Origin of the sequence: Sinanaerobacter chloroacetimidivorans (assembly GCF_018128545.1) — a bacterium.
GTDB lineage: Bacteria > Bacillota > Clostridia > Peptostreptococcales > Anaerovoracaceae > Sinanaerobacter > Sinanaerobacter chloroacetimidivorans.
Genome location: NZ_JAGSND010000003.1, coordinates 57,672 through 173,014, shown reverse-complemented (window position 1 = coordinate 173,014; position 115,343 = coordinate 57,672). Strand labels below are relative to the sequence as shown.

At 43.6% G+C, this 115,343-nt stretch carries 100 protein-coding genes, 4 pseudogenes and 1 riboswitch (2 of these 105 cut by a window edge); of the genes and pseudogenes, 26 read left to right on the top strand and 78 right to left on the bottom strand.

Going from position 1 to position 115,343, the window contains the following annotated elements; translation table 11 throughout:
- On the bottom strand, positions 1–1,248 hold the 5' portion of the coding sequence (gene uvrC / locus KCX82_RS06205; protein WP_227017579.1) for an excinuclease ABC subunit UvrC. 609 nt of this gene lie to the left of the window's left edge; only the first 1,248 of its 1,857 coding nucleotides appear in the window; it begins with the start codon at positions 1,246–1,248; its stop codon lies off the left edge, out of view.
- A gap of 658 nt (positions 1,249–1,906) precedes the next feature.
- Complete coding sequence (locus tag KCX82_RS06200; RefSeq protein WP_227017578.1) at positions 1,907–3,328, bottom strand: MFS transporter; 1,422 nt, start codon at positions 3,326–3,328, stop codon at positions 1,907–1,909.
- A 422-nt stretch (positions 3,329–3,750) separates the two neighbouring features.
- Here KCX82_RS06200 and KCX82_RS06195 point away from each other — a divergent pair, with 422 nt between their 5' ends.
- A complete protein-coding gene (locus tag KCX82_RS06195) occupies positions 3,751–5,385 on the top strand; it encodes an amidohydrolase (RefSeq protein WP_227017577.1) in 1,635 nt (544 codons plus the stop codon).
- Between the two features lie 54 nt (positions 5,386–5,439).
- Here the strand turns inward: KCX82_RS06195 and KCX82_RS06190 are convergent, their stop codons facing one another.
- Both KCX82_RS06190 and KCX82_RS06185 read right to left on the bottom strand, forming a co-directional pair.
- The gene (locus KCX82_RS06190) at positions 5,440–6,195 is read right to left on the bottom strand and encodes a helix-turn-helix transcriptional regulator (RefSeq protein ID WP_227017576.1); all 756 of its coding nucleotides are present in this window, start codon (positions 6,193–6,195) and stop codon (positions 5,440–5,442) included.
- A 64-nt stretch (positions 6,196–6,259) separates the two neighbouring features.
- Positions 6,260–7,537: an FAD-binding oxidoreductase gene (locus KCX82_RS06185; protein WP_227017575.1), complete on the bottom strand. Its 1,278-nt coding sequence runs from the start codon at positions 7,535–7,537 to the stop codon at positions 6,260–6,262.
- Here KCX82_RS06185 and KCX82_RS06180 point away from each other — a divergent pair.
- The 5 genes from KCX82_RS06180 (at position 7,469) to KCX82_RS06160 (ending at position 12,022) form a co-directional block, all read left to right on the top strand.
- Positions 7,469–7,753 (top strand): hypothetical protein, encoded by a 285-nt coding sequence (locus KCX82_RS06180; protein ID WP_227017826.1) that lies wholly within the window; start codon positions 7,469–7,471, stop codon positions 7,751–7,753. The two genes, KCX82_RS06185 and KCX82_RS06180, sit on opposite strands and share 69 nt — an antisense overlap.
- Positions 7,750–8,136 (top strand): hypothetical protein, encoded by a 387-nt coding sequence (locus KCX82_RS06175; protein WP_227017574.1) that lies wholly within the window; start codon positions 7,750–7,752, stop codon positions 8,134–8,136. The genes KCX82_RS06180 and KCX82_RS06175 overlap by 4 nt, the downstream gene beginning before the upstream one ends.
- A 361-nt stretch (positions 8,137–8,497) precedes the next feature.
- Positions 8,498–9,001 (top strand): NADH-quinone oxidoreductase subunit NuoE family protein, encoded by a 504-nt coding sequence (locus KCX82_RS06170; protein ID WP_227017573.1) that lies wholly within the window; start codon positions 8,498–8,500, stop codon positions 8,999–9,001.
- Between the two features lie 14 nt (positions 9,002–9,015).
- Positions 9,016–10,281, top strand: a complete 1,266-nt coding sequence (locus tag KCX82_RS06165) for a complex I 51 kDa subunit family protein (protein WP_227017572.1) — start codon at positions 9,016–9,018, stop codon at positions 10,279–10,281.
- On the top strand, positions 10,268–12,022 hold the full coding sequence (locus KCX82_RS06160) for an NADH-dependent [FeFe] hydrogenase, group A6 (RefSeq protein ID WP_227017571.1): 1,755 nt from the start codon (positions 10,268–10,270) through the stop codon (positions 12,020–12,022). Before KCX82_RS06165 ends, KCX82_RS06160 begins: the two co-directional genes overlap by 14 nt.
- Positions 12,023–12,138: 116 nt before the next feature.
- On the opposite strand, the gene hcp is transcribed toward KCX82_RS06160, so the two are convergent.
- Complete coding sequence (gene hcp / locus KCX82_RS06155) at positions 12,139–13,788, bottom strand: hydroxylamine reductase (RefSeq protein ID WP_227017570.1); 1,650 nt, start codon at positions 13,786–13,788, stop codon at positions 12,139–12,141.
- A gap of 210 nt (positions 13,789–13,998) precedes the next feature.
- On the opposite strand from hcp, the gene malQ reads away from it, so the two are divergent.
- Complete coding sequence (gene malQ, locus KCX82_RS06150) at positions 13,999–15,525, top strand: 4-alpha-glucanotransferase (protein WP_227017569.1); 1,527 nt, start codon at positions 13,999–14,001, stop codon at positions 15,523–15,525.
- A gap of 155 nt (positions 15,526–15,680) precedes the next feature.
- Here malQ and KCX82_RS06145 read toward each other — a convergent pair whose 3' ends face one another.
- The 3 genes from KCX82_RS06145 to serC all read right to left on the bottom strand — a co-directional run bounded on the left by KCX82_RS06145 (position 15,681) and on the right by serC (position 19,452).
- Positions 15,681–17,057, bottom strand: coding sequence for a D-alanyl-D-alanine carboxypeptidase family protein (locus KCX82_RS06145; protein ID WP_227017568.1), 1,377 nt, complete (start codon positions 17,055–17,057; stop codon positions 15,681–15,683).
- A 15-nt stretch (positions 17,058–17,072) separates the two neighbouring features.
- Positions 17,073–18,281, bottom strand: coding sequence for a cofactor-independent phosphoglycerate mutase (locus KCX82_RS06140; RefSeq protein ID WP_227017567.1), 1,209 nt, complete (start codon positions 18,279–18,281; stop codon positions 17,073–17,075).
- Between the two features lie 79 nt (positions 18,282–18,360).
- Complete coding sequence (gene serC, locus KCX82_RS06135) at positions 18,361–19,452, bottom strand: 3-phosphoserine/phosphohydroxythreonine transaminase (protein ID WP_227017566.1); 1,092 nt, start codon at positions 19,450–19,452, stop codon at positions 18,361–18,363.
- 183 nt (positions 19,453–19,635) lie between these two features.
- Here serC and KCX82_RS06130 point away from each other — a divergent pair, with 183 nt between their 5' ends.
- Entirely contained in the window at positions 19,636–20,793 is a 1,158-nt protein-coding gene (locus KCX82_RS06130; RefSeq protein WP_227017565.1) for a phosphoglycerate dehydrogenase, read from the top strand.
- A gap of 2 nt (positions 20,794–20,795) precedes the next feature.
- On the opposite strand, the gene KCX82_RS06125 is transcribed toward KCX82_RS06130, so the two are convergent.
- The 4 genes and pseudogenes from KCX82_RS06125 to KCX82_RS06105 all read right to left on the bottom strand — a co-directional run bounded on the left by KCX82_RS06125 (position 20,796) and on the right by KCX82_RS06105 (position 24,958).
- Positions 20,796–21,587 (bottom strand): YihY/virulence factor BrkB family protein, encoded by a 792-nt coding sequence (locus KCX82_RS06125; protein ID WP_227017564.1) that lies wholly within the window; start codon positions 21,585–21,587, stop codon positions 20,796–20,798.
- A 29-nt stretch (positions 21,588–21,616) separates the two neighbouring features.
- Positions 21,617–22,957, bottom strand: a pseudogene (rph, locus tag KCX82_RS23340) (ribonuclease PH).
- A gap of 63 nt (positions 22,958–23,020) precedes the next feature.
- Complete coding sequence (locus tag KCX82_RS06110; protein ID WP_227017561.1) at positions 23,021–23,644, bottom strand: DUF47 domain-containing protein; 624 nt, start codon at positions 23,642–23,644, stop codon at positions 23,021–23,023.
- A gap of 258 nt (positions 23,645–23,902) precedes the next feature.
- Positions 23,903–24,958: an inorganic phosphate transporter gene (locus KCX82_RS06105; protein WP_227017560.1), complete on the bottom strand. Its 1,056-nt coding sequence runs from the start codon at positions 24,956–24,958 to the stop codon at positions 23,903–23,905.
- 178 nt (positions 24,959–25,136) lie between these two features.
- Between KCX82_RS06105 and KCX82_RS23125 the strand changes: the two genes are divergently transcribed.
- Entirely contained in the window at positions 25,137–25,757 is a 621-nt protein-coding gene (locus KCX82_RS23125; RefSeq protein WP_319633335.1) for a YmaF family protein, read from the top strand.
- 55 nt (positions 25,758–25,812) lie between these two features.
- Here the strand turns inward: KCX82_RS23125 and KCX82_RS06095 are convergent, their stop codons facing one another.
- Positions 25,813–25,950, bottom strand: coding sequence for a hypothetical protein (locus tag KCX82_RS06095; RefSeq protein WP_227017559.1), 138 nt, complete (start codon positions 25,948–25,950; stop codon positions 25,813–25,815).
- A gap of 4 nt (positions 25,951–25,954) precedes the next feature.
- Positions 25,955–26,914, bottom strand: coding sequence for a carbohydrate kinase family protein (locus tag KCX82_RS06090; protein WP_227017558.1), 960 nt, complete (start codon positions 26,912–26,914; stop codon positions 25,955–25,957).
- Positions 26,915–27,169: 255 nt separating this feature from the next.
- Between KCX82_RS06090 and rocF the strand changes: the two genes are divergently transcribed.
- Positions 27,170–28,069 carry an arginase gene (gene rocF / locus KCX82_RS06085; protein WP_227017557.1) on the top strand — a complete coding sequence of 300 codons (900 nt, stop codon included), beginning with the start codon at positions 27,170–27,172 and terminating at the stop codon, positions 28,067–28,069.
- Between the two features lie 103 nt (positions 28,070–28,172).
- On the top strand, positions 28,173–28,622 hold the full coding sequence (locus KCX82_RS06080; protein WP_227017556.1) for an acyl-CoA thioesterase: 450 nt from the start codon (positions 28,173–28,175) through the stop codon (positions 28,620–28,622).
- Positions 28,623–28,682: 60 nt separating this feature from the next.
- Here the strand turns inward: KCX82_RS06080 and KCX82_RS06075 are convergent, their stop codons facing one another.
- The 11 genes from KCX82_RS06075 to KCX82_RS06025 all read right to left on the bottom strand — a co-directional run bounded on the left by KCX82_RS06075 (position 28,683) and on the right by KCX82_RS06025 (position 45,098).
- Entirely contained in the window at positions 28,683–29,528 is an 846-nt protein-coding gene (locus tag KCX82_RS06075) for a prephenate dehydrogenase (RefSeq protein ID WP_227017555.1), read from the bottom strand.
- Positions 29,529–29,593: 65 nt separating this feature from the next.
- Entirely contained in the window at positions 29,594–30,610 is a 1,017-nt protein-coding gene (aroF, locus tag KCX82_RS06070) for a 3-deoxy-7-phosphoheptulonate synthase (RefSeq protein ID WP_227017554.1), read from the bottom strand.
- Between the two features lie 407 nt (positions 30,611–31,017).
- Entirely contained in the window at positions 31,018–31,947 is a 930-nt protein-coding gene (locus KCX82_RS06065; RefSeq protein WP_227017553.1) for a thiamine pyrophosphate-dependent enzyme, read from the bottom strand.
- Positions 31,947–33,146 carry a phenylglyoxylate dehydrogenase gene (locus KCX82_RS06060; protein WP_465250623.1) on the bottom strand — a complete coding sequence of 400 codons (1,200 nt, stop codon included), beginning with the start codon at positions 33,144–33,146 and terminating at the stop codon, positions 31,947–31,949. The genes KCX82_RS06065 and KCX82_RS06060 overlap by 1 nt, the downstream gene beginning before the upstream one ends.
- Complete coding sequence (locus KCX82_RS06055; RefSeq protein ID WP_227017552.1) at positions 33,143–33,448, bottom strand: 4Fe-4S binding protein; 306 nt, start codon at positions 33,446–33,448, stop codon at positions 33,143–33,145. Before KCX82_RS06055 ends, KCX82_RS06060 begins: the two co-directional genes overlap by 4 nt.
- The gene (locus KCX82_RS06050; RefSeq protein WP_227017551.1) at positions 33,445–34,023 is read right to left on the bottom strand and encodes a 2-oxoacid:acceptor oxidoreductase family protein; all 579 of its coding nucleotides are present in this window, start codon (positions 34,021–34,023) and stop codon (positions 33,445–33,447) included. Before KCX82_RS06050 ends, KCX82_RS06055 begins: the two co-directional genes overlap by 4 nt.
- A 408-nt stretch (positions 34,024–34,431) precedes the next feature.
- Positions 34,432–36,930: a sensor domain-containing protein gene (locus KCX82_RS06045; protein ID WP_227017550.1), complete on the bottom strand. Its 2,499-nt coding sequence runs from the start codon at positions 36,928–36,930 to the stop codon at positions 34,432–34,434.
- Positions 36,931–37,064: 134 nt separating this feature from the next.
- Positions 37,065–37,364 (bottom strand): hypothetical protein, encoded by a 300-nt coding sequence (locus KCX82_RS06040; protein ID WP_227017549.1) that lies wholly within the window; start codon positions 37,362–37,364, stop codon positions 37,065–37,067.
- Positions 37,365–37,511: 147 nt separating this feature from the next.
- Positions 37,512–40,574 carry a methyl-accepting chemotaxis protein gene (locus KCX82_RS06035; protein ID WP_227017548.1) on the bottom strand — a complete coding sequence of 1,021 codons (3,063 nt, stop codon included), beginning with the start codon at positions 40,572–40,574 and terminating at the stop codon, positions 37,512–37,514.
- 332 nt (positions 40,575–40,906) lie between these two features.
- Complete coding sequence (locus KCX82_RS06030; RefSeq protein WP_227017547.1) at positions 40,907–44,197, bottom strand: methyl-accepting chemotaxis protein; 3,291 nt, start codon at positions 44,195–44,197, stop codon at positions 40,907–40,909.
- A 349-nt stretch (positions 44,198–44,546) separates the two neighbouring features.
- Entirely contained in the window at positions 44,547–45,098 is a 552-nt protein-coding gene (locus KCX82_RS06025) for a cysteine hydrolase family protein (protein ID WP_227017546.1), read from the bottom strand.
- Positions 45,099–45,251: 153 nt separating this feature from the next.
- Between KCX82_RS06025 and KCX82_RS06020 the strand changes: the two genes are divergently transcribed.
- Together KCX82_RS06020 and KCX82_RS06015 are read left to right on the top strand one after the other, a co-directional pair.
- Entirely contained in the window at positions 45,252–46,169 is a 918-nt protein-coding gene (locus KCX82_RS06020) for a prenyltransferase (RefSeq protein ID WP_227017545.1), read from the top strand.
- A 65-nt stretch (positions 46,170–46,234) separates the two neighbouring features.
- Entirely contained in the window at positions 46,235–47,191 is a 957-nt protein-coding gene (locus KCX82_RS06015) for a polyprenyl synthetase family protein (RefSeq protein ID WP_227017544.1), read from the top strand.
- On the opposite strand, the gene KCX82_RS06010 is transcribed toward KCX82_RS06015, so the two are convergent.
- Positions 47,184–47,693, bottom strand: coding sequence for a hypothetical protein (locus KCX82_RS06010; protein WP_227017543.1), 510 nt, complete (start codon positions 47,691–47,693; stop codon positions 47,184–47,186). The two genes, KCX82_RS06015 and KCX82_RS06010, sit on opposite strands and share 8 nt — an antisense overlap.
- Positions 47,694–47,971: 278 nt before the next feature.
- Between KCX82_RS06010 and KCX82_RS06005 the strand changes: the two genes are divergently transcribed.
- Complete coding sequence (locus tag KCX82_RS06005; RefSeq protein WP_227017542.1) at positions 47,972–49,642, top strand: flavin monoamine oxidase family protein; 1,671 nt, start codon at positions 47,972–47,974, stop codon at positions 49,640–49,642.
- Positions 49,643–49,670: 28 nt separating this feature from the next.
- On the opposite strand, the gene KCX82_RS06000 is transcribed toward KCX82_RS06005, so the two are convergent.
- The gene (locus KCX82_RS06000) at positions 49,671–51,338 is read right to left on the bottom strand and encodes a sensor domain-containing diguanylate cyclase (protein WP_227017541.1); all 1,668 of its coding nucleotides are present in this window, start codon (positions 51,336–51,338) and stop codon (positions 49,671–49,673) included.
- A 202-nt stretch (positions 51,339–51,540) separates the two neighbouring features.
- On the opposite strand from KCX82_RS06000, the gene KCX82_RS05995 reads away from it, so the two are divergent.
- Positions 51,541–51,729, top strand: coding sequence for a hypothetical protein (locus tag KCX82_RS05995; protein ID WP_227017540.1), 189 nt, complete (start codon positions 51,541–51,543; stop codon positions 51,727–51,729).
- Between the two features lie 68 nt (positions 51,730–51,797).
- Here KCX82_RS05995 and KCX82_RS05990 read toward each other — a convergent pair whose 3' ends face one another.
- The 5 genes from KCX82_RS05990 to KCX82_RS05970 all read right to left on the bottom strand — a co-directional run bounded on the left by KCX82_RS05990 (position 51,798) and on the right by KCX82_RS05970 (position 55,810).
- Positions 51,798–52,505: a GGDEF domain-containing protein gene (locus tag KCX82_RS05990; protein ID WP_227017539.1), complete on the bottom strand. Its 708-nt coding sequence runs from the start codon at positions 52,503–52,505 to the stop codon at positions 51,798–51,800.
- A 10-nt stretch (positions 52,506–52,515) separates the two neighbouring features.
- Entirely contained in the window at positions 52,516–52,896 is a 381-nt protein-coding gene (locus KCX82_RS05985; protein WP_227017538.1) for a DUF1987 domain-containing protein, read from the bottom strand.
- Between the two features lie 4 nt (positions 52,897–52,900).
- The gene (locus KCX82_RS05980; protein WP_227017537.1) at positions 52,901–53,455 is read right to left on the bottom strand and encodes a SiaB family protein kinase; all 555 of its coding nucleotides are present in this window, start codon (positions 53,453–53,455) and stop codon (positions 52,901–52,903) included.
- A 14-nt stretch (positions 53,456–53,469) separates the two neighbouring features.
- On the bottom strand, positions 53,470–55,368 hold the full coding sequence (locus KCX82_RS05975; protein WP_227017536.1) for a cache domain-containing protein: 1,899 nt from the start codon (positions 55,366–55,368) through the stop codon (positions 53,470–53,472).
- Between the two features lie 169 nt (positions 55,369–55,537).
- Positions 55,538–55,810 carry a hypothetical protein gene (locus KCX82_RS05970; RefSeq protein WP_227017535.1) on the bottom strand — a complete coding sequence of 91 codons (273 nt, stop codon included), beginning with the start codon at positions 55,808–55,810 and terminating at the stop codon, positions 55,538–55,540.
- A 272-nt stretch (positions 55,811–56,082) separates the two neighbouring features.
- Here KCX82_RS05970 and KCX82_RS05965 point away from each other — a divergent pair, with 272 nt between their 5' ends.
- The 3 genes from KCX82_RS05965 to KCX82_RS05955 are packed head-to-tail and all read left to right on the top strand — an operon-like array spanning position 56,083 to position 57,997.
- A complete protein-coding gene (locus tag KCX82_RS05965; protein ID WP_227017534.1) occupies positions 56,083–56,457 on the top strand; it encodes a GntR family transcriptional regulator in 375 nt (124 codons plus the stop codon).
- The gene (locus tag KCX82_RS05960) at positions 56,457–57,188 is read left to right on the top strand and encodes an ABC transporter ATP-binding protein (protein WP_227017533.1); all 732 of its coding nucleotides are present in this window, start codon (positions 56,457–56,459) and stop codon (positions 57,186–57,188) included. The genes KCX82_RS05965 and KCX82_RS05960 overlap by 1 nt, the downstream gene beginning before the upstream one ends.
- Complete coding sequence (locus KCX82_RS05955) at positions 57,182–57,997, top strand: hypothetical protein (RefSeq protein WP_227017532.1); 816 nt, start codon at positions 57,182–57,184, stop codon at positions 57,995–57,997. The genes KCX82_RS05960 and KCX82_RS05955 overlap by 7 nt, the downstream gene beginning before the upstream one ends.
- A 35-nt stretch (positions 57,998–58,032) precedes the next feature.
- Here the strand turns inward: KCX82_RS05955 and KCX82_RS22940 are convergent, their stop codons facing one another.
- Positions 58,033–58,158, bottom strand: a complete 126-nt coding sequence (locus KCX82_RS22940; protein ID WP_264373210.1) for a hypothetical protein — start codon at positions 58,156–58,158, stop codon at positions 58,033–58,035.
- A gap of 202 nt (positions 58,159–58,360) precedes the next feature.
- A riboswitch (cyclic di-GMP riboswitch) is annotated at positions 58,361–58,445 on the top strand.
- Positions 58,446–58,520: 75 nt separating this feature from the next.
- Here KCX82_RS22940 and KCX82_RS05950 point away from each other — a divergent pair.
- Positions 58,521–59,465, top strand: coding sequence for a copper amine oxidase N-terminal domain-containing protein (locus tag KCX82_RS05950; protein ID WP_227017531.1), 945 nt, complete (start codon positions 58,521–58,523; stop codon positions 59,463–59,465).
- A 184-nt stretch (positions 59,466–59,649) separates the two neighbouring features.
- Here the strand turns inward: KCX82_RS05950 and pylC (KCX82_RS05945) are convergent, their stop codons facing one another.
- From pylC (KCX82_RS05945) to KCX82_RS05930, 4 genes are all read right to left on the bottom strand, one after another.
- Positions 59,650–60,771: a 3-methylornithine--L-lysine ligase PylC gene (gene pylC / locus KCX82_RS05945; protein ID WP_227017530.1), complete on the bottom strand. Its 1,122-nt coding sequence runs from the start codon at positions 60,769–60,771 to the stop codon at positions 59,650–59,652.
- Positions 60,772–60,788: 17 nt separating this feature from the next.
- A complete protein-coding gene (pylB, locus tag KCX82_RS05940) occupies positions 60,789–61,823 on the bottom strand; it encodes a methylornithine synthase PylB (protein ID WP_227017529.1) in 1,035 nt (344 codons plus the stop codon).
- A gap of 155 nt (positions 61,824–61,978) precedes the next feature.
- The gene (locus tag KCX82_RS05935) at positions 61,979–63,061 is read right to left on the bottom strand and encodes an NAD(P)H-dependent amine dehydrogenase family protein (RefSeq protein WP_227017528.1); all 1,083 of its coding nucleotides are present in this window, start codon (positions 63,059–63,061) and stop codon (positions 61,979–61,981) included.
- Between the two features lie 268 nt (positions 63,062–63,329).
- The gene (locus KCX82_RS05930) at positions 63,330–64,238 is read right to left on the bottom strand and encodes a choline kinase family protein (protein WP_319633334.1); all 909 of its coding nucleotides are present in this window, start codon (positions 64,236–64,238) and stop codon (positions 63,330–63,332) included.
- A 470-nt stretch (positions 64,239–64,708) separates the two neighbouring features.
- On the opposite strand from KCX82_RS05930, the gene KCX82_RS05925 reads away from it, so the two are divergent.
- The 4 genes from KCX82_RS05925 to KCX82_RS05910 all read left to right on the top strand — a co-directional run bounded on the left by KCX82_RS05925 (position 64,709) and on the right by KCX82_RS05910 (position 68,589).
- Positions 64,709–65,896 (top strand): 1-propanol dehydrogenase PduQ, encoded by a 1,188-nt coding sequence (locus tag KCX82_RS05925; protein WP_227017526.1) that lies wholly within the window; start codon positions 64,709–64,711, stop codon positions 65,894–65,896.
- 71 nt (positions 65,897–65,967) lie between these two features.
- The gene (eutM, locus tag KCX82_RS05920; protein ID WP_227017525.1) at positions 65,968–66,246 is read left to right on the top strand and encodes an ethanolamine utilization microcompartment protein EutM; all 279 of its coding nucleotides are present in this window, start codon (positions 65,968–65,970) and stop codon (positions 66,244–66,246) included.
- 376 nt (positions 66,247–66,622) lie between these two features.
- Complete coding sequence (locus KCX82_RS05915; protein WP_227017524.1) at positions 66,623–67,813, top strand: histidine kinase; 1,191 nt, start codon at positions 66,623–66,625, stop codon at positions 67,811–67,813.
- Positions 67,814–67,818: 5 nt separating this feature from the next.
- Positions 67,819–68,589 (top strand): response regulator transcription factor, encoded by a 771-nt coding sequence (locus tag KCX82_RS05910; RefSeq protein WP_227017523.1) that lies wholly within the window; start codon positions 67,819–67,821, stop codon positions 68,587–68,589.
- A 62-nt stretch (positions 68,590–68,651) separates the two neighbouring features.
- Here KCX82_RS05910 and eutM (KCX82_RS05905) read toward each other — a convergent pair whose 3' ends face one another.
- From eutM (KCX82_RS05905) to KCX82_RS05725, 37 genes and pseudogenes are all read right to left on the bottom strand, one after another.
- Positions 68,652–68,948: an ethanolamine utilization microcompartment protein EutM gene (eutM, locus tag KCX82_RS05905; protein WP_227017522.1), complete on the bottom strand. Its 297-nt coding sequence runs from the start codon at positions 68,946–68,948 to the stop codon at positions 68,652–68,654.
- 19 nt (positions 68,949–68,967) lie between these two features.
- Complete coding sequence (locus tag KCX82_RS05900) at positions 68,968–69,618, bottom strand: phosphate propanoyltransferase (RefSeq protein ID WP_227017521.1); 651 nt, start codon at positions 69,616–69,618, stop codon at positions 68,968–68,970.
- The gene (locus tag KCX82_RS05895; RefSeq protein ID WP_227017520.1) at positions 69,618–71,159 is read right to left on the bottom strand and encodes an acetaldehyde dehydrogenase (acetylating); all 1,542 of its coding nucleotides are present in this window, start codon (positions 71,157–71,159) and stop codon (positions 69,618–69,620) included. The genes KCX82_RS05900 and KCX82_RS05895 overlap by 1 nt, the downstream gene beginning before the upstream one ends.
- A 410-nt stretch (positions 71,160–71,569) precedes the next feature.
- Positions 71,570–71,833, bottom strand: a pseudogene (locus KCX82_RS23335) (BMC domain-containing protein); the annotation flags it as partial.
- Between the two features lie 30 nt (positions 71,834–71,863).
- A complete protein-coding gene (locus KCX82_RS05885; protein ID WP_227017518.1) occupies positions 71,864–72,496 on the bottom strand; it encodes a cupin domain-containing protein in 633 nt (210 codons plus the stop codon).
- 60 nt (positions 72,497–72,556) lie between these two features.
- Positions 72,557–73,105 (bottom strand): BMC domain-containing protein, encoded by a 549-nt coding sequence (locus tag KCX82_RS05880; protein ID WP_227017517.1) that lies wholly within the window; start codon positions 73,103–73,105, stop codon positions 72,557–72,559.
- Between the two features lies 1 nt (position 73,106).
- Positions 73,107–74,435, bottom strand: coding sequence for a 4Fe-4S dicluster domain-containing protein (locus KCX82_RS05875; protein WP_227017516.1), 1,329 nt, complete (start codon positions 74,433–74,435; stop codon positions 73,107–73,109).
- Between the two features lie 14 nt (positions 74,436–74,449).
- On the bottom strand, positions 74,450–74,713 hold the full coding sequence (locus KCX82_RS05870) for a EutN/CcmL family microcompartment protein (protein ID WP_227017515.1): 264 nt from the start codon (positions 74,711–74,713) through the stop codon (positions 74,450–74,452).
- Complete coding sequence (locus KCX82_RS05865; protein WP_227017514.1) at positions 74,707–75,012, bottom strand: BMC domain-containing protein; 306 nt, start codon at positions 75,010–75,012, stop codon at positions 74,707–74,709. Before KCX82_RS05865 ends, KCX82_RS05870 begins: the two co-directional genes overlap by 7 nt.
- Positions 75,013–75,026: 14 nt before the next feature.
- Entirely contained in the window at positions 75,027–75,869 is an 843-nt protein-coding gene (eutJ, locus tag KCX82_RS05860) for an ethanolamine utilization protein EutJ (RefSeq protein WP_227017513.1), read from the bottom strand.
- Entirely contained in the window at positions 75,851–76,534 is a 684-nt protein-coding gene (locus KCX82_RS05855; protein ID WP_227017512.1) for a hypothetical protein, read from the bottom strand. The genes eutJ and KCX82_RS05855 overlap by 19 nt, the downstream gene beginning before the upstream one ends.
- Entirely contained in the window at positions 76,531–76,983 is a 453-nt protein-coding gene (locus tag KCX82_RS05850; protein WP_227017511.1) for a EutP/PduV family microcompartment system protein, read from the bottom strand. The genes KCX82_RS05855 and KCX82_RS05850 overlap by 4 nt, the downstream gene beginning before the upstream one ends.
- The gene (locus tag KCX82_RS05845) at positions 76,980–77,333 is read right to left on the bottom strand and encodes a BMC domain-containing protein (RefSeq protein WP_227017510.1); all 354 of its coding nucleotides are present in this window, start codon (positions 77,331–77,333) and stop codon (positions 76,980–76,982) included. The genes KCX82_RS05850 and KCX82_RS05845 overlap by 4 nt, the downstream gene beginning before the upstream one ends.
- Before the next feature lie 22 nt (positions 77,334–77,355).
- Entirely contained in the window at positions 77,356–78,315 is a 960-nt protein-coding gene (cutD, locus tag KCX82_RS05840) for a choline TMA-lyase-activating enzyme (RefSeq protein ID WP_227017509.1), read from the bottom strand.
- Positions 78,316–78,430: 115 nt separating this feature from the next.
- Positions 78,431–80,971 (bottom strand): choline trimethylamine-lyase, encoded by a 2,541-nt coding sequence (gene cutC, locus KCX82_RS05835; RefSeq protein ID WP_227017508.1) that lies wholly within the window; start codon positions 80,969–80,971, stop codon positions 78,431–78,433.
- A 147-nt stretch (positions 80,972–81,118) separates the two neighbouring features.
- Positions 81,119–82,618: an aldehyde dehydrogenase family protein gene (locus KCX82_RS05830; protein WP_227017507.1), complete on the bottom strand. Its 1,500-nt coding sequence runs from the start codon at positions 82,616–82,618 to the stop codon at positions 81,119–81,121.
- 42 nt (positions 82,619–82,660) lie between these two features.
- Positions 82,661–82,963 carry a BMC domain-containing protein gene (locus KCX82_RS05825; protein ID WP_227017506.1) on the bottom strand — a complete coding sequence of 101 codons (303 nt, stop codon included), beginning with the start codon at positions 82,961–82,963 and terminating at the stop codon, positions 82,661–82,663.
- Positions 82,964–82,990: 27 nt separating this feature from the next.
- Positions 82,991–83,287: a BMC domain-containing protein gene (locus KCX82_RS05820; protein WP_227017819.1), complete on the bottom strand. Its 297-nt coding sequence runs from the start codon at positions 83,285–83,287 to the stop codon at positions 82,991–82,993.
- 98 nt (positions 83,288–83,385) lie between these two features.
- On the bottom strand, positions 83,386–83,652 hold the full coding sequence (locus KCX82_RS05815) for a hypothetical protein (protein ID WP_227017505.1): 267 nt from the start codon (positions 83,650–83,652) through the stop codon (positions 83,386–83,388).
- A 4-nt stretch (positions 83,653–83,656) separates the two neighbouring features.
- Positions 83,657–84,748: a hypothetical protein gene (locus KCX82_RS05810; RefSeq protein ID WP_227017504.1), complete on the bottom strand. Its 1,092-nt coding sequence runs from the start codon at positions 84,746–84,748 to the stop codon at positions 83,657–83,659.
- A 454-nt stretch (positions 84,749–85,202) separates the two neighbouring features.
- A complete protein-coding gene (locus tag KCX82_RS05805) occupies positions 85,203–85,898 on the bottom strand; it encodes a hypothetical protein (protein ID WP_227017503.1) in 696 nt (231 codons plus the stop codon).
- A 5-nt stretch (positions 85,899–85,903) separates the two neighbouring features.
- Positions 85,904–87,073, bottom strand: a complete 1,170-nt coding sequence (gene pylC / locus KCX82_RS05800) for a 3-methylornithine--L-lysine ligase PylC (RefSeq protein WP_227017502.1) — start codon at positions 87,071–87,073, stop codon at positions 85,904–85,906.
- Positions 87,067–88,137 carry a methylornithine synthase PylB gene (pylB, locus tag KCX82_RS05795; RefSeq protein ID WP_227017501.1) on the bottom strand — a complete coding sequence of 357 codons (1,071 nt, stop codon included), beginning with the start codon at positions 88,135–88,137 and terminating at the stop codon, positions 87,067–87,069. Before pylB (KCX82_RS05795) ends, pylC (KCX82_RS05800) begins: the two co-directional genes overlap by 7 nt.
- A gap of 43 nt (positions 88,138–88,180) precedes the next feature.
- Entirely contained in the window at positions 88,181–89,998 is a 1,818-nt protein-coding gene (locus KCX82_RS05790) for an ASKHA domain-containing protein (protein ID WP_227017500.1), read from the bottom strand.
- Positions 89,999–90,017: 19 nt separating this feature from the next.
- Complete coding sequence (locus KCX82_RS05785) at positions 90,018–90,734, bottom strand: vitamin B12 dependent-methionine synthase activation domain-containing protein (RefSeq protein WP_227017499.1); 717 nt, start codon at positions 90,732–90,734, stop codon at positions 90,018–90,020.
- A gap of 88 nt (positions 90,735–90,822) precedes the next feature.
- Positions 90,823–92,181 carry a uroporphyrinogen decarboxylase family protein gene (locus KCX82_RS05780; protein ID WP_227017498.1) on the bottom strand — a complete coding sequence of 453 codons (1,359 nt, stop codon included), beginning with the start codon at positions 92,179–92,181 and terminating at the stop codon, positions 90,823–90,825.
- Positions 92,182–92,196: 15 nt separating this feature from the next.
- Positions 92,197–92,829, bottom strand: a complete 633-nt coding sequence (locus KCX82_RS05775) for a cobalamin B12-binding domain-containing protein (RefSeq protein WP_227017497.1) — start codon at positions 92,827–92,829, stop codon at positions 92,197–92,199.
- A 28-nt stretch (positions 92,830–92,857) separates the two neighbouring features.
- Positions 92,858–94,294, bottom strand: a pseudogene (gene mttB / locus KCX82_RS05770) ([trimethylamine--corrinoid protein] Co-methyltransferase).
- Between the two features lie 101 nt (positions 94,295–94,395).
- On the bottom strand, positions 94,396–95,949 hold the full coding sequence (locus KCX82_RS05765; protein WP_227017496.1) for a BCCT family transporter: 1,554 nt from the start codon (positions 95,947–95,949) through the stop codon (positions 94,396–94,398).
- An 87-nt stretch (positions 95,950–96,036) separates the two neighbouring features.
- A pseudogene (gene mtbB, locus KCX82_RS05760) lies at positions 96,037–97,425 on the bottom strand ([dimethylamine--corrinoid protein] Co-methyltransferase).
- A gap of 38 nt (positions 97,426–97,463) precedes the next feature.
- Positions 97,464–98,117, bottom strand: coding sequence for a cobalamin B12-binding domain-containing protein (locus tag KCX82_RS05755; protein WP_227017495.1), 654 nt, complete (start codon positions 98,115–98,117; stop codon positions 97,464–97,466).
- Positions 98,118–98,420: 303 nt separating this feature from the next.
- Positions 98,421–99,848, bottom strand: coding sequence for a sigma-54 interaction domain-containing protein (locus KCX82_RS23120; protein ID WP_227017494.1), 1,428 nt, complete (start codon positions 99,846–99,848; stop codon positions 98,421–98,423).
- A 178-nt stretch (positions 99,849–100,026) separates the two neighbouring features.
- A complete protein-coding gene (locus KCX82_RS05745) occupies positions 100,027–101,775 on the bottom strand; it encodes a DUF4037 domain-containing protein (RefSeq protein ID WP_227017493.1) in 1,749 nt (582 codons plus the stop codon).
- A 13-nt stretch (positions 101,776–101,788) separates the two neighbouring features.
- The gene (locus tag KCX82_RS05740; RefSeq protein ID WP_227017492.1) at positions 101,789–102,418 is read right to left on the bottom strand and encodes a DUF4125 family protein; all 630 of its coding nucleotides are present in this window, start codon (positions 102,416–102,418) and stop codon (positions 101,789–101,791) included.
- A gap of 117 nt (positions 102,419–102,535) precedes the next feature.
- The gene (locus tag KCX82_RS05735; RefSeq protein ID WP_227017491.1) at positions 102,536–105,523 is read right to left on the bottom strand and encodes a methyl-accepting chemotaxis protein; all 2,988 of its coding nucleotides are present in this window, start codon (positions 105,521–105,523) and stop codon (positions 102,536–102,538) included.
- A gap of 177 nt (positions 105,524–105,700) precedes the next feature.
- On the bottom strand, positions 105,701–107,830 hold the full coding sequence (locus KCX82_RS05730; RefSeq protein WP_227017490.1) for an oxidoreductase: 2,130 nt from the start codon (positions 107,828–107,830) through the stop codon (positions 105,701–105,703).
- Between the two features lie 213 nt (positions 107,831–108,043).
- Positions 108,044–108,904, bottom strand: coding sequence for an AraC family transcriptional regulator (locus KCX82_RS05725; protein ID WP_227017489.1), 861 nt, complete (start codon positions 108,902–108,904; stop codon positions 108,044–108,046).
- 383 nt (positions 108,905–109,287) lie between these two features.
- Here KCX82_RS05725 and KCX82_RS05720 point away from each other — a divergent pair, with 383 nt between their 5' ends.
- The 3 genes from KCX82_RS05720 to KCX82_RS05710 all read left to right on the top strand — a co-directional run bounded on the left by KCX82_RS05720 (position 109,288) and on the right by KCX82_RS05710 (position 110,990).
- Positions 109,288–109,773, top strand: a complete 486-nt coding sequence (locus KCX82_RS05720) for an N-acetyltransferase (RefSeq protein WP_227017488.1) — start codon at positions 109,288–109,290, stop codon at positions 109,771–109,773.
- A gap of 231 nt (positions 109,774–110,004) precedes the next feature.
- Entirely contained in the window at positions 110,005–110,424 is a 420-nt protein-coding gene (locus KCX82_RS05715; protein WP_227017487.1) for a Fur family transcriptional regulator, read from the top strand.
- A gap of 71 nt (positions 110,425–110,495) precedes the next feature.
- Entirely contained in the window at positions 110,496–110,990 is a 495-nt protein-coding gene (locus KCX82_RS05710; RefSeq protein ID WP_227017486.1) for a rubrerythrin family protein, read from the top strand.
- Between the two features lie 107 nt (positions 110,991–111,097).
- Here KCX82_RS05710 and KCX82_RS05705 read toward each other — a convergent pair whose 3' ends face one another.
- The 4 genes from KCX82_RS05705 to cbiE form a co-directional block, all read right to left on the bottom strand.
- Positions 111,098–111,730, bottom strand: coding sequence for a hypothetical protein (locus tag KCX82_RS05705; protein ID WP_227017485.1), 633 nt, complete (start codon positions 111,728–111,730; stop codon positions 111,098–111,100).
- 141 nt (positions 111,731–111,871) lie between these two features.
- Complete coding sequence (gene cobT, locus KCX82_RS05700; RefSeq protein ID WP_227017484.1) at positions 111,872–113,020, bottom strand: nicotinate-nucleotide--dimethylbenzimidazole phosphoribosyltransferase; 1,149 nt, start codon at positions 113,018–113,020, stop codon at positions 111,872–111,874.
- Between the two features lie 3 nt (positions 113,021–113,023).
- A complete protein-coding gene (locus tag KCX82_RS05695; protein WP_227017483.1) occupies positions 113,024–114,403 on the bottom strand; it encodes a cobyrinate a,c-diamide synthase in 1,380 nt (459 codons plus the stop codon).
- 33 nt (positions 114,404–114,436) lie between these two features.
- A protein-coding gene (gene cbiE, locus KCX82_RS05690; RefSeq protein WP_227017482.1) for a precorrin-6y C5,15-methyltransferase (decarboxylating) subunit CbiE crosses the window boundary here: on the bottom strand, positions 114,437–115,343 show its 3' portion. Its footprint extends 329 nt past the window's final position; the window shows 907 of its 1,236 coding nt (coding positions 330–1,236); its start codon lies off the right edge, out of view — the gene reads right to left on this strand; its stop codon occupies positions 114,437–114,439.

Here is a 115,343-nt window from a genome sequence, read left to right as displayed (position 1 = left end):
ATTGGTATTGGAGATATCATAAGCTTCCACTCTCCAACCGCCGGAATCCGGTTTTGCCTCTTCGATGCCTTCCGAGGGCTTCTCCCCGATAACCTTCTCCAGCGCTTCCTGAACGGCCTGATTTTTTTCCCTTTGGTTTTTGGCTCTCTCATCCAGGGTTTTGGACATCTCGATGACATCCCGTTTGGCCAAATCCAGCAGTGCCTTTTTATCTCCCTTCTGGGGGACGATGATTTTCACCAGGCTTCCTTTCATCTTCGAAAGCCACTCCTCCGTAAGGCTGCTTTCCGGCAGCTCCGCTTCCACCAGGATTTCTTTCGGAATCATGGAATTTTCCGTATAATATTGCTGTATAAAAGCTGATACCACTTCTTTTTCGTTATCCTCCGCCATAGCCTGAAGATGATAGCTTTCTCTGCCGCTGAGACGGCCCTGTCTGATAAAAAATATGATAATATGGGCATCATCTTTCCCCTTTGCCGCCAAAATAACATCCATATCTCCTGCGGTAAGAAGCATTACCCGCTGTTTTTCCGCGATGGCATTTACCGCTGCGATATAATCCCGGTATTCGGCAGCCTTTTCAAAATTCAGCTCCGCAGACTCCTCGGCCATCCTCTGATTCAGATAATCGAGGACCTGCTTATTCTTACCATTTAAAAAATCAACGACATGGTCAATGGATTTTCTGTAATCTTCCGGAGAGATCTGATTTGTACAGATTCCTTTGCACTGGTGAATATGATAGTTTAAGCAGGGCTTAAAGCCGGCGGGGAATTTTTGAGAAGAGCAGCGTTTCAGAGAATAAATCTCGTTTAAAAGATCAATGATCTGGTTCACTGCTCCGGCGTCGGTGTAAGGCCCGAAATATTTGCAGCCGTCATGATAGATCTTCCGTGTCTTCAGAATACGGGGATAGGCTTCATTCGTGGTGACCTTAATATAGGGAAACGTCTTGTCGTCTCTGAGCAAGACATTATATTTGGGCATATATTTTTTGATCAGATTGTTTTCTAGGATCAGGGCTTCCATCTCCGTATTGGTGGTAATATATTCGAATTCTTCAATATGGGATACCATGGCTCTTACTTTCGGATCCATATTTTTTGAAGACTGAAAATACTGGCGCACCCGGTTTTTCAAGGAAATTGCTTTCCCTACATAAATCACCTGCCCCAGTTTATCCTTATGCATATAAACTCCCGGTTTATCCGGGAGTTTTTTTAAATTTTCCTGAATATCAAACATGCTTTCGTTTCTTCTCTTTCCTGTTTCTCCAGTCGTTTTCTTTGTTTTATGATTTTATTGTAGCACCCCCGTTAAAAATCTGCAACCGGCTATCTAATTATGACCTATAAGGAGTAGAAAAAGGATAAGTGAGGGGTATTTCAGCAAACAGCCTTTTTCGGTAATATATATGTAATCGGTTATTGACGAAAAAGATTTACTGGAGGAACAAATTTTGAAGAAAAGAACAGGCGATTTATTATGGGCAGCGCTACTTTCCATTTGGATCATAATGCTGCTGATTCCAGAGGCTAGAGCAATTTATGGAAAGATAACGGGATAGCACTCCTATCTTGCAGGCTTCGTAAAATTCTCAATTTTAGCTACCATGGGGAATTTGCTCGGCGAAAGGATCATAAGAGGAGGATGGCATATTCGAAAAGGTGGACTGGGATCGGATGGTAAGCTTTTCATGGATAACAAACTGCATCTTAATATGGATTCCTCTGCATACAATCGTGTTTTTACTGCCTTCCGTATACAGAGTCCTCGCGTCAGCCTTTCTCTCAATTCTTTTAGGGATATTGATTGCAGTCTCAAAGAAAAAAGTGCAACGTACATAAAAAAGTGGCTGACATCTCTGCAGCCACTTTTCAATTTTATGATCTGACGCGTTGAACTATAGGATTCTTTCCAATCCCGTTTTATCATAGTTCCCAGTTTCATCCTTTTGGGTCAAAGCCTTCTGAACAAGCTCGAATTTATTCTTCGTGATTGGGAAAATCAACATCATAGCTGCACTGATAAACAGTAAAATGCTGGGAATCACAGTCTGCACGGTGATCAGGGCACCAATCGCCTGATCGGTCTGGGTTTCTGCCATGGCATTGAAGCCGTTGAACTGGAGGAACCATCCCATCAGGAACACCGCGATCGCCGAGCCAATCTGCTGGGTTATGGACTGCAGGGAAGCAAGGGTTCCTTCCGCTCTCTTTCCGGTTTTGAGCTCAATAACCTCTGCAACGTCATAAATGATTGCTGCAATAAGCTGCCAGTAGGCTGCATTTGAAACAACAAGGGCGATAGTAAGGGCAATCATCATAGGATAGCTGTTCACCCCCATCAGCCGTAGGATCAGCATCAATGCCGCTGATAGACAGAAGAGGAATATGTATGCTTTCCGTTTATCCAGCTTCTGTGCGATGTAATTGATCACCGGTGCCATGGGGATGGCTGCGATGAACATAATGGATATGATGACGGGAACATAAGCGTCGGACATCCCCAGCTTGAAAATGACGAAAAACGGCAGATTGGCTGCAAAGATGGCATTGACAATATTAAAGCCTATGATAGAAAGGATCAGCCAGATCATCGGCTTTGACTTCAAAACCATAAAATAATCTTTAAAGAGATTCGGCTTTTCAGTTTCCTTAGAACGGTCGATGATCAATTCTCTTCCTTTTGTTACCGCAACCATACTTCCGATGAAGATGGCGGAAGCTCCCGCAAAAACTGCTGCGGTCATCGTCCATGACATGGATTCGGTCTGGCCCGATGCAATGAGTGCCCCTACGAGGAGCAGCGGCAGAGCTCCACCGGTAAGGTTTCCTGCCTGGGTAAATACTGCCGCATAGGACCGGAGGCTGGTACGCTCACCATAATCGCCGGTAATTTCGGCACCCAATGCTGTGTATGGTACGAAGAAAGCGCAGTAGGATATCCAGAACAAGATTGCAAAAAAGCCGTAGTATAGGACCGCCGTAGTCCCGGTAAGACCAAAGGAGGAATAAAGCATTACGAAGGCAATAAACATGAAGGGAATGGCTACCTTGACAAAGGGGCGCCTTCTTCCTGTTTTTGATTTGCTGTTATCGGAAAAATAACCGATAAAAAGTGTAGCGACAGCGCTGGAAAAAAGCGCAACGGATGACACGGTACCTGCCGTTCCCGGTTCCAGTCCGGCAACGGTTGTAAGGAAGAGCATTAAAAAGACTGTCATGATGGCGAATACAATGGCATCTCCGGCTGACGCAATACCGTAACCGAATTTTACACCCAAGGTTACGGGCTTTCGCTCAAGGGTTTGCTGTTTACTCATTTCTTTTCTCCTTTTTAACCATTTAGAAATAATTTGCCTCTGCTACCATATTGTCTGAAAATTCTTTCTACAAAAATTCCCTATACTGACCTTTTTTATACTCCTTACGAGTCATAATAACCCATAAGGAGTACTCCTTACGTCATGAGGATTGCACATTTTTATGATAACAGAATAGGCAAAATATTTAAATTACTCGAAAAAGTAATAATTTGAGTAAATTTAAGGTATGACATAACAGTTTTTGAGTAGTGCATAACAGTTTTTTTGTAATGGAGCTTTCGTTTTCCTTTAAAAATAACCGCAATATAATAATTGAATTGAAGGAAATAGAATTGTATATTTGAATTAGCTATCGGGGATTGCACATCCACTAAGCGTAGTTTACGCCGGAAAATTATCAAGCAAAGGGAGAATGAAGTATGAAAGCAGATATCATCTTAAAGAGCGACGCGATCTTTACCGGCCTTGAAGGGCAGCCGTTCAAAGGCTCCATGGCCATTGCCGGCAAAAACATCGTTTACGTCGGTAGGGAGGAGGTCCCTGCCAGCTGGATTCAGGATGAAACAAAAGTCTTTGAGCTTGGAAGCAGGCTCATCGTTCCGGGTCTTTCCGAAACCCATATGCATTACCTTCTTTCCGCAACCATATTGAGCAAATACTGCTGCAACCTGGTAGATACCAAGTCGGAAGAAGAATGCGTGGAGCTGATGAAGGACTTCCGGGAGAAAAATCCAAACCTTGATAAGCTCATCGGTTTTGGGTGGTTCCCTATCAACTGGACAGAAAGCAAGGTTCCTCATGCCCTGCCCTCCAAGGAAAGTCTTGATGCTGTGTTTCCGGACATTTCCGTATATCTCCTGATGGCAGATTGCCACACATTCTGGTGCAATACGAAGGCTCTGAAGATTTGTAATATTACCAAGGATATGGAGTATTCCTTTGGATATCTGGGGCTGGGAGAGGATGAAGAGCCAAACGGTATTCTTTCCGAGCTGGAGCTCATGGCCCCTTGTTTTAACCAGTTTTACGATTTCCCCGATGATATTTCTGAAGACATGCAGATGAATCTCCTAAACGAGCTTGCGAAGCAGGGACTGACTTCCTTTACGGACGTGGCAGAATGCACCGTCCTTAGTGGGGATTCTCAGGATCTGAAGAAAATCAAATTGATGGAAAGAAAGGGCAAACTGACAATTCGAGCCAATGTCTATCCAAGCCTGGGCATCACCGGCGATCTGTCTCTCCAGAAGGCCATGCGCAGAAACTACAGCAGTGATATGGTAAAAATCCCGGGATTGAAACAGTTCTTTGATGGAGTTACCTCTACATACTCTGCATGTCTCATCGAGCCTTATCGTGATAAGCCTGAGACGGAAGGACGCATGAACTATGACGAGACAATCTTCGATCACTGCATTGTGGAAGCAAACCAGGCAGGCTTCGGGATTAAAATTCATTGCATCGGGGATTATGCAGTTAGAAAAGGATTGGATATCTTTGAACATTCCAAAAACGTAAATCCGAATTATATGCAGTGCCGAAATTCCATAGAGCATATTGAAAGCATCCATTACAACGATATTCCGAGATTCCGTCAGCTGAACGTCACTGCTTCCGTTCAGCCGGTCCACCTGCCTTTGGATGCCAATGAGAAAATTGACCGGATCGGCATGGAACGGTGCGAATATGAATGGCCCTTCCGCTCTATGATCGACATGGGGTTAAATCTTGCCTTTGGTTCAGATTCTCCCGTAAGCGGATTGAATCCTTACGAGAATATCTATACCGCAGTCACGCGAAAGGACTTAGATGGAGCAGACACCGGAGTCAATCCTCAGGAAAAAATAACGGTAGCCGAAGCCCTGAGGGCATATACCTACGGAAGCGCCTATTCCCATAACAGGGAGGATGAGCTGGGGACCCTTGAGGTAGGTAAGCTTGCAGACGTGACGGTGATCGACAGAAACTTGTTTGACATCCCTGAAGAGGAGATCAAGGATTGTAAGGCGAGCCTCACAATTGTAAACGGAAAGGTCGTATATTCCGATCTTTAATCGACAAATGAAATTGAATGACGGCGTCAACCAAGGACTGACGCCGTCATTTTACTAGTCGGAACATAGTTTAAAAAGCTGACTTTTACAGTTTATATTCAGCTTTTTATAAATGTTGGACACATGTTTTTGAATGGTGAAATGGCTGACGTGTAAATGGTCGGCCATTTCATCATTTGAATAGCGTTCCAGCATGAGCTGCAGGACTTCTATCTCCCTCGCAGTCAGGTTGTATGACTCATAGAGCCGGAGAAGCCTCTGATCAGGGCCTTGCGTTGTTTGGTTGCTTGCGTTTTCATTTCGGGAAAGCCGCAGGGCCAGATGATCTTTCATGAGCCTTAACAAAAAGAGATCATGATCGCTAAAATCAGGATCATTCTTTCCTCTAAACAAGGTGACAACACCTAGCAGAATTTTCGAGGCATAGAGAGTCATCTGCACGGAATAATACATATCGTTTGGTTCAATCAAATCCTTGAAATAGGGGCTTTGATTTCTCACCTCGTCGACAAAATAGTCACTCTCTCTGTATACCTCCGTTACGGAATTCAGAAACACGGTATTCATATAATCATATTTATCATAAGCAAGGTAACTATCAAGGAGCTCATCGCTCATGCAATACCCAACGGGCCGATCCATAAAATGATCGTCATCAGCGGCTCCAAGATAGAACGAGGCTTTACTGCATTGTACGAGATTGGGAATCAAATCGAGGAATGTCTTTCGCATTTCTCGATGATCGTCAATGCTGTAAACATTATACAATATTCTGCTGATCAGCACAGCTTCTCTTGCTTTTATTTCCATATCTGAATTATACCGCTTTCCGTACTGTTGTCAAGCCCGTCCAGCCTTCAGGTGTGTTCAACCCTCAAGCCCTGTTTATGTACGGTGTTTTTGTCCGGTAATAGATTCCGGTGAGATGCTTCGGATTAAAGGCTTCTCTCACCTTCCACTGGTATTCGGGAACCAATGGCTGAGGAAGGTTCTGATACATGGCGTCGTGCTCTTCCTGGGTGTAGTCATAAGCATCCGGTCTCCTGGCGTCAGCATTCCAACGTCCCATATCCACTCCAAGCCCTTTTTCAAACATCCATTTCTGGGTTTCGTCGATGAGCTCTCTGGCCTGCCTGATGGTATCTCTTTCATGGTTATCAAAGAAGACAAAGAACTCCCATCCGGTCATGCCTCCGCCGCCGAGGATAGACATGCTTCCCATATTCGAATCGCCACCAGTGTCGGCAACGCCTGTGCCGGCTTTCGTCAGCTTGTCTTTTAGCGCCGCAGCTTCTTCCATCAATTTGGTTGTTACAAACACGTTGGAAGACATCCCGAAGTTACCTTCGTAGGAAACACAAAGGGTGTAGTTCAGATTCTTGTGGCCGAGACGCAACAGATACAGCTTCACCCAGTCATTGATGTCAGGTTCGTTCATCAATTCTGATTTCCAGCCGCCGGTGATTCTGAGGACCTCATCCACCACCGCTTCCTTGTATTCAAGATCCCCCGGTGTGAACCCGTCAAGAATGATCTGATAGTCGATGCGCATCTTATCGTTCTGCTCTTTCAGATAGAGATCCGCCATAAGCGACGGTATGTCACAGAACTGTTTTTCCGGGTCAGTGAGAATCTTGATCATGGCCGTCTTGATATCCCGGCCGAACATATTGAACTGCCTGTGCCCCAGATAGATTACATCGGTCTCGTGAAACAGTTGGAAGCTCTTGGCATATGCGTCCCAGTCCGGGAAACAGAGAGTATAGCATTTTACATTGTCCAGCCCGTCAATTTTATATGCCGGAGCGTCCCCTCTCGTGGGAAGACAGCCGGGGCCGAAGCCGACCCATCCGGCCGTTCCGGCCAGAGTCGAGCTGCTGCAGCCTACGCCGGCCATATTGCAATTTAACCCATACTTCATCGCCTCCGCCTGTACGACGGCACCGATGGCATAGGGCTCCACCACAGCGATCATATTCTTTGGGTCGATTTCAATCTTTGCCATCCGCTTCATGTCCATCTGAATCGAATAGTCGGAGCTGATAAAGCCCATTGCGGCCCAGAAGGTTGATGCCGCCTTGAAGTGAATATCATATTTGTTGCAGATCCGAATAATCTGCTGTACCTCCTCTGTGCTTCCGGGCAGAATCACCGCCTGGGGACAGGGAGTTCAATGGTCGTAGGGACCATAATGGGCCGAAGACTGGGAGGTGATATTTTGTTTCAGGAAGCTGTAGGTTATAAATTGCAGTCCAGGGTCAGGGTAAGTCTGGAAAGCATCGTTCAATACCCCTTTCATATGCATACCAACGTCATTGAAATCATTTGTGTTGTTGACGGTTCGATCAGTATTTCCGATTCGGCATGAGTCATAAACTCTCCTTTGGTGACGTTTATATTTTCAATGCAAAGGATCCCCATAAAATATCCGCTATCAGCGAAAAAAACATAATACTTACCATTCAAATTGATCTGGATTATTACAAGAAGTTTTTCAGAAAATTGGATGTGACTTATTTTATTTGCGACTCCTTTATCAACCGGGACCGCCTTACTGAGGAATTGCGATATTTGAGATTTTTAATGACAAGAATTTATGATCTGCATAACGAAAAAAATACGAATGAGGTGTCTATCGAGGAGTTGGTAAAAAGTTTGCTGTCTTTTTTAACAGACCAGTTTCAATATTATACCTACAGTAGAAATAAAACGGACAGCTATGATATCTTCCACCGGCAGGAAATCAGATAAAAAGATTCGCAAATTGCAAACACTTCTGCACACAATTCAAGCGATGGTTCCAAAGCCCCCCTTCGGATTATCGCAGGCAGTTTTCTTTCCAATACTGCGAAAAATCCAGGATACAAAATCAAACTTTTGACTTTGATTTTGCCGACTCGATATTGGAAACTTACCGGAATGGGATTACTTAAAATATTCTAAATATTTCGAATATTTAGTTAAAAAATTAACGTTAAATTAATAGCAATTTTTTGTTAATTTAGAGACAATTTAATAGACAAAATAGGGCGCTTAGTATAATATGAAGGTGTGAATGAAGTCTTAGTTTGCATTAAAGTAGAAATGCAAGGACTGAAAGGAGTAACTTATAATGAATAGTAAAAACACCAAAAGCTTTGGCGTCCTGACAGAAGATTTAGCTTTGAAGATTGACACTATCATTACAAATTACCAAAGCAACTCAACGAAACTGGTTGGTATCCTCCTGGATATCCAGGACATTGTACCAAAGCAGTACATACCAAGAGAAGTAGCCTCTTATGTCAGTGAAAAGATGAATATGCCGCTGAGTAAGATCTACGATGTCATTTCTTTCTATGCCGCCCTATCTGATGTTCCAAGAGCAGACTATGTCATTCAATTATGTGACAGCGTGGTCTGCAAAGTCACCGGAAACACCATTCTCCGAGATACCATTAAAGACCTGTTGGGAATCAACGAGCTGGAAGCTACTGCTGATGGCAAATATTGGCTGGAATATACACCATGCTTCGGTGCATGCGATATTTCTCCTGCCATGAGAATCAACGGAAAAGTATTTGGTCATCTCACCACGCAAGAGAGTGTCAAGACTGTTCTTGACCAGTTTCAATAGGAGGATGATTTACGATGACAAAAACAGTTCGTTTTATTACAGAGAATTTTGGAAAATATGATCCGAATTCTATCGACTCTTATCTCTCCATCGACGGCTTTTCCGCAGTAAAAAAGGCACTGGCAATGTCCTCCAGTGAAATCATTGATTTAGCCAAAACTGCATCCGTAAGAGGCAGAGGAGGAGCAGCATACGATATGGGAAGAAAGTGGGCTCAGGCAGCTTCGGTTCCAGGTGACCAGAAAGTCGTCATCTGTAATGCCGATGAAGGCGAGCCATGCACTTTCAAAGACAGAAGCATCCTGTCAAAGGATCCTTTCCGTCTGATTGAGGGTATGATCATAGCTGGTTATACGGTAGGGGCTCAAAACGGATACATCTATCTCAGAGAAGAGTATCGTCATTTAAGGCCGCTTATCAAAAATGCAATCACGGAAAGCATGGAAAGAGGTTATCTTGGGGATAACATACTGGGAACCGGGTTCAGCTTCCATATTCACCTTTATTCCGGGGCTGGTGCCTACGTTTGCGGAGAAGGCTCCACTTTGATCGAATCCATCGAAGGCAAAAGCGGCAGACCGAGAATCAAACCGCCTTTTATCAAAGAGTGTGGACTATTTCAGCTTCCAACACTGGTAAACAACGTAGAAACCTTGGCCATCGCAGCCGCTTTTATTCAACACGGAGTAGAAGATTATATGCGTTATGGCACTCCAAGCTCTCCTGGTACAAAGATCATCAGTCTCGCGGGCAATGTGAAAAAGCCCGGAGCATATGAAATCCCCTTTGGCATTACATTGAGGGAAATCATTTACGATATCGGCGGCGGAATTTCCGATGACCACGAGCTGAAATTATTCCAGCTTGGCGGTGCTTCCGGCAAAATCGGTCCCGCTTCCATTATTGATACCCCTTTTACCTACGACGACCTGGCAAAAGTAGGCCTTGTTGTAGGTTCCGGCGGAATTCTTGTTGTGGATGATCGCACCAGAGTTATCGATTTTCTAAAATCCATACAGGACTTTTTCATTCACGAAAGCTGCGGTAAATGTACTCCATGTCGTGAGGGAAACAGGCAGATCGCAAAAATTATGGACCGTTTTGTAAAAGGATGTCCGAAACCGGATGACCTTCACACTGCAGAACGTTTTGCAAACATCATGAGTAATTGTGCTTTTTGTGGTTTAGGAGAAACTGCGCAAAGTGCTTTACTTTCTGCGATTAAGTATTTCCCTGAGGAATTTGGATTAATGGAGGTGGCTGCAAATGAAAAATGTTAAGATAAAAATAGATAATATTGATTTGATTGTTCCAGAAGGTACCACCATTCTGGAAGCAGCAAAAAAAGTAAACATCAACATCCCCCATCTCTGCTATCATCCTGATCAGGCCATCAAAGCAAACTGCAGACTCTGCGTAGTGGAGGTTTCAGGGAGCAAGAAGCTTACCCCTGCCTGCTCCTCCTTTGTTTTCGAAGGAATGGATGTACAGACAAATACAAAAAAAGTAAGGGATATGCAAAAGGGAGTCTTGGAATTGATTTTAGCCAATCATGACCAAAACTGCCTGAAATGTTTAAGAAACGGAAACTGTGAGCTGCAAGCTCTCTGCCAGCGTTTCAATATTTCCAAAACAAACTTGGAGGAAAACGTAGATGCGCTTCCTCTTGATAATACCAATCCTTCTCTTGTCAGAGATTCTGCAAAATGTGTAAAATGCAACCGTTGTGTAGAAGCCTGCCAGAAAGGCCAGGAAGTTCATGTACTGACCCATTCCCATCGGTCGGTTCACTACAATATCACGCCTGCTTATGAAATGCCGCTGGAAGAAACCTTCTGTGTATTCTGCGGACAATGTGCGGCAGTCTGTCCCGTTGGAGCCATCGTTGAAAAGGATGATACGGCGAAGATCTGGGATGCCATTTATGACCCAAGCAAGCATGTCATCGTACAGGTTGCTCCTGCAGTAAGGGTAGCTCTGGGTGATGCTTTTGATCTTCCAAAAGGAACCATCGTTACCGGTAAAATGGTAGCTGCTTTGAGAAGATTGGGTTTTGATAAAATTTTTGATACCAATTTTACGGCAGACTTAACCATTATGGAAGAGGGGACTGAATTAATCAAGAGAATCACTGAGGGTGGTACGCTTCCTATGATTACTTCCTGCTCGCCAGGCTGGATCAATTTTATAGAAGGCCGTTATGATCATCTTCTGGATCATCTTTCCTCCTGCAAATCTCCGCAGCAGATGTTTGGAGCCCTTTCCAAATCCTACTATGCGGAAATGATGGGAATCGATCCGAAGAATATCTATACCGTATCCATTATGCCATGTACGGCGAAAAAGTTTGAGGCTCAGCGCCCTGAAATGGTAACAAACGGTGTTCAGGAAGTGGACGCTGTTCTAACCACAAGAGAACTCGCCCGGATGATTCAGTCAGCGGGTATTGAATTCGCCGGTCTGGAGGAAGATCAGTTTGACAATCCATTTGGCATCGGTACCGGTGCCGGCGCAATATTTGGTGCCACCGGCGGTGTTATGGAAGCTGCTCTTCGTACCGCTTATGAAATTCTAACCGGCAAGGGGCTTCCGTCTTTGAACTTTACCGATGTTCGCGGCCTTGAAGGAATCAAGGAAAGCACAGTACATATTAACGGCCTGGATTTGAAGATTGCGGTTGCCCATGGCCTCGGCAATGCGAAAGTACTTCTGAAGCAGATTGAAAAGGGAGAATCCCCTTATACCTTTATTGAAGTCATGGCATGTCCGGGAGGCTGTATCGGCGGCGGCGGCCAGCCGATTAAATCCACATTGGATGTAAAAGCCAAGAGAATAGAATCCATCTATAAGATAGATCAGGATCTTCCGCTGAGAAAATCTCATAAAAATCCTGATGTTCTGAAATTATATGAGGATTATTTAGGAGAACCTCTGGGTCACAAATCTCATGAGCTGCTGCATACCCATTATCATTCAAGAGGAATGAAGTATAATTTTAACGAGTTATCTTCTAAAAACTAATAAAACTTGATTTAACAAATAAAAACTAATAAAACTGATTCTGGTACAAAATCGAAAAGGCAAGCCCTAACAAGGCTTGCCTCTTTATATTGATGCTCTTATATTTATTGATACCCTCAAATTGATACTCCCAGGAACATTTCGATGTCTTCATCAACAGTTCCGATTCCCGCGATTCCGAAGGTATCAACGAGGATCTTTGCCACGTTGGGTGACAGGAAGGCCGGAAGTGTCGGCCCAAGGTGAATATTTTTCACGCCCAGATAGAGAAGGGCCAGCAATACGATGACGGCCTTCTGCTCATACCAGGCTATGTTATATGCGATGGGAAGGTCGTTGATATCGTTCAGTTCAAAGATTTCCTTCAGTTTTAATGCAATCAGTGCCAATGAATAGGAGTCATTGCACTGTCCTGCATCAAGAACTCTTGGAATACCGCCGATATCTCCCAGATCCAGCTTGTTGTATCGAAATTTTGCACAGCCTGCAGTAAGGATCACGGTGTCTCTTGGGAGCCTTTGGGCAAATTGTGTATAATACTCCCTGGACTTCATTCTTCCGTCACATCCTGCCATGACAAAGAACTTCCTGATAGCTCCGGATTTTACAGCTTCCACAACCTTATCAGCCAGCGTGAAGACTTGCTCGTGTGCAAATCCACCGACGATCTTTCCTGTTTCAATTTCTGTAGGAGCTTCCAGTGTTTTGGCCATCTCGATGATCTTTGAAAAATCCTTTCTGCCCGAATCGTCGGCTTCGATATGGATGCAGCCCGGGTATCCCGACGCTCCCGTCGTAAAGATTCTGGATCTTACTTCTTCGTCATCGGGCGGGACAATACAGTTGGTGGTAAACAGAATGGGACCCTTGAAGGTGACAAACTCCTCTGTCTGCTTCCACCATGCATTTCCGTAGTTTCCTGCAAAATTGCCGTACTTTTTAAATGCAGGGTAATAATGTGCCGGCAGCATTTCACTGTGTGTGTAGACATCGATTCCGGTACCTTGAGTCTGTTCCAGCAGCTGCTCAAGGTCGGTGAGGTCATGGCCTGAGACCAGGATTCCGGGGTTTTCTCGCACACCGATGGATACCTCAGTGATCTCCGGATTGCCGTATTTTGAAGTGTTTCCTTCGTCAAGGAGCGCCATGGCCGTAACGCCGAACTGCCCGGTCTTCATGGTAAGCGCGATAAGCTCTTCCGCTGAAAGCATATCGTTTAGTGTTCCCGCCAGCGCTTCATAGATGAAGGCGTAAAGCGCATCCTTTTCTTTTCCCAGATTTCGCGCATGATGTGTATAAGCTGCCAGTCCCTTGATTCCAAAGGTAATCAATTGCCTCAGCGATCTGATATCTTCATTTTCTTTCGCCATCACCCCTGCATAGGATGCCTTGAAAACCAAATCGTTCATGGACTTCACCTCAAAGGTAGCCGCATCATGAAGGTCTTCCTCCAAAGCTTTTTCTCTTATTTCCTCTCTTAAGTGATCCCTTATGGAAATCATCTCTTTGATCTTTTGAATGATGATATCATCGTCAAAGTTGGCATTGGTTATGGTCATAAAGAGGCATTTCAGGACCTCGTGATTGACATCCCTCAGTAGTCCTACATCCATTTTGCCCTTTACAACGATATCCGAAATGCCTTTCACCGTATAGATCAACAGGTCCTGCAGATCCGCAAGCTCCTCACTTTTTCCGCAGACACCGCCGAATTCACAGCCTGTGCCTCTCGCAGTCTCCTGACACTGATAGCAAAACATGCCCATAGCAAACCCCTCCTTTTATCATCATCTACTTTATAGGAATTTTGTTTTAAATGAATCTCGTTCCTTTATCGGTTAATCCGCTGCAATAACAAAACGGATGACCTAATCTGATTTTATTATATCGGGTGTGATCGTTTGACATCGTTGCTTTTGCAACAACATCTTGAATATTGTCAGATCGCTTTGAAAATCCGGAACAAATCGGTTATAATGCTTAATAATAATATAGATAAAGTCAATTTGGAGGAAACCATGAATCGAAGCTCCGGTGTTTTAATGCATATTAGTTCCCTGCCGGGAAAATACGGAATCGGAACCTTTGGGCGAGAAGCCCGTGCCTTTGCCGATTTTTTAAGGGAAGCCAGACAGCAATACTGGCAAATACTTCCCCTTGGGCCCACAAGTTACGGGGATTCCCCCTATCAGTCCCCTTCCGCTTTTGCAATCAACCCTCATTTCATTGATCTCGACCTGCTCTGTGAAGAAGGACTATTACAACCTGAAGATTATCAGTTCATCAACTTTGGAGATGACTTATCAAAGGTTGACTATAATTTAATTTCTGTAAACAAGGACGCGGTACTTAGAAAAGCTTATGCCGCAGGCGCCGCCGGTATGTCTGCCGACATCCGGATATTTACGGAATTACATCAGCAATGGCTGCCGGACTATGCACTTTTCATGGCTGTGAAATCTCATTTTCAATTCCGGGAATGGCGGTTCTGGGAAGAAGATATTAAGAAGAGGGTTCCGGAGGCGATGTCCTATTACAGTGAAAACTATGGGGAAGAAATCAAGTATCATCAATTTTTACAGTATATCGCCTATAAACAATGGAATTCGCTAAAAGACTACATTCATCGACAGGGAATCCAAATCATCGGCGATATCCCCATCTATACCTCAGGTGACAGTGCCGATACCTGGGCAAATGCCTCAGCGGGTATTTTTAAATACGATCAGGACCTGACGCCGTTATGCGTAGCCGGCTGCCCTCCGGATTATTTTTCCGAGGACGGACAATACTGGGGCAACACCGTTTATGACTGGGAAAAGAACAAAGCCACTGGTTTCCAATGGTGGATACGGCGCTTGGAAAGTGCGCTTACCATTTATGACTGGGTACGCATTGATCATTTCAGAGGTTTGGAAAGCTATTGGGAAGTGCCCTACGGTTCTCCCTCTGCTGCCTGCGGCAGCTGGAAACCGGGACCCGGTTCGGAATTTATCGATACCATAAAAAATGCTCTGGGAGACGTGAAAATTATTGCCGAAGATCTGGGAATGATGACGGATAGCGTTCGGGAGTTTGTAAAGAAAAGCGGGTTCCCCAACATGAAAGTCTTAGGCTTCGCCTTTGATTCCTGCGGGGACAATGACCACCTCCCCCATCATTACGATAAAAACTGTGTTGTCTATACGGGAACCCATGATAATGACACGGTGATGGGATGGTTCGACAAGGCCGGAGATGATGCTGCCGCCTTTGCAAAGGAATACCTGAAGTTGGATCAGGAAGAAGGGTATCATTGGGGAATGATACGCGGTGCACTCTCCTCCGTCGCCAATCTTGCTGTGATTCCCATGCAGGATTTGCTGGAACTGGGCTCGGAAGCAAGAATGAATATCCCGTCAACCCTGGGAGGGAACAACTGGAGGTGGAGAATGACCTGGGAAGCGGTGCCGCAAGAGCTTACAGGCAGGCTGGAAAAATTGACCAGGCTTTACGGAAGATAAGAAGATAAATGAAAAGAGGATAATTCCTATGTTATAAAATTATAAAAGTGCCCGGTTTGCTGATTGCAATGACTTCGAAGCTGTAAATGTACCTCTTAATAGAATTCGAAATTTGCAGCTGAGGGAATTGCGAGCAGTAAACCGGGCTTTTATTTTTAATAACGTTTAAAGTCATTTCTGTAATCATTGTGGTGATTTCTAAAATCCATTCTGAAATCCTGCTCCCGCTGATATTTCAATTCCCTTTCCAGCCTTCTCTTGCGTCTTCGCTTCATTTGTCTTCGGCGAAGCAGAATATAGGAAGAGGACAATAACAGAAATACAATCAGAGCGATGGCAAAGCCGATCTCAATTTTCTGAGCGGTATCATCCGGGATTCCGACGATGGATAAGATTCCGCCTTCGGGAATTTCTCCTGCTGCGATGGCATCCACCTTGGAAATCAATGAATCTCCTTCATAAATTTCAACGACTCCTACCTTTTGACCCTTGGTCACAGGAGCCTTGACTTTTTCATCTAAAAGTACTTTCGTCTTTATTAACTCTGCGGAAGCTTCAATGGGTAAAGTGACATAACCATCTTGGGCAGCAACTACGCCCACCTGTCTTACCGATCCTCTGCTCACATTGATTTGTCCGAGATCTGTCCCTGCGTCAATAGCCTTTGCACTTTTATAGTTTTCAAATCCGTAATCCAGTAAAGCAATGGAATCTCCAAACCTTCCGGAGTCTGTTGACTTCATTACAACAGAGATCAGTTCCGTTTCTCCCCGCTTCGCTCCGGCAATCAAGCATCCGCCCGCATGGCTGGTATATCCGGTTTTAATCCCGGTAGCGCCTTCATACTTGGCAGGCCGTAAAACACCGTTGGCGCTTACCTTGGTCCTTTCATCATAAATGAGACGATTGGTATTATATAAATATCGAATGTCCTGCTTATTGGTAGCGGGAATGATATACCGGTAGGTCAGAACCAGTTCCCTGAATTTTTCATTCTTCATGGCTTCCTGTGCTATCATGGCAAGATCATAGGCTGTGGTTACATGGGCATCGTCATGAAGTCCGTTGGGATTTACAAAATTTGTATTTTTCGCTCCCAGCTTCTTCGCTTTCTCATTCATCATTTTGGCAAAGTCGGGGATGGTGCCTGCAATTTCTTTCCCCAGAGCCACGGCAGCGTCATTTGCCGATTCGGTCATCATGGCATTTAAGAGCTGTTCTACCGTTACCTGTTCTCCTTCCAGAAGGTAGATTCTGCTGCCTTCCGTATAGGGAGTTTCTGCATCAATGGTTACGGTTTTAGAAAGATCCAGGTTTTCCAAAGCCAACAAAGCTGTCATCACTTTTGTGGTGCTGGCAGGATACCGCTGATCGTTCATATTTTTATCGTATAAGATCTGGCCTGTTGATGCATCGATTAAAACTGCGGTTTCCGCCACAAGATCCGGAGGTGTGCCCGCTCCGAAAGAAACAACAGCCGCAGCATTTACTAAAATCAAAACTGACAGTATTGTTATCAATAATTTTTTCATTTTATCCTCATATCATTATGCAAAAAAGAAATCCGCTAATTCGTAACCGCTGTTAAAAAACCTGCCTTTTTCGCCGGCTGATTCACTAAAAGTCTTATTGCTGTCTGATGGGGTTTCCTTAGCGCTGTCGTAAATCACATAGGGTACCGGATCCGCAGAATGGGTTCTGATTTTAATAGGAGTTCTGTGGTCCGGAACGATCAGGATACGAAAGGCTTCTCCCGTACCGTACAGGTAATCCAAAATAGGTTTTAAAACCTTTTTATCGATGAGCTCCATGGATTTTATTTTTCCCTCCAAATCACCTTGATGGGAGCATTCGTCCGGTGCCTCGATATGTAGATACACAAAATCCTGACCCTTTTTATATTCTTCTATGGCAGCCTGTGCTTTTCCTTCAAAATTTGTATGAATCGTACCTGTTGCACCCTCCACATCCACGGATTGCAGGCCGGCACAAAGTGCGATTCCTTTAATAAGATCTACTGCGGAAATGGCAGTGCCCTTTATGTTATATTTATCATAGAAAGAGGATAGCTTCGGCTTTTTCCCCTGTCCCCAAATCCATATGGAGTTGGCGGGGTTCAAGCCCTTTTTTTCGCGTTCCTTATTGACCGGATGCTCAGACAGGAGCGCATAGCTGTCTCTCATCATTTTCGTTATGAAGTCGGAACCTTCTCCCTTTGGGAGATGATCTCCCGCCCTTTGTGTCAGAACATCATGAGGCGGTGTTAATTCATAGTTTGTATTTCCGTTTTTTACAATCATTGCATGACGATAGCTGACACCCGGATAAAACTGTATCGTATCTGTTCCAAACCTGGCATTGACAGCTTCTATTAAGACCTTCGCTTCCTCGCTGGTAATATCGCCGGAGCTATGATCTGCAATCACCAAATCCTCATAAGAGCCTTCACCCTTCAGCGTTACCAGGTTGGTTCGGAACGCCACATCGGTATCCGACATGGAAATTCCCATGCTCACCGCCTCCAGCGGAGACCGCCCGGTATGGTAAACCGTAGGGTCATAACCCATTACGGAAAGATTAGCTGCATCGCTGCCCGGTGCAATTCCCGGCGGAATGGTTCTCACCATACCTACCAGGCCTTTCTGTGCCAACTGATTGATCGTATCTATTTCAGCCACCTGCAAGGGAGTTTTATCTCCCAGCATGTGGATTTCCTCATCACCTGCCCCATCGGGGACTAATACCAAATATTTCATCTCCACACACCTTTCTAAACAGAAATGCTCTCTAATGATATCATAAGAAAGCACTTCTTTTGTGATAATTTTGTGTAATTTACTTATTTTCCGCTTCGAACTTCTTCATAAATTCGATTAGTGTATCTACACCCTCCATAGGCATGGCGTTGTAGATGCTGGCTCTCATACCACCGATGGATCGGTGCCCTCCCAGATTGTGAAGCCCTGCTGCCTTTGCTTCCTTGGTAAACTTCTTATCAAGATCAGTATTCCCCGTTACAAAGACAACATTCATTAAAGATCGATCTTTTGGAACCACAGGGCAGCTGTAAAGCGCACTCTGATCAATATAATCGTAAAGCTTCTTTGCTTTCTCCCTGTTGATTTTTTCCAGTGCCGGCACTCCGCCCAGACGAACGATGTTCTTAAATACTTCTCCGGCCATATAGATACCGAAAGTCGGAGGCGTATTGTACATGGATTCATTATCCGCATGAATTTTATAGTCAAGGTACACCGGAATATCAGCCGAAGCATGACCGATGAGATCTTCACGAATGATCACGATGACGACGCCTGCAGGACCGATATTTTTCTGTGCCCCCGCATAAATCAGAGCAAATTTTGAAACGTCAACTGTTTCCGATAAAATACAGGAAGAGAAATCAGCCACAAGGGGTATCTCTCCCGTATCCGGAATGTAAGGGAATTTTGTTCCATAAATCGTATTGTTCATGGTGATGTGAACATAATCCGCATCTTCTCTGAATTCTTCTTTTTTCACTTCCGGGATATAGCTAAAAACGCTTTCCTCAGAAGAGGCAACGATTTTTATATCTCCAAATTTTTTTGCTTCTTCAGCAGCCTTTTTTGCCCATGCACCCGTTACAATATAATCCGCTTTTTTTGAATTCCTTAATAAATTCATAGGGATCATCGAGAATTGAAGAGTGGCTCCGCCCTGAATAAATAAAACCTTATAATGATCAGGTATATTCATAATATCTCTCAGATTTTTTTCAGCCGAATGTAGAATTTCTTCAAACTCACTGGATCGATGACTCATTTCCATAACGGACATGCCGCAGCCACCATAATTTGTCAATTGTTCTGCAGCTTGTTCCATTACCTCTAAAGGAAGCATGGAGGGACCTGCTGAAAAGTTGTATACTCTTTCTGCTTTTTTCATTATTTTTTTCACCTCCAAATAATTTTAATATATAATTATCAAAATTGTTATTTTGTTTAATATCCCTTAATTATAACACTTTACGACATACTGGTAAAGTGCTATAATCACTGTATATAAAAAAAATTAGGACTTATAAAAAAAATTTATCAGTTCAATTTATCAGAAGAAATAGGAGGAAAGATGTATAAAATAGCTACTTTAAATAAGATCTCGTCAAAAGGACTTGAACGCTTTAGTGATAAATATACTATCGTGGAAGATTCAGCTGCAGCAGACGGCATATTGTTACGAAGCCAGGATATGCACAATATGGAACTGCCGGAAAATCTGCTGGCCATTGCAAGAGCAGGTGCAGGAGTAAACAATATACCCATCGAGAAATGTTCTGAAAAGGGCATCGTGGTTTTCAATACGCCTGGAGCCAACGCCAATGCGGTAAAAGAACTTGTCCTCACCAGCATCCTCATGTCCGCCAGAAACCTGAACAGTGCCATTGCCTGGACCAAAACACTGACGGAAAATGTACCCAAAACCGTAGAAAAAAACAAATCTCAATTTGCCGGACATGAAATCAAAGGAAAAACTCTGGGTGTCATCGGACTTGGTGCCATCGGCGTCATGGTGGCCAATGCCGCCAAAGACCTCGGTATGGATGTTATCGGTTTTGACCCCTACATGTCGGTACAGTCAGCCCATGAGCTTTCCAGCTCCGTTGATCTTTACGAAGCGTTGGATCTCATTCTGCCGAAATGTGATTATATTACGATCCACGTTCCTTTTATGGAAAACACCAAAGAATTAATTAATGAAAAGCGTTTAAATATGATGAAAGAAGGCGTATGTCTTCTAAATTTCTCCAGAGACCAGATCGTCAATGAGGAAGATGTCCTAAAAGCCCTGGATAGCGGTAAACTTCGAAAATATGTAACGGATTTCCCTACCGATAAAATCGTATGCGTTGAGGATGCCATCTGTATTCCGCATCTTGGTGCCTCCACAGAAGAATCCGAAGAAAACTGTGCAAGAATGGCGGTAGACCAAATCATGGATTATCTGGAAAACGGGAATATTACCAATTCAGTCAACTTCCCTACCTGCAACCTCGGAGTCTGCACTTCCATGGGAAGAATTGCCGTTCTGAACCAGAACATTCCGTCCATGCTTGGAAAAATTACAGGAATTCTGGCAGAAAGGAACATCAATATCAGCGACCTTCTGAACAGAAGTAAGGGGGATCTGGCCTATACCCTTATTGATATTGACTCCGAAGTGGATGAAGAAGAACTGAAAAAAGCCCTTAACGTAAAGGGCATCATAGCGGTTCGTGTGATTCAATAAGATTATTTTGCCTGATCCCAGACAACATTGACCTGGATCCCGATGACCAAAATATAGCCCAGAATATAGAACCAAAACAGCAGGGCGACAATGGCAGCCAAACTTCCGTAGAGAAGATCATAGTTGGCAAAAACAGAAGCGTAATAGGAGTAGATCCAAGTTGCCAGGAGCATTCCGCCGGAGGCGAGAATGCTTCCCGGCAATATTTTTTTAAAGGGAATCCGCTCTGTCGGCAATACATAATAGTTATAGCTGACCATAAAGAAGTACAGGGCCATAGCAAAAGGCCATCTTAAAAGATACCAGGCTTCATCAAAGGAGAACGTCAGTCCGAGGAAATCCGTCACATACGCGCTGAACACTTTTATGATCAATTCCCCGTAGACGAGAATCAGCAAGCTGAATACGAGAGTAAACAATGTAAATACAATGGTTTTGATGGCCCGAAACCTTTCTCTGAAATACCCTCTTCCCGACGGATGGCCGGTAAAGGAATAATTGGAAATTCTCATCATGGAAAATTGTGCTTTGGAAGCAGCCCATAGGGAGAACAGAATAAACAAAACACTGATGGTTCCTGACGGGGTATAAGATAAATAAGTGGATAGACTTTTTGCAATTTCCGGAGATACATACTCGGACAGCAGTTCATGGATCACGCTCATGGAGATGGAGAATACCCCCAGCAATTCACCTAAAATAATTGCAATAGGCACCAATGACATCAGAAAGAAGAATGCCAGTTCTGCCGCTACTCCCTGGTAGTACGGCTCTGACATTCGTTTTATAATCATAAATATCATTCTTCGAAATCTTTTTCTGCTCATTTTTCCCTTTCTATCAATTGCTTTCTAAGATTTAGAAGTGCCTGGGCTCTATGGCTTATTTGATTCTTTTCTTCAGAAGTAAGCTCAGCAAAGGTCCGTTCATGACCTTCCGGAACAAATAAGGGGTCATAACCAAAACCATTCTCTCCTTTTGGTTCATAGATTATATGCCCTGGGCACTCTCCTCTTGCAACAATCTTGCGGCCGTCAGGATAAACCATGGTAATGACGGAAACAAACTGTGCGCTTCGGGCTTCCGGCGGGACATCCTCCAGAAGGTACAACAGCTTTTCATTATTCTTCTTATCGTCCGCCTCTTCTCCTGCAAATCTTGCAGAGTAGACTCCAGGCGCTCCCCCTAAAGCATTTACCATCAGACCCGAATCGTCTGCTATGGTAATTTTACCACAAAGTTCCATTATTTCTCTTGCTTTTTTCTCAGAATTTTCTTCAAAAGTACTGCCATCTTCGACAATTTCCACCTCTGGAATTCCTGCGTCTCCTCTGGATATAATATCCATGCCGAATTCCCTGGTTATGGCTTGAATTTCTTCAATCTTATGCTTATTTTGCGTTGCAGCTACTACGATCATTTTATCCTCCCCGGTTGACTATTCCAAATCACCGATTATTTCTTTCTGCAGAAGGTTGAGTTCTTTACAGCCTTTTTCTGCCAGTGCAAGCATCTTGAATAATTCTTCAGACTGAAAGGGAGAATCCTCTCCGGTACCCTGAACCTCTATATACTCGCCTTTATCCGTCATCACGACATTCATATCCACCTTAGCTGAAGAGTCCTCCTCATAGGGGAGATCCAGCAAAATTTCATTCCCCACAATTCCTACGCTGACGGCCGATACAAAGCTTTTCACCGGAATGGAGGAAATCATCCCCTTGTCCTTCATCCATTTCATAGCCTCCGCCATAGCAATAAAAGCACCGGTTATGGATGCCGTTCTGGTTCCGCCATCCGCCTGGATCACATCACAGTCGATCCAGATGGTTCTTTCCCCCAACTTATCCAGATCGGTCACGGAACGGAGAGATCTGCCGATGAGCCTCTGGATCTCCATGGTCCTTCCGTCTATTTTTCCCCGGCTGGCATCTCTCTGCTTTCTGGTTCCTGTGGATCTAGGAAGCATCCCATACTCAGCAGTGACCCATCCTCTGCCGGTCCCTTTCAGATGTTGGGCGGTTTTGTCTTCCACCGAGGCGGTACAGATTACTTTCGTGTTTCCCATCTCGATCAGCACCGAACCCTCGGCATGCATCAAATACTGATTGGTAATTTTTACTTTTCTCATTTCATCAAATTTTCTGTTATCAGCTCTTTGCATATTGAAACTCCTTTTCTCATCCGGTCAAATTGATAAAACGTTTCTAAAAGAAGAAAGAACCCCTTAGGAGTTCTTCATCATGACACTTTCGATTACATCGGAGACATCCTCACAGGCATCACAGCATTTTTCCATGTAATGCAGCGTCTGCCCCCAGGCAAATGTCTCAACAGGATCTTTACTATGAACATAAAGGTTTCTGGTAGCCTTCATGAATAATTCGTCTCCTTCTTCCTCCATGCGATTGATCTCTATAATCAGACTATGCAGAGTCTGGGATTTTCTGAAGTTGTAAAACTCCTTCAAAGCCTGCTCTAATGCATGGCAGCACTTTACGATAATATCCGCCATTTTTAAAGCATCTTCTCTCATGGAGGTGATATTGAACATGTACATACGCATCAGAACATCTTCGATGGTATCGGTAACATTGTCGATGGCATCTGCCATAGCAACAATATCTTCCCGTTCAATAGGGGTGATGAATTCACGAGCGAGCTTTTTCATCATGATATGTCTTTCCACATCTCCTGCATGCTCGATATTGTGCATTTGCTTCATTTTATCTTCCAGCTCATCCGCATTGAAATTATTCATGATCTCACTCAGCAAAGCTGCAGCATCACAGGAATACTTTACCAAATCTACAAATGTGCCAAAGTAATTATCATCTTTTTTAATTGCCATAAATGATTTCCTTTCTACTAATTGTCAGGACATTGACATTTCATACATTTCTCATACAAGTTTCATACAATTCATTTTCTTACAAAATTTCTACAATCCAAATCTAAATTCCATACAATTCTAATCTAACAATTCTAATCTAACAATTCTAATCTAACAATTCTAATCTAACAATTCTAATCTAACAATTCTGATCTAACAATTCTGATCTAAATTTCCTGCAATTACCCATTGCCGAACACTGCTCTTTCTATTTCCCTAGGAGAAAATTTTCATAAAGATCAATGCCATAAAAAATCCGATAATACCGCATCCGGGGAAAGTCAAAATCCATGCGGAAACCATTTCACGCACGACTCCCCAGTTTACAGATGAAAGTCTCTTTGCTGCACCGACACCCATGATTGCCGTGGTTTTTGTGTGAGTGGTACTGACGGGAAGACCCCATACAGACGCGGTAAAGAGACAGATAACTGCTGCAAAATCAGCAGAAAATCCCTGATGCTTATCCAGCTTTACCATGTCCATCCCTACGGATTTGATGATTCGATATCCGCCGATGGATGTACCCAGCGCCATAACCACAGAACAGAGAACCATAAGCCAAATGGGAATTTGAAATTCCGTTACGTCTCCCTGACCCTGCGCCAGAAACATACCTAACATGAATACTCCCATAAATTTCTGACCATCCTGTGCTCCGTGCATGAATGCCATACCGGCGCCGCCAAAAATCTGAGCATTTTTAAATACTACAAAAGTATGTCTTCTATCCATCTTTCGGCACATAGATTCGATGGCTTTTACTACCACCCATCCCACTCCGAATCCAAGACCGGTAGAAAGCACCAATCCATAAAGAACTTTAACCCATTCTGCCGGATTGACCCCGGAAAGGCCGCCTTGCAGGGCAATGGCCGCACCGGATATGCCCGCAATGAGAGCATGGCTTTCACTGGTGGGAATTCCAAACCACCAGGCTGCGGTAGCCCATATTACGATGGCAAACAAAGCCGCGCAAAGTGCCACCAATGCATTCTCAGAATTTCCGCCAAAATCAACCATTTTATAAATCGTCTGTGCTACAGTTGCGTTAATCATCGTCATAATGAGAACACCGAAGAAATTGAATACCGCTGCCATGATAATAGCCGCTCGTGGCCCCATAGAACGTGTGGAAACACAGGTGGCAATTGCATTGGGTGCATCGGTCCAGCCATTGACTAATACAACTCCTAAAGTCAAAATCGTGGTAATGACCAGAGCCGGATTTGATGATAGCTGGTTAAAAAATTCAACAAGTGATACTGTCATTCTTAGCCTCCTTTTCAAACCATACAATCATATCATTTTTATTGTTGTTTTACAACATATAATGTCAAAAGAACACGACTTTGTCATGCAGATTCAGAAACTTATCACCATCTGTTCATACACCTCATAGTATATCACAGAATCATTCATGATTTTATGATAAAAGGAGTATTTCACCATGCTGACGAATGAGTATAACAATAACAGCTACAACTATGACAACAACAGTTACTACTATGACAATAATAATTATGACAATAACAGCTATGATTACAATAGCTATGAATATAAAAACGACTACAAAGTCTATGACTATAATAACAAAGTCTATGACTACAATAACAAAGGCTATGACAATAATAACAAAGTCTATGACTACAATAACAAAGCCTATGATTATAATAACAGCACCAATGCCAGCTATGATCCTAAAGGCTATCCCTATAAAAAATGTAAAAAACCTTGCCCCTGCCCTCCTTATCCAAAATATCAAACCCATGTTCATGAGGTACAGGGCAGTGTTTTACTCGCCGGGCCCCAAAATTCCCTGCACGAGCACCGTTTTGCCACCGTGTCCGGAGAGGAAATCCCCTATGGTCCTTATGATCATGTTCACGAAGTTAAATTCCGTACAGATTTCTTTAACAACCATTATCATGAATTTTGCGGTGAAACCTCAGGGGCCATTTATGTTGGTGACAGACACGTTCATTTCTTGAAATCGCTGACAACTTTCGATGCCGGTCATAGGCATAAATTCAGGGTGGCAACACTCATTGAAGATCCTACAGGTTACTAATATAACGTCAAAGCCTCGCTGCCGCGAGGCTTTTCTGATACAGGATTGCCGTTTTCTACCTGTTCGTATTTGGGCCAAGTCCCACCTTCTTGGCGTTATGTCCAAGATTTTGATTTACCGTGGTTCTTGGCACGTCTCCTTCAACTTTATTCTTGCTCGTCTTTTTGTCTTCTATTTTATTATGCTTAGCCATTGTATCACCTCAGGATTAGTTTTTCCGTGTTGTCTCTCAGGTATACTTCGATTTGTTCTTTATTTTTAACACCGGAAACGGCGCCGATGCTCTCCGTTGACACCGCTGCCACACCGTTGGCATAGAGTCCCGCATCTCGGAGGCTCTTTCCTTCGAGGAAAGCAGAAATGAATCCTGCCGCAAAATTATCTCCCGCGCCGGTGGTATCTATGGTTTTTGCTGGAAATCCCGGAACAAGGTACCTGCTTTGCCTGTTCTTTATAAAACAGCCCTCTTTACCCAACTTTATAATGACGGTTTTTACTCCGTAATTCAACAGGCAATCGGCAATGTCATCCGGCTCCTGAAACCCGGTAAGCATTCTGGCTTCCTCCAGATTCGGAAGAAAGTAATCCAAAAGAGGAAGCGCTTCCTGAATCGTTTCTATGGTTTCTCCGCCGGTTATCGGCACCATATCCGCAAAAGTAGTTGCCTGAAACTCCTTCGCTTTCTTTAATATTTTCAAAATGATATCCTTATCCCTGAGTTTGCTGGCAAAAATGCTTGCAAGAGATACGACCCGAGCACCCTTCATCAATTCAAAATTGATTTCTGTTTCCCGAAAGCTTCCGGAAATAGCACTTCTATTTTTAATAAAAGATCTTTGTCCATCCTCCTGAAACAAGACGACATTGATGCGGGTACCAAAATCGGGATCCCGGTACAGTCCTGTATGATAAATCTTTTCTTCCTCACATCGTTTCACGATGATGTCTCCCTGCATGTCCCGGCCGATTTGCCCTATCAGTGCAACACGGCTGCCCAGTCGGGATAAAATCACTGCTTCATTCATTGCATCACCGCCGGTAGTCAGCTGTATCTGGTCCACCATGGTAGTCTCCCTGCTGAAAATATCACCCTTGATCGGCCCTAAAGGAAGATCCAAAAGCACGATACCGATACATACCACATCAAAATGATTCATTTCCAAGCTCTCCTTTATTCTATGGGGTTCATACATAACTAGGGTTCATTACATAATCCCCAAGAAAACTTAAATACTATATCCTATTGAAAGAAAATTAAATCCCGGTCAATTATAACGAATTTCAACAATAAATCATAGTATTTCATAAAATTAACTCCTATAATACAAAAAATATTTGGAATTACATCGAATTGACTTTTTCTTGCGAATTGTTTAAAATAGGAAATATATTTAATCGAAAAGGAGAACACAATGGACAAAATACGCGAAAACATTCATGTTATTGGAATTCAAATGGATTTGGGTGCATCCAAGCGAGGCGTTAACATGGGGCCGCTGGCCATCCGTTATGCAGGTCTGATGGACAAGCTGAAAGAGCTCGGTTTCGAGGCGCTGGACAAGGGCGACATTCTTTCCGATGTTGCCCATACGGAAAATCCAAAGATGAAAAATTTCAAACCAATCTTTGATGCAAATACCAGTCTCTATCATCAGGTGGTCGCGTCATTAAAAGAAAATGCATTGCCGGTGATTCTGGGCGGCGACCATTGCGTGGCAGCAGGAAGCATCTCCGCCACAGCCCAGCATTATGGCAAGGTAGGCGTCATCTGGATGGATGCACATGGCGACTTCAACAGCGATATCAGTTCTCCCAGCGGAAATATGCACGGAATGCCCCTTTCCGCCCTGTGCGGATATGGGCCTGATGAAATGATTGCCTTTACCCAGGAAAGAACACATATAGATACCAACAATGTTGCTTTAGTCGGCGGAAGAGATATTGACGAGGATGAACGAAAGAGACTGGCAGAGGCAGGCGTTCACGTCTTTTCCATCCACGATGTAGATCGCTTAGGCATGGCAGAAGTCATGAAAAGAGCCATTGCTGTCGCTTCGGAGGGAACAGCAGGAATTCATGTAAGCTTTGATGTGGACGCCATCACGCCACAGGAAGCACCGGGAGTCGGAACGCCGGTTCACAGCGGTCTGACGGTACGGGAATCTTTCCTGGCGGCGGAGCTGGTAGCGGAATCCGGCAAGCTCCTTGCCCTTGACATGGTGGAAGTAAATCCGATTCTGGATGAAAGAAACAAGACCGGAATCCTGGCCTGTGAGCTGATCCTTGCATTTCTGGGGAAATCCGTTTACTAACCAAAACAATAGGGTATAATGAAATTTACAAGTTTAAATACCCTTACAAGTGAAATCCGGAATGCACTTCGAGAGGGATGAAGAGAATCATAGGAGGTGCGAAATGGAAAAAAGAACAAAATTGATCATGAGTCAGGTAATGCTGCCAAGTCAGGCGAACGTAGCCGGTAACGTACATGGCGGTGAGATAATGAAATTAATGGACACGGCTGCCGGTGCCGTAGCGAAAAAATACGCGCGCTGCAATGTGGTTACTGCCAGAGTAGATGAGCTCCAATTTCATCTCCCTATTTTTGTAGGAGCTCTTGTTACCTTGACCGCAACCATTGCATATGTGGGCAGGACCTCAATGGAGGTAATCGTCTATGTAGACGTTGAGGATCTTGAAATGGATACGGAGCCAAAACGAGCTTTATCTGCATACTTTACCATGGTTGCACTGGATAAAGGGGGCAGACCCCATCCCGTTCCTCAGTTCTCACTGGACTCAGAGGAAGAGCGGCTCCTTTATGAAGAAGTAAAGCGAAGAAGAGAAGGTTTAAAGTGTAAATAAATAAAAATACAATAAGTTAAAATGTAAATAATTTAAAATACAAATTGGTTTTAAACCTTTTTATTTCTTCGTATTTTTATCGATTAAGATCTTTCGTTCTGTTCCCTCATTGAGCAGATTCCAAAGGTCTTTTTCATTGCCCTGAGAAATGGCGTCGCGGTATTCCTCCAAATGCCGTATCATGGTACTGATTTCTTCCGTGAGATTCTCCCGGTTCAGGAGAAAAAGCTCGGTCCACATGGTGGGATTCAATTTGGCCACCCTGGACAAATCTTTAAAGCTTCCGGCCGAAAAACCCTTGTGATCTTCTGCTGTAGGACTTTTAATATAGGCACTGGAAACGACATGGGCAAGTTGAGAGGTATAGGCAATACGCCTGTCATGTTCCTTCGGATTGGAGATCTGCACATTGGTAAATCCAATGGAAACCCATAATTTTTTCAGCTTTTCCATATCCTGTATTGTCATATCCACTTCCGGGGTCAGAATCATGGAAGCATTTCTGAAAAGAGTCTTCTGGGAATGCTCAAATCCTGAAAACTCAACACCTGCCATGGGATGTGCCCCTACGAACGTAAAGCCGTTTTCCGCGGCAATGGATCGGACCCTGCCGCATACGGCTTCTTTTACACCGCAGCAATCCAATACAAGGCAGCCCTTTTGGAACAGCTTCTGATGCTCTTCTATATATTTTATGGTTTCTCCGGGGTAGACGGCAATGATCACCATATCGCAAATCCCCAGGATTTCCTCCGTCAGCCTGTCGTCGATGGCTTCAATTAATTTGGCCTTGTAGATGACAGATTCTTTAAGATCTGTTCCATATACCGAATGTTCCGTATTTTGTTTGATGGCTTTGGCAACGGACCCTCCGATCAACCCCAAGCCGACAATTCCGATATTCATATGCGTTCTCCTTCCTGGCAATTCATTACCATCCTTCGGCAATGCTGCCTGCTCCTCCTGGCGGTTTATTTCGTCTGTTCTTTATATGCGTAAGGCAGGATATGGCTTATACTTTGCACCAAATCATCGAAGGCTTCCGGGGTCAATGACTGCTGGCCGTCACAGAGAGCATGCATGGGATCGTTGTGCACTTCTATGAGAATGCCGTCTGCCCCTACGGCAGCTGCCGCCATAGCCATAGGTTTTACCAGTTTGGACAGTCCCGTGGCATGACTGGGATCTACAATAATCGGAAGATGTGTCATCGTTTTCAGCAAGGGTACGGCGGAAATATCCAGGGTATTTCTCGTCGCTGTTTCAAAGGTACGAATACCCCTTTCACATAAAATTACCTGACCATTGCCTCCGGCCATAATATATTCGGCGCTCATCAGGAGTTCCTGCAGAGTGTTTGCCAGTCCTCTTTTTAAAAGAATCGGCTTGCTGGTTCTGCCAAGCTCCTTCAGCAATTCAAAGTTTTGCATATTTCTCGCTCCTACCTGTATCACATCCACCTCTTCAAACAAGGGAAGCTGGGACAAGTCCATAATTTCCGTCACGATAGGCAATCCTGTCAGCGCTTTTGCTTCCAGGAGCAGTTCAATGCCTTCAGCCCGCATTCCCTGAAATGCATAAGGAGAAGTACGCGGTTTAAAGGCGCCTCCCCTCAGCAAACCGGCCCCGGATCTCTTTACGCTCTCAGCGACGGAGCAAATTTGTTCCTTTGATTCCACCGAGCAGGGCCCTGCCATAATTTGAAAGCTGCCGTCTCCGATCTTTGCTCCGTTGACATCGATCACCGTGTCTTCCGGATGGAACTTTCTGTTCGCATTTTTATATGGTTCCTGGATTCTTCTCACCGCTTCCACGATATCCAAGGCACTGATGAGGTCGATATCCACCACGGATGTGTCGCCGATAAGGCCCAATATCGTTGTATTTCGGCCCTGAGAGATATGAATATCAATGTCCAGACTTTTCAGCCACTGGATCAGATTATCCAACTGCTTTTGATTGGGATTATTTTTTAATATGACTACCATTTTGATACCTCCATTAATTTTTCCGCTTATTTGGTAAAATAAAAAAAGTTCGATATTTCCTATTCGATAAAAAAAGCCCCGCAGTGAATTTCACTACGGAGCCCATTGATTCTTTTCAGGTATTTTCCTGTCACGAATTGTTATGGTGCACACTTGCGGTGAAATTCAAAATAGCCTTACCTCCGTAATAAGAAGTAAAGCTTCCGTAATAATATCCCACTGCAGAAAATGCGTGCAACATGTTACTCTCCTCAGATAAATTTATAAATTTATCTTTTCCTTAATTTATCAATTTTATGAATATACATTAATTTTTCCCATCATAACACAAGCGTCTAAGTTTGTAAATAGAAAAAATCAAATCTTTAAATCCAGCTCCTGCATGATACGGCTTTCTATCAAATTGTTTATTTACAGCGCGCCAGGAGAGTTTCCCATTTTTGGTCGACATAGTTCTGTGCTTCTTCCAGCATCCACTCGTTTCCTTTTTTAAACATATGCTTGAATCTGCCCTGGAGCTTCAGAAATTCTTCCACTGGGAGCTTTTTCTTTGGCTCATAGTTTAGCTTCCAAACGCCATATTCAATTTCATATAAAGGCCAGACGCAAGTATCCACAGCCGCTTTGCAGATTTCAGCAAGATTTTCAGGGTCATATCTCCAGCCCCGGGGGCAGGGAGACATGATGTTCAAAAATGCAGGACCCTCCGTATAAATGGCTTTCTCAGCTTTTTCGTGAAGATCCTTGAAGTTGCTGATAAAGGTGGTCTGTGCCGCATAAGGGATATTGTGAGCTGCAATGATTGCGGTCAGATCCTTTTTATTCTGAGGTTTTCCCGGAATTACAGTTCCTACCGGTGTCGTGGTGGCATCAGCAAACCTCGGAGTTGAAGAAGATCTCTGAATTCCCGTATTCATATAGGCTTCGTTATCATAACAAACGTAAACCATGTCGTGACCACGTTCCATGGCTCCGGACAGGGATTGAAGCCCGATGTCATAAGTACCGCCATCACCGCCGAAAGCAATAAATTTAAAGGTTTCATCTATTTTGCCTTTCTTCTTCAGCACACGGTAAGCAGCTTCTGCTCCGCCTGCCGTTGCTCCCGCATTTTCAAAGGCACTATGGATATAACTATCCTGCCAGGCGGTAAAGGGATAAAGAAAGGAGGATACCTCCAGACAACTGGTTGCATTGGTAATCACCGCTTTATCTTCGGGTTTTAAAGCTCTCAAAACACCTCGAACGGCAATGGAAGCACCGCAGCCGGCGCAAAGGCGATGACCTCCCACCAGACGTTCCGGTTTTTCTACTTCTTTTTTTAAACTATAAGCCATTATCTGCCACCTCCCAATTCTCTCTGTCCGATGTGACGATAGGTTTCCCCTGTCTTTCCGGTCTTTACAATCTCATCGAGCTGATCATAGATATAAGCAAAGTCCTCTACGCAGATATCTCTTCCGCCAAGACCGTAGACATAGTTGATGGCTTTAGGACGATGATCCAGATCATAAAGTGCAGAGCGCACTTCAGCAAACAAAGGTCCGCCGCAGGCCGAAAAACTTTCGGCCTTGTCCATTACCGCAACGGCTTTGACATGACCTAAGGCTTTCGCCAGCTCTTCCATGGGGAATGGACGGAACACTCTGATTTTAATTAAACCGACTTTTTTTCCTTCTTTTCTCAGCCTTCTGATGGCTTCTTTTGCTGTTCCGGCACTGGAGCCGATGATAACCAGAGCATACTCCGCATCATCCATTTCCACCTCTTCGAATAAGCCGTAGCTTCTTCCGGAAAGCTCTTCAAATTTTTTCGCTACGGAAAGGATAACAGGCTTTGCGTTTTTCATGGCTTCCGCCTGCTGTTTTTTATGCTCCATATAATAATTTGAGATATCATAAGGGCCAACAGCAAGAGGATTTTCTTTTTTCAGCAGGTAGTTTTCCGGGCAGTATTCTCCCACAAATTCCTTTACCTTTTCATCCTCCAGCAGCTCTATATTTTCAACGGCATGGCTGGTGATAAATCCGTCCTGACAGACCATCACCGGCAATCTTACCTCTTTATTTTCACCGATAGGCATCGCTTGGATAAAATTATCATAAGCTTCCTGATTGGTTTCCGAATAGATCTGAATCCATCCGCTGTCCCTTGCACCCATGGAATCAGAATGGTCGTTGTTGATATTGATCGGGCCGGTTAAAGCGCGGTTTACCAGTGCCATGGTAACAGGCAGCCTGGCGGAGGATGCGACATAGAGCAGTTCCCACATCAGTGCCATACCGCAGGAAGATGTGGCGGTGATGGCTCTGCCTCCGGCAGCCTGAGCCGCAATACAGGTAGACATGGCACTATGTTCCGATTCTACGGCAACGAATTCTGTGTCCACTTCTCCATTGGACACATATGTAGCAAAATATTGGGGAATTTCGGTGGACGGTGTAATGGGAAATGCTCCCATGACGTCCGGATTGATTTGTTTCATTGCATAAGCAACGGCCTCATTGCCAGACAGTCGATCTCGTATGGTCATCATGCACCCTCCTTGTCAAACGTGATAGCTTTCATAGGGCATACTTTATAGCAGATACCGCAGCCCTTACAATGCATCAGATCAAAATTCTGACGTTTTCCATCCTTTACGGGAATGGAACTGTCCGGGCAATAAGGGATACATAACATGCAGTGGGTACATTTCTCTGCCAAAAATCCAGGGGTATAGGTTCTCCAATCCCCTGTATTTACCAATGCGGCAGTACCGCCTTCATAGATTTCTCCCCCTACGGTCATTTCCTGCCAGGGAGTTGTTTCATTAATTTCACTAGCTTTCTTAATCATCCGGCGTCTACCTCCTCCAAAGACTTTCTCAGTGCATTCATATTTCCCGCTACTACATGGGGTTTGGAAGCAAACTTATGCTTGAAAGAAGCTTCCATGTTCTGAATAAAATGCTCGGCATCCACGACATTGCTCACCTTGACGGCAGCAGCCAGCATGGGCGTATTGGGGAAATTTCTGCCTAAAGTTTCTTCGGAAATTTTTCTTGCGTCAATGGTATAAACCTTTCCTTGATACCCTCTTAACAGGGGTCTCAGTTCATGCGGTTTCTTATCGCTGTTAATAATAATCGCGCCGTCTTCTTTCAATCCTTTTGTTACATCTACCGATGTCAGCAAGGTTTCATCCACCACCACTACGTAATCCGGGTTGTAAATGTTGGAATGAACCGTACATCGGTCATGGCTGATCCGGTTGTATGCGGTTATGGGAGCGCCCATACGCTCAGGACCGTATTCTGGAAAACCCTGTACGTGCTTTCCCGAACTGAAAGCCACGTCTGCCAGAAGCAGACAGGCTGTCTTGGCACCTTGGCCGCCCCGGCCGTGCCAGCGAATTTCTACGATATCTTTCATCTTGTAAAACCTCCTTCTTTTTGCGTATTTAGGAATATGCCGGAAGTTTTACAATAAAAAAACTTTCGCCCTGCAAAGGACGAAAGCTATAGCTATCGTTATACCACCTATTACTGCATACCAACATACGCGCTCCCTGTAACGGGGGAAAACCGTCAAAACCTACTGCTATTTCGGCCTGCGACTCAGGAGTGATTTTCGGTAATTTTTCTAATTGTATCGAGCTCCCACCATCCTCGAATCGCTGTGACGTTTGAAAAATACTTACTCTCTCCATCACTGTCTTTCTCTAATAGAATTGCATTCAGTATAAGATAAATTTACAATCTTGTCAAGATTGCATCTTGTATTTTTTCACGAACATTTTGGATTTTTTTTGTTTGTTCGAACAATATAATCCGCCGGCTTCTATTTCTGTATATATAAATCCTTGCACAGGGAATAAAATACGGATGCCAGGTTCGTTTTCTCATCCTTGTCAAAGATGAAGGTTACCCCATATTCATAAATACAGTCGTCTACCTCCTTGATCCAGACAGGGGTTCCTCTTACTTTGGTCTCCCTGCTCATGCAGGGAATGGAAAACTCCAGGACAAGATCATGATTCACCGGAAGTTTAATGTCCGATGCAAAGCACATACCTTCCGACCCAATATTCTTAATTCCGATTTGTGCGGTTCCTACCTTGAATTCTTCACCTGGAATATCCAATATGGTCATTTCCGCCACCAGCAGTTCCGGCAGCTTGATCCTTAAAAACTTTCTCTTTTCTTCAGAGGGCTTCTCTTTGGCTTTAATGGTGATAGGAATACATTTCTCCTTTTTCAAAATATCCTCAAACTCTTTCTGAGGAACGGGCTTGCTGTATAAAAATCCCTGTCCCATAAAGCAGTTAAGTTCTCTTAAATAGGACAACTGATCAAAGTTTTCGATTCCTTCAGCCACCAGTTTGATCTTAAGCTCCTGAGCAAGATCGATGACAGATCGCGTTATAATCGAACTATTATCATCTTTAAAAACGTTTTTAATAAACGAACGATCGATTTTCAAAATGTCGATATTGAAGGAATTCAAATAGGCAAGACACGAGAAACCCGTACCGAAGTCATCCAGCGCCACTTGAATCCCCAGAGCCTGCAGCCGGTTGATGTCAGAAATAGCCTTTTCCGCATTCTTCATCAATACGCTTTCCGTAATTTCCATGATAAGAAAATGAGGATCCAACTCATATTCATCGATAATATTTTTAATGTTTTCTACAAAGTTTTTCTCAAAAAACTGTATACTGGAATAATTGACAGATACCTTTATCGGCGGCAGCCCCTGATCCATCCAGTCTTTATAGTTTTTGCACACCTGCCTGAGCATCCAATTGCCCAGATTGATGATAAAGCCGGTCTCTTCAGCCAAAGGGATAAATTCATTGGGAGAGACCAGTCCCCAGTCGGGATGTTCCCACCGGATCAACGCCTCCGCCGCTAATATATCATTGGATTTCAGCTTGATTTGAGGTTGGTAGTATACACGGAACTGATTCTTCTCTATAGCTTTAATCAAATCATTCCTCAGAACAAGCTGTTTATAAATCTGAATTCCGATATCGGAAGAATAAAATTCATATCTGTTTTTTCCTTCTCGTTTCGACCGAAGGAGTGCAATGTTTGCATAATTGATTAAGGAATCCGGTAACTGCTCGTCATCGGGAAAAATACTGATTCCCATGCTGGTGGTTACGTCCAGTTCGTACATATCCACCTTAAAGGGATACTGAAACAATTCGATCAGATCCTTTGCCACCCGTTCATATTCTTCCATTCCTTGAAATTCTTCCAGTATCATGGCAAACTGATCACCGGAATATCTGCACAGAAACTGGTCGTCAAGAAAATATCTCAGTCTTTCTGCAACCTGAATGATCAGCTGGTCCCCTAACTGATATCCTAAAGCGTCATTAATAAACTTGAAGCCGTCAATATCAAGCATGATTAAAGCAAAGGACGTATTCTTGTCCCTCGATTTTCCGCGCAGATTACAAAGCTGACTGATTTTCTTTTTCAGATAGACTCTGTTTGGCAGCTTCGTCAGTTCGTCATGGGTTGCTATGTATTCGATCTCACGTTGGTTTTCCACTCTCTCCGTAATGTCTCGCCAGTTGATTACAATACCCTGAATCGATGGCTCCGACAACTGATTACTCATACTCAGGGCCAGGTATACTTCTCTGCCTTCAAAATTTCTGACGGTAAAATCGCCGTCTATTTTTTCATCGGGATTTTGCAGCACGTATTCCATCATTTTGGAGAAATTGGCCCTCTGGCCTTCTTCCAGAAACTCTAACGTATTCTTTCCGATCCTTTCTTCCGGTTTATAGCCAGTTATCTTTTCTACTGCAGGACTTATAAATTGAATCGTCCCGTCCGGAGAAATGATCTCAAAAACGTCACTGGATTGCTGCACCAAAACCTGAAACAAACGCTGAATCCCACTGATGGCATCCTGTGATTGTCCCAGTTTTTTCTGTAATTCTTTTTTTTCTGTGATATCTTGAATGGTTCCTGAAAGATGGGTAAGATTTCCTTCTTGATCAAAGGTAGATTCTATAAGCTGATGCAGTGTCCGGACCGCACCATCGGTTCTTATTATACGATATTCCATATCATAAGATGGGAGTTTAAATGGGTTTTGCAAGGTTTTATGTACACTTTCTATATCGTCCGGATGAACAAATTTTAGAAATTCATTATAAGTACCGTGATAATCCTGGGGAGTTATGCCATAGATACTGCAAGCTTCTTCTGACCATTTGTTTTTATGGTTGACAAGATCCATTTCCCAGCTGCCAATTCGTGCAAAGTCATGTGCCTGAACCAGGTTCTTGTAATTTTTTTCCAAATACTCTTGCAACAACTTGTTGTCCTCCCTTTGTTATAAGCTTTACGTCGTCCTGTTACCCAAACAAAACCTCCAAATCAACACATGCATTCCTACTGCATCAATCCGGAGGTTTGCTTTCAATATAAATGCTGCACTCGATGCTATATTTAATCTATGGTTTTCTTCCAGTCCTCTGCTTTTTCTTCCATAACGTCTTTCAAATCTTCAGCCTTATCCTCCATTTGCTCGACGACGTTTTCGGCTTTGCCTTCCATTGTATTTCTTAAGGTTTCAGCCCTGTTTATAATCATTTCGGAAGTTTCTTCAGCTTTCTCACGCAGTTCTTCAGCTCTGTCTTTAATAACCCCTGCCCTTTCTTCAGCCATCTCTTTCAACATGTCTGCTCTTTCTCTTACTTCACCAGCCGCCCCTTTTGCCGATCCAAAGAGATTCTTAAAAATACCCATTTCCTTAACCTCCCCTGCTCATAAGTATTTATCTTATTTTACCATATTTGCTCAATTCAATGCAAACATATTGTTTTTTTTCTATAAATTCTTTAAATAAGCAAAGTGAAAGTCGAGTATGATTGAGGCTGCCTGTAACGTTGCGATTTAATATTTGTCGAATTCGTGATTAGAAATTAGAATCCTTGGAGTTACTGCATCTCCGGAAGATACGGATCTGCCTGCAGGATTGCTGCCGGTGATGCCGAGGTTCTTTTCCATCCCGGTTAATGCAGGAATTCCTTTGGTTTTGCTGATACGGAACCTACCTACCATTTCTTTCAGCAGCTCTGCCTGGCTTGACAATTCTTCACTTGCGGCGGCGCTCTCTTCGGCAGTGGCCGAGTTATTCTGCACCACCTGTGAAACTTGCTCGATCCCTTTATTGATCTGGGCAATACCGGTTGCCTGCTCGTTGGAAGCATTGGCAATATTACCTACTAGATCCGCAGCTTTTTCGACGCCGTCCACAATTTGTCTCAGTGCTGAGGCTGTTCCATCGGCTATCTTCGTTCCCTCCTGCACCTTCTGGATGGAACCTTCTATGAGTTCCGTGGTCTCTCTCGCTGCATCAGCACTTCTTGCAGCCAGGTTTCGGACTTCTTCCGCCACCACCGCAAATCCTTTTCCGTGCTGACCTGCTCTGGCGGCCTCTACTGCCGCATTTAACGCCAGAATATTGGTTTGGAAAGCGATATCGTCGATCACTTTAATGATTTTGGAAATATTCGCTGAGGATTCGTTTATTTCCACCATGGAAGTAAGCATTTCCTTCATCTGGTCATTGCCTCTGATGGCGTGCTCTTTTGCATCGGAAGCCAGAAGATTTGCTTCATTGGCATTTACAGCATTCTTCTTGGTCTGAGATGCGATTTCTGCGATGGAGGCCGTAAGCTCCTCGATGGAGCTCGCCTGTTCCGTGGATCCTTGAGAAAGGGCCTGACTGCCGTCCGAGACTTGTCTGGAACCGGAAGCAACCTGCTCGGCAGCAGTACTGATGTCTCCCATAACATCGCTCAGGTTTTGAAGGATGCTGTTGAGGGAATCCTTCATCTCTACAAAATCACCTTTGTAATCTGCCGTAATGGAAATGTCAAGATTGCCGTTTCCGATCTCCGTAAGAACTCCGGATATTTCACGGATATAGATGGATATATTTTCGATGGTGGCATTCAGATTTTTCTTTAATTCTGCATGATCTCCCTTATAATTCCCCTCCATAGATACCTGCAGGTTACCCAGAGCCATTTCTTTTAATACGGACAAAGCCTCTTCTATAGGTTCAATCACAGCATTGAGGGTATGGTTGATCCCTTCAATGACCTTTCCGTATTCACCATTGAATTTTCCGGCATCTCCTCTGGTTTGCAGATTTCCCGCAATCGCAGCATCAGACAGCATAGTGGTTTCATCCACCAGAGACTGTATGCTTTCGATCATGATGGTCATGGAAGGGGTCAGGGAATCCTTATCACTGCGTTTGCCGGTTGACTTCAATGAATCCAGATCACTGAAGTCACCCATTGCAATGTTATTTACGATATGGATCGTTTCGTTGATCCGTTCGGAAACCAGGTTTATGGATCCTGCAATATCGGAATAGATTCCCAGATGCGCACCCTCTACCCTTCTTGTAAAGTCGTTGTTACTCATAGACTCCAGAACCTCTTTCCCCTCTACCAGTCCTCCAAGCCCTTGAATGCATGCATTGATACTGTTTTTGATATCATTAAAATCACCATAATAGGTATCGGTAATTTCCTGTGGAATTTCACCCTGTCCGATTTTCTCCATATATTCCGCCGCCATCTGCAAGGGATTGATGACAGAATCCAGGGCATCATTGATTCCGCCTACGATACGTGCATAACCGCCGTTCAGCCTGCTCACATCCGCCCGGTAGGACAACTGTCCGTTGGCGGCAGCTTCGATAAGCTTTCCTGATTCACCAACCAGAGTCTGTAAAGATTCTCTCACCTTATCAAGATTGTCGATAAGCTTTGCATACTCACCCTGGTAGTGGTTGTCCAGAAGATCAAGATCCTCTCCCTTTGCCATTTTTTCTATGAAAGTAAGGGCAGTGTTCAACGGTTCGACGATAGCATCCAGCGTTCCGTTGAAGCCTTCTATAATTTGTCTGTACCCGCCATTGAACTTTTTCACATCTCCGCGAGTCTGCAATTGTCCGGTGGATGCCGCTTCCGTTAAAATTTCTGCTTCTTGAATCAGATTTCTCAGTGTTTGAATCACAGTGATCATGCTGTAGGACAGCGTATCTTTTTCAGATCTGGGTTTGATATCTGCCGTCAGATCACCCTGAGATATCTGGTTCATCAGCTCAGCCTTCTCTTTTGTGTTATGTGCAATTTCCAGGAAGCCTCTGCCAATAAGTCCAATTTCATCCTTTCTTTGAAGATGACGCTGATCAATTTCCACATCCGTATCGCCCATTACCAGAACCTTGGACTTTTGGGCGATGCTTCTCAGCGGTTTGGATATGTTTCTGCTGATGAAAGCATAGGATACTGCAAAAAGGATTGCACTCGTTACCAGGATCATCACTGCCATAATGGGAATCAGCTGATTGATCTTTGCGTTTTGTTCATTCATAGGGAGATCGGTGCCTACAAGACCTACCACATCACCCTTCGAGTTTACAATGGGTGCAAACCCGGTAATAGATACGCCAAAGGGAGGACCATAGTCCTGGGGTTTTGTAAAACGCCCGACACCATCCTTCAAAACGAGCTGAGGATCCTCCGTATAGATGTTTTTCGGGTCCGTATAACCCAAATATCCCCATTCGGATTGATCCTGCCCTTCTAAATAGCCGGAAATAAGCAATTTATAATTTTCGCCGGCATCCACCATAGAATAGACATAGCTGGCTCCGTTTCTCTTTTTGATCTCGCTCATCGTGGCCTTGATCTGTTTGAAATATTCATCTTCCACGCCGGTTTTATCATATGTAATAAACTTGTCTCCATCAATGCCTGACGCAATGGTTTCCGCTATTGCCAGTGCTTTTTCGCCGGTTAGCTTGATAGCGTTGTCACGATAGGAATAATAGCAGAATATTCCTATTACCATGGTGCTGACCAATATGGAGGCCACTAGAATTGTCGTTAACTTAGAACCAATTGTACCTTCCTTTTTCATTCGTTTTTTCATAATTACTCCTTCTAATCATTCAACTTGAAAAATGCATCAAACTTAAAAATTCTTCAAATTTGAGCCATTATTCAACTGAAACAATTTGTTCATTTTGAACAATTACAATATTGTATTTATACACAACTTGCCTATGATATCGTCTGACGTGATGAAAACTTAAGGTAAAATTCGGGCCAATTTATGGTACTTTCTCCATTAAAATGGATTTTTTATTCAGCCGCCCAGGGGTTTGCCTGCATCCGGGAGCCTGCAGCCAGATGAAGAAAATAATGACCGCAGTCAGTATGATAATTTAAGATATCATACTGACTGCGGTCAAATCAGGGATCTTAATATTTATCCGACTCATTGCCGAGCAGGATTTTAGGAACACTGGATTTGCCGGCGTTACCTATTCCAGGAGAATGATTCGTTACGGTATATTCGGGAATCAGCAGCTCAGGGTTCTTCAATGCTTTGCCATTTTTATTGATTTTAAATCTACCCACCATCTCTTTCAGCAGTTCCGCCTGGCCGGAAAGCTCTTCACTTGCTGCAGCGCTTTCCTCCGCGGTTGCCGAGTTATTTTGAACAACCTGAGCTACCTGCTCGATTCCTTTATTAATTTGTGAGATTCCCGTAGCCTGCTCATTTGATGCGTTGGCAATATTGCTTACCAAATTTGCTGCTTCTTCCACTCCTTCAACAATTTTGTTCAGTGCCAGCGCTGTCTCATCGGCTATTTGGGTACCGATTTGCACTTTATGAATAGATCCCTCTATAAGCTCTGTTGTTTCTCTGGCTGCTCCCGCACTTCTGGCGGCCAGATTTCTGACTTCCTCCGCTACTACCGCGAACCCTTTGCCATGCTGGCCTGCTCTCGCTGCTTCTACCGCTGCGTTTAATGCAAGGATATTGGTTTGGAAAGCGATATCATCAATTACTTTTATAATCTTGGAAATATTTGCCGAAGACTCGTTGATTTCCACCATGGAATTCACCATTTCCTGCATCTGGCTGTTACCCTTAACGGCCTGTTCCCGTGCATCCGATGCCAGCTGGTTCGCTTGATTGGCATTGACGGCATTCTGTTTCGTCTGAGAAGCAATTTCAGCAATGGAGCCTGTCAGTTGTTGGATTGCACTGGCCTGCTCCGTAGAGCCCTGTGATAGTGCCTGACTGCCGTCTGATACCTGTCTGGATCCGGAAGCGACTTGCTCCGCAGCTTCATGAATATCCCCCATGACCTCACTCAGTGTAACGATGATGTGATTCAGAGAATTCTTAATTTCAACAAAGTCTCCTTTGTAGTCAGCGGTGATAGCGAGATTTAAATTGCCGCTGCTGATTTCGGATAGTACACCGGTAATTTCGCCAATATAGATCAAAAGGTTTTCCACCGTCTGATTTAAGGCGTTTTTAATCTCAGCATGGTCTCCCTGATAATCTCCCTTTACGCTGACGTGAAGATTGCCTGCTGCCATCTCCTTCAATACCGAGGAAGCTTCTTCGATAGGAGCAACCACTGCATCCAATGTTTCATTAATACCTTCAATGACCTTTCTGTATTCCCCGTTAAATTTAGCGGTATCTCCTCTTGTCCCCAGCCTTCCTTTTACGGCGGCATCCGACAGGATAGTCGTCTCTTCCACCAGATATTTTATGCTCTCAATCATCATAATCACCGAAGGCACAAGCGTATCCTTTGCACTCCTCCTGCCGATAGCTTTCAGCCCATCCAGGTCACTCAGGTCACCCCTGGAGATATTCTGAACAATTTCGATGGTATGATTGACTCTATCGGATACGGCATTGATCGATGCGGCAATATCGGCAAAAATTCCGGAATAGTTGTTTTCAACTCTTCCCGTATAGTCGTTGACACTCATGGCTCCGAGAACCTCTTTCCCTTCCACCAAACCGCCAAGTCCTTCTATACATGCATTGATACTGCTTTTTATATCATCGAAATCTCCATAATAGGTTTCATTAATTTTCTCCGGGATCTGTCCTTTCCCAATCTGTTCCATATATCGGGCCGCCATTTGCAGCGGTTTTACTACGGAATCCAGCGCTTCATTGATTCCGGCTACAATTCGGGAATATTCACCCTTCAGTTTGCTCACATCCGCCCGGTAAGAAAGTTGCCCTTCGGCAGCCGCATGAGTCAGTTTTCCGGATTCATCCAATAAGGTATATAGGGATTCTCTAACCAGGGTAAGATTGTGGATCAATACGCCGTATTGTCCTTTATAATTGTTTTCCAACCGGTCAAGTTTTTCACCGTTGGCCATCTTCTCGATGTAATCGAGTGCCGTGTTTAAAGGGGTTACAATGCCGTCCAGAGTCGCGTTGACCCCTTCCACGATCTCCTTAAACCCGCCTTGAAAAGCACCCGCATTTCCACGAGTATCCAGATTTCCGTCAATTGCGGCAGCCGTCAGCAAGCTTGTTTCGGAAACCAGGGCTCTTAAATTTTCCACCACGCCCTTCATGCTGATCGATAGCACATCCTTCGCGGATCTTGGATTGACCTCTACGGAGAGATCCCCTCTGGAAATCTTTTCAGCAATGAACGATTGATTTTTAATATTTTCAATCATCTTATCAAAAGAATGAAGCAAATCCCCGACTTCATCCCTGCTGGTTATATTGATAGCCAGATCAACTTCACCCAAAGCCAGTTTATCCGCCATATTTCTTAAATTTTTAATTGGCTTGCTGATGACGTTTCCCAAAATAATCGCCACAATAATCCCAATAATAACGACAATAACAGCAATGATCAGAATGGCGTATTGCAATGCCGTTATCCCTTTCAGTACGTCACGCTCATAATTCCCGATTCCCAATGACCAACCGGTATCAGGAATCGGTGCCATGGCGGTCAGACGGGCCTCGCCGTCCAGTTTATAGTTTGCCATGCCAAGTTTCCCTATGCCGAGCTCCTTCAAAGCCTGTCCATAACTTGCCAGGCTGCCGTTGGATTCCATATCTGTAAAGACATTTTTCTGTTCCAATACATATTCTTTCTTCGGATGGGCGAACATGGTACTGTCCGGACCCAGAATAAATGCATACCCTCGTTCACCCAAGCCCAGTTCATCGGTAATTTCACTTAGAAAATTGCCATCCCGCCTTCCGATCAAAGCACCTACTACTTTTCCTCCGGCTTTAATTGGTACGGCTTCCATAACAGCAGGCTCCCCGGTCAATTTATTGATGAGCACATCGGATGTACTTGCCTCTCCATTTAAGGCTTTCTTTATATAATCTCTGTCGCCCAAGTCAAGAACTTCGCCGCTGGCGATGTCTTTCGCCGTTCCATCAGGCAGAACTACCGCCATACTTTCATATCCCAGTCTCTCAATATCTTCCAGCAGCGTCTGCCTTTGAATATTGAAGTCCATGGTTACTGTTCCTGCCTGGTTTGCCACTTCATTTAATACCGCTAAGTTTTTCGTCATCTCCAGATCAATATAATTAGCACTTTCAGCGGCATACTGCAGCATGGAGGCTTCTGTTTCTTCTAATATTGCGTCTGAGCTGAGTTTAACAGAAACGAAACCTAGTATTACCGATATTATTACAATGACAACACCGATAAACAATGCGATTTTTCTGGATAATGTCCATTTCATGTTGTTTCCCTCCAATCATAATGTTGCCTATAACGATGACGCAGTATTACGACTATTGGCAGCGGTCACGTAATCATCACAGTTTCGTATTTCATTTATAGTTGTCAAAAAACCTCCCTTTATTTGTTTTTTTGTCTTATTTTGTAGATAGCTTGTTATTAATTATCGTCGGTTTATTTTAAATCTTAATATGAAAAGAGGGTAATCTTTTAATCGTTTGTTAGAAATATTACCCCGCCTAAACTCAATTTTTATAGAGAACAACAAAAAAACTCGCACAAAGCGAGTTTTTACGAAAGCTATTTATATCCAAAGTGTTCTCTCCAATCCCATATCCCCGCGGAAAGATTTATTCAATCTGATTGTCTTTATCATTAATTACATTTATGTGACACATTTTCATGGCCTGTAGTGCATGATTATGGCTCTCGGGTGTCACTCCGGCACAGCAGGAGCCGTCAACGGTTATTTTTACCTCCGGCAGAAAGGCTTTGATTCCAAGTGCATTGGATATCACGCAAATATCCGTGCAAAGACCGACAAGCTCAATTTCATCTATGGTCTCACGGGAAGACATTTCTTCCAGATACCGAATTAATTCTTTGGAACCAAAGGTGGTCTTGTTATGGACTTTACTGCCGGACTGTTCCATCAAGCTTTTAATCTCATCCCGGAGTTCCCAGCCCCAGGTCCCCTGGATACAATGCTCCACCGGCAAATTCATGCCTTCCTGGGTTTTCAAATAATTCTGCTGATGGGTATCGCGAGTATATACCACTTCCCCCGGAAATGTTTTTATTTTAGTTACCACTCCGGGGACGATGGTTTTCGCCTGATCGGAGCCGAGCGCCCCGCTGATAAAGTCGTTTTGCATATCGATCACAACCAACAGTTTCTTCATCTTTATTCACCTTCCTTATGCTCTTTATTATACCACAACACAAAGTCCATTATTGTAATTTCTTATATCCATAATGATCATGTATAGTCCGGACAGGGACATTTCATTGATAAATTCTATGGCATGCGATATCTTTATAACAGGAGGCGTACTATGAATTGGAAGAGAATCGGAACCGGAATTTTAAGAATCACCGGGTTAAGAATTTGTATTGCATCCCTGGTACCTATGGTAACCGCGGCTATTATGGCTTATAACCAAACCCTGCGCTTTCCCGTCAAGTGGGTTCTGTTGTCCTTCGCAGGTATTCTGCTCATTGAGACAGGAAAGCATTGCCTGAACGATATTGTGGATTACCGGTCCGGTGTGGATTTATCCATCGAGCCGGATAAGGCTACCCCTTACAGCGGAGGCAAAAAAGTACTAACCGAACATCTGCTGACGGTGAAAGAAGCGGCTGTCATCGGGGCTGTCTTCTTAACGCTGGCTGCTGTCATCGGTGTTGCCATTGCCCTACATAGAGGACCTTTGATCTGGCTCTTTGGGATATTGGGGGTATTCTTCGCCTGTGCATACAGCCTGCCGCCCTTTTCACTTTGTTACAGAGGTCTAGGAGAAATCGCGGTGGGAATTACCTATGGGCCGCTGCTGTTTCTGGGGATGTATACGGTTATCACAGGTGCCATCGACAAATCTGCCGTACTGGTATCGATCCCCTTTGGAATTCTTATCATGAATGTTTTGTGGATCAATCAATATCCTGATTATGAAGCTGATTTAAAGCATCATAAGAAAAACTGGGTAGTAAGACTGGGAAAACAAAAGAGTCTGCTGATTTATGCAATCTGCTTTATTTTTGCATATTGCTGGTTTGCCCTGCTTGCAGTCCTTACAAAGAACCCTCTTTGGCTGATAGCCTTTGCGGGAATCCCCCTGGCCTGCTCTGCTTATCGGACAGCATCCAGGTACTACCGTGACATTCCAAGGATGATGAAAGCGAACCAAATGACCATTCAAGTCTATATGATTACCGGCCTGGCTGTCATGACAACCATCGTCCTGTCCAAATAGGTTTTCACAAAAGAACGTGTAAAGACGGCCTTGGCCCAACGGAAAAAGAATTACAGGAGCTGACAATGCTGGAAAATCTGAAGAACAATGATACAATCAACAGAAAAATACAATTTGTAGAAAAGATTATGATTAAGAATGTAAAAAGCCGACACAAAAATGTGCAGGATATGCTAACCGAAATGATACATTCGGGAGGGAAGCGGCTGCGCCCTCTATTCTTACTGCTGAGCGCAGAATTCGGGCAAAATAAAACAGAATCCCTTTACGAAGCCGCCGCAGGCATGGAAATGATCCATATGGCCACGCTGATCCATGACGATATCATAGATGAGGCCTCCCTGCGGAGAGGCACGGTGACTGCCCAGTCCCGGTTTGGAAAAGACTATGCTGTTTTCATGGGAGATTTTCTGATGAACAGAAGCTATCTGATGCTGAACGGTAAGGTTTTGGCACCGGAAGTTCGACAAATACAGCATATTATGGAATGCTTATTCTATGGAGAAATGCTGCAATACAACGGTCGTTTCGATCGAAAGAAAACGGTCAGTCAATATATCAGAATTGCGGCAAACAAAACGGCTTCCTTATTTGCTCTGAGTTTTTTTCTGGGTGCGAAAATTTCTGAATGTGAGGAATCCATCTGTAAAGCCCTAAAAAGAACCGGATATTATTTCGGGATCTCCTTTCAAATATTGGATGATCTGTTAGATTTCAGCTCCAGAGAGAGCGATTTAGGGAAAAACATTCAAAAGGATATCCATATGGGGTTTTATACCCTGCCCATGATCTTTGCAGCGAAACAAAATCCTGAAATATGGGGCCTGATCCAAGACTCCCGGTTTGATGAGCTGCAGCAGTGCATCAGAGCGGCAGGGGGTTTCCGGAAAGCCGCAGAACTGGGAGAACAGTATTTGGAAAAAGCCAACAGTGAACTAGCTGAACTTCCTGATATAGAGGCAAAAAAAATCATTCTCCATGCCTTGCAGGACATGAAGAATGCGTTGCAGGAGTTCAGCTGATCCAAGCGCCGCCAAATTCCTTAATTTCCCAGATGTCATTTTTATATTCCACTACTAAATTATCATACCCGATGGCCCCTGTTCCCGATCTCCATTTGGATGCGTCCATGGTAATGGTATTCCCCTCCATGGGTTCATCCTGAATCTGAAAGAGGATTCCCTCGGGGAAATACAAGTCATGAATAAGCCCTTGCTCCTGCAGCTCCTGAAATGTGGTATCCAATACCTCGTACCCATAGCTTTCCAATTGCTTCAGCAGCGCTTCCTTCCCCTCTTCCGTCAAATTCACCATCTCGGTGGTATCAATGGCCAAATACTTGATGTCACCGTTTAATCCGCTGTCTTCCTGATACAGCTGATCAATTACCATCCAATAGGCATCCGCTGCCGAGAGATCCGGACTTCCATAATCCTCACTGCAGGCTGTCAGTATCGGCAAGATCAGGATGAAGATCAAAAATAAGCAGACCCCTTTCCGCTTACCCATTCTACATCGGTTCATAAACGTTCCCCCTTGCTTCCTTCCTCATTTCATATCCCTTTTAATTTAAAAATTTTTTTCGTATCAATACCCTCATTTCATATCCATACTCTCATTTCGTATCAATACCCCTTTTGTTCTTTTCTAACCTAAGAAGTTAGACGAAGGCCGGCATTACTTTGTTCCATATTCTACAGATTTCAAAAAACATGCATATTTACAACGGCTTCGTTCTATAAATTTACAAAGACAACCTGATTTTGAGTAAGAAAATACAGATATAAAAGGGGGAAATTGATATGGCACAGCAGGATTATTACAAGAATCCTACCGACGAACAAAGACATCAGCTGTTTTTAGATTCTTTATACGAAGAAGGAAGGGTGGAAGATTATCAGAATATATTGGAATTGCTGAGTCCTCCGCCGGATATTTTTCAATATGCACCACCGGGTGCATTAAAAAACAAACATATCGGAATTATTGGAGGAGGTCTGGCCGGCATGTCAGCCGCTTATGAGCTTCGAAAGCTGGGAGCTGACATTACCATTTTTGAGGCTGAAAAGGAACGGATCGGCGGTAGAGTTTATACATACTATTTCGAGAGAGGAAAAAAGCAGCTCTACGGGGAGCTCGGCGCCTTCCGTATTCCCGTATCCCATGAAACCACATGGCATTATATCAACCTGTTCCATCTGGATACGGAATCCCTGTTCGCTCCTGCTGCCAACAACTTTATCTATGCCCACGATACGAGGATCCGCAGAAGCCGTGAAGGAGAAGCCGTCACGGAAAAGCTCTACCCCCTTTATGATCTGACAGACTTTGAAAAGAGTACCCCATGGAATAAATTAAACGACTATGCGATGGGGACCATGCTGTATAGTCTCACCCCGAAGCAACGCACGGAAATATTAAAAATACTTCCCGAATATTCTGTGGAGTATTCGGATATTACCAAGCTGAGCACCCGTAGGGTTTTCGAAATGCTGGGCTTAAGCCAGGGTGCCATCAGTCTCATTTCCGGAGTGGATCCTTTTACCGGGGCCCTTCTGGACTTTAGCCATGATGAGGTCATGAACGGCATTTATACCCAGGATTTTCTGAATACCTATCGGATAACCGGAGGGACCGTCAATCTGCCTCTGGCATTTCACCAATCCCTTATGGATAGTGATCCTCCCGAATTCCGGCTTCCTTCATATATTTTGGGAAAAGTCGATTGGAAATCAGGCTGCATTGTGGACGGGATCTCAAAAGCCTCCCACGCCCAGAAGGTACAGCTGCGATATAATAAAATGAAGGGAAGAGACTATGTGGAAGCTTTTGATTATGTAATATGCGCTATTCCTTTCAGTACCTTAAGAGAAATAGATATCTCGCCATTTTTCAGCAATCAGAAAATGCAGGCAATTAAAGAATTAAGCTATTGCGATGCACAGAAGACTCTCTTTCTGTGTAAGACACGGTTCTGGGAAGAGGACGCCTATTACGGAGAAATGAATGGCGGTATCTCCTTTACAGATCTTCCTATCCAATCCATCCTCTATCCTCCGGACCATCTCCGGTGTGAAGCTTACGAAGATTGCTCCTATAAAGATCCTGGTGTGATGACCGCATCCTATAATCTCGAACAGGATGCCTGGCGGCTTTCCAACCAGAATCAGGACCGCAGGATCCTTCTGATTAAAAGAAACGTAGAGGAGGTTCACGGACTTCCCCCTGGTTTTCTGGATCCTCTGGTTCACAGTTACAAAACCGCACATTGGAATAACGAGCAATGGTTCCGCGGTGCGTTTGCGGTAAGCGGACCCGGTCAGAAGCTGAACTTCGCCTATACCAATTCACAATCGGAATATAACAGCAGAGTATTCTTTGCCGGTGAACATATTTCCACAAAGCAGGGGTGGCTTCAGGGTGCCTTATATACGGGAAAGGCTGCTGCCAACCAGCTTGCAATGCAGCTATAGGGGAACCTCCTTAGGGTTCCCTTTTCATTTACAGATATTGCAGATACAGGTCAGGAAAACTTTCCTTATTTTCATACATAGCCTGGTCTGTTCTGTTCAGAAAACCTTGAAAGCCGGAATCCCGATGAGGGTCAAACACAGCTGAGCCCACTGCGATTTCAAAAGGATAGGCCGTATTGCTTCCGATTTCCTTTACCAGCCGCCGAAATGCAGTAAGGAGCTCCTGGTAGCATTCATCATTGCATCGGGGAAGAATGCAGGCAAACTCGTCTCCCCCGATTCGATAGCAGCTGCCCGATAGGCTAAACGCCTTTTCTATACAGTCATAGCTTTTGCGAAGGGCTTCATCCCCTGTGACATGCCCGAATTTATCATTGATATATTTCAAATCATTGGTGTCAAAGATCACAAGGCGAAAATCCTTTAATCCTGCTGCTCCTGCGGAAAAATAATGCTCTATGTCATTGTCAAAAGCCCTTCGATTTTTTCCTCCTGTCAGGATATCCTGATATGCCATGCGCTCAAAAAATTGAGCTTCTCTGCTTTTATTGATCACATCACGCCAACGGTGAAGGGAAGACAATCCCAAAATACAAATATATAGGATCAAACCCATTCTTACATACGTGGAAACATCGGTGAAATTGCGACTGAAGAATCCGTAAAACTCCACCGCGGCAAAAGTAAAGAGAATGCTTATGGTGCAGGCAAATCCCAGCGCATTTTTGTTCTTAAATTTAATAATTTCTAAGACAAGGGAAAGAACTGTAAAAGCAATTCCTGTAATCAAGAGGATATGGGTAAGAACAAGAGAGCCGAAAAAACCCCAGATGTCCGTAATTTGCAGTAAAGTACACAGCACTGTATTGATCAGGAAAGCGCAGGCAAGACAGAAATAGATTCTCTTCCACCTGGTTACTACCGTTTCCCGAATATACAGCAGCATCGGAATCGGGAAAAGAGACAGCATAATGTAGGCTAGTCCGCCAATAATAAATTGATTCCCTGTAAAAAATTGCAGCATTTTTGATTCTGCGAGCAGCCAAAGTGAAATAAAAACCGAAAAAAGTCCAAGATAGAACAAAGCCCAATCTTTCGTTCTTACAATCAGGGGAACAGTAATTAATAAAAATCCGATGAGCATGATAAGAAATGAAACGAACAAGCCGAACCAGTATTTTTCGAGCAGGTCGTATAAAACCGCACTTTTGGTCCCGTAAACGATTGGATTCACACAGCCGGAGAAGGAGGAAAAGGGGGAACTGAAGATCAGTGTCAGTTCCTTACCGTCAGAGTCTTCAGGCAAGCGGACGAGATTCCACATGCTTGCCATTGGTATGGTGATAGAGGACTTTGGTTTCTCGATTCCCTGAGAATAAATTTCATCTTGATCAAGCAGGACTTGCAAAGTCTGCATCGAAGTGCGGATGCAGAGCGTTTTTCTCTCGGAAAAATCTCTGTCAAGCCAAATCCTGACTGCATATTTCTCTCCTGCTTCAACCTTTAGCCTGGCGGGAAGATTCAAATTCAGCTGTGTACCGTCAGGTTCCATATAGATCCAATCCTCATTGAGATCCGTTACAGGTTCTGTATTAAATTGTAAATTTTCACCGGGAAATAAGGTACATAAAATAAAAATGACAAGCAGCAAGCTTGCCATTATGATGGATATGATTCCATTCACATTTTTAATCATAAGGACCTCTGCATATTATTGGATTCTTTTACCATATTATACCTGCTGCAAGCCGGATAATCAATAAGAAACATCTGAGTCAGATTCTGCCGGGGCCGATGGTCAGCATCACTCTCAGCAGGCGCGTTCAAGGTGATGCAGGAACAAAAATCCTGACGATATCATAATATAATACATACGATAGAAGAAGGGAGGTATCCGAATGGGCCGCCGTTCAGATTCAGATGTACTTGGCACGACAACGAGACGCCGCAAGGATTCAGATGTACTTGGTGTAACAAAGGATCGTGACTTCGATTTATTATCCGATTTTAGAAGAAGCCGCTGCTTTTTAGTTGTTTGGAAGGATGAACGCGGGAGACGCAGATGCAAATGCTGCTGCCGCGATTGAGATGAAACTTAGGATGATCTAAAAAAAGTATTATAAAAAATACGTCCATCCTAAGATGGACGTTTTCTTTAACGATAGCAGCGCCGCCCGTCTTTTTTCGCCCGGTACAGGGCTTGATCCGCAACGTTGAGCAACGATTCCATTTTCATTTCCGCATCCGGTGTCGTATATCCGATGCCGATGGAAACGGATACAATGCAGTCTATCGAATCTATTTTATTGACTATATTAAGCTGTTCGATATTTGTAAGTACCCTTTCTGCGTTCTCAGTACACTCTTTTACATTGGTATCCAGCAGAAGCACCACAAATTCTTCCCCGCCAAAACGCGCTACGAAAGTATTGGGCCCTTTTACCGTATCTTCAATGGTGCTGGCAATAATCTGCAGACACTTGTCCCCTTGTAAATGACCATAGGAATCATTGTATTTTTTAAAGTGATCGATATCAATCATAAGAATCCCAAGGGTAGATTGGGACTCAACCGCTTTATTCCATTCTTTCTGATAGGTTTCATTAAAAAATCTTCGATTATAAAGTCCGGTCAGCCCGTCTATTTGTGATAACTGTTCCAGCTCGCCTGACATGGAATTCAGTTTTGATTGCATGATATCGGACATTTTTACCATGGTCCTCATTTGTCTTAACAGTCTTTTATATTGAGCTAAGAGTTTGCGGTACAAATCTTCGTCGGCAAATGAAGAAAATACTTTTGACTGAAGCAGGTTTTCCGCTTCAACAATAACTTCTCCTTCTTTTTCAAATATATCCTCCATTGTGATCCTCCTAAATCAGCACAATGTTGAACGGAAGATTATCCAGATCTTCTTTAAACTCTTCTCCGCATTCTATGGCAGTTTCGTTTTTTTCATCACATTTCCAATTTACTAAAATCTCTTTACCGTTTCTCACAGCTTCCTGCAGCAAATCAAACATTGTCATAAAGACCTTTGATGAGCTGCTGTTAAAATAAATAATTTCAAATTCCAAAGTTGCCTTTCTCGTTTCCGGAGACGCCATAAATTCTTTAAGCCATTCCAAAACCGGAGCATAAAACTTAGCCGAGTTTTCAGGAAAAGATTCGCCATGAAGAGTCAGTATATTTGTTGACTGGCTGAAATGAATAAATGGTGTTGACTGTGTCTTTTCGATGATTAAATCTTCCATTTTCTTACCTCCCCACAACTACTCTAATTGTAAAAAATGAAAATTCCCGATCAATAGGTAAAAAACTATATTCCAAGGGTTCCGTTCCCTTCCTGGCCATTTCTATCAATCCTAACCCTGCTCCTTTGCTGTCAGGCGAAGGTTCCATTCTTCGCCGCTCTTTATACAATGCTTTCAATTCCTCTTTATTTAAATGTCGTACATACTCCAGTTTTTCCGTCAGAGCGGGAATATCACCGTTGTATACCTTATTTCCGCATAGGATAAAATACCCGTTTTTCTCATGGCCGATAACCACTACCCCTACTCTCAGCTCATTTTCCACCGTCTCCGGAATGGCAAGCCGTTCTGCCGAATAGTTTAAAATGTTTTGCATCTGCTCAATAAATACGGAGAAAACCGATTGTGCGGTAAGATTCCCCGCTTCCTCATATTCCAGATTCTTTCTAAGAGTTTGTGCTACGCCCTCTATGCTGGCATGGGCAATAGGTCCGCAATAATAAAAAATAATATTCTTTCCTTTAGCATCCTGATAAAATTCATAAAGATTCAGATTCATAAACTTCCTCCCAGTTATAAACGAAAACCGAACATGGTAACGTCATCCCGCGACATCTCATCCTTCTTATAATTTTCATAGGTGGTCCAAATAATTTCTTTTTGCTCTTCCATGGTACATTGCTGAATGGATTCCAATACTGCCAGCAGCCTTTTCTTGCCGAAGGGAAGCCTGTTTTCTCCCCCTACCTGGTCCTTCATCCCATCGGTAGCTAAATAAAAGGACATACCCTTCTCTAATTGAATCGTTTCATTGGTAAAGTCCTTATCCTTGTTGCTCGATTCCACCCCTATGGTCTTTGCAATTCCTTTTATTTCTGTTGTTTCTCCGTCTTTAATCACATACAGTGAAATACGGGCACCGGAATAGAGAATCTTACCGTGATTGGAAACAAAGATGATTCCGGCGTCCAGTCCATCCTGAATATCGCTGCCATTGCTGCCCCTTCTCAAGGATTGATTCAAAAGCTGATTCAATTCGTTCAGGATAAAAGCAGGATCATCATGACAGATAACGTCTGCAATACGATCCAGTATGGCGCTGACGGCCATTGTCATCAGGGCTCCCGGTACACCGTGACCTGTGCAGTCACCCACGGCAATGGTGAAACCGTCCTCAAATTTTCTCATCCAGTATAAATCTCCGCCTACCACATCTCTGGGCTTCCAGATGATAAAATAATCCTTCAGCATTTTGCTTATTTCAATATCATCAGGCAGAATGGTCTGTTGTATCATTTTTGCGTACTCGATACTATCCTGTATTTTTGCATTTTTTTCGTTAAGTTCTCTCGTTCGTTCAGTTACTTTATGCTCTAAAGTCATACTGTAATTTTGAATGGTATCTGCCATATTGTTAAAGGCTTTTCCAAGCTCGCCGATTTCATCATCCGAACTGATTTTACATCGGACATCCATTTCCTTATCTCCAAACTGCTTGACTATTTTCGTCAGATGCAGCACAGGCTTCAGCAAGCCGCTCAGCAGAAGAAAGATTACCGCCATACTGATGCAGATGGAAATGATACAAGCATAGGCAAAGCCCTGTAGCAGCGTATGTAGATTATCCGTCACCTCCGATGTCGGAATGGAAAACCCCAAAATCCATTGGGAAGTACCGATTTCCGACAAATAAAAATATTTCTGTTTACCATCGTAATCTTGCAGTTGAACAAGCGTATAGGTGCCTCTGTCTATCTGATCTGCCAGCTGGCTCAGTCTGCCATTAAGAATTTCCTCGATTTGATAGGATCTTTTTTCTGTCGGGTAGAAGCTATGATTTGGATAGGCCATAATATTCTTTTGGCCATCCATTAAAAACGCATAGCTGTCACTGGTAAATTTTATATTATTTACCAGTTGGACCAGATAATCCACTGTTATGTCTGCTGCGAGTACACCAACTGTCTGGTTGCCCATCACTAGCGGTTCGGAGATGGTAATCACCATTTTCCCGGTGTCACTATCCACATACGGAGGTGTCAGCACAATGCCGTCCACGTTTACGGCCTGCTTGTACCAATCCCGTGTGGTGCAGTCATAATCGGCTGTAGGCTGCCACCCCGTGCCGGACAAAAGACGTTTATCCTGAAAACCGATATAGTAATCGAGTACCTGTCCGTCAGCAAACTGCAGCTTCTGCTTCAATAATGTTTCGATATGCTCTTCGTTATAAAAGGAAGCGTTGATTTCAATATCTTCTTTGATATTATTAAGATGATTGATTTGACTCTTAAGCCACGAATCAATTTCATAAGAATATCGCTGTGAGGCCATCTCAATCTTTGATTTCGTGGTGTCCAATACAACACGATAAGATATGATATAGCTGACAGTCGATACGATGGCAAGGCTAATCAGGCATACAAGAGTAATGGAAAAAAAATACTTCTTCTTCAAACTTAAATTATTCAAAGCCATACTCCTTCATAATCCGACAATCTAATTAAGATATTATAGCATACTTATGACAATTTCTGCTATATAGAGTTTTATTTTCAAATAAAAAAAGAGCGAATTAGGAAATCAAAGATTTCTATTCGCTCATGCTGCCTGCGGGGCAAAGATTGAAAACTACCGGCTATCAAGAATCATTTCGTTTAAAAAAGTACTCCAGTGTTTTAAAATTTTCATTGGTTGCTTTATAGTCCTTTATAAATTTTTTAACTTCATGAATCAGCCATCCATAGGAAAAGATCTGAAACAAAGCCAAAAAAGAAAACATATGGATCTTTTTTATCATTTCCGAATGGATATTCAATGAATCTACATAGACGCTGACGATAAGAAAAGTAATAAACGCAATAACCATTCCCAAAAAAGAATACCATTTGATTCGATTTAAAATATTCAACAATCATCAACCCCTTACTGCAGTTCTCTTCCCGATGGAATGTTATCATAAATTTATTCTTGTATACAATATATTCATGTATACAAGAATAATCGATACCGCTCCTTTTGAATAGTCCAAAAGGATAAAATGTTGTATCGGAAGGACGAAATGTGCCGGCTGTTGAATAAAAAAATTGTATAAAAAAAATTTTGATTTTCTATTGACATCATTGTTATTTTGTATTATTGTACTAAGTGATTAATACAGTAATACAAAAGGAGGTTTACTATAATATGACAAATCAGTTTCAGTCAAACATGCCCATCTACTTGCAGCTGGTTAACAATTTCAAGCATAGAATTGTCTCAGGGGAATTACAGGCCGGTTCTAAGCTTGAATCTGTAAGAGATCTGGCGATCCGGTTTGAAGTGAATCCCAATACCATGCAGCGGGCACTTACGGAATTGGAACGGGGTGGGCTTGTTTACGCAGAACGTACCACTGGGCGATTTATTACACAAAATAAGGAGTTGATTGCAAAAATGAGAGAAGCAGTTGCACAGGAGATAATAGATCAGTTTATTGAACAGATGAAAAGCCTTGGGTTTACCAATCAGGAAGCTATGGATCTGATTCGAAAAAAGATAGAGAAAGGAGCGTCTAAATAATGATGCAACACAATACGCAAGGATCTGCAAAAGACGTCAAACTGGTGGAGATCCAAAACTTGACAAAACATTATAAAAATAAAGCTGCATTACTTGATTTAAACCTAACGCTGGAGCCGGGTCATATCGTAGGATTGCTGGGTCCCAACGGCAGCGGAAAAACAACTTTGCTTAAAATATTGACAGGAGTTATCAGAGATTACAGCGGAAAAGTCACCATTCAGGGAAATGAAATTGGTCCGTCGACGAAAGCGCTGGTATCTTATTTGCCCGACTCCTCCTACTTCAGCCCCTGGATGTGTCCGCTGGATGTAATCTCCCTCTTCAAGGATTTCTATTCTGATTTCGATGAGAAAAAATGTATCGAAATGCTTGGCAGACTGGGTCTTTCAGAGAAGCAAAAGATTAAAACCATGTCCAAAGGGATGCTGGAAAAGTTCCAGCTTTGCCTGGTAATGTCCAGAAACGCACTGCTGTATCTATTGGATGAACCCATCGGCGGTGTTGATCCTGCTGCCAGAGACTTCATTCTTGATACAATTTTATCAAACTATAACGAAGCGGGTACTATTTTTATGTCTACTCATCTCATTTCCAATGTGGAGAGAATCTTCGATACCGTGATGTTTCTGAAAGAGGGAGAAATTGTTCTGCAGGACGATATCGACAATATCAGATTAAAGGAAGGAAAATCCATTGATCAGTTATTCAGGGAGGTATTCAAATGCTAAGTAAATTAATCAAATATGACATCAAATCAACCTGGAGGGATTTTTCCGGTGTTTATATGGCTATACTGCTGGGAGTCATCATCGTTCCCCTTATGCTGAACAATATGAGCAATCAATTTATCAGTATGGCTGCAGGCTTTCTAGCCTTTGGAATCGTCATTGCCGTTATTGTTGTAATGATTGTAAATCTATTTAAGATCTTCAATACCAACGTCTTCTCAAGAGAAGGCTATTTAACCCTGACCCTTCCGGTAACCTCAGCACAGATCGTTTTTTCAAAGCTGATTGTCAGCTCCATGTGGATCGTGTTAACCGGCCTGGTTTCCATGATCGGTATATTCATCTTTGCTCTGGTTCTAAATCCGGTTTCTTATATAGAGATTGGTGACGGTCTTCGAAAACTTTTTTCGCTGATAAATGGCAAAACCTCTTTTACCATGATATTGATAATCATGTCCGTGATTTTGTCTTCGGTGAAAGAAGTGGCAAAATTATTTCTAGCCTGCTCCATTGCGCATTTAAAGCAGTTGAACCGTTTCCGAATACCCGCAGGCATTCTCTCCTATTTCATCTTTTCTTGGGCAGAAACGCTGGTCGTACAAAGCTTTACTCTGATTGCCAGCCTTTTGCCGAATGCGGGAGAATGGATAAACAAGTTCAATGCCATTTCCGACCCGGGAAGTTTCATGCAAATGCAAGGTTTGTTTAATGGTGTTATAGGCGTGGGAATCCTTTATGCTTTACTGCTTATTGCCGGATACAGCATGGGCACTGTTTGGATTTTAAACCATAAATTAGACTTGGATTAGAATAAAAGTCCTGACCATTACGTGGCCAGGGCTTTTTACTTTTCTTCAACAACAATTCCATACCTTGATCCATAAGCTGCCAAGAGGTTATATATTTGAGAACGCATTTTGTCCGTATTGCCGATGGCATTCCTTGCCAGATAGAAAGAAGCGCTGCTCATTGACACGAAACCAGTTACATCAGCAACGCTCCCCTTTTAACGACGGTTATGAATATCGACCTTATCATAATGTCTTTTCCACGATTGGAAAAGACAAAAAGGACGAAATGTTGTCTAGGAAGGACGAAATGTGATAAAAAAACAAATATTCAGATAAAATCGTATTGCAAAATACAATTTATTATACTAAAATGAAGGTATCTCCGATAAATGGCAAACTTGTTGAAAAGCAAGGACGCAAAACCACGGGTCTAACGCAATTACGCTATGATAGCCGGGTCGCCGAAGAGCAGACAAAAAACGTACTGTATGCTTTGGCATACAGTTTTTTTGTATAAACGGAGATAGAAAAGGAGGAATATTTGAAAAAACTAATCGTATTTGTTATTGCAGCAACACTGGTACTATCTCCAACGTTCAGTGTCTTTTCAGGAGGAAACGGAAATGGAAATTCCTCAGGAGGCGGCAAGGATAACCCGCTAAAAACAGAAAAGCCTGAAAAACCAGAAAAAAACCAAAATGGTCAGTCTGATTTGCAGAAAACATTCAAGCAGGAACTGAATCAGGAAAAAAAGCTTGTATCTCAAAGCAAACAGGCCATAGAAACTGAGAAGCTGTCACTGGAATCACAGTACCAAGAGCTTTTAGCAGCAGGCAGCACTGCTGAAGCGGAAGCGATTCTCCTTGAGATTCAAGAGCTGGACAAGCAGCTTGCCGATCTACAGGGGCAGATCAAACAGCTGATCAACGAACGTTATATGGTAGCCAAAAGCACCTATACGGCCGAAGAACTGTCACAATTTGAAAATGCTGCAGCTCTGATTGAACGAATGTACGCAGATGCCAATGTTCTTGACTTAGGTTCTATTATTATTAAGGACAATATCATAAAGCTCGATGCCCCTGCGTATATCAAAGGAGGAAGAACCATCATTCCGGTCAGAGCTATTACCGAGGAGTTGGGAGCCGCTGTTACCTGGGATCCTGATACGAAATCTGCTACCATAGCTAAAGATGGTATTGAGATCGTATTGACAATGAACAGTAAAGAAGTGCTTGTCAACGGAGTGACCCAGCAGATTGATGTGCCTGCTGAAGTCACAAACGGAAAAGCCTATGTACCCTTAAAATTCATTGTCGAAACCTTCGGTCTATATGCGAACTGGGATCAGGAAAATGAAGTTATCGATATAGGCGAAGAAAATCCCGGCGAAACTCCAACCACCTCAGACGGCGCTATTGATGTAACGGATGGCGCTATTGATGTAACGGAGGAAAGCCAGACGACCAGCGGAGCTATCGACTGACAGAAAATACCGATGTAACCGAAGTTGCTGAACTGCAGCTGCAACAAAGGTTTACTGAGCTACAAGAAGATACTGGAGCTACAACAGAAAAACACTTGCTATTGCCAAAATATTTTGTTTTGTGTAGATTTTAAGTAAATAAAAAGCCGTCTCTGAAATATCAGGGACGGTTTCTTTTTATCTATTATCTGCAACTTTTCAGGGTCTGTATCATATGATTGCGTTTTCGTTCCAATTCCTCTGCCGTATCCGCCCAGTTGATGAAGGTCCCGCACCATTCGTCATGGTCCCCGTCATAGTCCGATAAGACTTCATCAGCTCCGCAGAAGTTTTTTCTGAGAGAAAGCGGCCTGGCTCCGCTCATGATATGCTCTCCGGAAGCAAAATATCCGGCTTTGCTGATTTTGTAGTGCTCATAGGTGCAATATTTCCCCAAGTCTGTGTAACTCGCTTTGAAATCTCCATACAAGGTAATATCAGCCAATTCTGAAAGCAGGTTGGCTCCTGAAGCGTGATAAACCACTGTGGGAGTCTGACTTGGAATTCTGGCATCGATTTCCAGTACTTTCAAAACCCCATCATCATCGATGACTTCCACATCCATGATTCCATGCAATTTTACCAATTCTGCCAGTTTACATCCTATTTCTTCCAAATGTTTTTGCTGTTCTTCTGCTACAGGACAGGGCGAAGTAACCATTTTGCAGTCATATATCTCATCCATGTGGATTTCGGTGATTTTATATGCCCTGTAATTCCCGGGAACTCCGATTACCTCTATAGAATAGGAAGGCCCCTCCAGAAATTCCTGAACGACCCAGCTGCCCGCTGCCCCTTCGATTTTTAAAAAAGCTTCCACCTCCCGGCTGGTTGCTGCCTTTTGTACTCCTGTGCTCCCGCTTTCACCGGAAGGTTTGATTATGTATGGACTTTTACACCGGGGATAATAACAGGGAGACGAAATGTCATTTTCCCTGATTAGTTTATCTGATTTCAGCTTTGACGAGGTAATCCTGTATGCATGCATATCGAAGGCTAATCTGAGATGATATTCCTCCGCAATTTCAGCCAAAGCCTTATGTACTTCATCATTTTCCAATGCCGGCAATATAAAATCCGCCCTTTTTAAAATGTCAATAAGCGCCTTCTCTTTTTTACGCACATCGAAAAGAAAAAATTCATCACATATACCGGAAGCAGGCGTCTTTTCTTTCTTATCGATGAGAATGCTCTTCATTCCTGCTTTTCCTGCCAGATAAACAGCTTCCGTTCCTTGCAGTTTACCGCCAACAATTGCAACCTCCATAGTCGAGCACCTCCATCCTACTCCTGTCTTTCTCTTAATACGTTAAGATATTCTATGTATTCTTCTGCAGGAGCAACGGAAAGATTCATCTCATTCAATATGTGTTTCACTTCTTCTGCAGTACGTCCGCCTTCATCAACGTCCATGGTATTTTGCGCTACCCCCATAAGGCCTGACCTGGGCGGAATAATGGAGGTGACGACGCTGGCCCCGGCATTGATTCTGCCCCGAAGCCCTTTGATGCCATCTACATCCAAAGATGCGGGGATCAAGGCATAGGGATACAGGATACGCATCAGCGCAATGATCTTCATTTCCAAGGTCCTGTCGGGTGTTTCGGCCAGCTCCATGGGGCTTCCTTTTTGCGGAACAAAGCTCATGACTCTCATCTGACTCGCACCGATCCTGCCCATCTCCAGAAGAGAATCCGCAATATCTTCCACGGTTTCGCCCACTCCGGCAAGCAACCCTTCTTCTATCAGCATTCCCTTTCGTTTCGCGTATAATTTGATGTTCATACGCTCGTCGTAATCCTGCTCAATTCTAAGTTGTTGGAACAATCGGAGATTGTGGGTTTCCTGGTAGAGCGCATACCATTCCGTACCCAAAGATGCGAATTCGTCAACTAAGCTCTGGCTGATAACACCGGGTGAAATCATCACCGGGAGATTGGTCTCCTTTCTAATGGTTTTCGTAATGTCCAGGACGGTTTTAAAATCCTCATTATGGTACTTTTGGTCTTCTCCCATGGTGAGATCGATAAGATTGACGCCTGACGCCGCCAGCTGTTTGGCGATCTCCACCACTTCCGCCGGGGATTTGCGATACCTTTCGATCTGATTGGATTTTCTGTAAAAACAAAAGTTACAGTTATTTCTGCACCAGGTAGAAAAATACACGAAGCCATAGATAAAAATTTTGTTGCCGAAAACTTTCTCTCTTTCCTGCTGTGCTTTTAAAAACAGGCTTTCCGCCACGGATTCCCTGTCATCTTTCAATAAATGAATGATCTCCTCCCGGGTTATCGGTCGTTCCTTAATATCCTTATTCATCTTTTCTTCACCATTTGCCTTGCTTGAAACTTCATTGCTTAACGTATTCTTTGGAAACTAATCCACTGATTATTTAAAAAGTATATATCGCTTTCTATATAATAGCAATCCTAAACAATGCTAAAAAAAAGATGCTTCCTATAGAATCCTTTATTTTATCTGCTTTTTACATACTCATGCATCGGCCTTGCCATATAGGCGTTATCCGGCATTTTGTCCGTTGTGATATATCCCGGAGGGCTGTCAATAAGCTGAGGAATGCGATTGACAATAGTACCGCAGGTCAGTTCCACCGTAGCGGGACGATTTACGATTACTGTAGTTTCAGGTTCTCCGAACAAAGTCCATTCATTCTTGTCATACTCATCTGGGGCATACACCTTACCGATGCACTCAGTTTCCAGTGTAATTCCTTCGGCAGTTTCGGTGGTTACAATAGCGGACATTCCTGTAGCATCTCCGGCCTTAATGGTCATGTCAAGCGTAGAGGAATGGAGATCTGACTGATAGGTATGAGGCACACACTTCTGGGTCTGAGATAGGATGGTAAGTCCGAGCCTGCTGCACAGCCAGCCGTTCTGGTTCCACATATACGACGGGATATACGCTCCCTTGATAACCAGTTCTTTGATCTCGTCGGAGGACAGGCTGTTATAATTGCCGATCTCCCGATGAAACTCTTCGATGGTCAATCCTGCCCCATGGCCCTTAGCCAGTGCAATACCATAATCTTCAACATTATAGCTGCTGCTGCCTTTTATCTTCGTAATAGAAACAGAAGAACCCGCAAGATTCGTCACCATAGTGCCCCAGAAAAGGTCGGGATATCCGCTGCCGCAAAGGGTGCATCCGCCTGCCTTAGCCAGTTCATCCAGTTCTCTTGTGATATCCGGAGAAGAGTTCCACGGAAACAGTGCTTCCTCACAGGTGGAGATGGCGTTTACTCCATTTTTCGCACAAAGGGCAAATGCCTCCTTCAATTCTGCCATGGTGCTTCGCGTTGCGATAATACAAACATCGGGCTTTGTCTGCTTTAAAACTTCGTCTGCCTTTGCCGCATCTGTAACCTTGATTCCCAGCGGTGCAGTGCCAATAATTTCACCGATATCCCTGCCGATTACCCCGGGATTTGCGTCGAATGCCGCAACCAGTTCCCCGCCTTTTTCCATGGCATACCGCATGAGATAAACGCTCATCTTACCGCAGCCATACTGTACAATCTTCACCTTTCGATCCATATTGCTACCTCCCTATTCTTTTTTCCCGCCTGTCATGTAAAACGGTTACCCTTATAGAGGTAGTATAAAAGTTATAGCTGGTATAAAGTCAATCCTAAATTTTCAAAGCTTTAAAGCTTTAGAGAATCTTGATTTACCTTTTCACGTGATGATTTTCATATATTCCCGGCCTTTTCATTCACCGGCAGAATTATACCATTGCATAAAACGGACAAAAAAAAAGAGCGAACTATGAAATCTAAGATTCCTATTCGCTCAAATTTATAAATCAGTTCTTTACGATTTCGGCAAGAGAATAATCAGGAGAAGCCTTCATTGCTTTCATGTTTTTTCTAAAGCGTTCATATCTGAGGTTACAGTAATCAAGAAAATCTTCTCCGTTGTAATGTCGGATCAAAGCCCATACTGTCCAAAGGATATCCTGAGCCACCATATAGCATTTGATTTTCAGGATTTCTTCATTGGAAGGCATTTGACCGTAATAGTCTAAAAGAAGATATTCGATTGCCTCTTCGGTTAGTCTGGATTCCAGGACATAGGCAGCCACATCCCAGCTGGGGTCGTTCATTCCCGCATATTCCCAGTCGATCAGATAAGCTCTGCCTTCCCCGTCCACCACAAAGTTTTCCGGTACGGTGTCGTTGTGACAGGGCACCGAAATGGTGTTCCGAATATTTTCATTGACATAATCATATAATTCTTTTTTTAACGCAGCGTAATCAAAGAAAAAGCTGCCGTTAAGCTCTCTTACGATGTCTTCATACTTATTCAATTCCGCCTGCCAATCAAAGATATTAGGGAAATCCTTTGGGCTGGCGTGGGTTTTTTTCATCAGATCCGAAACAGCCCTCAGATTTTTAGGGTTACAGGGATCTGCCAGTGCAATGTTCTTGCTGTTTTTAATATATACACTTATTTTTATACCGCTGAGCTCGTCAAAATAAAAGCACTCGGAATTCAGGCCGAGCTCTGAGGCGATAGAGTTGTTAACCTTTTCAATATTGCGATCAATCATCTGATTGGTCATACCGCCGGGCTGCCGAACAACATATTCGGTACCATGAATATTCATAATGTAGTTGTAGTTGGTCAGACCTCCCGCAAAACGGGATTTGTCGAAGATAATGCTGTCATCATTAAAAATGAGACGCAGTTTTTTCTGTACTAATTCTTCCATTTTCATTAATATTTCACCATACATATTCAGTCTATTGTTTATCAATTAAGAGGATACCCTTTTACATTCATTTTTAATTATATATTATATCATATCCCAAGCATCCGAGATGATTCAATGAACGCTTCCTTGCAGCAATGCTGTATCTCAATTGGCTAGCGTTTATTATATCAAGAATCGTCCCAAGAATCAATGCATTGCTGTGAAGCACCCGCAGAACTCTTACGATTTCATGTTAAAAGTACCTATTATATCACGGTCAGTCTACCATGCCGATACCTTATTTGTAAAGGTGTTTTCCTGCCCCAATCGGAAGATATGGAACATTTACAGCTTTTACATAGTAATTGTTCAAGAAAAATGAATTTGTACAATGTTATGATTTTAACAAACTACAATAGTACTACAACCATATGGCGAATCTTCAATAATCGGGATGTATTGTATGTTATCATAAATTATCAGCAAAAATGATAAAAATAATACCCCATAGCGGTGTAGAATGGGAGGTAAGGATCATAGAAGATAAATTCAGACTAAAATCAAAAGTTTATTTTAATAATCAATCATTACAGCTTTTAAAACAGATTACCGGCTCCCGGGCGTTTATTGTCTCGGATTCCATTATGGACAAGCTGGGATATCTTCAAAAATCGATAGATTACCTAAGTGAAGCGGGAATCAGCTCCGTCGTTTTTTCAGAGGTAAAGCCCGACCCCGATGTAAAGGTAGTTGCGAATGGTATGAAGATGTACCAGGAAAGCGGTGCTGATGTCCTGATTGCTTTAGGAGGAGGCTCCGCCATTGATACCGCAAAAGGAATCCTCTATTTTGCATGGAAGTTGGAGTGTGAAGCCGGCCGGGAAGTAAAAAGGCCGCTGTTTATCGCAATCCCTTCCACCAGCGGAACAGGTTCGGAAGTAACGGACTTTTCCGTTATTACCTCGGAGGAAGGCAAAGTTTGCATTGTCGATGAGTTCATCTCACCGGATATTGCCATACTTGATTCTACCTGTATTCAACATGTTCCCCAGCGGGTTGTGGCGGACACGGGTATTGATGTTTTGGTTCACGCTATCGAAGCCTATGTTTCCACAAAGGCGACCGATTTCACCGATGCTCTGGCAGAAAAAGCAATCAAGCTGATCTTTGAAAATCTTGAAACGATTTACAAAGATGTAAAAGATTCAGATGCCAGAGATCGTGTTCAAAACGCCTCCTGTATGGCTGGAATGGCATTTACCAATGCGAATCTTGGTATCAATCACAGTTTAGCCCATGCCCTGGGCGGAACGTTCCATATCCCCCATGGCCGTTCCAATGCCATCCTGCTCAATGGAGTGATGGAGTATAACGCCGAGTTGAGGGGAAGTGCCAGCGGCTATGCTGCTGAAAGATATGCAAAGCTGGCAGCGGTACTGCAGCTTCCGGCCCGAACAAGCCGTGAGGGAGCTGCTAACTTTATACAGGCTGTAGCCAGATTAAAAAAGGTACTGGGCATTGAAGACAATATTCGGTCTCTGGGGGTTGACCAGGCCGCATTCGAAGGCGCACTGGAGCAAATGGCCGAAGCCGCAATGGCGGATCGGTGCACCCCGACAAACCCAAGACAGCCTTCCAAGGAAGATCTGATTTGTATTTATCAGAAGTGTTATTGACAGATAGCTGATAGAGAAGCTATCTCAACCAATGTGGAATAAAACTGCAGAGATATTATAGGAGGAAAAAAATGAAATTTGAAGCTTTAGGTATGATTGAAACAAAAGGTTTAGTTGGTTCAATTGAAGCAGCAGACGCTATGGTCAAAGCTGCAAATGTTACTTTAGTTGGAAAAGAACATGTTGGCGGCGGACTTGTTACCGTTATGGTCAGAGGTGACGTAGGTGCTGTTAAGGCTGCCACAGATGCCGGAGCTGCTGCTGCTCAGCGTGTTGGCGAGCTGGTATCCGTTCACGTAATTCCTCGTCCCCACAACGATGTGGAATCCATTCTTCCGGTTGCAAAATAATGCATACATATAAAATCCTACTTACAGCCTCGTTTAGTGAAAATCTGAACGGGGCTTTTTCTTCAAAGCAGGTTTACTAAAAATCATTCATATGCGGTATGAATTTAAAATTCATAAAGCCGCTGCATCATGTAAAAACTATAATGGAAAAAGACGCCCAAATGATCAGACAAAATTCTCAGAAACCATCTGAGAAATGCCTGGAAACCAACAAAGATTTGACAACATGAGACAGGTTGTTTACATTTGTTCCATTATATATTACAATAATAAATGAAGTCTTTTTCCAAAGAAAATCGGATTTTATCCCCGATATAATTTTCAATAATTATTTCTTTTTGATTATAGATTGCATACCGCAAAAGGTAACGAAAACATGAATAAAACCGAGAATCCATTAAAAAAATTAATAGACTCCAATATCTATACCCGCTACAGTGGGATCTTATCTTTGTCGGATATCTCTCTGTTTCTGGTAGATACCGATGGTGAAATTCTGCTTGAGTTTATTCCTTCCCCTGATTTTTGCACCCATGTATGCCAGGAAAGAGGCGGCCAGATATGCCAGGATTATAGATGCAGATTTAAGGCCGGCGAAGAAGGCAGCTTTGTCTGCCGTCATGGTCTTGAAAATATCCTTTTCCCGATCAATGTCCAGGATGAAACTGTAGGCTATATTGCCGGTATGCAGGTATATTTGCAGGATACCGAATATCAAAAATATATGATCGATGTTCAGTCTTTGAAAAACGACAAAAGCCCGGAATTGGAGTTCATTGCCAAATCTATTTCCTCTCTCAAAACTGTAGAAACAAATAAAATTAAAGTTCATGAACAGCTTTGTGCTCATATAGCCAAGAATATCTCCCTTGACCTGTCGGAAATTGTCAGCCACGCGGACCCCGACGTAGCAAGGTTGTCTATTGAAAAGGAAATACTGGAGAAAAAGATCATCGATCTGGAAGCAAAAAATATGTCTCTGGTGATCAATCCGCATTTCTTGTTCAACACCTTGAACTGTATCGCCCGTATCGCATATTTTGAACATTCCCATACAACGGAGGAGCTGATTTACTGCCTCTCGGATTTGCTGAGGTATAATTTAAAGCAGGATGACCAGCTTCACACGATTGGTTCTGAGATCGATAATATTGAAAAATATCTGCATATCCAAAAGGTCCGGTTTAAAAACCGTCTGGAATATGAAATCGATGTACCTGACAATATCAAAACATATCGAATCCCCAACATGGTGATTCAGCCCATTGTTGAAAATGCTCTTATTCACGGTATTACGCCAAAACGAGACGGCGGAAAGATCAGTATTTTCGCCGAAAAATATAATAATGAAATTGTCATATCCATCATGGATAATGGAAACGGTTTTCCAAAGGATGTTTTGGAGAATATAAAGCATTCTGAAAATAAATCGGGTTTGGGGTTTCGAAGTACGGACAAACGGCTGAAACAATATTACGGAGAACAATACGGATTGGAAATCGTAAAGTCTGATTACAGCGGGAGCACCGTGACGATTACGATACCCACCCAGCCTATCGGGAGGTGACAGCAATGAGTGTAGTCTTGATTGTAGAAGATGAATTGCTTGAGCAGGAGTTCCTGAGATCCGTTGTGCTTGATGAACTTACTCCTGAGGATACGCTGCTGACCTGTGAGAGCGGAGATCAGGCCGTTAAACTGGCAAAACAGCATCGGCCCAACATTATCATAATGGATGTGTTAATCCCTGAAATGGACGGTTTGAACGCAATACAGGAAATCAGAAAATTCCTTCCCAGTGCGTGCATTACCGTTTTATTTGCTTATTCGGATTTTTCCTATGCACAGAAAGCGATTAGCAACCGGGTCTTCGAGTATCTGCTGAAACCTGTCAAACCTACTGATTTCAAACAGATTTTCCGCAGAATGTTGAGTACCGTATCCGATAGTTCCGCAGCAATAGAGGAACTGCCTGAAATAAAAAGTGACGAGCCAAAGGATGAACGGCAGTATTTTATTGAAGAGGCCGTTAAATACATCAAGGAGCATTTCAGAGAACGATTGACTTTGGAAATGGTGGCATCAAAGGTATTTGTAAATCCCAAATATTTCAGCCATGTTTTCAAAAAAGAGATGGGTGTCGCTTTTACGGAGTATGTGATCAATCTAAAGATCCAATATGCCTGCAGACTGCTGGAGACAACCAATTATCCGGCCTACCGCATTTCCATCGAGTGCGGCTTTTCGGATCCCTCTTATTTTAACAGAGTATTCTGTGCACAGATGAACATGACTCCTCAATCCTACCGAAAATTTGCATGCTCGCCTAAACCGAACAATTAGTAATATTGATAAAAAATAAGAGGGCAGATTCTCAATCTGTCCTCTTATTTTATGAGTATTACTTATTTTACATCTTTTCCGGCATTTCCTGCTGGAAGAATGCTTTCAACTTCTGCGTGTGGTCTTGGAATTACATGTACGGAAACCAGTTCGCCAACTCTTTGAGCAGCTGCAGCACCGGCATCGGTAGCAGCCTTAACAGCACCTACGTCACCTCTGACCATTACTGTTACAAGTCCTCCGCCAACGTGTTCTTTACCTACAAGGTATACGTTTGCAGCCTTAACCATTGCGTCTGCGGCTTCGATTGATCCAACTAAACCTTTGGTTTCGATCATTCCTAATGCATCATATTTCATTTTTCAATCCTCCTATAAATCACTTCATTATTTTAATTTTTGATAACGAATTCACATTCATTGCATTTGCTTCTTCCGTATCAATATGACATTCGAGAGCAGATGCATCATTTGCTCTAACAGCTACATTGCTGTAAATACCGCCTCTGGGTCCATCCACCTGAATGGACACGATTTGCCCGTCATGGACTCCGAGTCGCTGTGCATCCTGAGGTGTCATGTGAATATGTCTTTGCGCAACGATCAGGCCTTCTGCTGTCTGAACGGATCCCTTCGGACCGATAATTGTGATCCCCGGTGTTCCCTGCAAATCACCCGACAGTCTTGCCGGTGATTTGACGCCAAGCTTGAAGCAGTCTCCTGCCAATATTTCCACCTGGGTCTTTCCGCGTACCGGACCAAGAATCCGGACCTTTTCTATGGCTCCATTGGAGCCGCATATGGTTACTGTCTCTTTGCAGGCATACTGCCCTGGCTGAGATAAGTCTTTTATTTTTGTCATCTGGTATCCTTCCCCAAACAAGATGTCCATATCTGCCTGGGAAAGGTGAAGGTGTCGATTGGAGACCCCTACCGGTATTTCAGAGGAATCCGCATTTCCTTCTGCCTGTGCCATATTTGCTTGAACAGCCTCCAGCAAAAGTTTCAACACGCTTTCATACTTATCCATTAATTCTGTCCTCCCTTCATCGCATCGATCAACCCGTTGATCAGCTTCAACAGCTGTTCATTGTCGGCAGAGCCGCTCTTGGATGCATATGAAGGAGTGCTTTCATAACTGTTTCCGGTACAATTGACAGGTGCGCAACCGCATGATAGTTCAGGATAATTGAAAGTCGGATCATTGGAAGCCAGTGTACTGCAGTCCTTTATGCCATAAGCAACTCTCTTGATATTAATTAAATGCATCGGACTGACGTTTTCTGAAACCGAGCTTCCTCCCCATGTTCCGCATCCTAATGTAAATGATGGTAAAAGTCCGGTGCTTGCGCCGACTGCTCCCTGAGTACTGCCCGTATTTACTAAAATACGTGCTGCCGGTTTCTTTGCAAACTTCATCACCATATCGTGATCTTCCGTATGTATGCTCATACTGTGTCCAATACCGTTCTGAAGCAGCTTGATGCAGAGTTCACACGCTTCGTGCCAATCTTTTACGGTATAAAAAGCCAATACTGATGTCAGTTTTTCGTAGGAAAGCGGATACTCAGGTCCAACGCCCTGCTGTTCTCCTATGAGAACCCTGGTTCCTTCCGGAACGGAAAAACCTGCAGCGCTTGCAATAACCTGGGGCGATCTGCCCACAAACTTCGCGTTCATGGCATGACCGTTCTTAAAGAGCAAGGAGCAAACCTTCGCTGTTTCTTCCGCACTCATAAAGTAACCGCCCTGCATCTTGAATTCAGCCACCACCTGATCCCGGTTGCATTCCTCAACAATGACAGACTGCTCAGATGCACAAATGGTACCGTAGTCAAAGGTTTTGCTGGCTAAAATATTGGAGACCGCCTGGTGAACCTTTGCAGTTCTCTCAATGTAAGCCGGGCAATTTCCGGCACCGACACCCAAAGCAGGTTTACCGGCACTGTAGGAGGCCTTCACCATTCCAGGGCCGCCTGTTGCAATGATCATTTTCACCTCTTTGCTGTCCATTAACGCGTTTGTAGCGTCCAGGGTCGGCATTGAAATGCAGCTGATGATGTTTGCAGGTGCGCCTGCTGCTACTGCAGCCTCGTGCATGAGTCTTGCTGCACTCATGGTGCATTTTGAAGCAGAGGGATGCGGTGAAAATACAATTGCATTACGTGATTTAATTGCAATCATTGATTTAAAAATTGTAGTGGATGTGGGATTTGTAGAAGGAACGATACCCATTACCAGTCCAACTGGTTCGGCAATATCAATTACCTTAGAATCTGCGTCTTCATGAATCACTCCAATCGTTTTCATATCCTTGATCGCATCGTATAAAATAGCAGAAGCCAAATGGTTTTTATAAGTCTTATCTTCAACTTTACCAAATCCGGTTTCTTCTACAGCCATCTTTGCCAGACTGACTGCATTTTCTTTTGCCGCCTTCACCATATTGCATAGAATTCGATTGATTTTTTCTTCTGAAAAATCTGCAATCTGTTCAGCGGCCACTTTACCCATCCGTGCAAGATTTCTTGCCTCTTGAACGGAGCGTAAATCTAAATCATAATTCTCCAAGTCGTGATTCCTCCTCTCTCTTTTCCTTGTCATAGTCCTATGGTAGTTGCAGTTACTTCGTTATAACCCGAGGCGGCGGACATCTTTTCGCCTCGTTATTTCTGACCGTAATAGCTTGTAAACTCTGTGATCAGCATCTGCTTGTCTGCCTTCGAAATCAGTCTTCCTGCGATGCCAAAGTCTTTATATTCACGAGCCAGGTTTCGAAGTTTTACTACTTTAAGCTTTCTTAATTCCGCAATTACTTTTTCCAAGCCGTATTCAAGTACGATCTTGTCGACAGCTTCCTTGTGCAGCTCATCTAAAATCTCAACTGTATCTGTCTGAGGTTCAGCCGGAATCACATCTGTGTTGTTCTCTTGTTCAACCGGAGTTTCTGCGGGATCTTCTTTCAGAGGTGTAGCTGCTACAATCACGTCATCCAATTCCTGATGCGGACGCGGAATGACATGCTGCGACATCAGCAAGGTGCTATTTAATTGTCTCACTGCTGCCCCTCCGGCTTCCACGGCTGCTTTTACAGCGGCCACATCACCGGTAACAGCAATCGAAACAAGTCCCCCACCTACGTGAGTTTTTTCCAAGAGACTGACCTCTGCTGCCTTGAGCATTGCATCAGCACTCTCAATGGCTGCAACGAGACCTCTTGTTTCGATTAAGCCAAGTGCCTGCATTTTTTAACCTCCTTAACTTGGTCAAGCCTTCTAATAGGTAGCATAGAATGCTTTCATCTTATTCGGTGAACCAAAGGTTACTTTGGCTCCCTTCGGGAAGAATACGGAATCACCCGGATTCGCTGTATAAACCTTGCCGCCTACCGATACTGTCAGTGTACCTTCTACGATATGGTAAAGTTCCTGGCAGGCACACTCCCATTCAAAGTTGCAGCTTTCAATTGTAATAAAGCCTGCATTCATGGAGCAGCCGTCATCAGCGTTGATAATTTCCTGATAAAATACTTTATCTGCGGGATTTCCCGTATCAAGTACTTCATACTTTACTGAGTTTCCTCGAACTACCTTCAAGCCGCAGCTGTCACATTCCGCAACATAGGGCTTATCAGAAGCAGAATCAAACATTCCTTGCAGAAGACCCTTTTCCAGCATGGTCTTCAGTACATTATAAATCATGTCGCTGTCGATCCCGCCTTCACAGGACTTTGCAGCTTCTGTAACATTTTCGCAGCAGCCTTGGGATGCGGCGGAAAATTCTATACCAAGAGCTTTCGCTACATCTTTTGCTGATGGAGTAATGATTGTATCGTTATCGATAGGAAACACCTTCTTTCCCTGCTTTTCCAAAGCTTCAACATCTTTCGCACAAACCAATTTCTTCATGCCTTCACCTCCTTTCAATTTAAACAGTTTTATTGTAAATCCTATAAATATTAGAATAGATTAAAACAAACTTGGTATCAGTCTGTCTGAAGGAGATGGAATCACTTCCGCATTTACCAACAGACCTTTCTCCTCAGCTATGGCCTTTCCGGCCTCCACACCGGTTTCCACCGCCGCCACATCACCGGTAAAGGTGAAGAAGGCTTTGCCGCCCAATCCGTTTCCCAATCGGAGCTCAAGGGGCTGCAAATCTGCAGCTTTCAGAATCGCATCGGCAGCGATGATCATGGTGGCCAGTGAGAAGGACTCCATAATGCCTAATGCCTGGATTCTATCCGGCATGGTAGCACCTGTAATTGCCGGAAATACTGCTGAATTCACATTCGGTATGACGATTGAGTCAACGAAATATTCTTCCGCCAAACGTTCCCCGATGCTTACGGAGTCCTGGACTGCCGCCACATCGCCGTGAACGATGGCAATGAATTTGCCGGGACAAACCGAGGAAGCGGTTACGATCTCTACATCTGAAATTTTCACCATCTGATCTGCCGCATAGATTCCACGTGCAATACTTACAAACTCAACCATTCCTATTGCTTTCGACATCTCAGTCCCTCCTTATCGTTACAAAACCATTTCCGCATTCCACAACGGTTCCTGCTATGCTGGCATGTATTGCAGCGCCTAAACTGTTTTCTGGAATCTTTCCGATTAACTGGCCGGCCTGTACATGATCGCCCACGGAAACCACCGGAACAGCAGGTGCTCCAACATGCTGACTTGTTGCAATGGATACCTGTTCGGAGTTCAATCCAATCTCTGTCATGGGAGCCGGTTTATCAAAATCTCTCAAGCCAAGCCTTGCTACCAGACGCTTGCTTGGAAGGAGCCGGTGTTCCCTGCTTTTTCGAGGGGAATACTCCTTCTGTACCGGCTGATAACGGAGATTTTGCTCCATTAATTTTTGCTTTATATACTGGTTTGCAGCCTTTGGATAGAGACCTGCAGGACATGAAAACAGTTCACAAAGATTGCACTGGCAGCACAGGTAGGAGATCTTCTGTTCTTCCGTGTCCGCTAAAGTATAATTTAATGTTCTCATCATTTTGTGAGGCTGCATATTATGGCCCAGCAGATAACGGGGACACAGGTCGGTGCACATACGGCACTGCTCACAGGAGGCTCTGTTGATTCTTTTTGTCTGATCCATTTTCATTGATTTCTTCCGAATCAGATAATGCTGCTTCTTTAATATCACAAAGCCCTTATTTTTCTTGGTTACATAACCATCTAAACTGCTCATGACAGGACCCATCATCGGGCCGCCGTCAATGACTGTATAATCGTCAAAATTTTCTATGCCCGAGAGCTTTAAAACATCTATAACAGGAGTTCCCACCGGAACCTTTATGGTAAGGCGGTTTGGAATATCTCCCGCAACGGTAATATATTTCTCTGTAACAGCCTTGCCCAGTGATGCATTGTAAATATTCAGAGCTGTCTCGGAATTTACCACGACACACCCGACCTGGATGGGGATACCTGCTTCGGGTACCACTCTGCCCGTCAGCTCATAAACCAGAACCTGTTCGTCCCCTGCCGGATACATGTCGGCGAGTTCTTTTACTTCCACGTAATCACCCAGCTGCAAGGCAGAAATCCGTTCCCTCAGCGTGGAAACCACTTCTTTATGCTTGCCTTTTATTCCGATGATCGCTTTCTTTGCCTCCACCAGCCTTCCTGCTTCCGCAAATCCTTTTATGATTTCGTCGGGGAACAGGATCATTAACTGCTGGTCTACTCTAAGCAAAGGTTCACACTCGGCTCCGTTCATGAGAATATATTCTGCCTTGGATGCCAGTTTCGCATGAGTAGGAAAGCCTGCGCCGCCTGCTCCGATAATGCCGGCATCTTTTACCAAATCAAGAAGACTCATATGTACCTCCATCATTATCCAAAGTTGCAGTCTTCATCTATAATTCCTACGACAACTGCATCAACCGGAATATTGTCGTCGCCAAGCATACGGCGGGCAGAGGAGCCTGTGCAGACGATCACTCTGTCTCCAATGCCGGCACTGATATTATCCACAACAATCAAACGCTGTCCTTCACCGGTGCCGCCGATCACTTCCGCAAGCATGAATTTGAATCCATTCAGTGATTCTGCTTTTCTTGTTGCCCATACATTATCAATCAGTCTCGCTGTTAGCATAAATAATTCCCTTCTTCCAACTTGTGTTTGATCTCCTGAATTGCGGCTTCAACAGATGCGGTATCGCCGAAGATCGCTATCAAAATCATGTTCTGCGGGCAACTGCCTCTCACATCTTCAACGGTTACCCCCACTGCCTTTTCGGCAATATCTGCTGCGCAAATCATTTCGATCATTCTTCCCTGTACAAGGCCAACTGCTGCAACGCTTGTCAATTCCGTATTTGCCCCCGGCCCCATACGCCTTTTCAGAATATCCAAAGTACCGGCTGAAGGAGATTTAATAATTCGAAACTCCATTCAAATCCCTCCCTCTATAAGCTTTCCTGGGTGCATCCGAGTGCGATGCCCAAAGGTGTTACAAACATCGGGTTCTGCGGCTTATGAGTATAAACTCCCGTCTGCTTTTCAATGATTGTTTCTATGCCTGTAAGACAGCAGGTTCCGCCAACCAGAGAGATCTCCTGCACATCAAAGTCCTTGATATGCTGCTTGATGATAGCGGCCACTTTTTCGATTACCGGTTTTACGACAGGTAATAGTTCCCTATGATTCTGTTCATTCCGTTTGTAGACATCCGCCTCGTCAAAAGGAATCTTGTAAGCCCCTGAAATAACCAGGGAGAAATGGGTACCGCCGGTTGGTTCATCTGCAACGTAGATCACTTTTCCATCCTTTAAAACGGATATCCCGGTAGTTCCTCCGCCGATATCCACAACGGCGCCGTTTTGGATTTTTAAAACCTCATTGGCTGCCGTAGGCTCGTCAAGGACATTGGTGAGTTCGAATCCTGCGGCAGTTACAACATTTTTGATTGCTCCCGAGTCTAATGCATCCGTGCCGGGCGGAATTGCAGCAGCGGCGTAAATCAGTTCTTCGCCTAATTTTTCCTCCAGCTGACGCTTCATCTCTCTTACAATCTGTATGGCACCCAGATAATCGACCACCATGCCGTCTCTGACAACATCCGCATACCGGTACGCTCCAGCCACCGGCTTACGGTTTTCATCCAAAACGGCCAGTACGACACATGCCGTTCCAAGGTCGACACCGGTATAATACACCGATGATTTGCTTTTTATTGGGTTTTCTATCACTTCTTCAAATTCCCGGACCAGTTGGTCGCAGTATTGGAAGGTTAACAATTTCTCTGACATTTTTCTCCTCCGGCAGCCATACAGATCAGCTGTGACAAGGTATTGATGATCTGATTCACCTTGCCGATCACTTCTTCACGCTGCGTATTCTCTCCATCCCAGTTTTCAAAGAACTCTATGAAATCCAGCTCCATTTCCCTCAGTGCACAGCGCAGTCTATGTAAACCTATCAATTCCTTGCCTTTGCCGAGCTGAATGTGAAATTCTGTGATTTCAAAGCAATCATCCAAACTCTCTGAAAAATTATCCTGATTGATTACTGTACAGTTTTGACAGATGAGCTGGTCAGATACGTTTTTGCCATCCATCACTAACTTTATGTCAGCAAAGCATTTTTTCAATGCAATCAATTTCTGTGCCAGAAGAACATCCCTGTCCAAAAGATCTTCAACAGCTGCCAGGAACATGGCTTCCATAGACTTTATCCTGCATAGGAGCCTCTTGTCACATAGTTCCTTTTTTCTCTCCGAATCGGGGGAAGCCTGCTTTTCTTTTTCTGTACTTTTGCTTTTCCATGAAACATCATCATCAAACATGTTGATTCCCCGATCTGCTAAAAACTGCCGCGCTCCTGGTGTGATTCTTGTTCCCGGTTCGATCACATATTCGGTAAAAGGTTCTTTTTTATATGAATCCCGTAAATCATCTTCGGTAATAAATTTCATTTCGATCCCCCTTTACTTTTCAATAAATACTCTTTTAGAGCTTCGATGCCCGTTCCCTCCGGAACATTGATCTTAAAATATGGTTCTGCAACTCCAAGCTTCTTAAGCTGGCGAATGGATATCTCTTCATTTTTCTCCATTAAGTCGCACTTCGTTATCACACCTATGACAGGACATCGAAACGCTTTTGCGAACCCGGGAGAATATACATCGTTATTTTTCGATTGATCTACCAGGAGTAAAACATGGGATGCGTCCTGAGCAGCCGCAATCAAATGTTTATACATCCAGGCATTTTCTATGTAAGAACCTGGTACATCTATGGTATTCTCTCCATAAATCAGGTTTTGTGTTTTTCTTAAGGGACCATCGTAGCCGTTCAGGGCATTCACCAAAGTGGTTTTGCCGCAGCCGGTTGGTCCAATCACCATAATTCTCTTTTTTCTCATGTCTTTGTAATAGGGGTTGTCTCAAAGCCCAGCATATTTTTCAAAGTTTCGTTTACGGCTGTCAATGCAGTCTCAACGCTTTGAACATCCCCTGTGATCACTACGGATCCTGTAAAACGATCCAGGAAACCAATTTCAACATTCGCTTCCTTGGTTGCAATATCCGCTGCTATAATCGAGGTTTCATATGGAGTCAAAGTCAGTATTCCGATTGCTCCTTGGTCATCGATCCCCAAACGCTCATAGATGTCCGGCATCGGTGATGCAATGACATGAGCAATTGTGACCTGTTTTCCAGGCACCGATTCCTGTATGATTCGTTCTATTCCCTTTTCACCAAATGCTCCCACGAGTTTCCCTCACAATCCAATACTAATGATTCATTACCGTTACCGGCAGATCGTACTCTTTTATCCAACTTTCGATTTTGTTCATGTCCTCACTGCTGAGTGACGGGTCGGGGGTTCCCTCCAACGGGTATTCCTTCCCTAACTGTTTGTATTTATTAACGCCGAATTTATGATAGGGAAGTAAATCGATCCCTTTAAAGTTTTTATATTCTCTGTATGGCAGCAGGAACCGAATCACTCCTTCGATGTCCTTCTGGCCGTCATTCAGCCCTTTCAGAATCGGCATTCTGATTTTCACGTTATATCTGCGATGCAATAGCTCTTTCAGATTCTTTAAAATTTGCTCGTTACGCACTCCTGTCAGTTCATAGTGCTTTTCCGAATCAATGTGTTTAATATCAAATAAGAACAGATCGGTAAACTCGGCTATCTGCAGCAAGGATTCCAGCTTCGCATAACCGGAGGTTTCAACTGCGGTATTAATTCCGTCCTGCTTGCATGCCATCAGCAAGTTTGCTACAGCGTCGGGCTGCATCAATGGGTCTCCGCCGCCTACCGTTACGCCTCCTCCGGAAAGCTGATAAAACATTCTGTCTTCTTCGATGATTTCCAACAGCTCTGAAATGGTTTTCATATCACCGGAAATGGATAATGCAGACTCAGGGCAGACTTCTTCGCATTTTCTGCAACCGATGCATTCAATGCAGCGATTGATCTCATGCTGCGAATTCTCCTTCGAAATCCTATGGATTCCAACCGGGCAAACAGAAACGCAGGCGCCGCAATCGACACACGAGTTTCTCTTGTACATGATCTGATACTTTCGTTCCAGATTTTCGGGATTTGAGCACCACTTACAACGCAAAGGGCAGCCTTTAAAGAACACCAGCGTTCTTACTCCCGGGCCATCGTACATATTGTATTTCTGAACATTGGCAATCAATGCTTTTCTTTCAATCATACCTGTCTTTGTATTGTTCATACTGTCAAATCTCCCGTTTGTTCTCTATTGGAATTGATAAGTAATGGAACTGCCGTCAGTATTTTTTGCCAATACAGACGGCAGAAATTACTTGATTTTCAATCCAATCTTATTCCTATAAGTGTGTCAGCATGGTTCTGCTGATGATTTCGTCTTGTACGTCCTTGCAAAGCTCTACGAAGAATGCACTATATCCTGCTACACGAACGATTAAGTCACGATATTTTTCCGGATGCTTCTGGGCTTCGATCAAAGTGTTGTTATCCAGATAGTTGAACTGCATTTCGCCATTTCCGAAAACGGAGGCCGTACGCAGCAGTGTGATGATCCCCTCTTCGCCTTCCGGAGTATCCAATAGACCCGCCATCAGCTTAAAGTTGTGAACCTGTCCGATATTCATGTTGTCTACTGCCATCTTTGAAATTGATTTAATGATGGCGGTAGGGCCCTTGTAATCAGCACCCTGAGTTGGGCTGATACCATCCGATAACGGCATCCAAGCGCCGCGTCCGTTGGCAGATGCACCTGTCAGCTGACCAAACGGGGTGTTGTTGGAGATGGATAAGGTACCATGACTCAATACAGAGTATAAGGTCTTATATTTACGGTGATCCATTTCAGTGAAGTGGATCAGATCTGCTGCAATTAAATCCGCATAGTCATCATCATTACCGAATTTTGGTGCATTCAGACAATCGATCTTCATTTGCTCATATCCTGCGAAGTCAGCCTTTAATGCTTCATTGAGCTGTTCAAGAGTGTATTTCTTTTCATCAAATACAAGCTTCTTGATTGCAGCCATAGAGTCAGCATAGGTTGCAAGTCCGGACCAGATAACACCAGGTCCAAAGTTGTACATGGCTCCGCCGGCAGATACATCTTTCGCTTTTTCCATACAGCCTTCATACATGATGGACATCAACGGTTTTGGTGCCAATTCTCTGTGTACACGCTGTGAAATAACGGTAGCAACGCTTGTCAGTTTCGTTACAAATTTAATTTGTTCCTTAACGGCTCTGTCGAAATCTTCATAAGTTTTATACTGGCTTAAGTCACCCATATCCGGAGTAACCTGTTTGCCATACCAGAGCGGAACACCATGGTTCAGAACCAGCTCAATACAGATCGGCCACTGGGTATAAGCAGTGGAAGTCCACTGGTAGAGACGTCCTGCCTTCTGTGGTTCAACACAACCCATCAAGCAGTAATCACGAGCATCCTCAATAGACACACCCTTTGCCAGCATCATTTTGATATGAGAATCGTCAAAATGGCAAGCTGGGAATCCCATTCCGGAACGGATTACATCTACAATTTTCTTTAGGTATTTATGCGGTGACTTGTTGTGGATACGGCACGCTAAGGATGGTTGATAAATCTTAACATGTCTGACAGCATCCATCAGCAAATATGTAAGATCATTGGTAGCATCACGGCCTTCACGGGTAACACCGCCCACACACATATTAACGAATGGCTGATATCCTGCGAAGAACTTGGAACCGCCTTCACTTGTTATCCACATCATTTCAGACATTTTGATCAGCATACAGCCTGCTAATTCGAAGGCTTCAAACTCTGTCATTCTGCCGGACTCAATGTCCTCCTGGAAGAACGGATACATATACTGGTCAACACGGCCGATTGACATACCTGTCTGGTTTTCTTCCACTACCAGCAGGGACTCGATGGTCCATACTGACTGGATTGCTTCCCAGAAGTTTCTTGGCTTATGGGCCGGAACCCAGGCATTTACTTCTGAGATCTTCTGCAATTCAGCTTTACGCTTTGGATTTGTTTCTTTTGCTGCCAATTCAGCTGCGTAATCTGATAAACGCTTTGCATAGATCATTACGCCTTCAGTTGTATCGATGATTGATTTATAAAAGTAGATCTTTTCAATATCGTCTGGATTATCATAGCTCAAATTTTCTAAGTGATCTTTCGCTTCCTGCTGAATATCCAGCATACCCTTCTTCATCAGAATCACATCATATCCAGGATTTGAGTCACCACCGCCGTTTACTGCGTGATAGGAGCAATCTGAAACAAAGGATTCTCCGGAAATTTCCCAAACGCCAGCTTCACGATACTGATCTTCACAGTATTCATCAACGGATTTACCCTGCCAGAATGGGAACAGCTCTTCCTTCATAATCTTCTTGTCTTCCTCAGAAATGTAGAATGGATCCTGAGGTCTTGTTCCAATGGTGTCAATCTCATCAACCATCCATCTCCATGCAATATCAGGAGAAAATGCGCCGGCACGAGGCGCACCGTTAGGCGCTCCCACGATCAGCTCATCGTCCTGGATCACTAAAGGAGCTGTTTCGCAGCAGTAGCGGAAACACTTGGCACGCAGCATGATTTTAGGCATGCCTGGATTTTCCTTAGCGATCTTTGTGATAGCTCTTGCACGATAAGTCGTGATGGAAGGTACATGTTTTAAATAGTTTTCTTTTAAATTTTCAAGTCGTTTTGTAATTCCGTTTGGAACGCCAACGCCATTTTCGATGCAAACCGAATTGTTTACAGGCTCTTCTTTCGTTATTTCTTTGGAAACGCTTTCAAACATCTTGATCAAAGATGCGCGTTCTTCTGCAGACATATCCTTGGTTGCTTCTGCTAATTTGTTCGAAAATTCACGAATATCCAAAGTTCTTACCTCTTTCCTTCATAATTTTTGTGGTTTACTGTTCATAAACCGATTATCTATGGTTACGATGCTACATTCATATCCCGGCCCGCCTTCACTTACGCATCTACCCGCATTTGTGCCGGCGAACTTTATTTTTACCGCTCTTTAGTCGCTGGTTTTCAGCTCCTGGATAACACTTTGTAAAATACGCTGTAACATTTGTATATTTTCTTGATTGTACTCCTCCGGCATGACAGGCTCGCAAGCATCAGATGTTTCTCCTGCCAAGCCCTTATTTGTAATTTCCTCTGGCTTTCGCACACCGTATCCGACTTTTCTGATATAAATCAAGTTCATCGGTGATACATTGTCGGAGGTAATACCTTCCCCTGCCGAACCGCTGCCTAAAGTCATGGCCGGAAACAAGTTGGTGGTAGCCCCCATGCTTCCGAAGGTAGCCGGAGTATTTACCAGTACTCTGCCTACCGGTTTTTTTAAGATAAACTGGCGAATCACCTCTTCATCATTAGAATGGATTACAAGTGTATGTCCGTTCCTCTCACTGAGCAGAAGCTCTATGCACTTTTCACAGGCATGCATCCAATCATCTTCAATATAGTAAGCTAAAACCGGACAGAGCTTTTCCTTCGAGTAAGGATTCTTCTCAAAAACATATTTCTGTTCCGAAATCAGTAATACCACATTCTCCGGTACATAGAAACCTGCTCTTTTGGCTAATTCCCGCGCTGATTTGCCAACCATTTCAGAGTCGGCACTTCCATCAGAACGGAAAAGCAGAGAACCAAGTTTTTGAGATTCTTCCTCTGTCATGAAGTAGGCTCCGCGTATTTGCAGTTCCCTTTTTACCTCGTCTGCAATGCAGCTGTCTACAACGATTGATTGCTCCGCAGCCGATACGATTCCGTTGTCAAAGGTCTTGCTGGCAATAATATCGCTGACTGCCTGCCTGATGTCCGCTGTTCGTTCAATAAATGCCGGCCCGTTTCCGTTCCCGCCGTAAATCACCGGTTTCCCGGAATGATATGCCGCTTTGAGCATACCAGGTACTCCTGTATTCATGATCAACGAAGTTGCCTGATGGTTCATTAATTCCACCGTACCGCTTTGTGTCACTGTATGTAAGTAAGCCAGTGCTCCTTCCGGCAATCCATAAGCTTCTGCCGTTTCAATCATCATGTCCAGAGCTTTGCAAATCGTCTCCTTTGCCCGTGGATGCGGAGAAAAGATAATGGCATTACCGGACTTGATTGCAATTAAAGCCTTGTAAATAGTCGTGGAAACAGGGCTGGTTGCGGGACACAATGCGATGATAACACCTTTGGGAACACCCACATCCATCGTCCTGTTCTGCAGATCTTCCTTTATAATACCTACGCAACGCATTCCTCTGAGTCCAGTGCGCAAATACTCGCAGACAAACTTATTTTTGATATATTTATCCTGCCAGATACCGTAATCCGTTTCCTCACAGGACATCTTCGCCAGTTCGCCGGCATGTTTTTCAATTTCCTCTGCCATGCGTTCCACAATCACGTCCAGTTTTTCCTGAGAAAAGGCGGCCAGTATTTTTTGCGCTTCACGGGCATTTTCCGCAAGAATCCGGGATTCTTGGATGGAGAGCAAATCTTTATCAATTATATTCATTTGTAACTCTCCTTTCTTAGTTCACCCAACTTGTAAAACAAATTAACCAAGTAAGTTTTCTAATGAATAACGAGCAACAATTTTTTCAAGATCCGGATGCGGTCTTGCGATTACAACGGAGCTGTAAACCTCGGCGCCCATATCCTCAACGGCTTTCACGCCGGCACTTACGGCAGTTTTGCATGCTCCTACATCTCCGCGCACCAACACGGAAATATATCCGGAAGCTACGTTTTCGTAACCGATCAATTCAACATCAGCTGCTTTACACATTGCATCTGCCGCCTCTAAAACAAAAACCAGACCGAATGTTTCTATTAAACCTAAAGCTTCGAAATTGTTCATCTGTCGTTCCTTTCTCTTTCGTTAATACTATTTATCAATATCATGCACGGAAACAATGTCGCCGACTGCTTTGATCGGTCTTGGCATAACATTGTGTGCAGTCAGTTTTCCGATAGCAGCAGCAGCTTCAGCTCCTGCTTCCACAGACGCTCTCACAGCTGCAACATCTCCCTTTACCATGATGGTAACCAGTGTTGAGCCTACATTTTCATAGGATATCAGTTCCACATCGGCTGCCTTTAGCATTTTATCCGCTGCTTCAATCGCAGGAACCATTCCAACTGTTTCCACAAGGCCTAACGCCTGCTCTCCATAATACCTCACTTTATGTTCCTCCTTTGTTTGTTTTTTGGTTTTTGAATCTTTCAGGCAAAGACCCTGGTCTTTTGCCTCCGCCTGAAAAATTCCATTCATATTCTCTATTAATCTTTAATGTAGCTGTTGATGGTTGCCGTACCTTCTTCATGTGCGTGGTAGTAAACTCTTAATTCACCCTTTGCATCCAGATCGAATCTTGTTTCTTCAAGAAGTCCGTTTGCTTCGGCAGTCATAATGGCCTCCACTACGGCGGGCTTTCTCAGCGCTTTAAAGTTACCGTATTCACCCTTCAAGGCTTCGATTACGTCGTCTGCGCAAGCTTCTTTTACGGTTGTAAAATATTTTAAAATAGCATAATTCAATGGTTTCATAGTATTAAGCCTCCTTCTTTCTGAATAAGTCCAACGGATTCATAGCAATTACTAAGATACCGATAATCATTACGATAGCTGCAGCCCAAGCGATTGGAGGAAGTGCCCAGCCGTCCTGACCAACTACTACGCCAAGTACGATCCAGCAGAAGAATGGTCCCCAGAAGGAGTAAGCACCATTACAAGCCATACCGAGAGCAGCACCGCACATGCTGTTTCCTTTGTACCATAAGCTGTATGCGAACACTGCGAAGAAACCGCTGACTACAAACCAGATCATAGCAGGACCGCTGGATACTGCTTGTCCGATAAGGTCGGTAGCAAGTCCGATTCCGCCGCCTGAAAGGATTCCGAAAATAGGTACTAAGATAATTAAGTTTGAAAGGCCAGATGTTACCTGACGAATTGTAATACCGATTTCGTAGTCGATCATGGATGTTCCGTAACCGGCTACACAACCTTCAAGACCCCAGCCAAGCGCTGCAATAAAGGCGATCAGCATACCGAGCATCAGTCCTTCCGGAGCATCACCGCCCAGGCTTGTACTGCCAATCATAAAGCTTGCTATGAAGCAAATAGCGATACCAAGAAGCATACGGGCATTTAATTTCTGTTTGAACAAAATTCTGGCTAAGATTGCTCCAATTGCAGGGCAAAGAGCAGTGATAGGAATAACGATTGAACCAGCCATCTGCAGTGCAACTACATAAGCCGTACTTGAAATAGGACCACCGACAAGAGCAGCAGCGATCATGACTTTACCCGGTTTGGTTTTCAGAGTTCTAAAAAAATCTCCTACCTTACCCTTTGCTCCGGCAATACCCAGACACCAGATAGCACTGATAGTATCGTTGATGGCACTGCCAAGGGCTCCTAACATGTATGTAATAACGAAAGCTGATAACGCAGCTGTGTTAACACCATACCAGTCAGCCCAGACGCCGTTAGACATCCCTAAAGTCAAAAATGCGGAATACAATCCATAACACATACCGGAAAGTATTGCGACGGTGATTCCTTTCTTAAAAAAATTAGATGATAACTTCTTTTTTGCAGCAACTGCAGATGCATTAGCTGATCCTGAAACTTCGTTCATAAACAAACTCCCTTCTCCTCTTAAAATAGTTTTAGCTTTTTTAATGTATCATCATTAAATAAAAAATTATAATGACCATAGTATTCATTTCTTACGCAGCGTAAAATTTCCGTCATTATATCGTGTAAAGAATTTATTATAAATGGTTCGGCATCTCCTAGCATCATATCAATCATAACCGAACAAGCTGTTTTTTCATGGTATTAATTAAAATAGTTTACTGCATAATATCCTTTATTTTTTACGTTACAATTGTACTATCGTTATATTTTTGCACAATTGCCTTCAAATTATTTTCAAAAAACCATATTGTGGGAGCACGTGGACAATATCCATGTACCACCTAATGAAATTTGTTCAATAAAACTAATTTTTTTAATATAATTTCCTGCAAAAACAAAAAAAAACAAGGCTGCCGCATGAAAAGCCCTGTTTTTTTCATATGGAGAAAATCCTATTTTTTATGCCCCCCATAGGCGCTGCTGCAGGTTTCCCTGTGATCGCAGAAATCACACGGCCGTATTTTTTCATCGTACCGTTCCTGCCCGATTCCGAATATGCCGGACACACTCTTTTTGGGGTGCATTAAACAGTAATTGTTCAGCGTTACTCCGATGGCTTCCGGTTCCAGCAATCTGAAAATAATCTTCTGGAGCTCCATCGCTATGTTATGCTGTCCCGGGCTGAAGGCAAATGTAGAATAAACACCCTGCTTTTCCAATTCTGCCGCAAGACTCTCTTTTAAGTACAATGAACCGCACTCCACCACTGCCGTGCCCCAGCTGTCAAGAAAAAGCTTCTGTATCATATTTTCTTCCGCATCATCGAGGGCTTCGTACCCGGACACGCTGACCACATAGAACACCAGCTCTGAAGATTGGCGGAATGCCCGTGCGAGCATGGGGCTTTCCAGAACCTCACCGCTGCAAAGCCTGATCTGATGATCTTTGATCTCCTCCACTTCATAGGATTCAAAAATTCCGTCCAATTTCAGAGTTTCAAAAGAATCCTTCCGGGTTTTATCGAAAAAGGGTTTGAATTTATCTGGAATATTCCTGACGTCCAGTTTCATCTGACCACCGAACATGATATCGATCCCTTTTATCTCATCAATTGGAATCGATCTGATATTTTTCTTAACAGCACCCATCTTTTTCACCTCCGATCAACACTCCCCTTGCAAACTTCTCTGTCTGCACCTGGAAAGGAGTTTTTCAGTTTTTGAATCATATTGTTTCGTTTTCTTTCAAGTTCTTCTCCGGTGTCCGCCCAATTGATGAAAGTGCCGTGCCATTCATCATGTTCCTCGTCATAATCAGTCAACGCCTCATCAGCGCCGAAGAAGTTTGTTTGCAGAATCAATGGCCTTGCTTTGCACATGATATGTTCGCCGCCCGAAAAGTATCCATTTTTATTTATTTTAAAATGCTCGTAGGAACAATGTCTTCCCAGATCCTTCAACGGGTGACGAAAATCTCCGTACAATACGATGTCGGCAAGTTCCTCAAGCTGGTTCATCCCCGACGCATGGTAGACGACAGTCGGTGTCTGGCTAGGAATCCTTGCATCGATTTCAAGTACTTTAAGCATCCCTTCATCATCGATCACTTCTACATCCATGATGCCATGAAGGTTGATCAGTTCTGCCAGCTCGCATCCAATTTCAGTAAACCGTTTTCTCTGCGCCTCAGTAACAGGGCACGGCGAAGTTACCCTTTTACAGTCATAGACCTCATCCATATGGATTTTCGTAATTCTATATGTCCTGTAATTTCCAGGCATACCGATTACTTCAATAGAATAGGACGGCCCGTCAAGAAACTCCTGGATGACCCAATTTCCTTTTTTTCCTTTAGTATTCAAAAAAGCTTCCAGCTCTATGTCGGTATTTGCTCTTCTGACACCGGAACTTCCGCTTTCCCTCGAAGGCTTAATTATGTATGGCTTTTTACAATAAGGATAATAGCGTGGTGAAGGGATCTGGTTCATCCTGATCAATTCATCCGATTTCAGCTTTGAGGAGCTGACCGCGTAGGCAGGCATATCGAATGCAAGCTTCAGATTATTTTCTTGCGCAATTTCAAGCAAAGCCTGATGTACCTCATCATTCTCCAGCGCCGGCAAGATGAAGTCCGCCGTTTTCAAAAGGTCTATCAAAGCCTTTTCCTTGTTTCGCACATCAAATAACGCAAGTTCATCACAGATACCGGAAGCAATTGAATTCTCATTTTTATCGATGAGAAGACTTTTTATTCCGGCTTTCCTTGCAAGGTATAAAGCCTCTGTTCCTTGAAGCTTTCCACCCACAACCGCAATTTTCAACACGTTACACCTCCCGAAGCTGCTGCTGAACGCTGCGGCAGGGTTCTTAAATATTCTTTGTATTCTGATGCGCTTGCAACAGAAAGTCCCATTCCATCCAAAATGTGTTTCACTTCCTCTACCGTTCTGCCGCCTTCATCTACATCCATGGTGCTTTGAGCTACGCCCATGAGTCCTGATTGGGGAGGGATAATCGAAGTTACGACATTCGCTCCCGCGTTGATCCGTTCTTGAAGTCCTTTAATACCATCCACATCCAATGAAGCAGGAATCAGCGCATATGGATACAGGATCCGCATCAATGCGATAATCTTCATTTCAACATTTCTGTCCGGAGTCTCGGCATTCTCCATCGGACTGCCCTTCTGAGGAACAAAGCTCATGACTCTCATCTGACTTGCACCGATTTTTCCCATAACCATAAGGGAATCAGCGATATCCTCTTCCTTCTCACCGATTCCGGCTAGCAGGCCCTCTTCAATCAGCATCCCTTTTTCTTTTGCATACATTTTACAGTCCATGCGCTCAAAGTAATCCTGATGAAGCCTTAATTTTTTAAAGAGCTCTTCATTGTGAGTCTCTTGATAAAGCGCATACCACTCGACTCCTAACTCAGCAAATTTATCAATCAATCGGTCACTGAGAACTCCCGGTGAAATCATGACCGGAAGCTCCGTCTCCTCTTTCATGATCTTTGTGATTTCCAGTACGGTATTAAATTCCTCCTGATGATATCCCGGGTCCTCTCCCATCGTAAGGTCGATCAGATTGATTCCCGACGCGGCCAGCTGTTTTGCAATATCGACCACCTCTTCCGGAGATTTCCGGTATCGTTCAATTTCATTTGACTTTCTGAAATAACAGAAGTTGCAGTTATTCCGGCAAAAGGTTGAAAAATATACAAATCCGTAAATAAATATCTTTTTCCCAAAGATATCTTCTCTGATTTTTCTGGCACGGCTGAAAAGCTCTTCATTTAATTCCGGGCTGTTATCCTTGAGAAGATCAACGATCTGGTTCCTTGTTAACGGATGTACAAATAAATCCATACCACTTTTTTCTTTCATCACAAACCTCACTTTAACTTGATCTCCCTCTAAAATCACCTGATCAGAAACTCATGGACTTTACATATTCATCCTGAAATTCGGTGCAGGAAGCAAGTTCTACATGAATAACGGCTTCTGCCGTTCTCTCGGCTTCTTTTTGCTTATCGGAAAAAAGCAGGGCCATGCATGCGCCGATTCCTGCTGAATTGCCTTCCGATATGATTTTATCCTTATCGATTTTAGGCAGCAGCCCAATTGTCAGGGCACTGTCTATGTCGATATAATTGCCGAAAGCACCTGCTATATGGATCTTGTCGAGATCATCATCCGTGATACCCATCCGATTCATCAGGATTCTGATCCCCGCATAGATTGCTGCTTTGGCAAGCTGTACCTCTCTGATATCCTTTTGTAAAATGACGATGTCTTCCCCGTCAGAATTGTAGGCCAGGACAAATTCATTTCCTCTTTCACTTTTCCGAAAACGGGAGATGATCGATTCCGGGATATTTTTTTCTATCATAGCTTCAGGCTTTATGAATTTTCCGGTCCAATCAACCAAACCGCTGTTGATAAGCTGTGCTACCGCATCGATAATTCCGGAACCGCAGATTCCTGTAGGTACTGTACTGCCGATCACCTGAATACGGACATCATCTTCAATCTTGATTTTCTCTATTGCACCTTCGGCGGCTCTCATTCCTTTAAAGATGGATGCGCCTTCAAATGCCGGACCGGCGGCGGTGGAACAGGTGATAGCCGATCCTCTGCCTGTAAGAACGATTTCGCCGTTGGTCCCTACATCAAGCATTAAATGGATACCATCTCCGTGCATGATGCCTGTCGATAGGATCCCTGCGGTGATATCCGAACCAACATGTCCTGCAATAATAGGCATCAAATAATACTTTGCGTTCTTATTGATACGGATTCCCAGTTCGGAAGCCAATCCGGCAACACTTTTCACGAACACCGGTGCAAAAGGCGCCACAGCCAGTTGTCTTGGATTAACGCCCAATAACAGATGGCTCATGGTTGTATTGCCGACAAAGGTGATTTCATATATATGCTCCAATTTCACGTGGTAAGTTTCTGAAAATTCAGAAGCGATGCCATTTATGCAAGCGATGATCTTTTGGTGGATATTTTCCAGATTTTCCTTGCTTTCATTGGCATATGTAATTCTCGAAATGACATCGGCACCGAATACCCCCTGGGGATTTGTCACTGCGTTCACTCCGATCAGCTCGCCGGTGATCAAGTTCCATAAATGACCCACAACCGTTGTCGTACCGATATCCAACGCCAAGCCATAACATTCTGTCGTTGCATCTCCCGCTTCTATATCGATGATTTCATTTTGCCGAGCCGTTACAGTAATTTCCCGTTTCTCGGAAAGAAGGTCAGGTATTTTCTTTATAAGCTCGGAACAAATGGTCCCCCGCTCATCCAAACCGCAATTTTTTTTTATTTTTTCTAAATCCGATGCCTGATTTTGAATCGTGGATTCTTCGATACGAACAAATTGTTTCTTGTATCCGTTTTGTATGATCAGGCTGTCCGGCATTGCCATCAGCTTCGTTTTTCTTTTAACCGCATCCTCCTCCAAGGGAACCTCAACGATTACATCATTTATAGGCCTAAATTTACAGGCCAGACGATATCCGGCCCTGATCTCGCCCACCGACAGCAGCAATTTTTCTTCTCTGCTGATTTTTTCATCATTTCCGGAGATCACTTTGACTTTGCATTTGCCGCAAGTACCGTTACCGGCACAGTTGCCGTCGATGGCAGCACCGGCTTCGGCTGCCAGCTTGAGTACAGATTTTCCGGTTTCAAATGTGTATTCTAAACCTTTTGGTAAAAAGCGAATTTTCATATCATATCCCTCCAGCCGATCATCCTCTTAATTCGTGTCTGAACCTGCAAAAGCTGCACCCCATAAGGTTTCCCATGCATTCCTTGCAGCTCGGATGAGGAAGATTTTCAGTATTGGTCACAGCAAAGTAAAGTCCGGAGCAACTTTTCACCGGCAGCATAAGGCCGCTTTCCTTTACCTGCATTCCGATGCTATCCGTAGCCAGGATCCGGAACAAATTTTTTGTCTGGCTGACGTCCATGCCATAAAACCCGGGGCCGAAAGCGTCGGACAGAAAGAGATCCTTGCCGAGCCGGCCGGGAAACTCTTTTTCCATATCCTGCTCGATATATCCTTCCAGGAGTTCCCTCGCAGAATCCGTATAGGCAGTACCCCATATATCGGAAAATACTTGCTTTACGATATCGTCTCCGTCGCTATAGATGCATTCGCCTGCAGTGAGTGCATACATATAAACTTTTTTAATATGATCCTGCTGGATCTGCGCAAATGCAGGACAGTGAAACTCCGTTCCTTCAATAATCACTTTATGGTTATGAAACACCTCCGCGCCATAAGAGGATACAATGGCTTTCATCCGAATGCCTTCCAAACCCTGGCTTCTCGCCTCCATACCCAAGTCAAACAATTTTCTGCGCTTTTTCTCTCTGTCAGGAAAGCCGCATATTTTAATGAAATAATCATTCGCTTTTTCAAATGCTTCTTTTTCATTAAATTCAACTATTTCATTCCTCATTTTTTCCCTCTTTCAAGACAGAGGCAACCATTGACTAAACCGCCGCTGTCAAGGCTGCCTCATAACAAAGTCTATCCTTAGCCGTATGCTATTTTACATATTTCTTTACTTCTGCGATCAATTCCTGTTTATTTGGAATGATTGAAATATATTTCTGCTCGCCGTTGATACACATGGTCGGCAGATTAGCAATTCCCATTTTTCTTGTTCTTGCGATGTCTTCCTTGATAAAGTACTTGTAAACTCTATATTCTGCGATATCTTTCATATCATTGTATGCGTCTTCAACAGCAGCAAGCATATAGGTACATGCCGCACACTGTTCAGGATCCAATAGAAACAATTCAATGAGTACCTTGTCGAGGCTGGCATAATCAGGAAGCTCTACATGGATATCATCAACCACAACCTGATAGTTTTCAATTAGCTGTCTTGCCTTTTCCGGATGCTTAACTGCCTCTGCACATGCCACGGTATTCTCTATGGGCGTGTCATACGGCATATCACAACCGGGGCTGATGATCAGGTTATGATGATCCGCAATACTATCCAGCAGATCTATCACTCCTTTCATATTGTCCTCCTGGGTTCCATGCAGCATTGTCGTTGTAAGGGGAATGTTTCCGCCGATGGAAATGTTGTATCGGTCTGTGATTTCCTTTGCCTTTGCAAGATTGACGTTTTCATCAACCGATATCCCATCCGGCCCCATTTGACACATTACCTCGATCTGCTTGGTTGCATTGCCGCACACAAAGAAGCAGGAGTAAGCTCCCTGGTTCCTTATGTAATCAAATACTGCCTTAAAACCTTCGGAAAGCATCCTCTCTATATGTTTAGGCGAAACCTGGCTGACAAGCGGATCAACGACTGCGATGACATCCATGCCTGCTTCAATGTACATTTCGGACATCTGAACCGCCACCTGTGAGCAAAAGTTTACCAGATCCTTAACATACGCAGGGTCGTTAATCATATCCATAAAGATATCGCTTCCTCTTAAGTGGGATGCCAGGGTGAACGGTCCGCAAATTAATCCGTAAAGAGCTACTTCACTGCCGATTTCGGCCTTGATTCTCCTCATTGCAGAAAGAATCACAGGCAATCTTCCGGATTCTCTTGTGGGAATTTTGCAATTGCAGGGGATCGACTTATTTTCACCTTCCAATGGATGGGATTTGACCGACGGGGGATTGTTCTTCGCCCATAGAAGATCGCAGCCTAAAATCTCTGCTTCCACTTGCAGGTCAAATAAAACAGGTAATCCATCGGGGATATAAAACTTATTTGCTGCCAGAATAGCTTCCACCAGTTTGTCTTCGTCTGTCAGCACTTCTTCAGCTGTATAACCTACGATTTTGCCGGCATGAACTCCAGCAAATGGGACCCATGGTATGTCACTGGTTTTCTCATGTCTTAGTGATTTAAAAATTAATTCTTTTGCCATATCGTTCCCCCCTTATTAATTGCCTAATAATCTGTCTGCCAGCTCAACAGCGCCGACAGCATCCTCTGAATAATTAGCCCCTATTTTTAATGCATAATCGTTTGACAGCGGAGCACCGCCGATCATAACAGCAACTTGATCAAGACCTTCCTTCTTTAACGATTCTACGGCCGTATCCATGGAAAGCATCGTAGTCGTAAGCATTGCAGACATGGCCAGGATGTCAGGTTTATGTACTTTAACGCCGTCTAGGATCCTGTCAACAGCAACGTCTGCCCCAAGATCTATAACTTCATATCCCGCGCCTTGCAGCAGCATACTGCATAGCTTCTTCCCGATATCATGAAGGTCGCCTTCAACTGTGCAAAAAACGATCTTGCCGGCATTCTTTATGTCACCCGCATTCAGCAGAGGCTTCAATATTTCCATACCAGCATCAACAGTCTGTGCAGACATCAATACTTCAGGAACAAAAATCGTCCCTTGTTTAAACTGTTCCCCTACTAAGTTCATCCCTTCTAAAAGTCCGTCATTCAAAATGCTCTGGGGGGTCTCTCCATCCTCAAGGCCTTCCTGGACGAGTGCAATGACTTCTTCTTTATCGCCTTCCTCCACAGCCTCCATTATTTTTTTAAAGATTTTACTCATTTCCATTCTCCTATGATAAGATAAATACTTATTTTACGCCATATTCCTTTTCCGCATCTTCTATTATCTTTCGGATATAATCTGCTTCCTCTTGACTTAACGGATCAGGAATATGATTCTCCAATAGATGAATCGCTTTTTCATAACTCTTGTCAGCCATAGTCTTGCTTCCGCCTGCAACCCAGGCATCCCTGGCCTGTCGGTTGATCAGATCCGAATGAGACTGTATCCTTCTAAAGTTGCCGCTTGTATGAGGATGGGAAACAAATTCACCCGTACCTACTTCTTTGATTACATTCAATGCCAATGTTTCATCGTTAACGATAAATCCATTGATCGTGTGCAATACCATCTTAAATATCTCAGCGTCAATTAATAATTGAGCTAAATCGAATGTCATTCCAAGCTCAAGCATACCTGCACCGTATATAAGGTTAGCTCCACCCTGTGCAGCTAAAAGAGCGGTTAAGGTTTTCTCATGAGCGGCCTGCGCATCCGGAACTTTACTGTCCGCCTATCCTCCTGCCACGAAGCTGGGCAGCAAATAATATTGAGACAGCTGTGCAACAGCATTGCTGATCATTGCAAGTTCCGGAGAGCCCACAGGAGTAGTCAGATGTCTCATGTCCATAATCGATGTAGAGCTTGCATAAAAAACCGGTGCTCCTTTGCAGGCAATCTGACTCAGGACGACTGCCGATAATACCTCCGCGTTATGGGTTACCAATGTCCCTGCCAAAGTAACCGGAGCCGTTGCTCCTGATAAAGCCATTGAAATAATATTGGAAGGAATTCCGGCCTTTGCGCCTTCAATAATTACATCAGATGCAGCGGGGTTCAGCTGCAGCGGGCTTGTAGGGCATACGTTGAAAGTAACGATCGGCCTTTTTTTCAGTTCTTCCCTGCCCCCAACGATTTTAGCTGCCATGTCTATAATTTTTAGGGCGTTCTTTTCGCCGTCAGGACCGATAAAAATATGCTTGGAAGTGTTGTGGAACATAGCCTCCATATTATGAAGTGCCTGTACAGGACCCGGAATATCCTGGGAAGCAACCGAACGATATGCAATCGGCAGCACATTGATCGCATCTGCCACTCTTGTATTTCTTTCAAGATCCACCTTTGTCGATCTTCTGTATTCTTTTGTATATGGATCAATGACATTGACACCTTCACCGAAATTTATGAAAGCGACTTTTTTCTGCTTGATGACGTAATCATTTTTAGGATTCCGGCCGGCAAGTAAAATCACGGAGGGAGCTGATTGAATGGATTCCTCTACCAAATGAACAGGAATCTTTACATTATCTCCGGCAACGGTTGCCCCTGCTTCCGCAAAAAGATCTCTTGCCTTACGGCTTTCTACTTTAATACCTACTTGACTCAATACTTCCAAACTTGCAGCATGAATTGCATAAAGCTGATCTTCCGTCAGCTTGTTTCCGTAACTGAATGCGGAGTTCATCGTATCAAGAACATAAGCTGTTGTTTTTTCTTTTTTTGCCATAATATTCTCCTCCAGACAGACACACCCGGTCAGAGCGTGTCTGCAGTTTACTTTCATTCCTATTTGATACCATATTTTTCAAGCCTACCGGCTTTTCGGTCCTCCGACAGCCATTTTAACAGCTTGATTTCCATAAAAGCTACGATTACCATAAATGGAATAGAAATTAATATTGATAAGTTCTTAAGGGCTGAAAAAGATGCATTTGCAAGTAGAATGGAAAGCGGTACCAGAGTGAGAACAAAACACCAAAATACTCTGAACCATTTATTCACTTCCCCGTCATTCTCGGTCATTTTTGTGGTAGTCTGTGCCAGTGACAAGGAAGCGCTGTCAAGTGATGATGCGACAAAGCCTACAATAACGATCAGCAATACGACCGGGAGCAACACGCTGCCGCCTGGAAGCAATGCCACTACATCAAAGATGCCTCTCTCACCTACACCGCTGTTCGCAAGGGCTACAATGTCTGAAAGCCCTGTGATATGGGAATGAATTGAGAAGTTTCCATTAATAGCAAACAGGAACCATCCTCCGGCAGAAATGCCAAGTAAAGTAGCCCATACCAATTGACGAAGTGTTCGGCCTTTCGAGATCTTTGCAACAAAAATACCCATCATGGCTGCATAATTCAAATAGAATGCCTGGAAGAACAACGTCCATGACTCTGGAAATCCCGAATTGGTAACCGGGTCCGTATACAAACTCATACGGGGAAACTCGAAGATCATCCAGCCGAATGAATTTACCGTATTTTTCATGATGAATGTGGTCGGACCTACAAGGAATACATAAATCAAATACACGATACATAACCCTGCCGTAATGTTGCTCAAATTCTTCATACCTTTTTTGGTTCCGATAAACGATGTGAATGTAAATACCAGCGCGATTACCACAACAATTCCGATTTTTACAGGACCTGTCACTTCTATACCAAACAGCTTCGTTAATGCGCCTCCTGCCAATGGAACCGCAAGTCCTAAGGAGCATCCGAGACCGCCGACGATTCCAAAGATTACGCAAAAGTCAATCAACTTTCCTACAAAGCTCTTTCCTTTGAATTCGCCCATCATTGCGCAGCATACCGAACTGGTCTGCAATAGAGGAACCTTACGAATGTAGAAAGCATATGCCATGGCAGCACCGATGCAGACATAGACGCACTGTCCTGAAATGCCCCAGTGGAAAAACTGATACCCCAGGGATGACTCCAGGGCTTCAATGCTTTCCGGTTCCATTCCAAGTCCTGGGGTAGTATAATAATATGTCCATTCTGTAAATGACCAGTATAAAGCGGCAGATGCCAGCGCTGCAAGAGTCATCATTGCTATGTAACTAAAAAGCGAATATTCCGGTTTTTCATCTCCAAACTTTATGTCTGCATACTTGCCGGCCCCTAGATAGATGGAAACACATAAGGTGAAAAGAGTAAATACTAAAAGCACGGAACCCGTTATTTTTATAATGGCATCGAACGCACTGCTGACTCCATTCAGGGTTATATCCGGCTTAACAAACATGAAACCTACAAAGGTAAATAGTATGGCCAGGCTAACGATTGTCAAAGGCAAATCATATTTGCCGCTTTGCTTCATTTTAATTTGTTCCATATATTACCTCCCATGATAATATAAACTCATTATTTTTATTCGGCACGGATGAAGCGCTCCTCGTGCTTCAGTCCGTACCGTTATTCATTACATACCGGTTAACTTCTTGAACTTTTCCACACTCGGAATCTTAATATCAAGCAATTCTGCAATCTTTATTTTTGCCGCCATACCTGTTGCCGCGTTCGTTCTGGACAGTACCGTGCCGATATCGAGAGATTCCCTGATCTCCTTCATTCTGGCAGAGTCTGATAAATCGAACACCGAACAACCTAATTTATCTGCAACATATTTTTTGGCCTGGTTAATCTTCATGCCTTTCATGACCATACGTGCAACCAGGTCTCCGGCTGTACGAATTCCTCCCATTCCAGCGGCCGTTTCGTGCATGCAAGCCATTCCGTAAGCATCCCCATGGCCAATCTACAATCCGTCGGCTTTGCCGATTTCCATCATAACTTTAGAAACTCTTGTCGTACAGTCGGTAGGTGATGTATTGGTCAGAGGAATTCCGCCAACGCCCATACCGGCATTTACAAGGACCGGAATACCTGCCACTCTTGTCGCTTCCTTGACATATGTAAGGGATCTTGCCAGATTCCACGGGAAGGACCTGCTGCTATTTGTATTAATTACCACACCATAGCTATGTGCACCTGCTGCTTCGACAGATTTAACCTGCTTAGCAGGATATTGCCCAGCTATTTTTTCGCCTTCAAAAGTCAGCTTACCATGCATTCCAAGATGGAATTCATTTGCCATGCCCATAGTGATGCTCAAATCAGGATACTTTTGTGAAAGAACCTTAGCCGCTTCAAGCGCAGCGATTGCGTCGGCATCGCCGCTAGCACCGATGGTATCGAATTGGATTCCGCAGGCACCGGCTTCAGCCATTTTACTTCCAATGTATATCATATCATCTCTACAGAATTCGAGAGCCGCTTCCTGGGCATCGCAAGCATCCTTGATCCTTCCTTCGGGCAAAGCCACCGACCAGTTTTCCACCGGTCCGTCGGGTTTTGTATAAAGACCCATATTCGGCATTGCTCCATAGAAGACAGGCATGATACAGTTCATCTGAGCGGATTCCATAGCCATTGCTTCTTCAGCGATAATATTCTTGATCGCCTTGTAACTATAATCTACATGGCAAAGTTCCATGGTATCTGAGCACAGGATTCGTTCATGAATCAGTAAAGCCGTAGTTCTATCCACAGGGATGCCTGCTCTTACCGGAAGTTTCAATGTCCCGGCATCAAAGGTCACAACACCTTCGTTACCTCTTTCTACGCTTACATTTTTCTCTGGCATCATGAGGATATCCAACAGTCTGTCGATATCTTCCTTATCCAGCGGCTGCGATTTTCCTTTTTTAACGGCATCTTCCATGCCTTTTTGGACTTCTTCTTCCAGTTCGGCTTTCGACATCCATATGCCTTCACCATCGCCCATTCTGGTAAAATAACTATCCTTCATGTTAGGCCTCCATTCATAAAAATTAAATTAGAATCGGTTTATCGTGTTTTGGCTGAAATGATCTCGTTAATCTGCCTTATCGTCTCCGTTGCATCTTCACTATAATAGTCGGCACCGATCTTATCCGCCCACCGTTGTGTTATCGGTGCCCCACCGACAAAAGTCTTGACCTTATCTCTGAGTCCCGCTTCTTTTAAAAGTTCTTCAATTCGCTGCTGCTCCGTCATGGTGGTTGTCAGCAGTGCACTGCTTCCGACAAAGTCTGCGTCAAATTCTTTTACCGCTTTTACAAATTCCTCGGCAGGGACTTCTCTTCCAAGATCATGAACTTCTACACCGTTTGTCTTCACAAGAGACGCAACAATACCTTTTCCGATATCATGCACATCCCCCGCTACAGTTGCAATGATCATGACACCTTTCTTCTGAATACTGCTTTGGTCTAATTTTGATTCGACCTCTGCAGAGATATTCTTCATGATGCCGCTGATATAAATCAGTTCCGGCAGAAATACTTCCCCTGAACTGAACTTTTCGCCTAGCTCCTGCATACCTGCGCTGAAGCCCTTTGACAGCAATTCAACTAGATCAAGTCCTTCGGTTTCAGCCTTTTTAATAATGTCCAACGCTCTGCTTTCATCGCCTTCTATGATTGCTTCAGCTGCATCCGCAAATACTTTTTCTTTATTCATTTTTTCCTCCTTATTTCTAAAGATGCTTAAATCAAATTACATAGATACATTGCAGGAATCGTGCCAAATTATAATCTCCAAGATGACCGACTTGAGCATCTCCCTGATTCTGCAGCACCAGCTCAAATTTATCAAAAGCAGACAACTAAAAAAAGCATGGAAAAAACCGTTTCTCAGTTTTTTCATGCTTTAATAAGACACCTTACGTGTAAAATATAATGAAAAAAGTCCTTATCCATAATGAATATATTCATTGGTTTATCGGAAAAATTTCTTTGATAAATCACATAGTCATCTCTTTTCTTATGGTATGCACTTATGTTTATGCAATAGCTTTACTACTGTTGACTGGTCCACTTGCAGCACCGCGGCAACTTTATAAGTGGAATTGTACATTTTGTAAGCTTTGCTGACAAGCTGTTTCTCCAAAGCCCATTTTGCCTCTTTTAAGGGCATAATCTCCAGCTCCGTCAAATTCTTAATTTCTGATAACCCACCATCTCCATAGAGAATTTTCTTGATATCCTCCTTGGTAACCATTTGCTCGTCAGACATGACAAATGCCCGTTCCATTACGTTTTCCAATTCCCTTACATTTCCCGGCCAGTCGAACCGGATCAAAATCTCGAGAAGTCCGTTGCCCAATATTTTATGACACCGGTATTTAGAATTGTTGCGTGAAACAAAATACTTCGTAAGAACATCGATATCTCCGGGACGGTCACGAAGGGGCGGAATGTTGATGGGGATTACATTCAGCCTGTAATACAGATCCTTTCGAAACTTTCCTTCCTCGCACATCCGTTTTAAATCCCGGTTAGTTGCAGCTACCACCCTTGCATTCACCTTGATCCTCTCCGTTCCTCCGACTCTTGTAAAGGTCCCATCCTGTAAAAAGTCGAGTAGTTTGACCTGCAGCGTCAGTGGAAGCTCACCGATCTCATCCAGAAAAAGCGTTCCCATGTGGGCCATTTCAACCTTTCCCTTTTTACCTCCCAAGTTCGCTCCTGTAAATGCACCTTTCTCATATCCAAACAGTTCGGACTCAATCAGCTGTTCCGGTATGGTACCGCAGTTAATTTTAATATAAGGTTCATTGCTCCTGTTGCTGAATTTGTGCAGGGATCTGGCCACGACTTCTTTTCCGACTCCGGTTTCTCCCTGTATCAAGACCGATACCTCCAGGGGGGCTACTCTGGCCACGGTGTTTTTTAGTTCCTGCATGATCGGGTCGCCGGAAATAAAGCCCTCTGCTTCAAACATAGATTCTCTCAGATTATGGATCTCAGCTTTGTTTTTTTCAATTTCCATTGCCTGTTTTTCAACAGTATGCAATAATTCGTTCACAGCGTCCACATCTTTGGATGTGCTGATAACCATAACAATTTCATCCTGCTCCTTATCGAAAATGGGTACACCTGTAGCAAGGACGGTCTTACCGTTCTTCAATTTCTGCAAAACGTTGATGCTTTTTCTCTGGCGAATGACCTCCATGGTACTGCTGACGGAAAAATATCCTTCTTTTTCAAAATCTTCCGCGTTGCGTCCTACGATCTGATCAACTGGGAGTCCGATCGTCTTAACGGAAGCAGGATTTACAAACAGTATTTTCCCTGTTCCGTCGGCCACGAAAATTTCTTCACCCAGGTATTCAACCATGACTTTATAAAACTCACTTTCATAACCTGCCGAGACGATTTTTTTTAAATACTTCTGCTCTAAAGCGTCCACTTTCCAGCCTCCTGTTCCAGTTGTTTTTCAACAAACCCATACATGAAAAACGATGAGGTTTCACCTCATCGTTCAAAAGGAAGAACCCGTCCTTGCTGTCATTTTATCATTGACGTTATTCCTTTGCAATTATTATCTGTCTCATATTCAAAAATTTTACAAAATAAAAACCATAAAATTATTTCGCGTCAAACATGACAGGTAAATGTTTGATCTGGGGGTCAGAAATCAAGTCCATGACAGAGCGGCAATGGCTGTTCAGAAAAGCATCCGATCCGGCAATGATCCCTTGTCGCCTGAGTTCATTTCCAACCCGAATACAGATTTCTTCTATGAGCAAAACCTTTTTATCCGTATTCCCGGCAGCATCCGGAAGGGCGGACAGCTGCTCCAGCAGCGGTTTTACATCCCGCAAGCGTTCCAGCTGATCCATTCCCTTGAACATCCATTTATAAAAGGGCATATAGCTCCGGTTTAACAAATAGATCATCGATACAGAAGCCTTTACAAACTCGCTGCAGGAAATATAGGCTGCCGCGTACTCACTTCTCTTCATGCATCTTTCATAGTTATACTGGCCAGTTTGGGACATCATGGCCATTCTTGCAGCCAGCTTCTTCAGATAAATGTCCTTTGGATAAAAGTTTGACAACCCGTCTCTTATTTTGGTGAATTCGCCCAGATGATCTTCAAAAATTTTTCCGTTTGTCACCGTACTGAAGCTGGTTTCCGGAGCAAACAGCCATTCTGCATTGCTCTTGGGAACGCCGGTACAGCCGATATATTTCCTGTAAAATTCACCGGTACTGAAAACGCCCACTCTGCCGCCGCCTTCCAAGGTTTCCATTCTGAATTTTCCGTTGAAAGTCTTTGGTAAGCGATCATAGGAAGCCTGCAGCTTTTCACCGATTTCCCGGAAAACCGCATCAGGCAGCCAGATACAAAATCCCGGCCCGAAGTCGTGGCTCTCGGACAGCTCATCATCAAAGCCGAAGCATTCGGACCCCTCGCCAACAAGACCTATGGCCATATATCTTCTATACTCCGGAAAGCTTTCCTGAATCATGTTCCTGCCGTATTCGTTATAGTATGCCTCTGCAAGTTCAAGTCCTGTCATTCTCTTATTTGCTGAAGTCATCGTTTCATAGACCTTTGCAAGATTTTGGGAGACCTCCGTATAAGATTTATTTTCTCCATAATTCTCTTTAATCAGTTCCAGAGCCTGCTCATAATACCTGGCTGACTCGGCGAGTTTTCCCTGATAGTAATGCAGTTCACCGAGAGAATTTAAAGTGGCTGCATAATGGATGTTGATTTTACCCGGCAGCTTTAAAAAGATCTTCTCTGCTTTCTTAAGATGATCAAGAGCCTCGTGATACCTTTGCTTTTTTAAATATCTTGTAGCAAGGGTCGTATAACTGGTTGCAAGCTCCGGGTCATATCCCGTTAAACCTTTTATGACAGCCAGCGATCTTTCTGCATAAGTCAATGCCTCATCGGTCATGTTCATTTTGTCACAGGCATGGCTCATGTTGTTATAGAGGGCAGCCATTCTATAGTCCCGATCCAATCCGGCACAGGTAAAGATCACTGCCGCGTTCTCATACAGCTTTATCGCTTCCAGCGTTTCATAGGCTTCCGCGTAGACCCCTGCAAGATTCAGAAGCGTTGTTCCATGCTGTACCGTATTTTGAAGTCCCAGCAGTTTAATGGTTTCCACAGCAATGGCATATACCAGCTTTGCCTCATCGAATCTGCTCGTCACCCGGTAAATTCCGCCAAGTTCATTGGCAATTGCAAGCAGTGACGGCAGGTCATTTTCCCTTTGTACGCGTTCCATAGCGTCTATCACGTACTTTTCAACCTCTTTTATATTCTTTGTCTGAAACATCGAATCCAGCTCTTTAAAAAAGTTTCCAGGCTCCATATGTATCCCCACCTTACATTTTCGCTTCCGCTGCTTCTATAGAATCATATCCGTACATTTTTACCATTTTGTCCTTTACTAAAAATGCAAAATTGGTACCTTCGGCCCTGCACTTTTTAAGATAATCCAGGAATAGCTTCAACGTGTATTGTGAATAGGTTCTTAATTCTCCCCTGGCATAGGTTTCCGCGGAAGTTTCCGTTCCGTCTTTTGCAGCTTCCACAGGCCGCCCTTTGGTGCTAAGCTTTGGATATTGTAAGGTAAATTCCTTATCAAAACCCGTCAGGTATTCAGCGATTTCATCGATCAGCTTTTTTGTATTGTCATCTATCTTTGGCAGGAAGGGTGACAGCTTGCTGTTAAAGTACGCAGGATCCGTAAATTCCATCATGTAGGCATATTTCTCCATGACGAGATTCCTGTCTTGCTCCATGGCCTCTTCCAAGTCCCTCACATAGCTTCTTATCATCGTATCGGGCCATGCATTATAATAGGAATATCTCATGATGTGAAAGGTTGTCCAATCCTCCTGGCAATCTGCCTTGCCTCCTATATTGTCAACATTCTTAAGCATTTCCCACTCGGCTCTCAGAATTTTTTCTATGATCAGATTGCGTTTGCCGGGCTGCATCGTTTCATACATTGTTTTTTCCTCCTTTGAGCAATGGTATTACTTGAATCATATCACAAATAGCATTGAATGCAAGATTTCCTGAATTTTACTACCTTTTTTGCAAGCAAATCTGGTGTGAATACAATTTTAATGACCCGAAAGAAGCAGGGTTTCCGATCCGTATAGTTCTTTTGTATCAGTATTGAATCTGAATCTGCCGACCATTTCTTTGAGAAGTTCTGCCTGGCCTGAAAGCTCCTCACTTGCTGCGGCACTCTCTTCCGCCGTTGCGGAGTTGTTTTGTACAACCTGAGATACCTGCTCGATGCCCTTGCTGATAAAAGAGATCCCGGATGCCTGTTCGTTGGAAGCCTCAGCGATTCCCTGCATAAGTCCTGCAGCCTCTTCGATTCCTGTTACGATTTCAGAAAGCCCTGACGCCGTTTCGTTGGCAATCCTTGTTCCAACCTGAACTTTACCGATTGAGCCCTCTATCAGATCCGTGGTTTCTCGGGCAGCATCAGCGCTCCTTGCTGCAAGGTTTCTTACTTCTTCCGCAACCACTGCGAAGCCTTTCCCGTGCTGGCCTGCCCGGGCCGCCTCCACCGCAGCATTCAGTGCCAGAATATTTGTCTGAAAAGCGATATCGTCAATGACCTTTATGATTTTAGAAATATTGGCTGAGGATTCATTGATTTCTCCCATGGATTCCAGCATGCTCTGCATCTGAGCATTTCCTTTTTTGGCATTATCGCATACGGTTTCTGCAAGATCACTGGCTTGATTTGCATTTACCGCGTTTTGTTTTGTCTGGGAAGCAATCTCAATGATAGAGGCAGTCAACTCCTGAATAGAGCTGGCCTGCTCCGTAGATCCCTGAGATAAGGACTGGCTTCCGTCGGATACTTGTCTGGATCCGGATGCAACCTGGTCCGCAGCCACGCTGATGTTTCCCATGACCTGATTCAAGCTCATGATGATATTATTCAGGGAATCCTTGATTTCTATGAAGTCGCCTTTATAGTCCTCCGTAATGGAAACGTTGAGGTTTCCGTCCGCCACCTCTGAAAGTATGGCTGAAATCTCATTTACATAACTCCTAATATTGTTAATCGTGTCGTTCAGTGCTTTCTTGATCTCCGCATGATCTCCGTTATAGTCACCGGTCATGGTTACCTGCAGGTTGCCCCTTGCCATTTCCTTCATAACGGACAGCGCTTCTTCTATGGGTTCCACAACCGCATCCAGAGTCTGATTCAACCCCTCCATAATCTGAGCAAAACTGCCGCCATGCTTTGACGAGTCAGCTCTATAGTTTAAATTCCCTTCAATAGCAGCCTCCGTCATTGCAGAAGCTTCATTGATCAGCATCTGGATTGCCTGAACGCTTTTGTTCAGATTCTCATTGATATTTTTAAAGTTCTCTCCGATTCTTTGCGTGTCTTTATCGGTATCGAACAAGACCGTTTGAATGTTTAAATCCCCTTTTCCCAATTTTTCAAGGTTAACGATGAGATTTTCCACTTCTCTATCTTGGTACTCTGTCTGTTTGCGGGAGATTTCAGCGTTTTGCTCCGCCTGTTTCATAGCATTGATCACATCCGTCTGATCCACGATGATTTCGAAAACCCCGACGACATTCTGATTTTGATCCAGGACAGGCATTCCGGAATATGAAATTTCCAAATTCAGATCATTGGGATGAGCACTCGTTTCCCTTGTCATTCTGGTACACTTCTCCATGGCTTGTCTGCAGGCACAGTTTTCAGTACCGCAATCTTCTGTTTTCATGACATCGTAACACTTGAGGCCCATCGCCTCATCTCTTGAAAGAGCCGCAATATCAGCTCCCGCCTTGTTGATATAGACGATGGAATAATCTTTGTCCATGATGATAATCGGGGAAGGAAGTTCATTTATGTACCCAACCAGCGCATCAGTCGTTCTATTGATACCGTCTATGATTTTTGCAAAATCGCCGCCATGAATCCTGCTGTCGGCTCTTTTATCAAGTCTTCCGTGGATGGCCTCATTCGCCAACATGTCCGTATCTCTGATAAGACTGTTAATAGCGGTAATACAGGTATTTAAACTGTTTTTAATTCCATTAAAGTCCCCTTTATATTCTTCTGTTATCAGCTCCGGTATATCGCCCTTACTGATGCGATTCAGATATTCGGCTGAAACGGAAAGTGGACTGGTCATCGCATCCAGTGTATGATTGACTCCCTGAATGATCTCTTTATAGCCGCCCTGGAACTTTTCGGCATTTCCGCGAGTTGACAGCTTTCCTTCCACTGCCCCTTGTGTCAGCATTTTCGCTTCGCCTATCAATGCCTGCAAGGATACGATAATGGCTTTCATGCTTTTTGAAAGTACGCCTAGTTCATCATCCTTATCGTATGTGACGGTAACATCAATGTCGCCTTTTGCAATGGAAGAACTTACGGCAACCAATTCATTTACCGGTGCCAGGATTTCGCCCTCTAATCTCTTGCTTATTATTGCAGATACAAAAATGGAAAGAAGAAGTCCTGCAGCCATGAGGCAGATCACCAAAATCTGAGCAATGGCGGCATTGTGCAAATAATCCGTGGCAGCTGATTCGGATCTGGTGTGGAGCACCTCCAGCGTATCTCTTGCCACCTTAAAAATGGGAAGCGCTTCATCATTCATGATGTTCAGTGCTTCTTCCCATTCATTATCCCCGTTCGCATCAAAGGTGGTCAGTTTTTCTCCGATTCGATCCAGAGCAGGATAGGATTTCTCAAATTGTGTTTGAAACAAATCGATCTCTGCTATTTGATCTTTTGGAACAACTGCTTTCAGCTCCTCAATACTTGACTGGAGTTCTTTCTCATTATCTTTAATCTTATTGACATGGCTCACAATTGTTTGGTTGTTCGTTTCTGCCATGGCAATATAAATATTTTTTTCAATTATTTCGATATTTTTTTCTATGGTACCGACGGCTGCCATCTCTTTATAAGGGCCGTCATAAATGCCCCTCGCATAAGAAACTAAAATTAAATTCGATAAGATACTCACTATCATCATGCCAATGATAACGAATGTTACTTTCAGGAATCCGCTCCTTACTTTTTCTCTCAATTTTTGATGTTTTTTACTTTTCATGTATTTTACCGCCTTCCTTTCTGAGTATAAACCGCTTCCATTTTGAAACTAACTGCTGCCATTTTAAAACACTGCTTACTAATGAAATGGGTAATGCCTTATCAGCATTACCCAGGTTTTTTTCATTTCCCGCCGTTTCAGTGTACTTCAAATATTACCAAAATTCAACAGTTTATTTTATCGGGTCAGCATCCCGTAAACATCAAGGGGCAGTTCATTGATAACAGAATGGTTGGGGTTAAAGAGCAATGAATCCTCATCCAGTTTCAAGCCAAACAGGGCTCCCTCATCTACTGCGGCATGGAGGTTTCGTACCGATACTGCATCTCCCGCATTCACAACAGGAAGTCCGGCTGCCGCCAATTCGTCGAAAAATGCGTGGTTGGGTCTTACATGACAATTGACTATGGTGTCTGCCTCAATTTCAAATTTGTTAAAATCCCTGTCTATAAGAACTACACTTTTGTCTTTTATCTGGTAAACGGTAGTGTTCTCATGTACGGTAACAGGATGCTGATAGATAGTCTTGCCTTCCAATCCTTCTGCATGCTCCTGACGAAAGTTTTTACGGGTAACATACATATGTATGACTTCCAGCCTGGAACCCAGCTCTTTCTCTTCCGTCACGACAGTGACTTCTTTACCGATACCGGCTAAGAACTCAGCAGTATCCACTGCAGCAAAATGATCTCCCCAGATCAATACTTTCTCACCTGTCTTGTGCATCTCACGGTCACCCGGATGGTGTTCACAGGTTTTCTTCGGACAAGCCAGGACCTTCTGGAAGGGTACAACTATCGGATTGTCATTTCCAATGCAGTCCGGTAAATACGAGACGGACCCCGTAGCATTCAGAATGATATCAAAATTTCTCAGTTCGTCAATGTCCGGAGTGTGATTCAACTTAACCTGTACTCCCAGCTTCTTGATCTGCAAGCGAACCCAGTCGGCATACCACTTCATCTTTTCCTTACCGGGTACGACACAGCAGCCTAAAATAGCTCCTCCCAATTCACCGGTTTTTTCAAAGATCGTTACCTGATGGCCCCGAACCGTGGCCATCCGTGCTGCCTCCATTCCTGCAGGGCCGCCGCCGACAACCGCTACTTTCATAGGCTTTTTTGCCGGTTCCAGTTTATCAAACTCCATGTGACCACAGGCAGGATTGATGGCACATTGAATCTCGCGTTTCGCCATCATGGATTCCTGCCAGCAGCCGGTAAGACAGCTGATGCATTTACGGATTTCATCCTCTTTTCCAAGAGCCGCCTTAATTGACCAGTAGGGATCTGCCAAAAGCTGCCTGGAAAGACCCACCATATCCGCCTTTCCTTCCGCCAGAATTCCTTCACAGTATTCCGGGTTTCTCAATACACGGTTGCAGATAGTAGGAATGGAGACAGACTTCTTTATCGTATAAGCCGCCTCAACCTGCCAGCCCTCGTCGTATTGCATAGGACAGAATCCTGCCCCTGGGGTCTCCTGGATGCAGCAGCTTAAATCCAGACAGGCGACTCCTGCCTTTTCAAATTCCTGTGCCACCAGCACACTTTCATCCAGTCGGCGGGATCCTTCCAGAAATTCGTCGATGGAATACCGTACAAAAATCGGGAAATCTTTACCGCATTTTTTCTGTATGGATGCCACGATAGCCAGGGGAAATCTCATACGATTTTCGAAGCTGCCGCCGAAGCGGTCATTCCTTCGGTTCAGATAAGGGCTCATAAATTGGGAAATCAGATATCCATGTGCGGCATGCAGTTCCACACCATCAAAACCGGCCTGTTTCACCCGCCATGCGGCATCTGAGAATTTATCGATCATATCCAGGCACTCTTCCGTGGTAATGCCTCGAACAGCCTTCCCTTTTTCCTCCGCATTTTCAAAGACAATCTCATGACCGGCGCTCCAGGGCAGCTTCACTACCATATCGTTAGTGGACATGGTGTTATAGCGGGGAATGGCACATTGCCGCCCGGGGTGCTGCAGCTGAACGATACATTTGGCACCGTATTTATGCATAGAAGCGGCCAGTCTGGTCAAACCGGGGATATAATTGTCGTTGTCTGCAACCAGACAGGTCACCGTGGGACGTCCCGTTGCCGAATCGGGTGTTGTAGCACCCACAATAATCAACCCGGTGCCGCCTTTGGCAATTTGCGAATGATGGTGAATATCACGTTCACTTACGGAGCCATCCGCATTGGATGAACTGATATCGGTAGGAACATGGCAGATACGGTTTGGGATTACCATATTTCCGATTTTCAGCGGCTGGAAAAGATGCTCATACTTTTGGCTTTGCATAAAAAAACCTCCCTTACGTTATTGTAATTCCGATTCGTAATTCACAAGTTGCGTTTCATACAACCGATACTCATAGATTACCAATAACAGGAGGCAGAAAAAATATCAGGATAGGCAAAAAGACTGTCAAAAACGGCTGCTCATTGTTTTCTGTCTAAATGTCCGCTCACGGCTTGGAAATGGCTGCTCATTGTTTTCTGCAGAGACGCGTGGTCATGGCTCCATCAACTTTCTGCGGTACTCGTTGGGGGTCATTTTTTCATGGCGTTCAAAGAGCTTGTAGAAACTATACAGATTCGAAAATCCGGCCTGCGCTGCGATTTCCGAAATCGTCATGCCGGTGTCGGCCAGAAGCTTTTTCGCTGCCTGGTACCGAAGGCTGATCAGATATTCCTTAAAACCGACATGCATGGTTTCCTGAAACAGGTGCCGGAAACGGGATGCACTTAAAAATACAATCCGTGCCGCTTCATCAAGGGTAACATTTTCTGTAAAATGCTGCTCCATATATTCAATAGCAGGTCGAAGCTTCATAAAGCGATCCATTACAGTGCTCGCCGCCTCACCCAGGTTGTAATATCCGATCAGCTCTGCCAGCACAACCCTCAGCTTGGCGCTGATAAGGTGACGGTAGCCCGGACGGCGGCGGCGGTTTTCTTCTATGATATCGGAAAGCATACCATTCAACCTTTGTCCGATCTGGCTGTCTCCGTTAATTTTGTTGCAAAATTCCTCCGGGTTATATAAAAAAGGAAGAAGATATTCATAATCAAATTTCTGATCGGCATTATGAACGACAAACTGGGGATAAAAAATAAGAAATGTAAAGGAAGCAGTCGTGCTTGGATGCGCAAAGGCACCGTGCTTTTCCATATTGTCTACGATAAAGATATCGCCTTCGGCATAGGGATAGGTTTCCTTTTCAAAGACGAACTCACCTGTTCCGCCTGTACAAACAGCCAGTTGGTAATAGTTGTGCCAGTGCATGTCCACATCGGACTCATCCACGATATAATCTACGCAGTCAAACTCAAATCCGGCAGGCAGATCATACCGCCAAAAGAAAAGACTCATCGTATTCCTCCTCTTAAAATACGAAATACTGAAAATACTGCTTTCAAAGGCCGGCTTATCCGGCGGCCCGAAGCCCAAAATACCGCTGTCAAAGACCGGCTTATCCGGCAGCACCAGCGTCGAAACTACAGCTGCCGGGCGCCGGCCTTAGAGCGGCTCCCAAAAGAAAAATTGATTTTACTATATATTACTCCGGTTTATTTCAAATGGCAATGCTGATCGCATACAGATCATGGTATTGACTACGAAATGGATAGCTCCAAAACAATGTTATTATTTTTTGTATTTTTATTCATCATCATGAATATTATGTATTGCAATGCGATAAAAAAGGTGTTATGATAGATAAATAAAATCATTGAAAATTCAGAAAGGAACAAGTTATGAACATTCGAAAAGCCAGGTTGTCGGACACAGAAGCCATTCACAAATTAGTGAATCATTATGCAAAGAAAAGCTTGATGCTTCCTCGTTCAAGAAGCTCAATTTATGAGTATATACGAAATTATTCTGTTATGGAGATCGATAACGAAATCGTAGGAATCGGAGCACTTTCCATACTTTGGGTTGACCTTGCGGAAATCAGAACGTTAGCCGTCAAGGAAAGCCATGCCGGCCAAGGGATCGGAAAAAAGCTTGTAGAACATTTTCTGAAGGAAGCAGAAGAACTGGGAATCAAAAAGGTCTTTACGCTGACTTATCAGACTTCCTTTTTCAGCAAGTGCGGATTTAAGGAAATCAGCAAAGAGCACATGCCTCACAAGGTTTGGAAGGATTGCCTGAATTGTCCTAAATTTCCTAACTGCGATGAAGTTCTGATGGTATTTGATAATGAAGAAACCTCAATGATGAATGCAGCACAGGAATAACGAAAAAACCCTGCAATTGTATATTTGAATTGCAGGATTTTTTATTTTTTTGAAAGATTTTCTCAAAACAACATATGAACAAAATGGGGAGAAATCAATAATATTTTTTTATTTTTTTAGTTGACATTCAAAATAAATGTTATTATAATAAAGTTGTAACGATTACAACATAATTATTGTTACATATTAAAAATTATTACTTTCAATTTTTAATATAGGATGTGATATGGAATGAAACCTACATTTGAAAATCTGGCAGATATATTGAAAGAAAAAAATATCCGCCTTTCACACCAGAGATTAAAGGTGCTGGAATATCTGATCCATAACCGATGTCATCCTACAGTGCATCAAATTTACACGGATCTCCACAAAGATATCCCCACCTTATCGAAGACAACCATTTACAGTACATTGAATGCTCTAGCCGAAGCGGATCTTGTCAGGGTCATAACCATTGAAGACAACGAAACACGTTATGATATCGCTACGGATGATCATGGGCATTTTAAATGTGAGTCTTGCGGGAACATTTACGATTTTGATATTGAAGCAGAATCGATCACTGGGGATTTAAAAAACTTCAAAATCAAGGATAAAAGCGTATATTTTAAAGGCATTTGTCCAAAATGCCAGGAAACGCTAAGCTAAAATACGTTCATTACGAACGTTAAGTACAATAAGTATATAAATGATCAACTATTATAATGGAGGTAAGTACTATGGAAAATCAAAAAACTTTACAAAATCTTATGGAGGCATTTGCCGGAGAATCCCAGGCGAACAGGAAGTATCTGGCTTACTCAAAGAAAGCCGAGGCAGAAGGGAAAATTAATGCAGCGAAGCTTTTCAAGGCAGCTTCCGATGCCGAAACCTTACATGCACTTAAACATTTTGAAGTTGCTGGAAAAATCAGTTCAACTGCAGATAATCTGAAAGATGCAGTTCTTGGCGAAACCCATGAATACCAGGATATGTATCCTGATTTTCTGAAAGACGCCGAGGCTGAAGGAAACAAAGCTGCTATTGCTACGTTTACTTTTGCCATGAAAGCGGAAGAAGTACACGCAAAGCTGTATCAAGAAGCTTTGGAAAATATAGACCAGGCGGAAGAAATCTTCTATTACCTCTGTCCGGTATGCGGAAACATCGAAAAAGCAGTACCTGAAAAATGCTTTATCTGCGGCGTACCCGGATCTAAGTTCATCAAATATTAAAAATTGCAGCCACCCGTAAAAGCGGGTGGTTTTCTTTTGGCAGCAAGCCGGAACGAAAAGACGAGGCATTGACCTCGTCTTTCATTTTATGCGAGTAACTTATTCACCTAATAGTCATTCCTATTTAATTGATCGGCCCATTCAGGATATAGTCTTAAAATCTGCATCTTAGCAAATCTGGTTTTCAAGCGTTCGTAAGCCTGAGAATAAGGTTTGGATGTTTCCGCCGGAAACAATTCGATGTTTTGAGTCTTTTCGTCAAGATTCACAGTCACTGTTATCACATGATCTTTCATCGCATCGGCACCAGGATCGGCATATATAAAAAGTGCTGTTTGCATATTTTCAGGAGCATCATAAAACTTGCTTAGTTTATGACTTGTACCCGAGCCGCCATTTAGTCTGTACACGCTGTCTCGGGGAGGAGAATCATAATAATCTTCACTTAAACCGCCTCTGCTGCCAAAACCATCTTCATAAGATATTTCCGCATGTTTAACAGCAGAAAGTTCCGATACGTCTTTTTTAAAGGTAGCGGTTAAATCATTCGTTTCCTTTTTTTGATAATATGTCATACCATCTTTTTCAGGAAACGTAACAATTATATTTTTCTTATATTCGCATACCCAATTCTCATTTTCCCCTGTGTAAGTATAATCGTTCCTGATTACCATTTCATACGAACAGCCTGCCGTCAAAATTGATAGGATTGCAAGCAACGCGACAACCGCTTTTTTCATATGGTCATACCCCCTATTCTTCCGGAACCAATAACTCCCCTTACTGCCATGACTTTTAAGGGCGACACTATAGATTTTTTGATATTTTCGTTCCTTACCAAATTATACCACGAAAATATTTTTTATTCATTCTTTTACAGGTTAGAAGTCCAATTTTCTGATTTCTTCCAAATAGTCATCATTGATTTCCGCTTCTGCAAAGGTAGCCATATGGTTCATTACTGCGCAGGCGCCCCGAATGATCTGAAAAGCCAGAGGGCAGCCGCTGCCTTCTCCTAGGCGCAGATCAAGATGAAGCATGGCAGGAAGCCCCAGAGCTTTGAGCGCGTGACTATAGCCTTGCTCCTTTGACACATGTGATGCAATCATATATTTTTTCGCAAAAGGAGAAATCTTTACGGCAGCCATTGCTGCTACTGCCGAAATAAATCCGTCGATCACCACCGGCAGTTTATATACCGCAGCGCCCAGAAAAGACCCTGTCATTGCAGCCAGATCAAACCCTCCAACCTTTGCCAGGACATCGACTACATCCAGGTCTTCTTGTCCTGTAAACTCATATCTCTTCAGCACCTCTTCAACGATTTCCCGTTTTCTTACAAAACTCTGTTCTGTAATTCCTCCGCCTTTTCCTACGGTCTCCACTACCAGCAAACCCGTTAACGCAGATAAGACTGCCGCGCTGGTAGTGGTATTTCCAATTCCCATTTCACCGATCCCGAAGATCGAGTATCCGGCTTTTTTCAGATCCCGAGCCATTTCCAATCCAACCCCAATCGCTTCCACCGCTTCCTGACGGGTCATTGCAGGTTCCTTTGCTAAATTACAGGTACCTTTTTTAAGCTTCCGATCAATAATTTTATTGGGAACCCGGACTTCAGATCCGATTGTTTCCAAGGTATCCGTTACCAGAAGCTCCTTTGGTACATCCGCATTGATACCTAGATCTACAACCATTAAATCTGTGTTAAAATATTTTGCCAAGGTTCCCACTCCTGTCAGCCTTCTAGTAAAATTAATGGTCTGTGCTAAGGTTACCGATTGCGGAGCGGATGAAACCCCCTCCTCCACAACACCGTTATCCGAACACATAATCACAATACAGGATTTATCGACATTGTTATGTAATTCGCCGCTGATTCCGGAAAGCTGCACAGCGATATCCTCAAGACGGCCAAGGCTTCCCGGAGGTTTAGCCAGGGAGTCCTCTCTTTTTCTTGCAGCGTCCATGGCTGCATAGTCTAGATCCTCAATGGTATTCACCAATTCAAATAATCTTTCTTCCTTCATCACTTATCCTTTTACTACCTTCCTTAAAAATTCAAAGGCCACCTCAATATTCGAATAGAAATGAATATGAGGATAACCCGCCCATAGATTTCCTTGTGTAATTATACAATCCCAATTCACCTTTCTCAATGGCTTTTGGGCGTGAAAGCTTTTTCCTGGATTGGTGCTGTCCCAATAATGAAACTCATGCCCTTTTATCTCTGCACCTTTATTGCAGAGAAGATTGTCTTCCAAAGCAGTAAGGGTAAGATATCCGAACCTTGCCAGTTTTATTGTGGGAAAGCTTTCTCCCTCAATGACCCCTGCCATTTCAAAGGGAATTCCATCTCTGTCAAGGACATACTGATGAAGATACATAAAGCCACCGCACTCAGCGAGACAGGGCAATCCGTCTCGAACCAGCCTTCTGATTTCACACAGCAGATTCTTGTTTCGGGACAGCTGCTCCAAATAAAGTTCCGGATATCCTCCTCCAAGAATCAGACCATCAATCCCCTCGGGCAGGAATTCATCTTCCAAAGGGCTAAAAGGAACAATCTGTACACCCAGTTCTTGAAGCAGATCTAGATTGTCCTGATAATAAAAACAAAAAGCTTTGTCCAAAGCAACCGCAATTTTAACCGGCACATTCATTATAAACTTTTTAATTCTCTTCACTTCCTCCGGAATCTCGTAGGTCACAGGTAACGCTTCTTTTGAAATTTCCAGAATCTTCTCTAGATCGATGGTCGCTTCCATCTGTGCCGCCATTTGCTGAACAATTCCCTTTAAATTCCCGATTTCCTTTGCAGTTACCAAGCCGAGATGTCTGCTTTCTAGCCGGCAAGCCTCCATGATTGGTAAATACCCCAAAACGGAAACGTTCAGCTCCGATTCAATGAACTCCCGAATATCTTCATAAATCATGGGAGAAATTCGGTTGAGAATCACCCCTTTTATAAAGTGATCCGGCCGTAATTCCAGGAATCCTTTCATTGCAGCAACGATGGATACGGACATCCCTTTGCAATCCATCACTAAAATAACCGGTGTCTGTGTCTTACGTGCCAGATCATAGGAACTGCCTTCCATGGATTTGCCCGCGAGTCCGTCATAAAATCCCATGACTCCTTCCATGACCGCCAGATCTGTGTTCTCGGAATTTTTACAGAATAAATACTTCGTAAGGTTTTCTCCGGTAAAAAAGAGATCCAAATTCCTTGACTTCACACCCAGTACCTCAGCATGAAACATAGGGTCAATATAATCAGGCCCTGATTTAAATGAGGCCAGCTTTTTGCCCCGATTCAAAAATGCCTGCAGCAAGCCGCAGGTCACCGTTGTCTTTCCACTGCCGCTTCCGGTAGCCGCTATCATGATTCTAGGTATGCTTCGTTGCTCCATTTTCTCTCCAATCGTAATTTTATTTGCAAGATCCTATGGTCTTTCCCCGCTGATGACAAAGATGGGATTCTGCCCCTGCATCATATGATAATTTGCGGTTTCCTTTCCATGGGCCGCAAAGATCTGTACCAGATCTACGTCCTCAAATCCGAACCGTTTCAACTGTTCCAAAGTTTCCATCATGGTTTCGAGGGTAATTGCGTTCACCACTACCCGAATCCTTGGGTTCTTGTTGATTAACAGTTCCAGAATCTCCGGAAGATTTCCCTTGGTTCCTCCAATGAAGGCCCGATCCGGCGCAGGCAAATTACCGAGTGCTTCCGGGGCTTTTCCAGGTACGATTTTTACGTTCCAGGCACCCAGCTGCTCCACATTTGCCCGTATCAGTCCCAGTGCATCTTCGTCGTATTCCACGGCGTAAATACTTCCCTCGCGGACTTGAAAGGCCATATCCACGGAGACAGACCCTGTTCCTGCGCCAATATCATAAACAATATCGCCCGAACGCAGCTTCAGCTTTGATAAGGATATACTTCTGATCTCACTCTTCGTCATAGGCACCTGCCCTCGGAGGAACAGACGGTCATCCAGGCCGTGTGTCGCCGTCGTTCTTTTGATTAACCTGTCATTCTCTACCAGCACCACGCTTAGAGGATCAAACTCCTGATCTGTCAGGCTTCCGGCAGGCGCTGTAAGAATCCGCTCTTCCGGATAGGAGAGTTTTTCTCCGACATGCACCGTTGCCTCTTGCAAATGATTCTCCGCAAGAACCTGGCAAATTCTCTGCACCGAATAGTCTCCTCCCGTCAGAAAGAACGTCTTCGCATGGTTCCATACCGCACCCATAATATTGTCTTCTCTTCCGTGAAGACTTACAATCTTGATATCCTCCCAGGAAAGTTTCAGTTTCGCGCTGAAATATTGAAGGGAACTGATACCG

Coding starts and splice junctions, on each gene's coding strand:
- KCX82_RS05955 (WP_227017532.1), top strand. CDS start 57,182: ATGCTAAGTAAATTAATCAAATATGACATCAAATCAACCTGGAGGGAT.
- KCX82_RS06005 (WP_227017542.1), top strand. CDS start 47,972: ATGGCACAGCAGGATTATTACAAGAATCCTACCGACGAACAAAGACAT.
- KCX82_RS05990 (WP_227017539.1), bottom strand. CDS start 52,505: ATGGAGGATATATTTGAAAAAGAAGGAGAAGTTATTGTTGAAGCGGAA.
- pylB (WP_227017501.1), bottom strand. CDS start 88,137: ATGAAAGAAAAAAGTGGTATGGATTTATTTGTACATCCGTTAACAAGG.
- KCX82_RS06025 (WP_227017546.1), bottom strand. CDS start 45,098: ATGAAGAAACTGTTGGTTGTGATCGATATGCAAAACGACTTTATCAGC.
- KCX82_RS06175 (WP_227017574.1), top strand. CDS start 7,750: ATGAGTCATAAACTCTCCTTTGGTGACGTTTATATTTTCAATGCAAAG.
- KCX82_RS22940 (WP_264373210.1), bottom strand. CDS start 58,158: ATGAGCAGCGCTTCTTTCTATCTGGCAAGGAATGCCATCGGCAATACG.
- KCX82_RS05900 (WP_227017521.1), bottom strand. CDS start 69,618: ATGGATAAGTATGAAAGCGTGTTGAAACTTTTGCTGGAGGCTGTTCAA.
- KCX82_RS06160 (WP_227017571.1), top strand. CDS start 10,268: ATGAAAAATGTTAAGATAAAAATAGATAATATTGATTTGATTGTTCCA.
- KCX82_RS06165 (WP_227017572.1), top strand. CDS start 9,016: ATGACAAAAACAGTTCGTTTTATTACAGAGAATTTTGGAAAATATGAT.
- KCX82_RS05880 (WP_227017517.1), bottom strand. CDS start 73,105: ATGTCGAAAGCAATAGGAATGGTTGAGTTTGTAAGTATTGCACGTGGA.
- KCX82_RS06130 (WP_227017565.1), top strand. CDS start 19,636: ATGTATAAAATAGCTACTTTAAATAAGATCTCGTCAAAAGGACTTGAA.
- KCX82_RS06170 (WP_227017573.1), top strand. CDS start 8,498: ATGAATAGTAAAAACACCAAAAGCTTTGGCGTCCTGACAGAAGATTTA.
- KCX82_RS05810 (WP_227017504.1), bottom strand. CDS start 84,748: ATGAACGAAGTTTCAGGATCAGCTAATGCATCTGCAGTTGCTGCAAAA.
- KCX82_RS06020 (WP_227017545.1), top strand. CDS start 45,252: ATGAATTGGAAGAGAATCGGAACCGGAATTTTAAGAATCACCGGGTTA.
- KCX82_RS05960 (WP_227017533.1), top strand. CDS start 56,457: ATGATGCAACACAATACGCAAGGATCTGCAAAAGACGTCAAACTGGTG.
- KCX82_RS06125 (WP_227017564.1), bottom strand. CDS start 21,587: ATGATTATAAAACGAATGTCAGAGCCGTACTACCAGGGAGTAGCGGCA.
- KCX82_RS05775 (WP_227017497.1), bottom strand. CDS start 92,829: ATGAGTAAAATCTTTAAAAAAATAATGGAGGCTGTGGAGGAAGGCGAT.
- KCX82_RS05915 (WP_227017524.1), top strand. CDS start 66,623: ATGAATAAAACCGAGAATCCATTAAAAAAATTAATAGACTCCAATATC.
- KCX82_RS05705 (WP_227017485.1), bottom strand. CDS start 111,730: ATGAAAAAAGCGGTTGTCGCGTTGCTTGCAATCCTATCAATTTTGACG.
- KCX82_RS05930 (WP_319633334.1), bottom strand. CDS start 64,238: ATGGAAGAATTAGTACAGAAAAAACTGCGTCTCATTTTTAATGATGAC.
- KCX82_RS06195 (WP_227017577.1), top strand. CDS start 3,751: ATGAAAGCAGATATCATCTTAAAGAGCGACGCGATCTTTACCGGCCTT.
- KCX82_RS05715 (WP_227017487.1), top strand. CDS start 110,005: ATGAAACCTACATTTGAAAATCTGGCAGATATATTGAAAGAAAAAAAT.
- KCX82_RS06090 (WP_227017558.1), bottom strand. CDS start 26,914: ATGAATCATTTTGATGTGGTATGTATCGGTATCGTGCTTTTGGATCTT.
- KCX82_RS05830 (WP_227017507.1), bottom strand. CDS start 82,618: ATGAATATAATTGATAAAGATTTGCTCTCCATCCAAGAATCCCGGATT.
- KCX82_RS05985 (WP_227017538.1), bottom strand. CDS start 52,896: ATGGAAGATTTAATCATCGAAAAGACACAGTCAACACCATTTATTCAT.
- pylB (WP_227017529.1), bottom strand. CDS start 61,823: ATGAATAAGGATATTAAGGAACGACCGATAACCCGGGAGGAGATCATT.
- KCX82_RS06050 (WP_227017551.1), bottom strand. CDS start 34,023: ATGAAAGATATCGTAGAAATTCGCTGGCACGGCCGGGGCGGCCAAGGT.
- KCX82_RS05825 (WP_227017506.1), bottom strand. CDS start 82,963: ATGAACAATTTCGAAGCTTTAGGTTTAATAGAAACATTCGGTCTGGTT.
- KCX82_RS06040 (WP_227017549.1), bottom strand. CDS start 37,364: ATGGGTATTTTTAAGAATCTCTTTGGATCGGCAAAAGGGGCGGCTGGT.
- KCX82_RS05980 (WP_227017537.1), bottom strand. CDS start 53,455: ATGAATCTGAATCTTTATGAATTTTATCAGGATGCTAAAGGAAAGAAT.
- KCX82_RS06010 (WP_227017543.1), bottom strand. CDS start 47,693: ATGAACCGATGTAGAATGGGTAAGCGGAAAGGGGTCTGCTTATTTTTG.
- malQ (WP_227017569.1), top strand. CDS start 13,999: ATGCTTAATAATAATATAGATAAAGTCAATTTGGAGGAAACCATGAAT.
- KCX82_RS05910 (WP_227017523.1), top strand. CDS start 67,819: ATGAGTGTAGTCTTGATTGTAGAAGATGAATTGCTTGAGCAGGAGTTC.
- KCX82_RS06055 (WP_227017552.1), bottom strand. CDS start 33,448: ATGATTAAGAAAGCTAGTGAAATTAATGAAACAACTCCCTGGCAGGAA.
- KCX82_RS05995 (WP_227017540.1), top strand. CDS start 51,541: ATGGGCCGCCGTTCAGATTCAGATGTACTTGGCACGACAACGAGACGC.
- KCX82_RS05870 (WP_227017515.1), bottom strand. CDS start 74,713: ATGCTAACAGCGAGACTGATTGATAATGTATGGGCAACAAGAAAAGCA.
- KCX82_RS06060 (WP_465250623.1), bottom strand. CDS start 33,146: ATGATGACCATACGAGATCGACTGTCTGGCAATGAGGCCGTTGCTTAT.
- KCX82_RS05855 (WP_227017512.1), bottom strand. CDS start 76,534: ATGAAATTTATTACCGAAGATGATTTACGGGATTCATATAAAAAAGAA.
- KCX82_RS05745 (WP_227017493.1), bottom strand. CDS start 101,775: ATGGAGCCTGGAAACTTTTTTAAAGAGCTGGATTCGATGTTTCAGACA.
- KCX82_RS05720 (WP_227017488.1), top strand. CDS start 109,288: ATGAACATTCGAAAAGCCAGGTTGTCGGACACAGAAGCCATTCACAAA.
- KCX82_RS05885 (WP_227017518.1), bottom strand. CDS start 72,496: ATGAAGAAATTGGTTTGTGCGAAAGATGTTGAAGCTTTGGAAAAGCAG.
- KCX82_RS06105 (WP_227017560.1), bottom strand. CDS start 24,958: ATGACAGTATCACTTGTTGAATTTTTTAACCAGCTATCATCAAATCCG.
- KCX82_RS05755 (WP_227017495.1), bottom strand. CDS start 98,117: ATGAATAAAGAAAAAGTATTTGCGGATGCAGCTGAAGCAATCATAGAA.
- KCX82_RS06110 (WP_227017561.1), bottom strand. CDS start 23,644: ATGGCAATTAAAAAAGATGATAATTACTTTGGCACATTTGTAGATTTG.
- KCX82_RS06080 (WP_227017556.1), top strand. CDS start 28,173: ATGGAAAAAAGAACAAAATTGATCATGAGTCAGGTAATGCTGCCAAGT.
- KCX82_RS05790 (WP_227017500.1), bottom strand. CDS start 89,998: ATGAAAATTCGCTTTTTACCAAAAGGTTTAGAATACACATTTGAAACC.
- KCX82_RS05780 (WP_227017498.1), bottom strand. CDS start 92,181: ATGGCAAAAGAATTAATTTTTAAATCACTAAGACATGAGAAAACCAGT.
- KCX82_RS05730 (WP_227017490.1), bottom strand. CDS start 107,830: ATGCAAAGCCAAAAGTATGAGCATCTTTTCCAGCCGCTGAAAATCGGA.
- KCX82_RS05735 (WP_227017491.1), bottom strand. CDS start 105,523: ATGAAAAGTAAAAAACATCAAAAATTGAGAGAAAAAGTAAGGAGCGGA.
- KCX82_RS05965 (WP_227017534.1), top strand. CDS start 56,083: ATGACAAATCAGTTTCAGTCAAACATGCCCATCTACTTGCAGCTGGTT.
- KCX82_RS05785 (WP_227017499.1), bottom strand. CDS start 90,734: ATGAGGAATGAAATAGTTGAATTTAATGAAAAAGAAGCATTTGAAAAA.
- KCX82_RS06075 (WP_227017555.1), bottom strand. CDS start 29,528: ATGAATATCGGAATTGTCGGCTTGGGGTTGATCGGAGGGTCCGTTGCC.
- KCX82_RS05865 (WP_227017514.1), bottom strand. CDS start 75,012: ATGGAGTTTCGAATTATTAAATCTCCTTCAGCCGGTACTTTGGATATT.
- KCX82_RS05815 (WP_227017505.1), bottom strand. CDS start 83,652: ATGAAACCATTGAATTATGCTATTTTAAAATATTTTACAACCGTAAAA.
- eutJ (WP_227017513.1), bottom strand. CDS start 75,869: ATGTCAGAGAAATTGTTAACCTTCCAATACTGCGACCAACTGGTCCGG.
- eutM (WP_227017522.1), bottom strand. CDS start 68,948: ATGAAATATGATGCATTAGGAATGATCGAAACCAAAGGTTTAGTTGGA.
- serC (WP_227017566.1), bottom strand. CDS start 19,452: ATGAAAAAAGCAGAAAGAGTATACAACTTTTCAGCAGGTCCCTCCATG.
- KCX82_RS06200 (WP_227017578.1), bottom strand. CDS start 3,328: ATGAGTAAACAGCAAACCCTTGAGCGAAAGCCCGTAACCTTGGGTGTA.
- cutD (WP_227017509.1), bottom strand. CDS start 78,315: ATGAACAATACAAAGACAGGTATGATTGAAAGAAAAGCATTGATTGCC.
- aroF (WP_227017554.1), bottom strand. CDS start 30,610: ATGGTAGTCATATTAAAAAATAATCCCAATCAAAAGCAGTTGGATAAT.
- KCX82_RS05925 (WP_227017526.1), top strand. CDS start 64,709: ATGATAAAAATAATACCCCATAGCGGTGTAGAATGGGAGGTAAGGATC.
- KCX82_RS05805 (WP_227017503.1), bottom strand. CDS start 85,898: ATGGGTGCTGTTAAGAAAAATATCAGATCGATTCCAATTGATGAGATA.
- hcp (WP_227017570.1), bottom strand. CDS start 13,788: ATGGGCATGTTTTGCTATCAGTGTCAGGAGACTGCGAGAGGCACAGGC.
- KCX82_RS05710 (WP_227017486.1), top strand. CDS start 110,496: ATGGAAAATCAAAAAACTTTACAAAATCTTATGGAGGCATTTGCCGGA.
- KCX82_RS23125 (WP_319633335.1), top strand. CDS start 25,137: ATGCTGACGAATGAGTATAACAATAACAGCTACAACTATGACAACAAC.
- KCX82_RS05765 (WP_227017496.1), bottom strand. CDS start 95,949: ATGGAACAAATTAAAATGAAGCAAAGCGGCAAATATGATTTGCCTTTG.
- KCX82_RS06000 (WP_227017541.1), bottom strand. CDS start 51,338: ATGATTAAAAATGTGAATGGAATCATATCCATCATAATGGCAAGCTTG.
- KCX82_RS06140 (WP_227017567.1), bottom strand. CDS start 18,281: ATGAAATATTTGGTATTAGTCCCCGATGGGGCAGGTGATGAGGAAATC.
- KCX82_RS05740 (WP_227017492.1), bottom strand. CDS start 102,418: ATGTATGAAACGATGCAGCCCGGCAAACGCAATCTGATCATAGAAAAA.
- rocF (WP_227017557.1), top strand. CDS start 27,170: ATGGACAAAATACGCGAAAACATTCATGTTATTGGAATTCAAATGGAT.
- KCX82_RS06065 (WP_227017553.1), bottom strand. CDS start 31,947: ATGGCTTATAGTTTAAAAAAAGAAGTAGAAAAACCGGAACGTCTGGTG.
- KCX82_RS05875 (WP_227017516.1), bottom strand. CDS start 74,435: ATGAGTCTTCTTGATTTGGTAAAAGATGCCGGCATTATCGGAGCAGGC.
- pylC (WP_227017530.1), bottom strand. CDS start 60,771: ATGGAGGTTGCAATTGTTGGCGGTAAACTGCAAGGAACGGAAGCTGTT.
- KCX82_RS05695 (WP_227017483.1), bottom strand. CDS start 114,403: ATGGAGCAACGAAGCATACCTAGAATCATGATAGCGGCTACCGGAAGC.
- eutM (WP_227017525.1), top strand. CDS start 65,968: ATGAAATTTGAAGCTTTAGGTATGATTGAAACAAAAGGTTTAGTTGGT.
- KCX82_RS05725 (WP_227017489.1), bottom strand. CDS start 108,904: ATGAGTCTTTTCTTTTGGCGGTATGATCTGCCTGCCGGATTTGAGTTT.
- cobT (WP_227017484.1), bottom strand. CDS start 113,020: ATGAAGGAAGAAAGATTATTTGAATTGGTGAATACCATTGAGGATCTA.
- KCX82_RS06035 (WP_227017548.1), bottom strand. CDS start 40,574: ATGAAAAAACGAATGAAAAAGGAAGGTACAATTGGTTCTAAGTTAACG.
- KCX82_RS06030 (WP_227017547.1), bottom strand. CDS start 44,197: ATGAAATGGACATTATCCAGAAAAATCGCATTGTTTATCGGTGTTGTC.
- KCX82_RS06190 (WP_227017576.1), bottom strand. CDS start 6,195: ATGGAAATAAAAGCAAGAGAAGCTGTGCTGATCAGCAGAATATTGTAT.
- KCX82_RS05850 (WP_227017511.1), bottom strand. CDS start 76,983: ATGAGAAAAAAGAGAATTATGGTGATTGGACCAACCGGCTGCGGCAAA.
- KCX82_RS06145 (WP_227017568.1), bottom strand. CDS start 17,057: ATGAAAAAATTATTGATAACAATACTGTCAGTTTTGATTTTAGTAAAT.
- KCX82_RS05935 (WP_227017528.1), bottom strand. CDS start 63,061: ATGGATCGAAAGGTGAAGATTGTACAGTATGGCTGCGGTAAGATGAGC.
- KCX82_RS06015 (WP_227017544.1), top strand. CDS start 46,235: ATGCTGGAAAATCTGAAGAACAATGATACAATCAACAGAAAAATACAA.
- KCX82_RS06095 (WP_227017559.1), bottom strand. CDS start 25,950: ATGGCTAAGCATAATAAAATAGAAGACAAAAAGACGAGCAAGAATAAA.